At 68.6% G+C, this 112170-nt stretch carries 115 protein-coding genes and 1 pseudogene (2 of these 116 cut by a window edge); 43 read left to right on the forward strand and 73 right to left on the reverse strand.

Annotated features, from left to right (window positions below):
* The 3 genes from H7K45_RS22240 to H7K45_RS22250 all read right to left on the reverse strand — a co-directional run.
* A protein-coding gene (locus tag H7K45_RS22240; RefSeq protein WP_263998140.1) for an MFS transporter crosses the window boundary here: on the reverse strand, positions 1-1212 show its 5' portion. 231 nt of this gene lie to the left of the window's left edge; 1212 of the gene's 1443 nt are visible here — the first part of the coding sequence; the start codon lies at positions 1210-1212; its stop codon lies off the left edge, out of view.
* A gap of 35 nt (positions 1213-1247) precedes the next feature.
* The gene (locus H7K45_RS22245; RefSeq protein ID WP_263998405.1) at positions 1248-1931 is read right to left on the reverse strand and encodes a DUF3159 domain-containing protein; all 684 of its coding nucleotides are present in this window, start codon (positions 1929-1931) and stop codon (positions 1248-1250) included.
* 92 nt (positions 1932-2023) lie between these two features.
* On the reverse strand, positions 2024-2395 hold the full coding sequence (locus H7K45_RS22250; RefSeq protein ID WP_056548580.1) for an OB-fold nucleic acid binding domain-containing protein: 372 nt from the start codon (positions 2393-2395) through the stop codon (positions 2024-2026).
* A gap of 174 nt (positions 2396-2569) precedes the next feature.
* Between H7K45_RS22250 and H7K45_RS22255 the strand changes: the two genes are divergently transcribed.
* Positions 2570-3268, forward strand: a complete 699-nt coding sequence (locus H7K45_RS22255) for an alpha/beta fold hydrolase (RefSeq protein WP_263998141.1) — start codon at positions 2570-2572, stop codon at positions 3266-3268.
* On the opposite strand, the gene H7K45_RS22260 is transcribed toward H7K45_RS22255, so the two are convergent.
* Both H7K45_RS22260 and dut read right to left on the reverse strand, forming a co-directional pair.
* Complete coding sequence (locus H7K45_RS22260) at positions 3269-4054, reverse strand: DUF3710 domain-containing protein (RefSeq protein WP_263998142.1); 786 nt, start codon at positions 4052-4054, stop codon at positions 3269-3271.
* Complete coding sequence (dut, locus tag H7K45_RS22265) at positions 4054-4518, reverse strand: dUTP diphosphatase (RefSeq protein WP_263998143.1); 465 nt, start codon at positions 4516-4518, stop codon at positions 4054-4056. The genes H7K45_RS22260 and dut overlap by 1 nt, the downstream gene beginning before the upstream one ends.
* A gap of 25 nt (positions 4519-4543) precedes the next feature.
* Between dut and H7K45_RS22270 the strand changes: the two genes are divergently transcribed.
* A complete protein-coding gene (locus tag H7K45_RS22270; protein WP_263998144.1) occupies positions 4544-5032 on the forward strand; it encodes a DUF3093 domain-containing protein in 489 nt (162 codons plus the stop codon).
* Between the two features lie 4 nt (positions 5033-5036).
* On the opposite strand, the gene H7K45_RS22275 is transcribed toward H7K45_RS22270, so the two are convergent.
* Positions 5037-5339, reverse strand: a complete 303-nt coding sequence (locus tag H7K45_RS22275; protein WP_263998145.1) for a DUF4193 domain-containing protein — start codon at positions 5337-5339, stop codon at positions 5037-5039.
* 170 nt (positions 5340-5509) lie between these two features.
* Here H7K45_RS22275 and cei point away from each other — a divergent pair, with 170 nt between their 5' ends.
* Positions 5510-6160 carry an envelope integrity protein Cei gene (gene cei, locus H7K45_RS22280; RefSeq protein ID WP_263998147.1) on the forward strand — a complete coding sequence of 217 codons (651 nt, stop codon included), beginning with the start codon at positions 5510-5512 and terminating at the stop codon, positions 6158-6160.
* Between the two features lie 3 nt (positions 6161-6163).
* Here the strand turns inward: cei and H7K45_RS22285 are convergent, their stop codons facing one another.
* Positions 6164-7027: an inositol monophosphatase family protein gene (locus tag H7K45_RS22285; protein WP_263998148.1), complete on the reverse strand. Its 864-nt coding sequence runs from the start codon at positions 7025-7027 to the stop codon at positions 6164-6166.
* Positions 7028-7094: 67 nt separating this feature from the next.
* Between H7K45_RS22285 and ppgK the strand changes: the two genes are divergently transcribed.
* On the forward strand, positions 7095-7883 hold the full coding sequence (gene ppgK / locus H7K45_RS22290; RefSeq protein WP_263998149.1) for a polyphosphate--glucose phosphotransferase: 789 nt from the start codon (positions 7095-7097) through the stop codon (positions 7881-7883).
* Here ppgK and H7K45_RS22295 read toward each other — a convergent pair.
* Entirely contained in the window at positions 7880-10654 is a 2775-nt protein-coding gene (locus H7K45_RS22295; protein WP_263998150.1) for a helix-turn-helix transcriptional regulator, read from the reverse strand. The two genes, ppgK and H7K45_RS22295, sit on opposite strands and share 4 nt — an antisense overlap.
* 343 nt (positions 10655-10997) lie before the next feature.
* On the opposite strand from H7K45_RS22295, the gene H7K45_RS22300 reads away from it, so the two are divergent.
* On the forward strand, positions 10998-12428 hold the full coding sequence (locus tag H7K45_RS22300) for an RNA polymerase sigma factor (protein ID WP_263998151.1): 1431 nt from the start codon (positions 10998-11000) through the stop codon (positions 12426-12428).
* Between the two features lie 23 nt (positions 12429-12451).
* The gene (locus tag H7K45_RS22305) at positions 12452-12823 is read left to right on the forward strand and encodes a RidA family protein (protein WP_263998152.1); all 372 of its coding nucleotides are present in this window, start codon (positions 12452-12454) and stop codon (positions 12821-12823) included.
* Here H7K45_RS22305 and H7K45_RS22310 read toward each other — a convergent pair.
* Positions 12808-13176, reverse strand: coding sequence for a DUF952 domain-containing protein (locus H7K45_RS22310; RefSeq protein ID WP_263998153.1), 369 nt, complete (start codon positions 13174-13176; stop codon positions 12808-12810). The two genes, H7K45_RS22305 and H7K45_RS22310, sit on opposite strands and share 16 nt — an antisense overlap.
* 132 nt (positions 13177-13308) lie before the next feature.
* Here H7K45_RS22310 and H7K45_RS22315 point away from each other — a divergent pair, with 132 nt between their 5' ends.
* Both H7K45_RS22315 and H7K45_RS22320 read left to right on the forward strand, forming a co-directional pair.
* Entirely contained in the window at positions 13309-13500 is a 192-nt protein-coding gene (locus H7K45_RS22315) for a DUF7455 domain-containing protein (protein ID WP_056548606.1), read from the forward strand.
* Between the two features lie 60 nt (positions 13501-13560).
* Positions 13561-14511, forward strand: a complete 951-nt coding sequence (locus H7K45_RS22320) for a YihY/virulence factor BrkB family protein (RefSeq protein WP_263998154.1) — start codon at positions 13561-13563, stop codon at positions 14509-14511.
* Here the strand turns inward: H7K45_RS22320 and H7K45_RS22325 are convergent.
* Complete coding sequence (locus H7K45_RS22325; protein WP_263998155.1) at positions 14501-14737, reverse strand: DUF3039 domain-containing protein; 237 nt, start codon at positions 14735-14737, stop codon at positions 14501-14503. The two genes, H7K45_RS22320 and H7K45_RS22325, sit on opposite strands and share 11 nt — an antisense overlap.
* 77 nt (positions 14738-14814) lie before the next feature.
* On the opposite strand from H7K45_RS22325, the gene H7K45_RS22330 reads away from it, so the two are divergent.
* The 3 genes from H7K45_RS22330 (at position 14815) to H7K45_RS22340 (ending at position 17150) form a co-directional block, all read left to right on the forward strand.
* A complete protein-coding gene (locus H7K45_RS22330; RefSeq protein ID WP_263998156.1) occupies positions 14815-15213 on the forward strand; it encodes a DUF3099 domain-containing protein in 399 nt (132 codons plus the stop codon).
* A 150-nt stretch (positions 15214-15363) separates the two neighbouring features.
* Positions 15364-16323 carry a sigma-70 family RNA polymerase sigma factor gene (locus H7K45_RS22335; protein ID WP_263998157.1) on the forward strand — a complete coding sequence of 320 codons (960 nt, stop codon included), beginning with the start codon at positions 15364-15366 and terminating at the stop codon, positions 16321-16323.
* A 137-nt stretch (positions 16324-16460) separates the two neighbouring features.
* Positions 16461-17150, forward strand: a complete 690-nt coding sequence (locus tag H7K45_RS22340) for an iron-dependent transcriptional repressor DtxR (RefSeq protein WP_263998158.1) — start codon at positions 16461-16463, stop codon at positions 17148-17150.
* Here H7K45_RS22340 and H7K45_RS22345 read toward each other — a convergent pair.
* Positions 17147-18193 (reverse strand): DUF4192 domain-containing protein, encoded by a 1047-nt coding sequence (locus H7K45_RS22345; RefSeq protein ID WP_263998159.1) that lies wholly within the window; start codon positions 18191-18193, stop codon positions 17147-17149. The two genes, H7K45_RS22340 and H7K45_RS22345, sit on opposite strands and share 4 nt — an antisense overlap.
* Before the next feature lie 192 nt (positions 18194-18385).
* On the opposite strand from H7K45_RS22345, the gene sthA reads away from it, so the two are divergent.
* Positions 18386-19792 (forward strand): Si-specific NAD(P)(+) transhydrogenase, encoded by a 1407-nt coding sequence (gene sthA, locus H7K45_RS22350; protein WP_263998406.1) that lies wholly within the window; start codon positions 18386-18388, stop codon positions 19790-19792.
* Here the strand turns inward: sthA and H7K45_RS22355 are convergent, their stop codons facing one another.
* Entirely contained in the window at positions 19793-20674 is an 882-nt protein-coding gene (locus H7K45_RS22355) for a trypsin-like serine peptidase (RefSeq protein ID WP_263998160.1), read from the reverse strand.
* A gap of 67 nt (positions 20675-20741) precedes the next feature.
* Between H7K45_RS22355 and H7K45_RS22360 the strand changes: the two genes are divergently transcribed.
* Positions 20742-21725, forward strand: a complete 984-nt coding sequence (locus H7K45_RS22360; protein ID WP_263998161.1) for a proteasome assembly chaperone family protein — start codon at positions 20742-20744, stop codon at positions 21723-21725.
* A 54-nt stretch (positions 21726-21779) separates the two neighbouring features.
* Entirely contained in the window at positions 21780-22802 is a 1023-nt protein-coding gene (locus H7K45_RS22365) for an alpha/beta fold hydrolase (RefSeq protein ID WP_263998162.1), read from the forward strand.
* A gap of 43 nt (positions 22803-22845) precedes the next feature.
* On the opposite strand, the gene nrdR is transcribed toward H7K45_RS22365, so the two are convergent.
* The gene (nrdR, locus tag H7K45_RS22370) at positions 22846-23307 is read right to left on the reverse strand and encodes a transcriptional regulator NrdR (RefSeq protein ID WP_149478881.1); all 462 of its coding nucleotides are present in this window, start codon (positions 23305-23307) and stop codon (positions 22846-22848) included.
* Between the two features lie 85 nt (positions 23308-23392).
* Complete coding sequence (locus H7K45_RS22375; protein ID WP_372512611.1) at positions 23393-23848, reverse strand: LysM peptidoglycan-binding domain-containing protein; 456 nt, start codon at positions 23846-23848, stop codon at positions 23393-23395.
* Positions 23849-24048: 200 nt separating this feature from the next.
* Between H7K45_RS22375 and lexA the strand changes: the two genes are divergently transcribed.
* A complete protein-coding gene (gene lexA, locus H7K45_RS22380; RefSeq protein ID WP_263998163.1) occupies positions 24049-24711 on the forward strand; it encodes a transcriptional repressor LexA in 663 nt (220 codons plus the stop codon).
* Positions 24712-24718: 7 nt separating this feature from the next.
* Here lexA and H7K45_RS22385 read toward each other — a convergent pair whose 3' ends face one another.
* Both H7K45_RS22385 and H7K45_RS22390 read right to left on the reverse strand, forming a co-directional pair.
* Entirely contained in the window at positions 24719-26791 is a 2073-nt protein-coding gene (locus H7K45_RS22385) for an LGFP repeat-containing protein (RefSeq protein ID WP_263998164.1), read from the reverse strand.
* Positions 26792-26940: 149 nt separating this feature from the next.
* Positions 26941-28101 carry an acyl-CoA dehydrogenase family protein gene (locus tag H7K45_RS22390; RefSeq protein ID WP_263998165.1) on the reverse strand — a complete coding sequence of 387 codons (1161 nt, stop codon included), beginning with the start codon at positions 28099-28101 and terminating at the stop codon, positions 26941-26943.
* A gap of 140 nt (positions 28102-28241) precedes the next feature.
* Between H7K45_RS22390 and H7K45_RS22395 the strand changes: the two genes are divergently transcribed.
* Positions 28242-30557 carry a molybdopterin guanine dinucleotide-containing S/N-oxide reductase gene (locus H7K45_RS22395; protein ID WP_263998166.1) on the forward strand — a complete coding sequence of 772 codons (2316 nt, stop codon included), beginning with the start codon at positions 28242-28244 and terminating at the stop codon, positions 30555-30557.
* Here H7K45_RS22395 and H7K45_RS22400 read toward each other — a convergent pair.
* From H7K45_RS22400 to H7K45_RS22420, 5 genes are all read right to left on the reverse strand, one after another.
* The gene (locus H7K45_RS22400; RefSeq protein ID WP_263998167.1) at positions 30554-31918 is read right to left on the reverse strand and encodes a DEAD/DEAH box helicase; all 1365 of its coding nucleotides are present in this window, start codon (positions 31916-31918) and stop codon (positions 30554-30556) included. The genes H7K45_RS22395 and H7K45_RS22400 overlap by 4 nt on opposite strands.
* 275 nt (positions 31919-32193) lie before the next feature.
* Complete coding sequence (gene hflX, locus H7K45_RS22405) at positions 32194-33591, reverse strand: GTPase HflX (RefSeq protein WP_263998168.1); 1398 nt, start codon at positions 33589-33591, stop codon at positions 32194-32196.
* Between the two features lie 48 nt (positions 33592-33639).
* Positions 33640-34509, reverse strand: coding sequence for a diaminopimelate epimerase (gene dapF, locus H7K45_RS22410; RefSeq protein WP_263998169.1), 870 nt, complete (start codon positions 34507-34509; stop codon positions 33640-33642).
* Positions 34510-34513: 4 nt separating this feature from the next.
* Complete coding sequence (gene miaA / locus H7K45_RS22415; RefSeq protein WP_263998170.1) at positions 34514-35458, reverse strand: tRNA (adenosine(37)-N6)-dimethylallyltransferase MiaA; 945 nt, start codon at positions 35456-35458, stop codon at positions 34514-34516.
* On the reverse strand, positions 35455-36144 hold the full coding sequence (locus H7K45_RS22420) for a class III extradiol ring-cleavage dioxygenase family protein (RefSeq protein WP_263998171.1): 690 nt from the start codon (positions 36142-36144) through the stop codon (positions 35455-35457). Before H7K45_RS22420 ends, miaA begins: the two co-directional genes overlap by 4 nt.
* A 181-nt stretch (positions 36145-36325) precedes the next feature.
* Here H7K45_RS22420 and H7K45_RS22425 point away from each other — a divergent pair, with 181 nt between their 5' ends.
* Positions 36326-37660, forward strand: coding sequence for a DUF349 domain-containing protein (locus H7K45_RS22425; protein WP_263998172.1), 1335 nt, complete (start codon positions 36326-36328; stop codon positions 37658-37660).
* Between the two features lie 20 nt (positions 37661-37680).
* Here H7K45_RS22425 and H7K45_RS22430 read toward each other — a convergent pair whose 3' ends face one another.
* The 3 genes from H7K45_RS22430 to miaB form a co-directional block, all read right to left on the reverse strand.
* Positions 37681-38790: a spore photoproduct lyase family protein gene (locus H7K45_RS22430; protein WP_263998173.1), complete on the reverse strand. Its 1110-nt coding sequence runs from the start codon at positions 38788-38790 to the stop codon at positions 37681-37683.
* Between the two features lie 69 nt (positions 38791-38859).
* Positions 38860-39480 carry an Rv2732c family membrane protein gene (locus tag H7K45_RS22435; protein WP_263998174.1) on the reverse strand — a complete coding sequence of 207 codons (621 nt, stop codon included), beginning with the start codon at positions 39478-39480 and terminating at the stop codon, positions 38860-38862.
* Positions 39477-40991, reverse strand: a complete 1515-nt coding sequence (gene miaB / locus H7K45_RS22440) for a tRNA (N6-isopentenyl adenosine(37)-C2)-methylthiotransferase MiaB (RefSeq protein WP_263998175.1) — start codon at positions 40989-40991, stop codon at positions 39477-39479. Before miaB ends, H7K45_RS22435 begins: the two co-directional genes overlap by 4 nt.
* A gap of 160 nt (positions 40992-41151) precedes the next feature.
* Between miaB and H7K45_RS22445 the strand changes: the two genes are divergently transcribed.
* The 4 genes from H7K45_RS22445 to H7K45_RS22460 all read left to right on the forward strand — a co-directional run bounded on the left by H7K45_RS22445 (position 41152) and on the right by H7K45_RS22460 (position 44386).
* Positions 41152-41880, forward strand: coding sequence for an amino acid ABC transporter ATP-binding protein (locus H7K45_RS22445; RefSeq protein ID WP_263998408.1), 729 nt, complete (start codon positions 41152-41154; stop codon positions 41878-41880).
* A gap of 25 nt (positions 41881-41905) precedes the next feature.
* Complete coding sequence (locus tag H7K45_RS22450) at positions 41906-42736, forward strand: glutamate ABC transporter substrate-binding protein (RefSeq protein WP_263998176.1); 831 nt, start codon at positions 41906-41908, stop codon at positions 42734-42736.
* 20 nt (positions 42737-42756) lie between these two features.
* The gene (locus H7K45_RS22455) at positions 42757-43437 is read left to right on the forward strand and encodes an amino acid ABC transporter permease (protein WP_263998177.1); all 681 of its coding nucleotides are present in this window, start codon (positions 42757-42759) and stop codon (positions 43435-43437) included.
* A 109-nt stretch (positions 43438-43546) separates the two neighbouring features.
* A complete protein-coding gene (locus H7K45_RS22460; RefSeq protein ID WP_276070451.1) occupies positions 43547-44386 on the forward strand; it encodes an amino acid ABC transporter permease in 840 nt (279 codons plus the stop codon).
* A gap of 10 nt (positions 44387-44396) precedes the next feature.
* On the opposite strand, the gene H7K45_RS22465 is transcribed toward H7K45_RS22460, so the two are convergent.
* A complete protein-coding gene (locus H7K45_RS22465; protein WP_263998179.1) occupies positions 44397-45218 on the reverse strand; it encodes a helix-turn-helix transcriptional regulator in 822 nt (273 codons plus the stop codon).
* A gap of 145 nt (positions 45219-45363) precedes the next feature.
* Between H7K45_RS22465 and H7K45_RS22470 the strand changes: the two genes are divergently transcribed.
* Positions 45364-46197: an oxidoreductase gene (locus tag H7K45_RS22470; RefSeq protein WP_263998180.1), complete on the forward strand. Its 834-nt coding sequence runs from the start codon at positions 45364-45366 to the stop codon at positions 46195-46197.
* Here H7K45_RS22470 and recX read toward each other — a convergent pair.
* From recX to H7K45_RS22490, 4 genes are all read right to left on the reverse strand, one after another.
* The gene (gene recX, locus H7K45_RS22475; RefSeq protein ID WP_263998181.1) at positions 46194-46748 is read right to left on the reverse strand and encodes a recombination regulator RecX; all 555 of its coding nucleotides are present in this window, start codon (positions 46746-46748) and stop codon (positions 46194-46196) included. The genes H7K45_RS22470 and recX overlap by 4 nt on opposite strands.
* Positions 46714-47766: a recombinase RecA gene (gene recA, locus H7K45_RS22480; protein WP_263998182.1), complete on the reverse strand. Its 1053-nt coding sequence runs from the start codon at positions 47764-47766 to the stop codon at positions 46714-46716. The genes recX and recA overlap by 35 nt, the downstream gene beginning before the upstream one ends.
* A 167-nt stretch (positions 47767-47933) precedes the next feature.
* Complete coding sequence (locus tag H7K45_RS22485) at positions 47934-48128, reverse strand: DUF3046 domain-containing protein (protein WP_263998183.1); 195 nt, start codon at positions 48126-48128, stop codon at positions 47934-47936.
* 10 nt (positions 48129-48138) lie between these two features.
* A complete protein-coding gene (locus H7K45_RS22490; protein WP_263998184.1) occupies positions 48139-49371 on the reverse strand; it encodes a glycosyltransferase in 1233 nt (410 codons plus the stop codon).
* A 41-nt stretch (positions 49372-49412) separates the two neighbouring features.
* Between H7K45_RS22490 and H7K45_RS22495 the strand changes: the two genes are divergently transcribed.
* Both H7K45_RS22495 and H7K45_RS22500 read left to right on the forward strand, forming a co-directional pair.
* Positions 49413-49853, forward strand: a complete 441-nt coding sequence (locus H7K45_RS22495; protein ID WP_263998185.1) for a limonene-1,2-epoxide hydrolase family protein — start codon at positions 49413-49415, stop codon at positions 49851-49853.
* A complete protein-coding gene (locus H7K45_RS22500; protein ID WP_263998186.1) occupies positions 49850-50266 on the forward strand; it encodes a DUF5313 domain-containing protein in 417 nt (138 codons plus the stop codon). The genes H7K45_RS22495 and H7K45_RS22500 overlap by 4 nt, the downstream gene beginning before the upstream one ends.
* 3 nt (positions 50267-50269) lie before the next feature.
* On the opposite strand, the gene pspM is transcribed toward H7K45_RS22500, so the two are convergent.
* The 4 genes from pspM to pgsA all read right to left on the reverse strand — a co-directional run bounded on the left by pspM (position 50270) and on the right by pgsA (position 53079).
* Positions 50270-51079: a phage shock envelope stress response protein PspM gene (gene pspM / locus H7K45_RS22505; protein ID WP_263998187.1), complete on the reverse strand. Its 810-nt coding sequence runs from the start codon at positions 51077-51079 to the stop codon at positions 50270-50272.
* Positions 51080-51099: 20 nt separating this feature from the next.
* On the reverse strand, positions 51100-51912 hold the full coding sequence (gene pspA / locus H7K45_RS22510) for a phage shock protein PspA (protein WP_263998188.1): 813 nt from the start codon (positions 51910-51912) through the stop codon (positions 51100-51102).
* Positions 51913-52059: 147 nt separating this feature from the next.
* On the reverse strand, positions 52060-52395 hold the full coding sequence (clgR, locus tag H7K45_RS22515) for a transcriptional regulator ClgR (RefSeq protein ID WP_263998189.1): 336 nt from the start codon (positions 52393-52395) through the stop codon (positions 52060-52062).
* A 102-nt stretch (positions 52396-52497) separates the two neighbouring features.
* Positions 52498-53079 (reverse strand): CDP-diacylglycerol--glycerol-3-phosphate 3-phosphatidyltransferase, encoded by a 582-nt coding sequence (gene pgsA, locus H7K45_RS22520; RefSeq protein ID WP_263998190.1) that lies wholly within the window; start codon positions 53077-53079, stop codon positions 52498-52500.
* Positions 53080-53121: 42 nt separating this feature from the next.
* Between pgsA and H7K45_RS22525 the strand changes: the two genes are divergently transcribed.
* Positions 53122-53637 carry an amino-acid N-acetyltransferase gene (locus H7K45_RS22525; protein ID WP_263998191.1) on the forward strand — a complete coding sequence of 172 codons (516 nt, stop codon included), beginning with the start codon at positions 53122-53124 and terminating at the stop codon, positions 53635-53637.
* Positions 53638-53688: 51 nt separating this feature from the next.
* On the opposite strand, the gene H7K45_RS22530 is transcribed toward H7K45_RS22525, so the two are convergent.
* A complete protein-coding gene (locus H7K45_RS22530; RefSeq protein WP_263998192.1) occupies positions 53689-54528 on the reverse strand; it encodes a type IV toxin-antitoxin system AbiEi family antitoxin in 840 nt (279 codons plus the stop codon).
* A 102-nt stretch (positions 54529-54630) separates the two neighbouring features.
* Positions 54631-57239: pseudogene (locus H7K45_RS22535) on the reverse strand (FtsK/SpoIIIE family DNA translocase).
* A gap of 131 nt (positions 57240-57370) precedes the next feature.
* Between H7K45_RS22535 and H7K45_RS22540 the strand changes: the two are divergent.
* Together H7K45_RS22540 and H7K45_RS22545 are read left to right on the forward strand one after the other, a co-directional pair.
* Positions 57371-57685, forward strand: a complete 315-nt coding sequence (locus H7K45_RS22540; protein WP_263998193.1) for a putative quinol monooxygenase — start codon at positions 57371-57373, stop codon at positions 57683-57685.
* Between the two features lie 12 nt (positions 57686-57697).
* Positions 57698-58516, forward strand: coding sequence for a mycofactocin-coupled SDR family oxidoreductase (locus H7K45_RS22545; protein WP_263998194.1), 819 nt, complete (start codon positions 57698-57700; stop codon positions 58514-58516).
* Between the two features lie 12 nt (positions 58517-58528).
* Here H7K45_RS22545 and H7K45_RS22550 read toward each other — a convergent pair whose 3' ends face one another.
* From H7K45_RS22550 to H7K45_RS22580, 7 genes are all read right to left on the reverse strand, one after another.
* Positions 58529-59017 (reverse strand): hypothetical protein, encoded by a 489-nt coding sequence (locus H7K45_RS22550; protein ID WP_263998195.1) that lies wholly within the window; start codon positions 59015-59017, stop codon positions 58529-58531.
* A complete protein-coding gene (locus H7K45_RS22555) occupies positions 59014-59817 on the reverse strand; it encodes a CAP domain-containing protein (protein ID WP_263998197.1) in 804 nt (267 codons plus the stop codon). The genes H7K45_RS22550 and H7K45_RS22555 overlap by 4 nt, the downstream gene beginning before the upstream one ends.
* Positions 59814-60572 carry a CAP domain-containing protein gene (locus H7K45_RS22560; protein ID WP_263998198.1) on the reverse strand — a complete coding sequence of 253 codons (759 nt, stop codon included), beginning with the start codon at positions 60570-60572 and terminating at the stop codon, positions 59814-59816. The genes H7K45_RS22555 and H7K45_RS22560 overlap by 4 nt, the downstream gene beginning before the upstream one ends.
* An 84-nt stretch (positions 60573-60656) precedes the next feature.
* Positions 60657-63413 carry a helix-turn-helix transcriptional regulator gene (locus H7K45_RS31565; RefSeq protein ID WP_263998199.1) on the reverse strand — a complete coding sequence of 919 codons (2757 nt, stop codon included), beginning with the start codon at positions 63411-63413 and terminating at the stop codon, positions 60657-60659.
* Positions 63414-63452: 39 nt separating this feature from the next.
* A complete protein-coding gene (locus H7K45_RS22570) occupies positions 63453-65129 on the reverse strand; it encodes a ribonuclease J (RefSeq protein WP_263998200.1) in 1677 nt (558 codons plus the stop codon).
* Positions 65126-66028: a 4-hydroxy-tetrahydrodipicolinate synthase gene (gene dapA / locus H7K45_RS22575; RefSeq protein WP_263998201.1), complete on the reverse strand. Its 903-nt coding sequence runs from the start codon at positions 66026-66028 to the stop codon at positions 65126-65128. Before dapA ends, H7K45_RS22570 begins: the two co-directional genes overlap by 4 nt.
* Before the next feature lie 46 nt (positions 66029-66074).
* Complete coding sequence (locus H7K45_RS22580; protein WP_263998202.1) at positions 66075-66842, reverse strand: FadR/GntR family transcriptional regulator; 768 nt, start codon at positions 66840-66842, stop codon at positions 66075-66077.
* 87 nt (positions 66843-66929) lie between these two features.
* On the opposite strand from H7K45_RS22580, the gene H7K45_RS22585 reads away from it, so the two are divergent.
* The 3 genes from H7K45_RS22585 to H7K45_RS22595 are packed head-to-tail and all read left to right on the forward strand — an operon-like array spanning position 66930 to position 69837.
* Positions 66930-67829 carry a proline iminopeptidase-family hydrolase gene (locus H7K45_RS22585; RefSeq protein WP_263998203.1) on the forward strand — a complete coding sequence of 300 codons (900 nt, stop codon included), beginning with the start codon at positions 66930-66932 and terminating at the stop codon, positions 67827-67829.
* Positions 67830-67837: 8 nt separating this feature from the next.
* Entirely contained in the window at positions 67838-69235 is a 1398-nt protein-coding gene (locus tag H7K45_RS22590; RefSeq protein ID WP_263998204.1) for an APC family permease, read from the forward strand.
* Positions 69236-69255: 20 nt separating this feature from the next.
* Entirely contained in the window at positions 69256-69837 is a 582-nt protein-coding gene (locus H7K45_RS22595) for a tRNA-specific adenosine deaminase (RefSeq protein ID WP_263998205.1), read from the forward strand.
* Positions 69838-69898: 61 nt separating this feature from the next.
* On the opposite strand, the gene H7K45_RS22600 is transcribed toward H7K45_RS22595, so the two are convergent.
* Genes H7K45_RS22600 through H7K45_RS22610 form a run of 3 tightly spaced genes read right to left on the reverse strand, consistent with a single transcriptional unit; the run spans position 69899 to position 72389 of the window.
* Positions 69899-71107, reverse strand: coding sequence for a winged helix-turn-helix domain-containing protein (locus H7K45_RS22600; RefSeq protein WP_263998206.1), 1209 nt, complete (start codon positions 71105-71107; stop codon positions 69899-69901).
* Positions 71104-71592, reverse strand: coding sequence for a dihydrofolate reductase (locus H7K45_RS22605; RefSeq protein ID WP_263998207.1), 489 nt, complete (start codon positions 71590-71592; stop codon positions 71104-71106). Before H7K45_RS22605 ends, H7K45_RS22600 begins: the two co-directional genes overlap by 4 nt.
* The gene (locus tag H7K45_RS22610) at positions 71589-72389 is read right to left on the reverse strand and encodes a thymidylate synthase (protein WP_263998208.1); all 801 of its coding nucleotides are present in this window, start codon (positions 72387-72389) and stop codon (positions 71589-71591) included. The genes H7K45_RS22605 and H7K45_RS22610 overlap by 4 nt, the downstream gene beginning before the upstream one ends.
* Before the next feature lie 108 nt (positions 72390-72497).
* Here H7K45_RS22610 and H7K45_RS22615 point away from each other — a divergent pair, with 108 nt between their 5' ends.
* The gene (locus tag H7K45_RS22615) at positions 72498-73238 is read left to right on the forward strand and encodes a dienelactone hydrolase family protein (RefSeq protein WP_263998209.1); all 741 of its coding nucleotides are present in this window, start codon (positions 72498-72500) and stop codon (positions 73236-73238) included.
* Positions 73239-73293: 55 nt separating this feature from the next.
* Positions 73294-74208 (forward strand): HpcH/HpaI aldolase/citrate lyase family protein, encoded by a 915-nt coding sequence (locus H7K45_RS22620; protein WP_263998210.1) that lies wholly within the window; start codon positions 73294-73296, stop codon positions 74206-74208.
* Here the strand turns inward: H7K45_RS22620 and H7K45_RS22625 are convergent.
* Genes H7K45_RS22625 through H7K45_RS22645 form a run of 5 tightly spaced genes read right to left on the reverse strand, consistent with a single transcriptional unit; the run spans position 74205 to position 77880 of the window.
* Entirely contained in the window at positions 74205-74660 is a 456-nt protein-coding gene (locus H7K45_RS22625) for a hypothetical protein (RefSeq protein WP_263998211.1), read from the reverse strand. The two genes, H7K45_RS22620 and H7K45_RS22625, sit on opposite strands and share 4 nt — an antisense overlap.
* Before the next feature lie 59 nt (positions 74661-74719).
* The gene (locus tag H7K45_RS22630; protein WP_263998410.1) at positions 74720-75121 is read right to left on the reverse strand and encodes a flavodoxin family protein; all 402 of its coding nucleotides are present in this window, start codon (positions 75119-75121) and stop codon (positions 74720-74722) included.
* 50 nt (positions 75122-75171) lie between these two features.
* The gene (locus H7K45_RS22635) at positions 75172-75591 is read right to left on the reverse strand and encodes a hypothetical protein (RefSeq protein WP_263998412.1); all 420 of its coding nucleotides are present in this window, start codon (positions 75589-75591) and stop codon (positions 75172-75174) included.
* Positions 75592-75641: 50 nt separating this feature from the next.
* Positions 75642-76376 carry a 4-hydroxy-tetrahydrodipicolinate reductase gene (gene dapB / locus H7K45_RS22640; protein WP_263998212.1) on the reverse strand — a complete coding sequence of 245 codons (735 nt, stop codon included), beginning with the start codon at positions 76374-76376 and terminating at the stop codon, positions 75642-75644.
* Positions 76377-76404: 28 nt separating this feature from the next.
* On the reverse strand, positions 76405-77880 hold the full coding sequence (locus H7K45_RS22645) for a PucR family transcriptional regulator (RefSeq protein ID WP_263998213.1): 1476 nt from the start codon (positions 77878-77880) through the stop codon (positions 76405-76407).
* Positions 77881-78014: 134 nt separating this feature from the next.
* Between H7K45_RS22645 and H7K45_RS22650 the strand changes: the two genes are divergently transcribed.
* Together H7K45_RS22650 and speB are read left to right on the forward strand one after the other, a co-directional pair.
* The gene (locus H7K45_RS22650; protein WP_263998214.1) at positions 78015-79436 is read left to right on the forward strand and encodes a purine-cytosine permease family protein; all 1422 of its coding nucleotides are present in this window, start codon (positions 78015-78017) and stop codon (positions 79434-79436) included.
* Positions 79433-80380, forward strand: coding sequence for an agmatinase (speB, locus tag H7K45_RS22655; protein WP_263998215.1), 948 nt, complete (start codon positions 79433-79435; stop codon positions 80378-80380). Before H7K45_RS22650 ends, speB begins: the two co-directional genes overlap by 4 nt.
* Here speB and H7K45_RS22660 read toward each other — a convergent pair.
* Both H7K45_RS22660 and aldR read right to left on the reverse strand, forming a co-directional pair.
* Positions 80344-81198, reverse strand: a complete 855-nt coding sequence (locus tag H7K45_RS22660; protein WP_263998216.1) for a hypothetical protein — start codon at positions 81196-81198, stop codon at positions 80344-80346. The two genes, speB and H7K45_RS22660, sit on opposite strands and share 37 nt — an antisense overlap.
* Complete coding sequence (gene aldR / locus H7K45_RS22665) at positions 81195-81710, reverse strand: HTH-type transcriptional regulator AldR (protein WP_263998217.1); 516 nt, start codon at positions 81708-81710, stop codon at positions 81195-81197. The genes H7K45_RS22660 and aldR overlap by 4 nt, the downstream gene beginning before the upstream one ends.
* Positions 81711-81803: 93 nt before the next feature.
* Between aldR and ald the strand changes: the two genes are divergently transcribed.
* The gene (gene ald / locus H7K45_RS22670; RefSeq protein ID WP_263998219.1) at positions 81804-82922 is read left to right on the forward strand and encodes an alanine dehydrogenase; all 1119 of its coding nucleotides are present in this window, start codon (positions 81804-81806) and stop codon (positions 82920-82922) included.
* Positions 82923-82988: 66 nt separating this feature from the next.
* On the opposite strand, the gene H7K45_RS22675 is transcribed toward ald, so the two are convergent.
* Genes H7K45_RS22675 through H7K45_RS22685 form a run of 3 tightly spaced genes read right to left on the reverse strand, consistent with a single transcriptional unit; the run spans position 82989 to position 87143 of the window.
* Positions 82989-84998 (reverse strand): S8 family serine peptidase, encoded by a 2010-nt coding sequence (locus H7K45_RS22675; protein ID WP_263998220.1) that lies wholly within the window; start codon positions 84996-84998, stop codon positions 82989-82991.
* Positions 84995-86833 (reverse strand): DUF6895 family protein, encoded by a 1839-nt coding sequence (locus tag H7K45_RS22680; protein WP_263998221.1) that lies wholly within the window; start codon positions 86831-86833, stop codon positions 84995-84997. The genes H7K45_RS22675 and H7K45_RS22680 overlap by 4 nt, the downstream gene beginning before the upstream one ends.
* 28 nt (positions 86834-86861) lie before the next feature.
* Positions 86862-87143 carry a hypothetical protein gene (locus H7K45_RS22685; protein WP_263998222.1) on the reverse strand — a complete coding sequence of 94 codons (282 nt, stop codon included), beginning with the start codon at positions 87141-87143 and terminating at the stop codon, positions 86862-86864.
* A 96-nt stretch (positions 87144-87239) separates the two neighbouring features.
* On the opposite strand from H7K45_RS22685, the gene H7K45_RS22690 reads away from it, so the two are divergent.
* Positions 87240-87806 carry a DUF4334 domain-containing protein gene (locus H7K45_RS22690; RefSeq protein WP_263998223.1) on the forward strand — a complete coding sequence of 189 codons (567 nt, stop codon included), beginning with the start codon at positions 87240-87242 and terminating at the stop codon, positions 87804-87806.
* Here H7K45_RS22690 and bla read toward each other — a convergent pair.
* The 5 genes from bla to H7K45_RS22715 all read right to left on the reverse strand — a co-directional run bounded on the left by bla (position 87803) and on the right by H7K45_RS22715 (position 94040).
* Entirely contained in the window at positions 87803-88690 is an 888-nt protein-coding gene (gene bla / locus H7K45_RS22695) for a class A beta-lactamase (RefSeq protein ID WP_263998224.1), read from the reverse strand. The genes H7K45_RS22690 and bla overlap by 4 nt on opposite strands.
* Positions 88690-90018, reverse strand: a complete 1329-nt coding sequence (locus H7K45_RS22700) for a M16 family metallopeptidase (protein WP_263998225.1) — start codon at positions 90016-90018, stop codon at positions 88690-88692. The genes bla and H7K45_RS22700 overlap by 1 nt, the downstream gene beginning before the upstream one ends.
* Positions 90002-92278, reverse strand: a complete 2277-nt coding sequence (locus tag H7K45_RS22705; protein ID WP_263998226.1) for a polyribonucleotide nucleotidyltransferase — start codon at positions 92276-92278, stop codon at positions 90002-90004. The genes H7K45_RS22700 and H7K45_RS22705 overlap by 17 nt, the downstream gene beginning before the upstream one ends.
* Positions 92279-92668: 390 nt before the next feature.
* Complete coding sequence (gene rpsO, locus H7K45_RS22710; protein ID WP_263998227.1) at positions 92669-92938, reverse strand: 30S ribosomal protein S15; 270 nt, start codon at positions 92936-92938, stop codon at positions 92669-92671.
* Between the two features lie 118 nt (positions 92939-93056).
* The gene (locus tag H7K45_RS22715; protein ID WP_263998228.1) at positions 93057-94040 is read right to left on the reverse strand and encodes a bifunctional riboflavin kinase/FAD synthetase; all 984 of its coding nucleotides are present in this window, start codon (positions 94038-94040) and stop codon (positions 93057-93059) included.
* Positions 94041-94121: 81 nt separating this feature from the next.
* Here H7K45_RS22715 and mntR point away from each other — a divergent pair, with 81 nt between their 5' ends.
* Positions 94122-94820 carry a manganese-binding transcriptional regulator MntR gene (gene mntR, locus H7K45_RS22720; RefSeq protein ID WP_263998230.1) on the forward strand — a complete coding sequence of 233 codons (699 nt, stop codon included), beginning with the start codon at positions 94122-94124 and terminating at the stop codon, positions 94818-94820.
* A gap of 3 nt (positions 94821-94823) precedes the next feature.
* Here the strand turns inward: mntR and truB are convergent, their stop codons facing one another.
* Genes truB through pptH form a run of 3 tightly spaced genes read right to left on the reverse strand, consistent with a single transcriptional unit; the run spans position 94824 to position 97332 of the window.
* Positions 94824-95714 (reverse strand): tRNA pseudouridine(55) synthase TruB, encoded by an 891-nt coding sequence (gene truB / locus H7K45_RS22725; protein WP_263998231.1) that lies wholly within the window; start codon positions 95712-95714, stop codon positions 94824-94826.
* Positions 95711-96322: a 4'-phosphopantetheinyl transferase PptT gene (gene pptT / locus H7K45_RS22730; protein ID WP_263998413.1), complete on the reverse strand. Its 612-nt coding sequence runs from the start codon at positions 96320-96322 to the stop codon at positions 95711-95713. The genes truB and pptT overlap by 4 nt, the downstream gene beginning before the upstream one ends.
* Positions 96323-96372: 50 nt before the next feature.
* On the reverse strand, positions 96373-97332 hold the full coding sequence (gene pptH, locus H7K45_RS22735) for an ACP phosphodiesterase PptH (RefSeq protein WP_263998232.1): 960 nt from the start codon (positions 97330-97332) through the stop codon (positions 96373-96375).
* Positions 97333-97464: 132 nt separating this feature from the next.
* Between pptH and H7K45_RS22740 the strand changes: the two genes are divergently transcribed.
* A complete protein-coding gene (locus tag H7K45_RS22740; protein ID WP_263998414.1) occupies positions 97465-98049 on the forward strand; it encodes a DUF3558 domain-containing protein in 585 nt (194 codons plus the stop codon).
* 29 nt (positions 98050-98078) lie between these two features.
* Positions 98079-99746: a CocE/NonD family hydrolase gene (locus H7K45_RS22745; protein ID WP_263998235.1), complete on the forward strand. Its 1668-nt coding sequence runs from the start codon at positions 98079-98081 to the stop codon at positions 99744-99746.
* Here the strand turns inward: H7K45_RS22745 and H7K45_RS22750 are convergent.
* Together H7K45_RS22750 and H7K45_RS22755 are read right to left on the reverse strand one after the other, a co-directional pair.
* Complete coding sequence (locus H7K45_RS22750) at positions 99735-100283, reverse strand: DUF1802 family protein (RefSeq protein WP_263998236.1); 549 nt, start codon at positions 100281-100283, stop codon at positions 99735-99737. The two genes, H7K45_RS22745 and H7K45_RS22750, sit on opposite strands and share 12 nt — an antisense overlap.
* Positions 100280-100546 carry a DUF2277 family protein gene (locus tag H7K45_RS22755; RefSeq protein ID WP_263998237.1) on the reverse strand — a complete coding sequence of 89 codons (267 nt, stop codon included), beginning with the start codon at positions 100544-100546 and terminating at the stop codon, positions 100280-100282. The genes H7K45_RS22750 and H7K45_RS22755 overlap by 4 nt, the downstream gene beginning before the upstream one ends.
* A gap of 39 nt (positions 100547-100585) precedes the next feature.
* On the opposite strand from H7K45_RS22755, the gene H7K45_RS22760 reads away from it, so the two are divergent.
* Complete coding sequence (locus H7K45_RS22760) at positions 100586-101347, forward strand: enoyl-CoA hydratase (RefSeq protein ID WP_263998239.1); 762 nt, start codon at positions 100586-100588, stop codon at positions 101345-101347.
* A 3-nt stretch (positions 101348-101350) separates the two neighbouring features.
* Positions 101351-103024 carry a sulfatase-like hydrolase/transferase gene (locus H7K45_RS22765; protein ID WP_263998240.1) on the forward strand — a complete coding sequence of 558 codons (1674 nt, stop codon included), beginning with the start codon at positions 101351-101353 and terminating at the stop codon, positions 103022-103024.
* A gap of 2 nt (positions 103025-103026) precedes the next feature.
* Here the strand turns inward: H7K45_RS22765 and H7K45_RS22770 are convergent, their stop codons facing one another.
* From H7K45_RS22770 to rimP, 7 genes are all read right to left on the reverse strand, one after another.
* On the reverse strand, positions 103027-104337 hold the full coding sequence (locus tag H7K45_RS22770) for an MATE family efflux transporter (RefSeq protein WP_263998241.1): 1311 nt from the start codon (positions 104335-104337) through the stop codon (positions 103027-103029).
* Between the two features lie 17 nt (positions 104338-104354).
* Complete coding sequence (locus tag H7K45_RS22775; RefSeq protein WP_263998242.1) at positions 104355-105356, reverse strand: DHH family phosphoesterase; 1002 nt, start codon at positions 105354-105356, stop codon at positions 104355-104357.
* Positions 105331-105846: a 30S ribosome-binding factor RbfA gene (gene rbfA / locus H7K45_RS22780; protein WP_263998243.1), complete on the reverse strand. Its 516-nt coding sequence runs from the start codon at positions 105844-105846 to the stop codon at positions 105331-105333. The genes H7K45_RS22775 and rbfA overlap by 26 nt, the downstream gene beginning before the upstream one ends.
* A gap of 32 nt (positions 105847-105878) precedes the next feature.
* Entirely contained in the window at positions 105879-108680 is a 2802-nt protein-coding gene (gene infB / locus H7K45_RS22785) for a translation initiation factor IF-2 (protein ID WP_263998244.1), read from the reverse strand.
* A gap of 74 nt (positions 108681-108754) precedes the next feature.
* Complete coding sequence (locus tag H7K45_RS22790; protein ID WP_308206428.1) at positions 108755-109045, reverse strand: YlxR family protein; 291 nt, start codon at positions 109043-109045, stop codon at positions 108755-108757.
* Positions 109046-109163: 118 nt separating this feature from the next.
* A complete protein-coding gene (gene nusA, locus H7K45_RS22795) occupies positions 109164-110195 on the reverse strand; it encodes a transcription termination factor NusA (RefSeq protein WP_263998246.1) in 1032 nt (343 codons plus the stop codon).
* Positions 110192-110746 (reverse strand): ribosome maturation factor RimP, encoded by a 555-nt coding sequence (rimP, locus tag H7K45_RS22800; protein WP_263998247.1) that lies wholly within the window; start codon positions 110744-110746, stop codon positions 110192-110194. The genes nusA and rimP overlap by 4 nt, the downstream gene beginning before the upstream one ends.
* Before the next feature lie 166 nt (positions 110747-110912).
* On the opposite strand from rimP, the gene H7K45_RS22805 reads away from it, so the two are divergent.
* Positions 110913-111434 carry a hypothetical protein gene (locus H7K45_RS22805; RefSeq protein ID WP_263998248.1) on the forward strand — a complete coding sequence of 174 codons (522 nt, stop codon included), beginning with the start codon at positions 110913-110915 and terminating at the stop codon, positions 111432-111434.
* Positions 111431-111910: a ferritin-like domain-containing protein gene (locus H7K45_RS22810; RefSeq protein ID WP_263998249.1), complete on the forward strand. Its 480-nt coding sequence runs from the start codon at positions 111431-111433 to the stop codon at positions 111908-111910. Before H7K45_RS22805 ends, H7K45_RS22810 begins: the two co-directional genes overlap by 4 nt.
* Before the next feature lie 4 nt (positions 111911-111914).
* On the opposite strand, the gene H7K45_RS22815 is transcribed toward H7K45_RS22810, so the two are convergent.
* On the reverse strand, positions 111915-112170 hold the 3' portion of the coding sequence (locus tag H7K45_RS22815) for a proline--tRNA ligase (RefSeq protein WP_263998250.1). The gene runs 1511 nt beyond the window's last position; the window shows 256 of its 1767 coding nt (coding positions 1512-1767); the start codon falls outside the window, past its right edge; it ends in the stop codon at positions 111915-111917.

Below are 112170 nucleotides of genomic sequence, written 5' to 3' on the forward strand. Positions count from 1 at the left end.
CCCGGTGAACGCGACCGCGATGAGGCCGGCCACCCGCGAGACCGCGTTGTTGACCGCTGACCCGATCCCGCTCTGTGCCGGGTCCACCGCGGCCAGCACCGCCGCGGTGAGCGGTGACACCGTGACCGAGAGCCCGACCCCGAACACGATCAGACCCGGCAGCATTTGGGTCCAGAAGTCGAACGGCGGCCGCACCGTGGCCATCAGGAGGAAGCCGACTGCGGCGATCAGCGGACCGACGGCCATGAAGATTCGGGGCCCGTGCGCGCCCGCCAGAGCGCCAAAGCGCCGCGCCAGCAGAAACGACAGCACCGGCAGCGGCAGTGTCGCCAGACCGGCCAGCGCCGCCGACATGCCGACCGTCTCCTGCAAGAACAGGGCGACGAGCAAGGTGCCGAGGGACACCGCCGCGTACAGGAATACCGTCGCCAAATTTCCGACGGCGAAGTTGCGAGAGGTGAAGAGTCTCAACGGCATGATCGGGTTGACCGCCCGGCGCTCCCAGAACGGGAAGGCGACCAGGCACCCGACGCCGACGACGAACGCCGCGACGACCGCGGGGTGCGACGGCCCCAGCCGCTGCTCCTCGATCAGCGCGTACACCGTGCCGGTCAGTCCCACGGCGCACAGCAGCGCGCCCGTGACGTCGACGCGACCGGGTCGCCGCGCGTTGAGTGCCTCGTCGTGGCGCAGCTTGGCCGCCATGTACAGCGTCGCGGCCACCGGCACCACGTTGATCCCGAAGACCCACCGCCAGTCCAGGGTGTCGACCAGCACGCCGCCCAGCGGCGCTCCCACGACGAACGCGGTGCCGGTCCACGCGGTCCACGTGCCGATCGCGGCCGCCTGCGCGGGCCCGGTGAACCGCGAGTTCACCATCGCCAGCGAGCTCGGCACCAGGAACGCCGCGCCGAGTCCCTGCAGGCAGCGGGCGATGATCAGGATCCAGCCGGTGGGTGCCAGCGCGCACAGCAGCGACGCGGCGGCGAACACGAGCAGTCCCACGCGCAGCACCGCCAGCCGACCGAACTGGTCGGACACCGCACCGGCGACGAGGATCAGCGCGCCCAGGGCCAGCAGATAGCCGTCGACGACCCATTGCTGCAGGGCGAGCCCGCCGCCGAAGTCGGCCGCGATGGCGGGCAGCGCAAGGTTGACCACCGACCCGTCGAGGAAGGCCACGAACGACGCCAGCACCGCGACGGCGATCACCGTGCGATCGGTCGAGTCGCGGCTGGAGGTGATGCTCAGTCGGCCCGCGCCTCGTCGGCGTGCGGTCGAACGGCTTCCTCGCCATGGGAAGGCTCGGCCCTCTCGCCATGGGGAGGCTCCGCCTCCGCGCCATGGAGAGGCTCCGCCTCCGCGGCATGCAGGGCACGTTGCGCGGCCCGGATCGCGAGATAGGTGGCCAGCGCGGCCACGGCCGTCAGAGGCCAGCCCATCGCGATGCGCGCGACGCCGAGCAGACCAGTTTGGTCGTCGTCGTAGAGGCGGTTCTGCACGAGGAACCGAGCAGCGAACACCAACGCCCATACGACGGTGGCGATGTCGAACGCGGTCAACGCGCGGCGGTTGCCACGCCAGTTGCGGTCACGCCCGTTCACCCAGCCCCACGCGTAGCCGACGGCCGGGCGCCGAATCAGGACCGACAGGGCGAACACGGCGGCGTAGATCAACGACGACCAGATGCCGAGGAGGAAGTAGCCCTTGGACTCGCCGACCAGATAGGCGATGAGCGCGCTGACGCCGACGGCGAAGAAGCCGGAGATCGCGGGCTGCAGCGTCTCGCGGCGGATCAGCCGCCACACCAGGATCAGCGCGGCCACGCCGAGCGCGGCGACGATGGCCCACGTCAGACCGAACAGCGACGAGACGGGCACGAAGACCAGGACGGGCAGCGAAGAATAGATCAGGCCGCTGACGCCGCCCATCTGGGCCAGGATCGCTTGCGCGCTGAGCTTGTTGTCTGACTCGTCGGGCGCCGTGGCCTCGATGTCGTCCGCCGACCCCGGGTCGGGGTGGGTCACTTCTGAATCTCGTAGTGCGGGTTGTAGATCGCCTTCGTACCGTTCTCGAGCTTGCCGAGCCGCCCGTGCACCCGCAGCGTGCGACCGGATTCGATGCCGGCGATGCGCCGCTGGCCCAGCCAGACCAGCATCACCGCGTCCGTGCCGTCGAACAGTTCGGCTCGGACCCCGCCCGCGCAACCCTTGGCGTTGGTCTCGACACACCGCAGTGTGCCGACCATCGTCACCTCCTGGCCGCGCCGACAGTCGATCGCCTTTTGCGCGCCGGTGTTGGCCGCCTCGTCACTGAGTTCCTCCACGTCCTGCTGTTCGGGGTCCTCGGTGAGGCGCCTCGTCAGACGACGCAGATAACCTTCGGCCGTAGCCATGGTCTCTCCTACTCAAGTGGTGAATCAACCGTTGACCCACCTCTCAACCAACGCCACGGTAGACCTCTTGGTTCCGATTTGCCACGTAGCGCACAGGGTGTTGGTCTACCCTTCCGCGCGACGTTGTAGTCCCCTCGCGTAGACGTGATCTGGGGCACACGGCACGATCGACGGATGGCCGTCTCGCTCAGCGGTGTCTCGGTGGTGCTGCTACCCGGCACCGGATCCGACGACGACTACGTCTACCGCGCGTTCTGCGGCGCCCTGCACGCCCTCGGAGCGGTCGTGGTGACGCCGACGCCGGAACCGACTCGCCTCGTCGACGGTTACCGCCAAGCCCTCGACGACGCCGCCCGGCAGGCGCCGATCGCGGTCGGCGGCGTGTCCCTCGGCGCGGCGGTGGCGACGTCGTGGGCGCTGACGCATCCCACCGACGCGGTGGCCGTGCTGGCCGGACTGCCCGCGTGGACGGGCGCACCGGACGACGCGACGGCCGCCCTCGCCGCGCGGTACTCGGCGAACGTGTTGCGTCGCGACGGACTGGGGTCGGCGATCAGCCAGATGAGGGAGTCCAGCCCCGCGTGGCTGGCCACCGAGCTGACTCGGTCGTGGGTCGGTCAGTGGCCCGCCTTGCCCGACGCCATGGATGCCGCTGCGAGCTACGTGGCACCCACGGCGCAGGAGCTGACCGGGTTGACGGTGCCCATGGGCGTCGCCGCCGCCACCGACGATCCGATCCATCCGCTGGAGGTGGCGCTCGAGTGGGCGTCCGCTGCGCCGATGGCCGCACTACGCACCTTCACCCTGGAACAGCTCGGCGCCGACCCGGGGGTGCTCGGGGCGTCGTGCGTCGCGGCGCTCGTGGACCTGTGATCAGCCGCCGGTGATGGTGCGAAGCTGCTGCATGGCGGTGCCCTGCTCGCTCCGACGCGCCGCAGGCTCGGCAGGCGGTGGCGGCGCCAGCTGCTGACCGGCCAGCCGGGCCTGCTCGGCCATCATCTGCTCGGCCCGGGCCCGCAACCGGGTGACGAGGGTCTCCGACAGTTGCAGGGGAAGCATGTTGCGCACCGGCTGCGGGGTGTCGCCGCGGCGAACTACCGTGTCCGACAGCGCATTTCGCAGCTCACGCGCGATCGCGTCGGCGGTCTCGGGCGAACCGACCGCCGCACCGCGCACCATCCAGCGATATCCGTCGACGCCGATGAACCTCATCACCACGGGCTCGGGACCGTTCGTCATGTGCCCGACGACCTCGCGTCCCCACGGTCCGTCCTGGATGGCGACCTCGGCACCCTCCTTGCGCAGCGAATCCGCGACCTCGGTGACCACCTCGCGCCACAGGCCTCCGGCCTTGGGCGCCGCGTAGGCCGTCACGTTGTACCGCCCGCTGGAGGTGACCATCCACGCCATGGTCGGGACGCCCTGCTGGTTGACCTCCACGGCGAGTTCGGCGGCCTCGTTCTCGGGGATCAGCACCGCGCCAAGGTCGTGGCGGCCCACCAACGCAGTCTCCGCGTCGTCGAAGTCCTCGACGTCGAACGGACCGTCGAGGTCGTCGTCGGCACCGGATTCAGCCGCCGCCTCGGGGACGGCCGCCGGCTCGGGGACGGCCGTCGTTTCCTCGCCCTGGTTGCCGCTCTTGCGCTTGCCGAATGCCATCACAAACTCTCGTGTCCGCCGGAGGAACCGTGGCCGCCTGCGCCACGGGTGGTGTCAGCCAGCCCGGCCTCGTCGAACGACGCGACCTCGACCAACTCGGGTAGCTCGACCCGCTGAACCAGAAGTTGCGCGATGCGGTCGCCGCGTCGCACGATGATCGGCTCCTCGGGGTCGAGATTGATCAGAGTCACCTTGATCTCCCCTCGGTAACCCGCGTCGACGGTACCGGGGGTGTTGACGATCGACAGCCCGACGCGCGTGGCGAGTCCCGACCGCGGATGAATCAGACCCACCATCCCGAAGGGAATGGCCACCGCGAGCCCGGTGGGCACCAGGGCACGTCGGCCAGGGGCAAGCACGATGTCGACCGCGCTGTAGAGATCGACGCCGGCGTCACCGGCGTGCGCCCGCGTCGGCAGTGGCAAGTCACGGTCCAGCCGCACGACCGCAAGAGAGGTGGACACGACCACGGAGATTACTCTTGGCCGGGTGTCGGACACGCGCGCAGCCACCGAAACGGTGCGTTATCACGAGCGATTGAGGGTGCCACTGTGGTGGTGCCTGCCCGCGTTCCTGCTGGCCGCCATCATCGCCTACGAGGTCAACCTGGGCGTGCGGTCGCTGCCGAACTGGCTGCCCTACGCATTGCTGCTGCCCGTGGCCGCAGCGGTCCTGGTCTGGCTGGGACGGGTGGAGGTCCGCGTGGTCAGCACCTCCGACGGTGACGGGGCGGCCACCGAATTGTGGGTCGGGGCGGCACATCTACCCGTGTCGGCCATCTCGAGATCGGCGGAAGTGCCCAGCTCGGCGAAGTCCGCGGCGCTCGGTCGCCAGCTCGACCCGGCCGCCTACGTCGTGCATCGGGCGTGGATCAAGCCGATGGTGCTCGTCGTCCTGGACGATCCCGACGATCCGACGCCCTACTGGCTGGTGAGTTGCCGCCACCCGGACCGCGTCCTGGCGGCGTTGCGGAGCTGACGGATCAGGCGGCGCAGTCGGTGCAGATCATCGTGCCGCCCTTTTCGGTGGCCAGGCGGCTGCGGTGGTGGACGAGGAAACAGCTCGAGCACGTGAACTCGTCGGCCTGCTTCGGGACGACGCGCACCGACAGTTCCTCACCCGACAGGTCCGCCCCGGGCAGTTCGAATGATTCGGCGGTCTCGGACTCGTCCACGTCCACGACCGCCGATTGCGCCTCGTTGCGCCGGGCCTTGAGTTCTTCGAGCGAGTCCTCGGAGACCTCGTCGGTCTCGGTGCGCCGGGGAGCGTCGTAGTCGGTAGCCATCTCATCCCCTCCTTGTCGTTCCGTCGTGGTGCGACAGAGCTTTGTATCAGCGCTGAACGCATCCGCCAAACGATTCGTGCCCAAGGAGGCGCCAGATTGATTGTGATTTATATCACGAGACAAAAGACCTGGTGGCGACCGCCGCGCACCCCTGCCCTTACAGTGCAGGGGTGGTAGCGCAGATCACCTCGGGTACGGCCTTCGACAAGCACGGTCGGCCGTTTCGCCGACGCAACGTCATACCCGGCATCGTGGTGCTGGTGGCGCTTGCCGTCGTCACCCTGATCGTCTGGGTCGTCGCCTTCAACCAGACACCCGACGTACGGCAACAGGCCGCCTGCAATCCCCCGCCACCGATGGCCGACGCCACCCAGACGGCTCTCGGCGCGCCGGTGACCCCCGCGACGATGATGGACGTCATGCCGGCCAAGCTCGCCGACACCAAGATCCGCGTGCTGAACGCCAGCGGCCAGGGCGGGCAGGCCGGTGAGGTCGCCGGAGCCCTGCGCGACCTCGGGTTCGCCCCGCCCACGGCGGGCAACGACACCGTCTACGAGAACACCCGGCTGCAGTGCCAGGGACAAATCCGGTTCGGACCGGCCGGGCAAGCCGCCGCCGCGGCGCTGTGGCTCGTCGCCCCGTGTACCGAACTCTTTCAGGATCAGCGCCCCGACGACACCGTCGACCTGGCGGTGGGCACCGAGTTCTCCGACGTCAGCCACAACGACGACATCGACGCGGTGCTCGCCAGCCTGCGGCCCGACGCGACCCAGCCGGCCGACGCGGCGCTGATCAAGAAGATCCACACCGCAGCCTGCTGACCGTCACATCGCGCCGGCGCCGCGGAGAGCGTCCTCGAACTGCTGCGCGACACCCGGGGCGGCGGCGACGATGAGCCCACCCTCCCCCGCATCCTCGACCGGCGGCAAGATCATCGTCGCGCCCGCCTCCGCGGCGATCAGCGCACCCGCGGCCCAGTCCCACACGTTGACTCCTAGCTCGTAGTACGCGTCGAGACGGCCGGCGGCCACCATGCACAGGTCCAGTGCGCACGAGCCGACGCGGCGAACGTCGCGGACGCCGGGGATCAACCGGGCCATCACCTCGGCCTGCTGCAGACGCCGCTGCGGGGAGTAGGCAAACCCGGTGCCCACCAAGGCCATCGACAGGTCGTCGACCGGGTTACAGCGCAGCCGCGTCGACGCACCGTCGCGACGGAGGTGCGACCCGGCACCCAGGGCGGCGGAGAACGTCTCGCCGGTGGGGACGTTCGCGACGGCGCCCGCCACCGACCGGCCGTCGATCTGCACGCCGACCGACACCGCATAGGCCTCGAGGCCGTAGAGGAAGTTGACCGTGCCGTCGATGGGGTCGAGCACCCAGGTCGGCGTGCCCGCGTGCCCGACGGCCGAGCCGCCTTCCTCCTCGCCCACGATCGGGTCGCCAGGCCGCAACTCGGCGAGCCGTTCGCGCAACAGCCGCTCGGTCTCCGTGTCGACGATGGTGACCGGGTCGGTCGGGGTGCTCTTGGTTCGCGTCGCCGCGGCGGCGTCGGGCGGCGAATCGGCGCCGAACACCTCGGCGCGGCGCCTCCTGACGAAGGCGGCGGCCTCCTCGGCAAGTCGCTCGGCGACGGCGCGCAGGTGCTCTGGATCATGGTCGACGGTCACCCCTTCATCGCAACACATCGCTCGTGGTGAGGCACTAGGGTGTGGTTGGCGTCGCACCTGACGGCCGCGTGTAGAGGAGCGCTCAATGACCGAGAGTTCAACCCCCGCATCGACTGACGGCAGTTCCGCGCGTCGCGGCTTCGGAGTCGACGTGGGTGGCAGCGGGGTGAAGGGCGGCGTCGTCGACCTGGACACCGGTCAGCTGATCGGTGAACGCTACAAGCTCGCGACACCACAGCCGTCGACCCCCGACGCCGTCGCCAAGACGATCGCCGCGGTCGTCGAGCAGTTCGGCTGGGACGGTCCTCTCGGCGTCACCTACCCCGGCGTGGTCACCGGGGGCATCGTGCAGACCGCCGCGAACGTCGACAAGGGCTGGATCGGCGTCGACGCCCAGGAGGTGATTGGCGCGGAGCTGGGTGGCCGGCGGGTCACGGTGCTCAACGACGCCGACGCCGCCGGTCTGGCCGAGGAGAAGTTCGGCGCCGGCAAGGACAACACCGGCGTGATCGTCCTGCTCACCTTCGGCACCGGCATCGGGTCTGCAGTCATACACAACGGAGTGCTGTTGCCCAACACCGAGTTTGGGCATCTCGAGGTCGGCGGCAAGGAGGCCGAGCACCGCGCCGCGTCGTCGATCAAGGAAGCCAAGGACTGGAGTTACGAGCGCTGGACCAAGGAGGTCACCAAGGTGCTCGTGGCGATCGAGAACGCCATCTGGCCAGACCTCTTCATCGCCGGCGGCGGTATCAGCCGCAAGGCCGACAAGTGGATTCCGTTGCTGGGGAACAGGACTCCGGTCGTCGGTGCCGCCCTGCAAAACGAAGCGGGCATCGTGGGCGCCGCGATGGCAGCCGACGCCGCAGGCGCCTAGTCGAAGACGAGTTCGCTTGCCCGACTGGCCAATTCGGAACGGGTGCGGACGGCCAGCTTGCGGTAGACACTGCTGAGGTTGTGCTCGACGGTCTTCGGACTGATGAACAGCGCCGTGGCGATGTCCTTGTTGGACTTGCCCGTCGCCGCCAGTCTGGCCACCCGCAATTCCGACGGGGTCAGGTCGGACCGACCGGTGCGTGGCGCGTCGGTCCGTTCGAGCTCCGCCCCCACGCGCGTGGCCCACACCCGGGCCCCGAGTTCTCCGAACGTGTCGAAGGCGTCGCGCAGCACCGTCGCCGCCAAGTTCTTCTTGCGCTGACGGCGCAACACCTGTCCGAGGAACAGCTGGGTACGGGCCAGCTCGAACGGCATCGCCAGGCGGTCGTGCTGCACGAGAGCCCCCCGGAGCGTCTCCTCGGCAGCCGCGAGATCGCCCGTGGCCGCCTGCAGCATGCTTCGACCGCGGGCGCCCGCGGTCAGCAACCACGGTCGATCCAGGGCGGCACCGTGCAGTTCGAGCGCCTCGACGAGCGGCACTGCCTCGTCCAACCGGCCGAGGGCAACCAGCGCTTCGACCGCGTCCGGCATGAACGTCGCCGGAAAGATGTCTCGGACGCTGCCGTCGCGGCGAGCAATCAGCAACGGCTGCAACACTTTCAGGGCCTTCTCGTGATTGCCGAGGGACACCTCGAGGAAGCCGAGTGCGATGAGGGGCCGAATCGTCAAGAACGGGGCCCCGCACTGTTTGGCTCCGGCGATTGCCACCCGTGCGTCTTCGCGGGCGACCCGCTCGCGGCCCAGGTACGCCGACGCCACGGCGCGGTGGGTCCGGCCCACGACCACCGGGTAGCCACCGCCGAGCTGCTCCCCTCGGCGCATGACGTCCTCGGCCACGTCCGACGCCACCGAGTACCGGCCCAGCCACGTGTAGACCATGGCGAGATGGCCGGAGACGAAGACGAAATCGGCGTCCGAACCCATCTCGACACTGCGTCGACGCGCGGCGATGAGGCCGGCGAGACCCTCCTCGAGATCGCCCATCCAGGACGTCGTCACCGCGTCGACGACACTGGCCCGGCAGGGCGCCGCGACGTCGGGATCGGGCGCTTCGAGGTCCAGTGCGCGCACGAGTGCCGGGCCGTCGCGCCGGAGGCCGCGGGCACAGTCGAGCAGAACGCTCAGCGAGAGCGCCTGACTCACCAGCTTCCCGTCGCCGAGCCCTTCGGCGTGGGCGACGGCGGCCTTCGCCTGGCGTAGTGCCTCCTCGTGCTGTCCGCTCATGGACAGTGCCCGCGAGAAGTGCAAGGTTGCCTCGACCAGCAGGGCCGGCTCGTCGGCGGCCTGGGTGACGGCCTCGCCGAGCAGCGGCAGCGCACCCGGATAGTCGTGGTCGGCCATCCTGGCGGCGCCGAGGAGGTTGAGCGCCGCGGCGCGCTGGGCTCCGGAGTCGAACCCGTCGAGCGTCGGTTCGATCGTCCTGCGGGCCCGGTTGGTGTCGCCGGCCCGAAGGTGTTGCTCGGCTGCTCGGAGCCGGCGGGTCGGCGTGTCACCGCCGAGCCCGATTGCCAGTTCGTACAGATCGGCGGCGGCCGCGGCGGCACCGCGACCCACGGCGGCGCAGGCCGCGTCGTCGAGGGCCTGCAGGGTGGCCGGCTCGGCACTGGCCGCGCCCAACGCCATGTGTCGGGCCTTGAGTTCGGGTCGCTTCTCCACCGCTGCCAACGCGCGGTGCATCCGGCGGCGGCGCGCCGGGCCCGCGTGGGTGTAGATGCCGCGGGCCAGCAGCGGATGGGCGAACACAACCCTGTTGCCGTCGAGACGGAGGATCCCCTCGCGCTCGGGGCCGTCCAGCAGCTCGACGACGCGTGCCACCGGCAGCTCGGCGACTTCGGCGATGAGGTCGACCGTCGGCTCGCCGACCGAGCACGCGGCCAGCAGCATGTCACCCACCTGGCCGTCGAAACGCTCGGTGCGCAGTCGCACCAGCTCGGTGAGGGTGCTCGGCAGGACCGCGTCCCCCACCGGGGACCGGCCGTCGACGCCCCGGGCCAGCTCGAGCGCGTAGAAGGGATTGCCACCGGACACCTCGGCGATGCGGACCATGGTCGGGCGCGGCAGCGCCCTGCCGAAGCGCTCCAGGATCATGGTGTGCAGGGCGTGCAGGCTCAGCGGACCGACGCGGACCCGCTCGATCGTGTCCGGAGCCGGTAGGTGAAGCCAGTCGGCCGGGTCGGGCTCGGTGGCGTGTGCGCGACCGGTGAGCAGCAGCGCGACACGGCCGCCGAGGCGCCGCGCGGCGACGGCCAGCACCGCCTGACTGGACACGTCCAGCCATTGGACGTCGTCGATCGCCAGCAGAATCGGCTGCCGGACGGCCATCGCGACGAGGACTGCTGCCAGGGCAGACCCGGTGGTGCGGTGGTCGGTGGGCGGGCCGTCGGCGCCGGTTCTCAGCAGCACTCTGTCGACGGCGACGCGTTGCAGGTCGGTCAAATCACGAAGCACCTCGGACTCGACGTCGTGCAGCAGGTCGGCGACCGCGGCGTAGGCCAGCACCGACTCCGCCTCGTCGGCGCGCGTGGACAGCACGCGGAATCCCTGTTCGCGCGCGCGTTCCACGCCGTAGAGCCACAGGGTGGTCTTGCCGATTCCGGGTTCGCCGGCGATCACCAGGGCGGCGGGAACCGTGCCGACGCCGCCAAGGAGGTCGTCGACCGCTTGGCGCTCCCCCGAGCGACTCACCGATGCCACGGGCACGTCAATCATCATTGCAGTTAGCAAATACATCCGCTTGACTTGGCCGGAATCGACCGTGGGGTAATCACGAGGTCTTCGTTCTCGTCACGGGCCCCGGGGGCCCTGCCATCTGCGGAAATGCGTCGCAACGTGCGGAGTTCTGGCAATCGTCTGTCCCCCGGGGCCATCCGGCCGCCACTGACGCCACCCCGTAGGTCGACACGCGCCGTCGCCACGCGCGTGGGCTGCCAATTCTTCACTCGTAGCGGCAGTTCCTCACTCTGTCGTTACAATGGTGATCGGCGGCCTCATCACGGATGGCGGCAGGTATCCAAGCAGATAACAAACGCCATCAACAGACAGTCGACGTTTTACGGTGGCGCACGCCCACGCCACCGATCGCAAGACCGAAGGGGTGCACGTGGCAGCGACGAAGGTAAGCCCGGCGATCGAGGATCCGGCGAAGCGCACCGCCACCAAGGCTCCCGCCAAGAAGGCTGCGGCAGCCAAGGCCGCGCCCGCCAAGCGGGCCGCGAAGGCGCCCGCCAAGAAGGCGGCCGGGCCGCGGGCCAAGAAGGCGGGCGAGGTCGGCGAGGTGCCCACCGGCGAGGTTCTCGACACCGCCGAGGAACTCGACGCCGAACCAGACGGAGACCTCGAGGCCGACGTCGAGCTCGAGGACCTCGAAGTCGTCGAGGTCGACGACGACGTCGTCGTCGAGGGCGCAGCGGCGGATGCGAAGCCCGCCAAGGACGGAGCCGACGACGCCGCCGGTGACGACGACATCGCCGAGCCGTCCGAGAAGGACAAGGCCTCTGGCGACTTCGTGTGGGACGAAGAGGAGTCCGAGGCGCTGCGACAGGCCCGCAAGGACGCCGAGCTCACCGCCTCCGCGGACTCGGTGCGTGCGTACCTCAAGCAGATCGGCAAGGTCGCGCTGCTCAACGCCGAGGAAGAGGTCGAGCTGGCCAAGCGCATCGAGGCTGGCCTCTACTGCACGCAGAAGATGATCGAGTTCGCCGAAGCGGGCGAGAAGTTGACCACCGCTCAGCGGCGGGACTACCTCTGGATCTGCCGTGACGGCGACAAGGCGAAGAATCACCTGCTGGAGGCGAACCTGCGCCTCGTGGTGTCGCTGGCCAAGCGGTACACCGGCCGCGGCATGGCGTTCCTGGATCTCATCCAGGAAGGCAACCTCGGTTTGATCCGCGCGGTCGAGAAGTTCGACTACACCAAGGGTTACAAGTTCTCGACCTACGCCACCTGGTGGATCCGTCAGGCCATCACCCGTGCCATGGCAGACCAGGCCCGCACCATCCGCATTCCCGTGCACATGGTCGAAGTCATCAACAAGCTCGGCCGCATCCAGCGTGAGCTGCTCCAGGACCTGGGCCGAGAGCCCACGCCGGAAGAGCTCGCCAAGGAAATGGACATCACGCCCGAGAAGGTGCTGGAGATTCAGCAGTACGCGCGTGAGCCGATCTCGCTGGACCAGACCATCGGCGACGAGGGTGACAGCCAGCTCGGCGACTTCATCGAGGACTCCGAGGCCGTGGTGGCCGTGGACGCCGTGTCGTTCACCCTGCTGCAGGATCAGCTGCAGTCGGTGCTGGAGACGCTCTCGGAGCGCGAGGCGGGCGTCGTGCGCCTGCGGTTCGGCCTGACCGACGGTCAGCCCCGCACCCTGGACGAGATCGGTCAGGTCTACGGCGTGACGCGCGAGCGCATCCGTCAGATCGAGAGCAAGACCATGTCGAAGTTGCGCCACCCCAGCCGCTCGCAGGTCCTGCGCGACTACCTGGACTAAGTGCCGGCCGCGATGACGACGTGATGACGCCGTTTCGGGTCAACGTGTCCTCCGGCTCGCCCTTCGAGGCTCGGGTGGGATACTCGCGCGCCGTGCGGGTCGGCCTGCTCGTCGTCGTGGCGGGGACGACGGCCCCCGGCCCCGACGTCACCACCCAGACGCGAGAGATCCTTCGGCGCATCGAGATTGCGCTGGGTGAGGTGGGCGCGTCGCTCGGCGACGTGATTCGTACGCGAATGTTCGTCACCGACATTGCGTCTTGGAGCGAGGTCGGAGCCGTCCACGCGGAGATCTTCGGCAGCGTCAGACCGGTGGCGACCATGGTCGAGGTCTCGGCACTCATCGCCGACGATCTCTTGATCGAAATCGAGGTCGACGCCTACCTGTCGGTGTGAGCCCATTCGGCGAAACGCCCGTCGTCATCAGGTTCGTACGGGGTGACACTCGTCACAGCCCCCAGCGGGATTGGACCGTACAAATGCGGGAAGTTCATCGCCTCTGGATCGCCGGGCACGCCGGGTTCCCACCGCACCGGATCGGCCAGGGATTCGGGATCCAGGTGAAGAACGATCATGTCTTTGCGGCCGGCGAAGAGCCGGTTGGCGGGCAGATGAACCTGCTCGGGAGCCGAAAGATGTACGAAGCCTTGGTCGTTCAGCGACGGGGGCCGTCGTTCCCCTGTGGCCTGGGCGGCGGCCCACTCCTCGGTGGTGCACAGGTGTAGTAGTACGCGTGGAGTGGGGGCCATGGGGCAAGTGTGCCCCCGGAAACGTTTCGCGGGTGAGACACGACACACCGGTGAACGACCGGGGAACAAGGCCGGAAGTGAAAACGTCTGACAGAGTGGAAGAAAGCACGTAGCAGATATGGAGGAGGCGCCATGAACGCAACTCTGACCAGCCCTGAGCTGACTCGGGCTGATCGCTGCGACCGATGCGGCGCCGCCGCCCGTGTCGTGGCGAAATTGCCGTCTGGCGCCGTGCTGCTGTTCTGCCAGCACCACGCCAATGAGCACGAGGCCAAGTTGGTCGAGCTCGCGGCAGTGCTGGAGACCAGCAAGGTCGATTCGTAAGCATTGACTAGCCCACCACTGCGCACGCAATCGTGCGCAGTGGTGAATGCTGGTGGTGTCATGACAGATGAGCACACACCGGCCAAGCCGTCCCGACGCCACGCGTGGCCCGTTCTGAAGCGCACCCTTGGCAAGAGTTGGGACGACTCGATCTTCTCGGAGTCGGCGGCGGCGGCCTTCTGGAGTGCGCTGTCGCTACCTCCGCTCCTCCTGGGGATGCTGGGCAGCTTGGCCTACATCGCGCCGCTCTTTGGACCGAACACCCTGCAGACGATTCAAGACCGTCTGGTGAGCACCGCGGGAAACTTGTTCTCGCGCAACGTGGTCAACGAGATCATCGCTCCGACGGTCTCCGACATCGTGGCGGGTGCCCGCGGTGAGGTGGTCTCCCTGGGGTTCGTCATATCTCTGTGGGCCGGGTCCTCGGCGGTGTCGGCGTTCGTGGACGCCGTCGTCGAGGCGCACGATCAGACCGAACTTCGCCATCCGGTGCGCCAGCGCTTCTATGCCCTCGGGCTGTACGTGATCGGGCTGGTGTTCATCATCGCCACGGCGCCACTTCTGGCGATCGGACCCATGAAGGTCGCCGAGCACATCCCGGAGAATTGGCAGTACGTCCTGAGCTACGGGTACTACCCGGTGCTGTTCGTCGCCCTGGTCATCGCGATCACCATCCTCTACCGGGTGGCGCTGCCCCGGCCGCTGCCCACGCACCGATTGGTCTACGGCGCGATGCTGGCTGCCATCGTGTTCCTGGTGGCCACCTTGGGTCTGCGGATCTACCTCACGTGGATCACCGCCACCGGCTACACCTACGGCGCGTTGGCGACGCCAATCGCGTTCCTGCTGTTCGCGTTCTTCCTGGGCTTCTCCATCATGATGGGCGCCGAACTCAACGCTGCCATCCAAGAGGAGTGGCCAGCCCCCGAGACACACGCCAAGCGGCTGAAGGTCTGGCTGGAAGACCGCGCCGACGAGCGCAACGGTGAGCGGACCGGTTCTACTTCTTGAGTTGCTCGTAGATCCGTTTGCAGTCCGCGCAGACCGGCGAACCAGGCTTGGCGGACTTGGTCACCGGGAAGACTTCGCCGCACAGCGCGACGACGTGGGTGCCCTCCACGGCGCTCTGAACGATCTTGTCCTTCTTGACGTAGTGAAAGACCTTGGGAGAGTCGTCATCCGTCCCGTCGTCGACGCGTTCGTCGGTGTCGGGGCGCTCGATGGTCTGGGTGTCCATGACTTCATTGTGCCCGGGAAGCGATCTGTAAGAAACCGGACCGATTGATGACCCCAGATGTGTGGAACAGTGGAGGCATGAAACACGGCCAAGAGCTGAGTTTCGACGACGACGGTCGACCAGTTCTCATCACGCGCGCGGCGCTGTCCTACGAGGAACAGCACCGGTTGAGAGTTCGCAAGTACCTCAAGATCATGGCGTGGCGAATTCCGGTATTCCTTGCCGCCGCACTCGCGTACGGAATCTGGCACAACGGGTGGATCTCGCTCGCCATCTTGGTGGGGTCGATTCCCCTGCCCTGGATCGCGGTGCTCATCGCCAACGACCGACCGCCGCGCAAGGCCGAAGAACCGCGGCGCTACGAGGACAAGGGCCGCATCCCCCTGTTCCCCACCGCGGAGCGCCCCGCACTGCAGGCTCGCACCAGGCCGGCGCCGCAACCCGATTCGGCGCAGTGGCAGCACGACGTTCCCTGATGTGGAAGTTCTTCGTGCTTTCTCAGGAGAATCTCAGGTCGTCGCTCGATAACTGCAGGTCAGAAGGTGTGAAACCGTAGCCCCGTGGGAACTCTTGGAGCCAGACGAGCGTTGTAGCTCATGACAGTTCCGCCCACGCAGGAGGCCGTAATGGCAAACGCCACCGCAAGCCGCATCGAATCCGATTTGGACTCCCAGAGCCCAGCCGCGGATCTCGTGCGGGTGTATTTGAACGGCATCGGCAAAACTGCCTTGCTGAACGCGGCCGATGAGGTCGAGCTCGCCAAGCGCATCGAGGCTGGGCTGTATGCACGCCATCTGCTCGAGACCAAGAAGCGGCTCGGAGACACTCGCAAACGCGAACTGGCCGCCGTGGTTCGCGACGGCGAGGCCGCTCGTCGCCACCTCTTGGAGGCCAACCTGCGACTGGTCGTCTCCCTGGCGAAGCGCTACACCGGGCGCGGCATGCCCCTGCTCGACCTCATCCAAGAGGGCAACCTCGGCCTGATCCGTGCGATGGAGAAGTTCGACTACGCCAAGGGATTCAAGTTCTCCACCTACGCCACGTGGTGGATCCGGCAGGCCATCACCCGAGGGATGGCCGACCAAAGCCGCACCATCCGGCTGCCCGTCCACCTCGTCGAGCAGGTCAACAAGCTGGCCAGGATCAAGCGCGAGATGCACCAGAACCTTGGGCGTGACGCCAGCGACGAGGAACTCGCCGAGGAGTCCGGCATTCCGGCTGAGAAGATCGCCGACCTGCTCTCCCACAGCCGCGACCCGGTAAGCCTCGACATGCCGGTCGGCAGCGACGAGGAAGCTCCGCTGGGCGACTTCATCGAGGACGCGGAAGCGATGTCGGCGGAGAACGCCGTCATCTCCGAGTTGCTGCACACCGACATCCGGCACGTGCTCGCCACCCTGGACGAGAGGGAGCAGCAGGTCATCCGGCTGCGCTTCGGCCTCGACGACGGTCAGCCGCGCACCCTCGACCAGATCGGCAAGCTCTTCGGTCTGTCCCGCGAACGCGTGCGCCAGATCGAGCGCGAGGTCATGGCCAAGCTGCGCCACGGCGAGCGCGCCGAGCGACTGCGGTCCTACGCCAGCTAGCCCCCACGCAACCAACCACGACGCCATGCCCGCCGCACTCGCGGCGGGCATGGCGTCGTTCATCGGGCGCACGGCCATGCTGCATCCCAGTTCAGGCGCCGTCACCGGTAGACTCGTCATGCAACGGAGGGCTGCGAATGAACGACTTGATCGATACCACCGAGATGTACCTGCGCACCATCTACGACCTTGAAGAAGAGGGCGTGGTGCCGCTGCGGGCCCGGATCGCCGAACGCCTCGAGCAGAGTGGGCCCACCGTCAGTCAGACGGTGTCGCGAATGGAGCGTGACGGCCTGCTGCACGTGGCGGGTGACCGCCACCTCGAACTGACCGACAAGGGCCGTGCGCTGGCGGTGTCGGTGATGCGCAAGCACCGGCTCGCCGAGCGCCTGCTGGTCGACGTCATCGGGCTGCCCTGGGAAGAAGTGCACGCCGAGGCGTGCCGGTGGGAACACGTCATGAGCGAGGACGTCGAACGGCGCCTGGTTCAGGTGTTGGACAACCCGACCACCTCTCCGTTCGGCAACCCCATCCCCGGACTCTCCGAACTCGGGGTCCCGATGTCCGACGCCGAGGACGTCAGTTTGGTGCGGCTCACCGAGCTGCCGACGGGCTTCCCCGTCGCAGTCCGGGTCCGCCAGCTCACCGAGCACGTCCAGGGCGACGTCGAGCTCATCGCCCGGCTGAAGGACGCCGGCGTCGTGCCCGACGCGAGGGTCACCGTGCAGGTCTCCGACCACGGCAGCGTGCTGATCGTCATCCCCGGACACGAGCAGGTCGAGCTGCCCCACCACATGGCCCACGCGGTTCGGGTCGAGAAGGTCTAGCCCGCGCGCTTGTCCACGTCCTGGCGTGGCGGCAACCGGACCCCGAGCCGCTTGGCCAATCGGTAGCCGGTCTGCGCGAGGTCACGGATCTGTTCGGGTCGCATGCCCGACTGCAGCGCTTGATCGAGCATGACCGCCATTCGATGGTTGGCGTCGCAGTTCAGTGCCGCCTCCAGCGACACCCCCGCCAGTGGCCCGTCGCCGCGGGCGTAGGCCGAGAACGCCAGCAGAACAAGCGCTTCGACCCGCCACGGGTTGGGCAACGACCGCGCCATCATCGCCCACAGCGCCTCGGCGCGGTCGGCCTCCCGCCCCACGGCCAAGGCGTAGAGCGTGTCGCGGACACGGGTGTCGGTGATGGCGCAGCCCACGGCTGCGAGGTCCTCGTCGGCAGGCAGCATGCCCTCGGACAGCCCACGCGCCACGGCCAAGGCCTGTTCGACGTCGCGGCGAGCGTCGGCGTCGGGGCGTAGTTCGCCGTCGTGCTCGGCGTCCAGCAGCGACATCCGCAGGCTCTCGGCGCGGACCGGGTCGACCTCGACGACGGCCTGCACCTCGGTGCGGCGCGCATACAGGCGGCGCCCGTCGAGCACCGCGGCGGCCGCCATCGGCGAGGACATCGGGTCGTCGACCATGCCGGAATCCCCTGCACCGTCGGCGCGATGCCACTGCCCGCCGGCCTCCAGCCGATCCACCACGTAGGTGGCGAGCAGGTCGACGCCGCGGGCGGTCAACATCTCGTCGAGCACCAGAGCCCACCACCGATGGTCGTCGACGCACATGCGGCATGCCGCGCCGTCTTCGTCGACGATCACGGCGACGGCCGCCGCCGATCCCCCCACCGCCGCCACCTCGACCATCTGGTCGAGCGGGTCGCTGAGGTCGTCGCTGAGGTCCACGCGCATGACGCAGCCCACGTGGCCGTCGTCGAAGGTGGCCAGGACCAGGGACCGCTCCGGTACGAAACCGAGGACGGCGGGAAGGGTGGCCAGCAGCGCGGCGGGTCGGCTCGGATGGAAGTCGAAGGTGCGATCAGTCGTCATGGCACGAACCTCGCAGTCCCCACCGTCGGTCGCCGCGCTCCAGACGCGGTGGCGTGGGCAGGCTGTGGACGAAGCCGCGTCTGAGGATGAGACGCCGAGCGCGTCCGCACCACGCCAGTTGTTCACCTGACGTTGACGTACCCGGCATGCAAGATGACACCGGGCGGCGTACACCTGTTCGTCATGGGTTCCATGCAGGAATACGATCTCGTCGTCATCGGCTCCGGCCCCGGGGGGCAGAAGGCGGCCATCGCCGCGGCGAAGCTCGGCAAGTCCGTCGCCGTGGTCGAACGCGGTCTGATGCTCGGTGGCGTCTGCGTCAACACCGGCACCATCCCGTCCAAGACGCTGCGCGAGGCCGTCGTCTACCTCACCGGCATGAGCCAGCGCGAACTCTACGGCGCCAGCTACCGGGTCAAGGAGAAGATCACCCCGGCCGATCTGCTGGCCCGCACCCAGCACGTCATCGGACGCGAGATCGACGTCGTGCGTTCGCAGTTGATGCGCAACCGCGTCGAGCTCTACGTCGGGCACGCGCGCTTCGTCGACGCCCACACCGTGCAGGTGGAGGATCCCAGCCGAGCGGAGAGCGTCTCGGTGTCCGGGCGCAACATCGTGATCGCCACCGGCACCAAGCCTCTGCGCCCCTCGGGCGTGGAGTTCGACGACTCCCGGGTACTGGACTCCGACGGGATCCTTGACCTGAAGACCATCCCGACGTCGATGGTCGTCGTCGGGGCCGGGGTGATCGGCATCGAATACGCGTCGATGTTCGCCGCACTGGGCACCAAGGTCACCGTGGTCGAGAAGCGGCCCACCATGCTCGACTTCTGCGACCCCGAGATCGTCGAGGCCCTGCGCTTTCACCTGCGCGATCTCGCGGTCACCTTCCGCTTCGGCGAGGAGGTGACCGGGGTGGACGTCGGCTCCACGGGCACCGTCACCACGCTGGCCAGCGGCAAGCAGATCCCGGCGGAGACCGTGATGTACTCCGCCGGCAGGCAAGGTCAGACCGAGCACCTCGACCTGGCTGCCGCCGGGCTCGAGGCCGACGCGCGGGGCCGGATCTTCGTCGACGACGACTACCAAACCAAGGTCGACCACATCTACGCCGTCGGCGACGTGATCGGTTTCCCCGCGCTGGCCGCCACGTCGATGGACCAGGGCAGGCTGGCGGCCTATCACGCGTTCGGCGAGCCGGCACACGCGATGACCGAGTTGCAGCCGATCGGCATCTACTCCATTCCGGAGGTGTCCTACGTCGGGGCCAGCGAGGTCGACCTGACCAAGGATTCGATTCCCTACGAGGTCGGCGTGTCCCGCTACCGGGAGCTGGCCCGCGGTCAAATCGCCGGCGACTCCTACGGCATGCTCAAACTGCTGGTCTCCACCGAGGACCTCAAGTTGCTCGGCGTCCACATCTTCGGCACCAACGCCACCGAGATGGTGCACATCGGCCAAGCGGTGATGGGCTGCGGCGGCACGGTCGAATACCTCGTCGACGCCGTGTTCAACTATCCGACGTTCTCCGAGGCCTACAAGGTCGCCGCGTTGGACGTGATGAACAAGCTGCGCGCACTGAGCCAGTTCAAGGCCTGATCAGCAGCCGTCCACGAAGGCCGAGGGGGCGTCGTCGGCCGGTCCCGCCGCCTCGGCCCGGCGTAGCAGGTCGACTACCGCGTCGCCGAAAGGCGGTGTGTAGGAGACGGTTTCGTCGCACCCACCGCCGTCCAGGCCGCCGGTGACGCCGACGACGGTGCTACCCGCCAACCACGGCGACCCACTGGTGCCGTCGACCAGGCCGGCGCACCGGATCTCCGGATACCCCCGGTCCATCGCGACGCGGGCGGTGCACCCGACCGGCGATCCCCCGACGCCAAGCCCGTAGCCCGTCACGGCGACGTCGGTGCCCGCGTCCGGGCTCGACCCCAGGGCCAGACCGCCACCGACCGAGCTCTCGACCGACGCGTCGTCCGTCCGGCTGACGCGGGCGACGGCGAAGTCGGCTCGCGGATCCTGCGTCGCCATCCAACGCGGGTCGAGGTACACCGCGTCGACGTGCCAGAACTCCTGCGGGGCCGCACTGTCGACGAAGGCCGGCACGAACCATCCCTCCATTCCCCCGGCCAGGCAATGCGCGGCGGTCAAGATGAGGTCCGCCGTGGTGGAGTGCACCACCGACGCCGAACACGTGTGCAGCGACTGACCGCCGAGGAAGATCGCCCCCACCCGGGGGTTGGGTGATTGCGGCACGGCCGTGACGGTCGCCGCCACCGTCGGCGTCCGTGCGGTGGCCGCCGCCGCCGAGGTTGCCGTGGTTCGCGGCGCCGGCCCCGGCTGACCACACGCGGCCGCCAGAACCACCGCGGCGGCGAACGGAACGAACCTGGCGTGACGCATGATCGTCTGATCTTGCCCGATGAAACCGATTGGGGCCTGGGCTGGCGGAATGGCTCCGCCGGCGCCGGGTGTTCGACTCATCAGAGGGGCCGCACTGGCAAGATCCGCAACGTGCGGGACACTAGAGGTCACGAGGAGGCGAGGCGGCATGGCTGATCACCCAGGCGATCCGGGGCAGCACTACCAACCAGAGCAGACGGGCATCTACGAGCTGGAGTTCCCCGCTCCGCAGCTGTCGTCGGAGGACGGCCGCGGACCGGTGATGATCCACGCACTGGAAGGGTTCTCCGACGCCGGTCACGTGATCAAGATCGCCGCGGCGCACCTGAAGGACTCCCTGGACACCGAACTGGTCGCCTCGTTCGCGATCGACGAGTTGCTGGATTACCGCTCCCGGCGTCCTTTGATGACGTTCAAGACCGACCACTTCACCCACTACGACGATCCCGAGTTGAATCTCTACGCGCTGCACGACAGCGTGGGCACGCCGTTCCTGCTGCTCGCCGGCATGGAGCCGGACTTGCGGTGGGAACGCTTCATCACGGCGGTGCGGTTGCTGGCCGAGCGTCTCGGGGTGCGCCAGGTCATCGGCCTCGGCACGATACCGATGGCCGTTCCGCACACGAGGCCGATCAGCATGACGGCGCACGGCACCGACGAGGACCTGATCGCCGAGCACCAACCGTGGGTGGGCGAGGTTCAGGTGCCAGCCAGTGTGTCCAACCTGCTCGAATACCGGATGACCCAGCACGGTCACGACGCCATGGGTTACACCGTGCACGTGCCGCACTACCTGGCCCAGACGGATTACCCACCGGCGGCCGAGGCCCTGCTGGCACAGGTTGCCAAGACTGCGTCGCTGCGTCTGCCGTTGGGGCCGCTCACCGAAGCGGGCCGGGAGGTGCACGCCAAGATCGACGAGCAGGTCTCGACGAGCGAAGAGGTCGCTCAAGTGGTGACCGCGCTGGAGCGACAGTACGATGCGTTCGTTGCTGCCCAAGAGAACCGATCCCTGCTGGCGCGCGACGAGGACCTGCCCAGTGGCGAGGAACTCGGCGCCGAATTCGAACGGTTCCTCGCCGAGCAGACCGGAGACGACTCCCCGGGCGGTGACGGAGAGAGCAGGTCCTGATCGGCCGCCCGACCGTCACCGGTCGGGCCGGCCCCGACGACGAAGTTGGTGATCGTGACGGAGCGAAAGCCCAATCTACGACCCGTGCGCGAGCTCACTCCGACGCTGCACTACAAGACCATTCACGGCTACCGGCGCGCCTACCGGATTGCCGGTTCCGGACCGGTGATCCTGCTCATCCACGGCATCGGCGACAACTCCACGACGTGGAGCACGGTGCAGTCCAAGCTCGCGCAACGCTTCACCGTCATCGCGCCCGACCTTCTCGGTCACGGCAAGTCCGACAAGCCGCGCGCCGACTACTCGGTGGCGGCGTATGCCAACGGGATGCGCGACCTCCTGAGCGTTCTGGGCGTCGAGCGAGTCACGGTGGTCGGCCACTCCCTCGGTGGTGGCGTGGCGATGCAGTTCGCCTACCAGTTCCCGCAACTGGTGGACCGGCTGATCCTGGTGGGCGCCGGCGGGGTGACCAAGGACGTCAACGTGGCGTTGCGCATCGCGTCGCTCCCCCTCGGCACCGAGGCGCTGGCCTTGCTGCGACTCCCGCTCGTGCTGCCCGCCCTTCAGTTGGTCGGACGCCTCGGTGGTCCGCTGCTCGGGTCGACGGGCGTCGGCCGCGACGTTCCGGACATGCTGCGGATCCTGGCCGACCTACCCGAGCCCACGGCCTCGTCGGCGTTCGCCAGGACATTGCGCGCGGTGGTGGACTGGCGGGGGCAGGTGGTCACCATGCTCGACCGATGTTATTTGACCGAATCCGTTCCCGTGCAACTGATTTGGGGTTCACAGGACTCGGTGATCCCGGTCAGCCACGCCCGCATGGCACACACCGCGATGCCGGGGGCGCAGCTCGAGGTCTTCGAAGGGTCCGGCCACTTCCCCTTCCACGACGACCCCGATCGCTTCGTCGAGGTGGTGGAGAAGTTCATCGGGTCGACCGACCCGGCCGTGTACGACCAAGAGGCGCTGCGCGATCTGTTGCGCGCCGGGGTCAGCGAAGATGGTCTGACCGGATCGATCGACACGCGCGTGGCCGTACTCGACGCGCTGGGCGCCGACGAGCGCAGCGCTACCTGACCTGCGCGCGGACGTGGTCCGGGTCCTCGCCGGCGTCGCCGCCTCAGGTCGACGCCACGCCCCGGTGGGCGCGCAGCGCTTCGATCTCGCGCTCGAAGTCGGCCGCCGACGAGAACGACCGGTAGACAGAGGCGAACCGTAGATAGGCCACCTCGTCGAGGTCGCGCAGCGGGCCGAGAATGGCCAAACCCACCTCGTTGCTGGGGATCTCCGGCGAGCCGGCCGCCCGCACGGCGTCCTCGACCTGCTGAGCCAGCAGGTTCAGCGCGTCGTCGTCGACGTCGCGGCCCTGACAGGCGCGCCGCACACCCTTGATCACCTTCTCGCGGCTGAACGGTTCGGTGACGCCGCTGCGCTTGACGACGGCCAAGACCGCGGTTTCGACGGTGGTGAATCGGCGGCCACACTCGGGGCACGAGCGGCGGCGACGAATCGCCTGGCCTTCATCGGCCTCACGGGAGTCCACCACCCGCGAGTCGGGGTGACGGCAGAACGGACAGTGCACTTCCGCTCCTTCGCCGCACGTACTTACTCCGGTCGCATACGAGCGTACCGTTGCACGGCAGTGATATTGACGGCGCATGCCGGGATCACCCCACCGGCGCGATGAGGGTCTGCCCCGCATCCACTGCCGCGGTCTTCAATTCGTTGAGGTCGCGAATCTCGTCGACGACCGCCCCCACGGAGGCGTCGGGGGCGATGCGCTGAGCGAGCTGCTCCAGCGATTCGCCGGCCTGCACCTGCACCACGGCCAGGCGCGGCGGCGTGCCTGCGGGCGACGCCGGAGTCGCCATCTCGGCGACCAGCCCGAGCCACACCGTGATCGCGGCCGCGACGAGGGCCAGCAGGACGGTGGCGAGCGGGGTCACCTTCTTGCGGCGGTGCGAGGCCCGCGACATCAGGACGCCGGTGCCGCGATGACCGATTGGCGTACCTGCGGGCCGCTGCGGTCGAGGACCCCGGCGCGCACCGGGCGAGGTGCGCCGCACCGGCCGCATGGGCCGCACGACGAGGTCGGTGGGGTCTTCTCGGGTGATGATCGTCATCTCGCGGGCCTTTCCAGTGGTCTCGATTCGCTTGCGTGTTCGAATGCTAATCGCTCACGTGTTCGATTACTAGAACACGTGATCGAACTGTTGCACACCGTAGCGGGACCCACCGACACGTCCGGTCCACCAAGAAACGAACGCGACACGCCTCGAACACATGTTTGATTCCGAGCGTCGGGGAGACTACATTCGGCGCCATGAGTGAGAGCAACGACACGGTTCTGACCGAACGTCAGCGCACCATCCTGGAAGTCATCCGCACGTCGGTGACGACCCGTGGATATCCGCCAAGCATCCGCGAGATCGGTGACGCCGTCGGGTTGACCTCGACGTCATCGGTCGCCCACCAACTCCGCACGCTGGAGCGCAAGGGCTACCTACGGCGCGACGCGAACCGGCCCCGTGCCGTCGACGTCCGTGCGGTCGACGATCCGTCGCGTCAGCCCGCCGTCACCACCGACGTCGCCGGCTCCGACGCCTTGCCCGTGCCCACGTTCGTGCCCGTCCTCGGCCGCATCGCCGCCGGCGGACCGATTCTGGCCGAGGAGGCCGTCGAGGACGTGTTCCCGCTGCCACGCGAACTCGTCGGCGAGGGCTCGCTGTTCCTGCTCAAGGTGGTCGGCGAGTCGATGGTCGACGCCGCGATCTGCGACGGCGACTGGGTCGTGATCCGGCAGCAGAACGTGGCCGACAACGGTGACATCGTCGCGGCGATGATCGACGGCGAGGCCACGGTGAAGACGTTCAAGCGCACTGCGGGTCAGGTGTGGCTGATGCCGCACAACCCCGCGTTCGATCCCATTCCCGGCAACGACGCGGCCATCCTCGGCAAGGTCGTCACCGTGATTCGCAAGGTCTAGCCCGCCGCTACCCCTTGGCGAAGCCGTTCGTCAGCGCGAACTCCTCACTGGCGAACCAGATTTCGGGCTGGACGTCGTCGTAGCCACCGCTATCCGGCGTCCAGTAGAGCCCGGACTTGGTGTCGGCCTTGATCGGGTATCCGGACGGGGCGACGCGGTCGCCGCGCGCAATTCGCAACGACGGCTCCGCCACCAGCGGCTCCTCCACGTGAATTGCGGCGTGCCGGCCGCTGGGCGGCCCACTGTCGAATTCTGGTTCGGGCTCGGCGACGGGATCCTCGACCACTGGGTCGTCGGTGGCGGTGGCCCCCAACGCGCCGACGGGCGCGGGCACCGCGAGGGGCTCGGGCTCTGCGGCGGGCTCCGAGACCACGACGGGCTCGGCAGTGGTGACGGATTCCGGCTCGTCCAGGTCCGAGAACCACGGCGCCTCGGGCCCGTCGTCGACGGTGCGGACGATCGGCGTGGGGGCGGTCTCGATCGCGTCCTGATCGGCGGACAGATCGGCGACGAACCCGTCATGGGTGTCGCCGTCGGGCGTCGGTGTGCGGCGGTCGGCGTGCTCGTCGGAAGGCGTCGCCCACGTGCTGTGTGGTTCGTCGGAGTCGACGCCACGCGCGCCCACCGCGATGGGCCCGGAGTGGTCGTCCGGGTAGTCGCCCTCGTACTCGTCGTCGCGGTACTCGTCGTCATAGTCGTCGTCGTACTCGTCGCGCGGCGAACGATCGCGGCGGCGACGGTTCAACAGCACGGCCGCTCCCACCACGCCGATGAGAATCAGGACCGGCACGATTCCCAACAGCCACCAGACGTTGGGGCGAAACCACGACGAGTCGCCGTCGGAGCTCGCCGCCGGGGCCGACGCCTCCGCGGATGCGGCACCGGGCACCTCGAGCCCCTTCAGCGCAGACTGCAGACTTGCCGGCTCGGTGGTGAACTCGTTGTTCTTCCGGTTCCACGAGATGGCACCGCCACTGAACTTCTGGGTCACGACGTCCCCGTCGACGGCCTGGTCGGCCGTCGGTGCACCCAGCTGCCCGGTTGCGCCACCGAGCTTGGTCCATGCCGCGTTCATCGCCCCGCGCACGATCACGGCGCCGAAGTCGGGGGTCCAGAAGATGACCGGCTCGTCGTCGGCCGCGAAACGGGCGACCTTGCTCATCGGCGCCAGCCCACCGTCGGTTTCGTCACCGGTGGGCAGGCCGAGGTCGCCCTGGGGCCCGCCGACGCTCTGGTACTTCGCGAGTACCTGCCCGGTCAGGACGTTGGCGCCCGTGGCCGGGCTGTAGAAGATCGCGCCGCCGGCGTAGTTCTGGCCGGCGCCGTCGGATCCGATGGCGTACTGCCCGCCGTCCGGCGCGCCCAGCGGGCCCAACGCCCCACCCGCGGCGCGCCGCGCCGCGGCGATGGCGGTCGTCGCGTCACCGGGGACCTCGAGGCCGGCGAGCTGGTCTGCCAGTTCCGGCGGCGTCGTCGTGAACGCCTTCGTCGTGCGGTTCCAGGTGATCTGGCCACCGGTGAAGGTCTGGCTGACGACGTCGCCGTCGAACTTCTCGTCGTCGGTGGGCACGCCCAGCACGCCCGCCGAGCCGCCCAGCTTGTCCCAGGCGGCGTTGACGGCGCCCCGCACCACGTGGGCGCCGGTGTCGGGCGTCCAGAAGATCACCGGCCGGTCGGCCGCACTGAAGGTCGTGTTGCGGCTGCCGGGAGCCTTGCCGTCACCCTCGTCGATGGTCGGAAAGCCGAGGTCACCGTCGGCGGGACCACCAAGGGCCTGGTATTCGTCGAGGATCGCGCCCGCCATCGCATGCGCGCCGGTCTCGGGTGTGAAGAAGATCTTGCCGCCGGCGAAGTTCTGGCCGAACCCGGCCCCCGCAGGGTAGACGCCACCGTCCTTGATGCCGAGGGGTCCGCCTGCGCCGCCGCCGGCGTCCCAGGCCTGGGTGATGGCGGCGTCGGCGTCCTCCTGGGGCGTGGCCGCCGCGAGGGGTGCGACGAGCAGCACGGCACCCATGACCGCGACGACGGCGACGCTCAAGCGCCCCATCGTCTTGCCGAGCCGGGTTCCAAGCCCCGTCATGCGTGTCCTCCCCAACGAGTTCCGCCGGACTCCCACGAGTCTTGCGTGCGTCAACTTTGCGTCAGTCGACGTCCATCTTGAGGGATATCCAACCCGTCGGGGCATGTGTCGCGCCAACGGGAGGGCCCAACACGGTGCGCGTGAGCGTGCTAGACGCCCAAGCTGCGGCCGATGATCTCCTTCATGATCTCGGTGGTGCCGCCGTAGATCGTCTGGATGCGAGCGTCGAGGAAAGCCCGGGCGACGGGGTATTCGCGCATGTAGCCGTAACCCCCGTGCAGCTGCAGGCAGCGGTCGTTGAGCTTGACCTGGGCCTCGGTGGCGTACCACTTGGCCATGGCGGCCTGCTCGACGGTCAACTTCTCCTCGAGGTGCAGTTCGACGAACTCGTCGACCATCATGCGGACGACGGTGGCCTCGGTGGCCAGCTCCGCGAGCAGGAACCTGCTGTTCTGAAAGCTCCCGATCGGCTTGCCGAACGCCTTGCGGTCCTTGGCGTATTGCAGCGTCTGCTCGAGAACGGCCTCCATGCCCGCGGCGGCCATGACGGCGATGCTGATGCGTTCCTGAGGGAGGTTCTGCATCAGGTAGACGAAGCCCGAGCCCTCCTCGCCCAGCAGGTTCTCGGCGGGCACGTGGACGTCGGTGAACGACAGCTCCGCGGTGTCCTGCGCCTCGAGGCCGATCTTGTCGAGGTGGCGTCCGCGTTCGAACCCTGCCATCCCCCGCTCGACGACGAGCAGCGAGAAGCCCAGCGCACCCTTGTCGGGGTCGGTGCAGGCCACGACGACGACCAGATCGGCGTTGATGCCGTTGGTGATGAACGTCTTGGAGCCGTTGAGCACCCAGCTGCCGTCCTCCTGCTTGACCGCCCGGGTCTTGATGCCCTGCAGGTCGCTGCCGGTGCCCGGCTCGGTCATGGCGATCGCGGTGATGTAGTCACCCGAACAGAAGCCGGGCAGCCAGCGCTGCTTCTGCTCCTCGGTGGTCAAGCGCAGGAAGTAGGGCGCCATGACGTCGTTCTGTAGGGGAAAGCCCAGTCCGCTGAAGCGGCTGGCCGAGGTCTCCTCGGTGACGATGACGTTGTAGCGGAAGTCGTCGTTGCCGCCGCCGCCGTACTCCTCGGGGACGGCCATGCCGAGGAAGCCCTGCTTGCCCGCCTCCAGCCACACCTGCCGGTCGACGATCTTGTTCTTCTCCCACTCGTCGTGGAACGGCGCGACGTGCCGCTCCAGGAACGCGCGGTAGGACTCGCGGAACATGTCGTGCTCCGGCTCGAACATCGTGCGGTCGTACTTGACGGCGCCCATGGCCGACCTCCGTAAGGGGTGAGGGGTGCGTGAGTGAGTGGCACCGACGATATACCACCCAACCGGATGGTTGGCGGACCGCGACCGTGGCGAATCGGTGACCGTCCACCGACGGGGCGCCGCACCCTAGGATCGGCCTGATGGCGAACCCTTCGACGTCACTGACCCATTGGGGTGCGTTCACCGCCGACGTCCGCGACGGCGACATCGCCTCGGTCCAACCGTTCGCCGCCGACGCCGACCCCTCTCCCCTGCTCGGCAATCTCGCGGGCTCGATACGGCATTCGTCGCGGGTGCAATCACCCTCGATCCGACGCGGATGGCTCGAAGACGGCCCCGGGCCGACCACCCGGCGCGGGTCCGACGAGTTCGTCGCCGTGTCCTGGGACGAACTCACCGAACTGCTCGCCGACGAGCTCCGTCGCATCGTCGACTCCCACGGCAACGAGGCGATCTACGGCGGGTCCTACGGTTGGGCCAGCGCCGGACGCTTCCACCACGCCCAGAGTCAGGTGCACCGGTTCCTGAAGATGCTTGGCGGATACACCTTTTCGCGCCACTCCTACAGCCTGGGCGCGACCGGCGTGATCATGCCGCGCGTCGTCGGGACCCACGACGACCTCTTCCAGCGCTCCACGTCCTGGGACGTCGTCGCCGAGCACACCGAGCTGATCGTGGCCTTCGGCGGAATCGGGGTCAAGAACGCGGCCGTCAACTCCGGCGGCACCACCGAACACCCGACACGCCATGGGCTGCAACGGGTTCGAGAGCGTGGCGGCCAGATCGTGTCGGTGAGCCCGCTGCGCGACGACACCACCGGCGACTCCGAATGGCTGGCACCCGTACCCGGCACGGACGTGGCGATCATGCTGGGCCTGGCCTATGTACTGGCCACCGAGGGTCTCGCCGACCGCGACTTCCTCGACCGCTACAGCACGGGCTACCCGCGCTTCGAGCGGTATCTACTGGGCCTCGACGACGGGGTGGCCAAGTCACCGGGGTGGGCGGCCCAGATCAGCGACCTGCCCGCCGAGACGCTGGTGGCCCTGGCCCGTCGGATGGCCGCCGCGCGCACGCTGGTGACGGTCAGCTGGTCGCTGCAGCGGGTGCGCCACGGCGAGCAGGCCCCGTGGATGGGGCTGACGCTGGCTGCGATGTTGGGCCAAATAGGCGTTCCCGGTGGCGGATTCGGCCACGGGTACGGGTCGCAGAACGAGGTCGGGATGGCGCCGCTGCGCTGCCGATTGCCCACGCTGCCACAGGGACTCAATCCCGTGTCGACGTTCATCCCGGTGGCCGCGGTCAGTGACATGCTGCTGCATCCCGGAGAGGACTTCGACTACAACGGTCGCCGTCTCACCTACCCCGACGTCAAGTGCGTCTACTGGGCTGGCGGCAACCCGTTCCATCACCACCAGAATTTGCCGCGGCTGCGGCGCGCGCTCGGGCGGGTCGACACCGTCGTCGTGCACGATCCGTACTGGACCGCGATGGCCAAGCATGCCGACGTCGTCGTGCCCTCGACGACGCCGTTCGAACGCGACGACTACTCCGGGTCGCGCAACGACCCGCGCCTGATGGCGATGCCGGCGCTGGCCGAGCCGTACGCCCAGTCCCGCGACGACTACGCGACGTTTTCGGCGATGGCCGACCGACTCGGCTTCGGCGACGAGTTCACCGAGGGTCGCACGGCCCGAGAGTGGCTGGTGCACCTGTACGAGACGTGGTCGGCCCAGCTCGACTTCGAGGTACCCGGCTTCGAGGAGTTCTGGGCCGCGGGGCACGTCGTACTGCCGACCGAGGACGGCCTGTCACTGCTGGCCGACTTCCGGGCCGACCCGGTCGCCCACCGCCTCGGCACGCCCAGCGGGCGCATCGAGATCTTCTCCGCCGCGATCGACGGTTTCGGGTACGACGACTGCGCGGGTCATCCCACGTGGTTCGAACCCGAGGAATGGCTGGGCGGCCCCCGCGCGCAGGCCTATCCACTGCACCTGCTGGCCAATCAGCCGGCGACGCGGTTGCACGGTCAGCTCGACGGCGGGAAGACGAGCGTGGACTCGAAGATCCATGGGCGCGAACCAATTCGCCTGCATCCCGAGGATGCCGGTACACGGGGCGTGGCGGCTGGTGAGGTGGTGCGGGTGTTCAACGACCGCGGCTCGTGTCTTGCCGGGGTCGTCGTCGACGACGACCTGCGTCCCGGGGTGGTGCAACTGTCGACCGGTGCGTGGTACGACCCGCAGGACCCGGCCGACCCCGACGCGATGTGCGTGCACGGCAACCCCAACGTCCTCACCGCGGATGTCGGCACGTCGTCGTTGGCCAAGGGCTGCACCGGCGCTCACGTCTTGGTGGAGGTGGAGCGGTTCGACGGCCCGTTGCCACCGGTGCGGGCGCATCAGCCGCCGACGATCCTCGGGCGACCAGAAGGCCGCCCGAGCGTCGCCGACTAGGAGCTGGTCTGCGCGCGTCCGGAGCCGGACCGCGGACGACGGGGACCGCCGCCGCGACGCCCGTCGCCACCCGGTCGGCCACCGGAGGCGTTGCCCCGGAACGGAGCCCCGTTGCCGCGCCCCGATCCACCGGTGCGACGGTTGCCGCCACGCGACGTCGGCGGCGTGGCCGGGCGGACCGGCGGCTCGCGGTGCGGCGCGATCTCGCCGACGAGTTCGAGGACGCTCGCCGAGTCAGCCCGCACCTGCTGCGGCGCCGCGGTGATACCGGCCTTGCGCAGCAACTGCTGAGTGTCCCTGCGCTGTTCGGGCAGGACGACGGTCACGACGTCACCCGCGCTGCCGGCACGAGCAGTGCGCCCCGAGCGATGCAGGTAGGCCTTGTGCTCGACCGGCGGGTCGACGTGGACGACCAGTTCGACGTCGTCGACGTGCACACCGCGCGCGGCGATGTCGGTGGCGACGAGCACGCGCGCGTCACCGGAGCTGAACGCCGCGAGGTTGCGGTCGCGGGCCGGCTGGGACAGGTTGCCGTGCAGGTCCACCGAGGGAACCCCCGCGTCGGTGAGCTGCTTGGCGAGCTTGCGCGCCTGATGCTTGGTGCGCATGAACAGGATTCGGCGACCGGTGCCCGAGGCGAGAAGGTGCACCAGCTGCGTCTTCTCGGCGGCGCCGGAGACGTGGTAGACGTGATGCGTCATGGCCACCGGCGGTGCGTCGATCTCGTCGACCGAGTGGGTGACGGGGTTGCGCAGGAAGCGGTTGACGAGCTTGTCGACGCCGTTGTCCAAGGTGGCCGAGAACAGCAGCCGCTGCCCGCCGGCGGGGGTGGCGGCCAGGATGCGGGTCACGCCGGGCAGGAAGCCGAGGTCGGCCATGTGGTCGGCCTCGTCAAGCACGGTGATCTGCACCGAGTCCAGCGAGATGAGGCGCTGCTTCATCAGATCTTCGAGGCGCCCGGGGCAGGCGACCACGATGTCGACGCCGGCCCGCAGCGCGGACACCTGGCGGCCCTGCGAGACGCCACCGAAGATGGTGGTGACGTTCATGCCCAGCGCGGCGGCGAGCGGCGCGATGACGGCGGTGATCTGGGTGGCGAGCTCGCGGGTGGGGGCCAGCACCAGACCGGTCGGCTGCGAGGGACGGCGATGGCTGTCGGCCAGCCGGGACACCAGCGGGATGCTGAAGGCCAGCGTCTTTCCGCTGCCTGTCTTTCCGCGGCCCAGTACGTCGCGACCGGCGAGCGTGTCGGGCAGCGTGCCCGTCTGAATCGGGAACGGGCTGGCGATGCCCTGGTCGGCGAGCACGCGACTGACGCGCTGCGGGACGCCGAGGGATTCGAAGGTGGGTTGTGAGGTCATGTGTCCTTCAGTGCCTTTCGGGCATGGGTGCGGCCGCGTCTGTGCCCCGATGTCGGGTGAATACGTGGCTCGATGGGCGAGATTGCCGGTGGGCAAAATCGATCGCCGCGAGAAGAGCTAGTGCAATGCACTGATCGCCGACGTGCGATGAGCCACGTCACTGTGGCCGAAGGCACCGGGAAGATCGAGCGTTCCACGACGTGTTGACGGCGCGAGGCGACACCAACATTGAATCCAACTCTACCGCACGCGACGGCAGAAGCCGCCGTGGCGGCCTACGACGTGACGAAGTCGACGAGCGCGGCGGCCAACGCCGCGGGTACGCGCGCCTTGATGCGCGTACCGATGTCGGTGTGCTCGGTCGCGTCGACCCGGCCCTCGGCGTGCATGCGGGCGATCAGTTCGCCACGCTCGTAGGGAATGGTGACGTCGACGGTGACGTCGGTGGGCTCGACCATCTCGCTCATCCGGCTGCGAAGGCGGTCCAGTCCGTCACCGGTGCGGGCCGAGACGAACACGGCGTCGGGCAGCGCACGGCGCAACTGCGCCAGTCCCAGGCCCGTGGCGGCGTCGGTCTTGTTGACCACCAACAACTCTGGCGGCGGCGCGATGTCGTACTCCCGTACCACCTCGTTGACGACCTGACGAACCGCGTTGACCTGAGCCAGCGGGTTGACGTCGGAACCGTCGATCACGTGGATCAGCAGATCGGCGTCTACGACCTCCTCCAGCGTGGAGCGGAACGCCTCGACCAGTTGAGTGGGCAGGTGTCGGACGAAACCGACCGTGTCGGTCAGCACGAAGGGCCTGCCGTCGGTGAAATGTCCACGGCGCGTGGTGGGTTCGAGGGTGGCGAACAGTGCGTTCTCCACCAGCACCCCGGCACCGGTGAGCGCGTTGAGCAGACTCGACTTGCCGGCGTTGGTGTAGCCGACGATGGCGACCGAGGCCGCCTCGCTGCGCAACCGTCGTCCGCGCTGGGTGTCGCGGATCTTCTTCATGTCCTTGATCTCGCGCCGCAGCTTGGACATTCGTTCGCGGATCCGGCGACGATCGGTTTCGATCTTCGTCTCACCGGGTCCCCGGGTACCGACTCCCCCGCCGCTGCCGCCCGCGCCGCCGCCCTGCCGTGACATCGACTCACCCCAGCCGCGCAGCCGCGGCAGCATGTACTCCATCTGCGCGAAGGCGACCTGCGCCTTGCCCTCGGCGGAGGTGGCGTGCTGGGCGAAGATGTCGAGGATCAGCGCGGTGCGGTCGATCACCTTGACCTTGACGGCCTTCTCCAACGCGTTGAGCTGACCGGGGGTCAGCTCGCCGTCGCAGATGACGGTGTCGGCACCGGTCGCCACGACGACGTCGCGCAATTCCTTGGCCTTGCCGGAGCCGATGTAGGTGCCCGCGTCGGGCTTGTCGCGGCGCTGCACCATGGCCTCGAGGACCTCGGAGCCGGCCGTCTCGGCGAGGGCGGCGAGTTCGGCCATGCTGGCGTCGGCGTCGGCGGCGGTGCCGTCGGTCCAGACGCCGATGAGCACGACGCGTTCGAGCCGCAGTTGCCGGTATTCGACTTCGGTGACGTCGGTCAGCTCGGTGGACAGGCCGACCACCCGGCGCAGCGCCGAGCGGTCGTCGAGGTCGAGTTCGCCCGTGCTGGGCAGTCTGGGAGTCGTCATGTGGTTGGAGATATTGCCCCTCTTAGGTGGTCTCGCGCATCCGAATATTCACAGTTGGGCTCGCCACCAGTCGTCGGAGAGCTCGCCCTGGGCGACCATCACCGACGGTCCGCGCAGGTGGCTGGTGGTGTCGGTGACGGTCACGGTGACTTCGCCGCCGGGGATGCGGACGGCGAGCGTGCCCGTCTCGTCGCCGCGGTGACGGAGGGCGGCGACCGCCGCCGCCACGGTTCCCGTTCCGCACGAACGGGTTTCGCCCACCCCGCGCTCGTGCACCCGCATCGTCACGACGTCGTCGACCGGCGCGGTGAGCACTTCGACGTTGACACCGGCGGGAAACAGGGCGGCGTCGAACGAGACCGGTGCGGCGACGTCGAGGTCGGCGAGCTCGGCCGCGGTCAGCGAGCCGTCGACGCACGCCAGGTGCGGGTTGCCGACGTCGACGGCCACCCCGCGGAATTCCCGTCCGCCGACGGTGGCGGTGCCGGTGCCGAACGTGTTGGCCTTGCCCATGTCGACGGTGACGTCGGCGGACAGGTCGGTGACCTCCCGCAGCACCACCTGACGGGGCCCGGCCAGGGAGCCGACGACGAACTCGTCGCGCCGCTCGAGCCCGCTGACCCGCAGGTAGTGGGCGAACACCCGCACCCCGTTGCCGCACATCTGCGCGATCGACCCGTCGGCGTTGCGGTAGTCCATGTACCAGTCGTCGGGGGCGACGCCGTCGGGAATCCGGTCGAAGACCCCGGCAGCCAGCGCGGCGTCGGCAGTGGTCACCCGTAGGACGCCGTCGGCGCCGAGACCGCGGCGGCGGTCGCACAGCGCCGAGACGGCCCTCGGGGTCAACGCCAGGCGGGCACCGACGTCGGGCAGCACGACGAAGTCGTTCTCCGTCCCGTGCCCCTTGGCGAACATCACCTGTTCAGGATACGTGTCGCCACAGCGCGAGGACGGCGTCGCAGTTGTCGGGGTCGGCCCCGTCGAGCCAGTGGATGCGGTGATCACGGCGGAACCACGACCGCTGCCGTCGCACGTACCGTCGGGTGCCCGTGAACGTCCGTTCCCTGGCGTCGGCGAACGCGGCGCCGGCGTCACCGCCAAGGGCGGTCTGCTCGAGCGCGTCGAGCACCTGCGCGTACCCGAGCGCCCGCGACGCCGTCGTCCCCTCGCGCAGCCCGCGTCGTCGTAGCGCCGTGACCTCGTCGACCAGACCGTCGTCGAACATCGCGTCGGTGCGCTGCCGAAGCCGGTCGTCGAGTCGTGCCGTCTCCCAGTCCACTCCGACGATCATCGCGTCCCAGCGCGGGTGGCCGATCTGTGGTGCGCTGGCCGCGAATGGCCGACCCGTCAGCTCGACGACCTCCAGTGCACGCACGATGCGCCTGCCGTCGGTCGGCAGGATCGACGCCGCGGCCTCGGCGTCGACGGCTGCGAGCTCGCCGTGCAGGGCGGCCACGCCGACGTCGGCGAGCCTGGCCTCCCATCGAGCCCGCACCTCGGGATCGGTCGCGGGGAACTCCCACTCGTCGAGCAACGACTGGACGTAGAGCATCGACCCGCCGACGACGATCGGCACCGCCCCGCGGGCCAGGATGGCCTCCACGTCGGCGGTGGCCGCGCTCTGGTAGCGGCCGACGGTCGCGGTCTCGGTGACGTCCAGCACGTCGAGCTGGTGGTGGGCGATCCCCCGGCGTTCGGCAGGTGGGAGCTTGGCTGTGCCGATGTCCATACCGCGGTAGAGCTGCATGGCGTCGGCGTTGACGATCTCCCCGCCGAGCCGCTCGGCCAGGTCCAGCGCCAGCGCGCTCTTGCCGGTGCCGGTCGGTCCGACCACGGCGATCGGTCGGGTCGCTGCGGCTGGGGTCATCGTGGTCGCCAGGCCCCGACGGCGTATCCGACGCCGTAGGGAGCGCCGCGGTACAGCTCGCGCGCCTGCCACGGCGAGGCTCCGAGCAGGCCGGCCAGCACCTGGTAGGCCACCCGGCCCACGACGGCGTCGGGCACGCGGGTCAGGGCCTCGGCGTCGCCCGCGGCGAGCGCGTCGTCCAGAGCGGCCTGCACGGCCGCCGAGGTGGGGTCGTAACCCCCTGGCGCGGCCGCGGTGAGCGTGTTGGCGCCGTCGGCGACGACGAGGACTCCGACGGGTTCGGAGATCGCGTCGACCTCGGCACGCAGGGCACGGCCACGGGCGAGTGCGGCCTCTTTCGTGTGGTCGTGGGCGTACACCCAGGCCTCGGCGGCGGCCGACGGCGCGAACTGCGTGCGCACCCAGGCCGCGACGAGGACGCACAGCGGCAGCGGCTTCGGGTCGCCGACGGCGGCCGCGGACAGGGCGACCCGCACGTCGGAGCCGTACCCACCGAACGTTCCGACCGTGCCGGGACCGATCACGGTGTCGGCGGGGCCGACACCGACGGCGAACCAGCGCGCGGGCAGCTCGGCGGCCGCCTGCCTTACCGCGGCGACCAGATCCTGCAGTTCAGGGGCCGCGCCGGTGGCCAGTTCGGGCACCAGGACGGGCGCCGACGGAACGTGGGCGATGGCGGTGAGCACGCCTTCACGCTAGCCAGTCCGGGGGCCGGTGAATCCGTCGAGGGCAACTGCTCGTGCAAAGGCGTGGGCGCACCCCGGCCCGACCTGTTTCAATGTCACGAGCAAGTCATCGCAAGCACAGGCGCCGCGTTGCGCGGCAGGAGCGTGGATCGCCCACGCGGAGGGCACGAGGTTTCAGGACATGACGACGAGCGAATCCAGCGACGCACCCAAGCCCACCCCCCGGCCCGTGCCCAGGCCAGGACCGCCGCGGCCAGCGCCGCGACCAGGTGCCGCCCCGGCGGCGGTGGTGGCGCCACCGACCGGCGACCCGCACCGATTCGGCCGCGTGGACGACGACGGCACGGTCTGGCTGGTGACCGGAGCGGGCGAACGCGTCGTGGGTTCGTGGCAGGCCGGTGAGCGCGAGGCCGCCTACGCGCACTTCGGGCGGCGCTACGACGACCTGGCCACCGAAGTGGCACTGATGGAGCGCCGGCTGGCCTCGGGTACCGGTGACGCCCGCAAGATCAAGTCGGCCGCCGCCGCGCTCGCCGAGACCCTTCCGACGGCGTCGGTGCTCGGCGACGTCGACGCCTTGGCCTCCCGGTTGAACGCGATCGTCGAGCAGGCCGATTCTCACGCCGCCGAGGAACGCCAGAAGCGCGACGAGCACCGGGCCGCTCAAACCGCTCGCAAGGAGGCCCTGGCCGTCGAGGCCGAGGACATCGCCGTCAACGCCACGCAGTGGAAGGCCGCCGGCGACCGGCTTCGCGAGATCCTCGAGGAGTGGCGCACGGTCACCGGCTTGGACCGCAAGACCGACGACGCTCTGTGGAAGCGCTATTCGGCGGCCCGGGAGACGTTCAACCGCCGCCGCGGGTCCCACTTCGCCGAGCTGGACCGGGAGCGGGTGGGCACGCGCCAGGCCAAGGAGGCGCTGTGCGAACGCGCCGAGAAGCTGGCCGACTCGACCGACTGGGGTGCCACCGCGGCGACGTTCCGCGACATGCTGACGGAGTGGAAGGCGGCGGGCCGCGCGGCCAAGGACGTCGACGACGCGCTGTGGAAGCGGTTCAAGGCCGCCCAGGACAAGTTCTTCAAGGCGCGCAACGCCGTCAACGCCGAGCGTGACGCGGAGTTCGAGGCGAACGCCACGCTCAAGGAGGCGCTGCTCGCCGAGGCCGAGGCCATCGACCTGTCCAACCCCGACGCCGCCCGCGCCGCGCTGCGTAGAGTTGGCGACAAGTGGGACGCCGTCGGCAAGGTCCCCCGCGAGCGTGCTCCGGAGTTCGAGCGGCGCATGAAGGCCGTAGAGAAGAAGATCCGCGACACGGCATCCACCGGTGGGGGCACCGATCCGGAGGCGCAAGCCAGGGCCGACCAGTTCCGGCAGCGCGCCGAGCAGTTCGAACAGCAGGCCGCCAAGGCCGAGGCCGCCGGACGCACCAAGGACGCCGAGCAGGCCCGGGCGAGCGCGCAGCAGTGGCGGGAGTGGGCCGAGGCCGCCGTCGCGGCCCTGGGCAAGAAGCGCTAGCCGGCACCCGTCGTCGGCGGTCAGAACGCGTAGCGCACCCGGCAGGTCGGAAGCTTCTCGGCGAGGAGCTCGACGAGTTGGTCGACCCAGCGCGCCTTCCACGGCGTCTTGTAGCGGACGTTCAGCTGCCCGCTCTCGCTCGTCTTCTGCTGCTGCAGATCCGGGCGCCACAGCAGGTCCTCGCCCTTGGGATGCCAGCCGAGGTTGACCTCGTGCAACCCCTCGTTGTGGGTGAGGAAGATGATCTCGGCGGCCAGCTGGGCCTTGGTGCGCTCGCTGGTTCCTTCGGCGATCTGCTCGAAGAGCTCCGACCAGTCGGCCAGCCACGTCTCGTGCACGATGACGGGGCTGAAGTTGAGGTGAACTTCGTAGCCGGCGTCGACGAAGTCGTCGATCGCGGCGATGCGCTCGGCCACCCTCGAGGTCCGCACGTCGACCACCTTCGACGTCTCGGCCGGCATCAGACTGAAGCGCACGCGCGTGCCGCCGCGGGGGTCGTAGTCGAGCAGTCCCCGGTTGACGAGCTTGGTGGCGAAGGTGGCCTTCGCGTTGGGGAGTCGGGCGAAGAGTGCGACGAGGTCGGCCACGTTGTCCGACACCGTTGCGTCGACCGAGCAATCGCCGTTCTCGCCGATGTCGTACACCCAGTCGACCGGGTCGCATTGGTTGGGTGTCTTCGGGCCCTGCCTGCCGGCATGGCGCTCCAGGTAGCCGAGGATCTTCTCGATGTTGGCGAACACCGTGATGGGGTTGGCGTAACCCTTGCGGCGGGGCACGTAGCAGTACGAGCACGCCATGGCGCACCCGTTGGAGGTCGACGGCGCGATCCAGTCACTGGAGCGTTCGTTGCGTCGTGCGGACAGGCTCTTCTTCTCGCCGAGCACGAGAACCTCGCTCTTGGTGCGCACCCAGTCCTCGACGTTGCCGGCGTTGCCGTACAACCCCGGAATGGCCTGGTGTGACGGCACTTCGATGCGTTCGGCCGACGGAGAGCGCTCGAGGATCTGACGGGCCCTCGCGAACCGCTGGACGTCGGGTTCGTGATAGATGCGCTTGACGTCGAGGATTCGCTCGACGAGCGGCTCCGGGGTTCGCCTCTGCGCGGCGGAGTCGACGTCCTTGGTGCTCACCGTGGCCGGATTGGCCACATCTCGCGGTTTGAAACCGGCTGCCGCCGTGGGATCCGCCGCGCCTCCGGTCTACCGACCGGGCCCCGGAGCCGGTCTCGACGGCCCGATGCCCTGGTCAGGCAGGCCGTCGCGATCCAGCAGCCCCGTGCGCTGACGTTCGGTGGCGAGCCGGCGTCGCTCCTCTTCGGCGGCCAGGTGGACGGCCGTACGCGACCACACCACCCGCGCCCAGTGGAACGACAGCAGGATGACCGCGATCCACGCCACGATCAGGCCGATGCCCGGGCCGGGGTGAGGCTCGGCGACCGTTTGCCGCGACCACACCGCCAGCATGCCAATCGGACAGGCGACGGCCGAGCCAGCGAGCGCGATCCACGCCAGACCCCAGCGACGGGTCAGCAGCGCCAGGATCGAGAACCCCACGCTGAAGACCAGGATCAACCACGTGAACACGCGGGACGGCAGTGCGATCGCCTCGTCCACCGCGGCCTGAGAGCCAACCAGGACGTCGAGTCCGCGCGCGCCGCCGGTGTGGGGCAGCACGAAGGAGAGCAGGATGACGAAGACCAGGATGGCGACCACCAAAGCCCGTGCGCCCGGGTTGATTTCACGGGCCACCCGGCGTTCGGCGTCCTCGAGGTCGCCCTTGAACTCCTCGAAGTTCGGTTCGTCGCGCTTGTCGCGGCTCATCGGCTGCACCCGGCCGTGACGGGCTGCGCGGGCGGCATGCCGATGCGCGGCAGCCCCAGACCGACGGACGTCGCTCCAGTGACGACCCGACGACCCGCCTCGTGCGCGTCACCGGATCTGGTGCGCCGGTGCTCGAGGAGGACGGCGTCGGCGACGAGGTGGTGCGGCGCGGCACCGGTGACGGTGGTGGTGACCACGTCACCGGGACGGATGTCACGCTCACCGGGCGCGAAGTGCACGAGCCGGCCGTCGCGAGCGCGCCCGGACATCCTCGCCGTGCTGACGTCCTTGCGTCCCTCCCCGGTGGCGACGAGGAGTTCGACGGTCGTGCCGATCTGCGCGGCGTTCTCCTCCAGGGAGATGCGCTCCTGCAGCTCGATCAGACGCATGTATCTCTCCTGCACGACGTGCTTGGGTATCTGGTCGGGAAGCTCGGCGGCGGGGGTTCCCGGGCGCTTGGAGTACTGGAAGGTGAACGCGCTGGCGAACCGGGCCCGCTCCACGACCTCGAGGGTGGCGGCGAAGTCGTCCTCGGTCTCGCCGGGGAACCCGACGATCAGGTCGGTGGTGATGGCCGCGTGCGGAATGGCCGCACGCACCCGGTCGATGATGCCGAGGTACCGCTCGGATCGATAGGACCGTCGCATCGCCTTCAGGATGCGATCGGAGCCCGACTGCAACGGCATGTGCAGCGTGGGGCACACGTTGGGGGTGGTCGCCATCGCCTCGATCACGTCGTCGGTGAACTCGGCCGGGTGCGGCGAGGTGAACCGCACCCGCTCCAGGCCCTCGATGCCGCCGCAGGCGCGGAGCAATTTGGCGAAGGCGCCGCGGTCGGTGGGCTCGTCGTGGTCGGCAAAGGAGACGCCATAGGCGTTCACGTTTTGCCCCAGCAGCGTGACCTCCAGGACACCCTGGTCGACCAGCGACTGCACCTCGGCCAGGATGTCGCCGGGCCGACGGTCGGTCTCCTTGCCGCGCAGCGAGGGCACGATGCAGAACGTGCAGGTGTTGTTGCAGCCAACCGAAATGGAAACCCAAGCGGCATAAGAAGATTCGCGAGACGCCGGCAGGGTGGAGGGGAACTCCTTGAGCGACTCGACGATCTCGACCTGCGCGACGCGGTTGTGGCGGGCGCGTTCCAGCAACGTCGGAAGCGAGCCGATGTTGTGGGTGCCGAACACGACGTCGACCCAGGGCGCCCGCGTCAGCACCGCATCGCGATCCTTCTGCGCCAGGCAGCCGCCGACGGCGATCTGCATGTCGGGGTTGGCTTCCTTGCGGGGTACCAGGTGACTGATGTTGCCGTACAGCTTGTTGTCGGCGTTCTCGCGCACCGCGCAGGTGTTGAACACCACCACGTCGGCGTCGGTGCCTTCGGCGGCGCGCTGGTAACCGGCCTCTTCGAGCAGGCCGGCGAGCCGTTCGGAGTCGTGCACGTTCATTTGGCAGCCGTAGGTGCGCACCTGAAAGGTGCGTGCGGACGCACCACTGGCCACCGTCGAAGTCACCCTGCAATGGTACGGCGGCACCAGCAGCATCCAAATTCGCCGGACATCCCGGGATTGCCCAGAGCCCTGCCAGCTGATCATTCCCTGGGTAAGGTCTGTGCGCATGCAGACCGACCAGTCGGAGGCCGACGCACGAGAGCCGACTCCTACGACGGTGCCGATGATTTCGATCAAGGGTGTCAACAAGCACTTCGGCAGCCTCCACGTCCTCAAGGACATCGACCTCGACGTGGACCGCGGCCAGGTGGTCGTGGTGCTGGGCCCGTCGGGTTCTGGCAAGTCGACGTTGTGCCGCACCATCAATCGGCTCGAGCCGGTCGACTCGGGCACCATCGCCGTCGACGGCGAGAAACTGCCCGAGGAGGGGCGCAAGCTCGCACAGCTTCGCTCGGACGTCGGCATGGTGTTCCAGTCGTTCAACCTGTTCGCGCACAAGACGATTCTGGAGAACGTCACCCTCGCGCCGATGAAGGTGCGCAAGACCTCCAAGGAGCAGGCGCGTACGGCGGCGATGTCGCTGCTCGAGCGCGTCGGAATCGCCAACCAGGCCGACAAGTACCCGGCTCAGCTCTCCGGCGGTCAGCAGCAGCGGGTGGCGATCGCGCGCTCGCTGGCCATGAACCCGAAGGTGATGCTGTTCGACGAACCCACCAGCGCCCTGGATCCGGAGATGATCAACGAGGTCCTGGCGGTGATGACGTCGCTGGCCGAAGACGGCATGACGATGGTGGTGGTGACCCACGAAATGGGCTTCGCACGCCGCGCCTCGGACCGCATCGTGTTCATGGCCGACGGCGCGATCGTCGAGGACGCCGACCCCCAGGAATTCTTCTCCAGCCCGAAGTCCGAACGCGCCAAGGACTTCCTCGGCAAGATCCTCAACCACTGACACGCCCCGCGAAAGGAATACCGCCGTGCCCTCCAGCAAGCCGTCTCTTCGATTCAGGGTGGCCGCCGCTCTGGCGCTCGCCGTTGCGCTCCCCCTGTCGGTCACCGCGTGCGGTGGCGGCGGCTCCGGTGGTGACGACGGCAAGATCGTCATCGGCACCAAGTTCGACCAGCCCGGCCTCGGGTTGAAGAACCCCGACGGCACGATGAGCGGATTCGACGTCGACGTCGCCACCTACGTCGCCGGACAGCTCGGCTTCACCCCCGACAAGATCGAATGGAAGGAATCGCCGTCCGCCCAGCGCGAGACGTTGATTCAGAACGACCAGGTCAAGTTCATCGCTGCGACCTACTCGATCACCGACGCGCGCAAGGAGAAGGTGTCCTTCGCCGGCCCATACCTGGTCACCGGCCAAAGCCTGCTCGTCAAGGCCGACAACTCCGACATCACCGGCCCGGATTCGCTGCAGAACAACAAGAAGCTCTGCTCGGTGTCGGGGTCCACCCCGGCCCAGCGCATCAAGGACAAGTACCCCGGCGTGCAGTTGCAGCAGTACGACACCTACTCCGCCTGCATCGAGGCCTTGAAGAACGGTGCGATCGACGCCGTCACCACCGACGAGGTGATCCTGGCCGGCTACGCCGCCCAGAGCCCCGGCACGTTCAAGATCGTCGGCCAGCCGTTCTCGGAGGAGAACTACGGCATCGGACTGAAGAAGGACGACAAGGACCTGCAGACCAAGATCAGCGACGCCATCACCAAGATGGAGAAGGACGGCGACTGGGCCAAGGCGTTCGAGAAGAACCTCGGACCGGCAGGCATCGCGACGCCTGCGCCGCCTGCGCTCGACAAGTGATCTGACTCAGCGGAGACCACGTGGAGATCTTCTCCGAGTATCAAGACCAGATCTTCGAGGCGTTCTGGACCACCATCCAGTTGACGGTGTACTCCGCCGTCGGGGCGCTGATCCTCGGCACGGTGCTGGCCGCGATGCGGCTGGCGCCGGTGCCGATGCTCAACTGGGTCGGCACGACCTACGTCAACGTCGTCCGCAACACCCCGTTGACGTTGATCATCCTGTTCTGCTCGTTCGGCCTGGCCCAGACGTTGGGCATCACCCTGGTCGACTCGCAGTCCCGGACCTCGATCGAGGACAGCAACTTCCGCTTGGCCGTCCTGGGCCTGACCGTCTACACCGCGGCATTCGTGTGCGAGACGGTGCGCGCGGGCGTCAACACCGTGCCCCTCGGACAGGCCGAGGCGGCCCGGTCGCTGGGGTTCACCTTCGGCCAGAACCTGCGAATGGTCATGCTGCCGCAGGCCTTTCGCGCGGTCGTCATTCCGCTGGGCTCGGTGCTCATCGCGTTGACGAAGAACACCACGATCGCCTCGGCCATCGGGGTCGCCGAAGCGGCGTTGTTGATGAAGGAGATGATCGAGAACACTGCCGCCCTGGCGACCATCGGGGCGATCTTCGCCCTGGGCTTCGTGATCCTGACGTTGCCGCTGGGTCTGTTGTTCGGCTGGCTGGGTAGACGATTGGCGGTGGCCCGGTGACGAGCGGCGATGAGCGCTTGCGCGAAGAGCAGACGAGCACCGCCGCGAAGAACGGAACATCGTGAGCGGCGCCTCAGTCCTCTTCGACGCGCCCGGCCCCCGCGCCCGGATGCGCAACCGGATCATCAGCGCCGTCGCACTGGTGCTGCTGCTGGCCGCGGCGTGGGTGGTCTACACCCGGCTGCAGTCCAAGGGACAGTTGACCGCGGCCAAGTGGGAACCCTTCCTGACCGGAAACCTCTGGAAGACCTACGTGCTGCCGGGCGTGCAGGGCACGCTGACCGCGGCGGCAGTGTCGATCGTGCTGGCCCTCCTGCTTGGTTTCGCCCTTGGCATCGGACGACTGTCCCACCACGGTGGCATCCGCCGCCCTTGCGCGGTGATCGTCGAATTCTTCCGCGCCGTGCCGGTGCTGATCATGATGATCTTCGCGTACTTCCTCTACGCGACCTACGACGTCTTCCCGTCGAAATACCTGGCGCTGGCCGGTGTCATCACGGGGTTGACGCTGTACAACGGCGCCGTCATCGCGGAGATCGTCCGCGCCGGGGTCAACGCGCTGCCGCGGGGCCAGTCCGAGGCGGCCGAGGCGCTGGGCTTGAGGTGGGGCCAGGTCATGCGGTCCATCCTGCTGCCGCAGGCGGTCACCTCGATGCTGCCGGTGTTGGTGTCGCAGATGGTCGTGGTACTCAAGGACACCGCGATCGGCTACCAGATCACCTTCCTCGAGATGGTGCGCCAAGGCACGCAGGTGGGCTCGGCCTACGGCAATTACGTGCCGGCGTTGATCGTCATCGCCGTCATCATGATCAGCCTCAACTTCGGCCTCGGCGCGTTCGCGACATGGCTGGAAGGCCGGCTACGCCGCTCCAAGCGCGGACCCGAACCGCTGCACCCCGCACCCGTCACCCAAGGCACCTTCGGTGCGGGTGCCGGCGGGACGATCTGACGCGGCCAACTCACCGAGTGCCGACCAGCTCGCGGAGCTTCGCCTCCGACGGCGACCCGGCAGGCGCGGTGTACACGATCACCGACAGCCCCGGGTCGGCCGGGAGGTGCATCGTCTCGTAGTTCAGCGTGATGGTCCCGACGGCGTCGTGGTGGAAGCGCTTCGGTCCGTGGGTGTGCTGGAAGAGGTCGCGCGCCGACCACGCGGCCTCGAAATCCGTTGATCTCGAACGCAGTTCGTCGACCAGCCGGTTCAGCGTCACGTCAGCGGCATCGCGGCCCGCGGCCACCCGGAGGATCGCCACCATCTGGGCGGCCACGTCTGCCCAGTCGGGGTACACCCGCCGCGCCGCAGGGTCGAGGAACATCCACCGGACCATGTTGCGCTCGGCAGCGGGCATGGCGGCGAAGTCGTGGATCAGCCGTGCTGCGGCGCCGTTCACGGCCAGCACTTCCAAGCGCGGACCATGGAGGACCGCCGGCGTCGGATCGAGGGCGGCGACCATGGCGCGGAGTGCCGGCCGGACCCGCGGCATGACTGGTGTCGTCTCCGTGGGCCTCATCAGGGCCACGAGATGGTTGCGCTCCAAGGGGTCCAGGCGCAGCGCCGTCGACACGGCGTCGAGCACTTGTTCGGACACGTTGGTCGCCCGGCCCTGTTCGAGGCGGGCGTAGTAGTCAGGGCTCACGCCGGCCAGCTGCGCCAGTTCCTCGCGACGCAAGCCTGCTACCCGCCGGCCGTTGCGCGTTGCAGAGAGCCCGACCTCGGCAGGCGTCAACCGGGCCCGGCGGGACCGGAGAAACTCGCTGAGTTCGTCCTTGCGGCTGGTCATGTCGCCATTATCGCCGCATCGGCGTCCCGTGGACTTCGAAACTAGTTCTGACAGACCTAGGTTGAGCGGGGCTCGTCAGACGGCGTCGACCGCGCTCGCCCCCGCGTTGTGATCCGGTGACAGACCGCAACGAAAGGGATTCGACATGACTGTGTGGTTCATCACCGGGGCGTCACGTGGCTTCGGACTGGAGATCACCCGAGAGGCACTCGGGCGGGGCCACGGCGTCGTCGCGACGGCACGCAACCCGCAGGCTCTCCTGGACGCCTTTCCGGACGCCGGCGACCGGCTGCTCGCCGTGACCGTGGACGTCGGCGATCCCGCGCAGGTCGACGCCGCCGTCGATGCTGCCGTCGACCACTTTGGCCGAGTCGACGTTCTGGTCAACAACGCGGGCCGGGGACTGGTCGGCAGCGTCGAGGAGACCTCCGACGCCGAGATCCGGGCGATCTTCGACGTCAACGTGTTCGGCCTGCTGGCCGTCACCAGGGCGGTGCTGCCGCACATGCGCGCCCAAGGTTCGGGCCTAGTGGTCAACCTGTCGTCCGTCGGCGGGTTCGTGGCGTGGCCGGGGTGGGGCGTCTACGCCGCAACGAAATTCGCGGTCGAGGCGCTGTCGGAGGCGATGACCCACGAGCTGGCGCCGCTGGGCATCCGGTCGGTGGCCGTCGAGCCGGGCCCGTTCCGGACCAACTTCCTCGACGGAAGCAGCCTCGTGTTCACCGAGACCGTCATCGAGGACTACGCCTCGACGTCGGGGGCGGCGCGTTCGTGGGCGACCGACACCAATTACGGCCAGCAGGGCGACCCCGTGAAGGCCGCGAAGATCATCGTCGACCTGGCCGACCGCGAAGATCTTCCGGAGCGAATTCAGCTGGGGGCCAACGCATTCGACGACGTCGCGGTCAAGTTAAAGCGGACCGCCCACGACCAGGCGGCGTGGCGGACGGTGAGCCTGTCGGCCGACTTCGACGCCTAGACCCGTCGGCGTTCCCGCTCGCCGGCCAACGCCACCTTCACCACGTCGAAAGCCATCGACGAGGCGTACCCCTTGCGGGCCAGCATGCCGACCAACCGCCGGATGACCTTGACGTCGTCGCCGTCGTCGTCGAGCCGCTCGCGTCGCAACTTGTCGGCGACGAGACGTTCGGCGCGAACCCTCTCGGCGTCGGCGTCGACGTCGGCGAGTGCGTCGGCGATCACGTCGTCGTCCACGCCCTTGGTGCGCAATTCGGCAGCCAAGGCGCGCTTGCCCTTTCCGGCGTTGTGATGCCGCGAACGGACCCACTGTTCGGCGAAGTCCTGATCGTCGACCAGTCCCACCGTCGCCAATCGGTCGAGCACCCGCTCACTGACGTCGTCGGGGTAACCCCGCTTGGTCAGTCGCTCGGCGAGCTCGGCCCGGGTGCGGGCCCGCACGGTGAGCAGACGCAGGCACAGGTTGCGGGCCTGCTCCTCGCGTTCGCGGGGATCCTGCGTCTGCTCCTCGTCCGACTCAGAAGTCGACTGGGGCGGGAAGTGCGTCGACATTGCTGGCGTCGTCGGTCAGCACGGCACCGATGCCGAGCTTCTCCTTGATCTTCTTCTCGATCTCGGCGGCCACTTCGGGGTTCTGGAGCAGGAAGTTGCGCGCATTCTCCTTGCCCTGCCCCAGTTGCTCACCCTCGTAGGTGAACCAGGAGCCGGACTTGCGCACGAAGCCGTGCTCGACGCCCATGTCGATGAGCGAGCCCTCCTTGGAGATGCCCCTGCCGTAGAGGATGTCGAACTCGGCCTGCTTGAACGGCGGCGCCATCTTGTTCTTGACGATCTTGCAGCGCGTGCGGTTGCCGACCGCGTCGGTGCCGTCCTTGAGCGTCTCGATCCGGCGCACGTCCAGGCGGACCGAGGCATAGAACTTCAATGCCTTGCCACCCGTGGTGGTTTCGGGTGAGCCGAACATCACGCCGATCTTCTCGCGCAGCTGGTTGATGAAGATCGCGGTGGTGCCCGAGTTGTTCAGTGCGCCGGTGATCTTGCGGAGCGCCTGACTCATCAACCGGGCCTGTAGGCCGACGTGGCTGTCACCCATCTCGCCCTCGATCTCGGCGCGCGGCACCAGAGCGGCCACGGAGTCGATGACCAGGATGTCCAGCGCACCGGAGCGGATCAGCATGTCGGCGATCTCGAGGGCCTGCTCACCGGTGTCCGGCTGGCTGACCAACAGCGAATCGGTGTCGACGCCAAGCTTCTTGGCGTATTCGGGATCGAGCGCATGCTCGGCGTCGATGAAGGCGGCGATACCGCCTGCCGCCTGGGCGTTGGCCACCGCGTGCAACGCGACGGTGGTCTTACCCGAGGACTCCGGGCCGTAGATCTCGATGATCCGGCCGCGTGGCAGACCGCCGATACCCAGGGCGACGTCCAAGGCGATGGACCCGGTGGGGATGACCGAAATCGGCTGGCGAGTCTCCTCGCCCAGGCGCATGACCGAGCCCTTGCCGTGACTCTTCTCGATTTGCGCGAGGGCCAGTTCGAGGGCCTTCTCGCGATCTGGGGCTTGGGGCATGGTGCTCTCCGTCCTGATGAGTTCTCGATCGGTTCCGATCGGTTGGCCGTGACGTTAGAGGAGACCTCCGACAAGCCCCGACACGTTGGTCCGTCGAACAGAACCCACACTAGACGAACACGTGTTCGATACAAGTGGACACGCCGGGAACGTCGGCAGCTATCGGTTCACCATTGGTCGCGGGGCACGTCGAAGTCGGCGCACAACGCCCGCCAGACCTCGCGCGGGTCGACGCCCTCCTCGATGGCCTGCTCGGCGGTCCGGCCGCCGACGCCACTGAGGACGTGGTCGACGAGCAGCGAGGCGCCTCGCACGGGGCCGAACTGTCCGTCGACCAACTCGTGGAATTCCGTCAACCGCACGTCCACCAACCTACCGAGACCGCTGCAGCGCGTCATGGCACACCCGTACCGGATCGGCGACGGCCATGACGCTCGCTCCGGCCTGCCGCGCACGTTCGCGGTAGTTCGGCGCGGACAGCACCCCGTCGACGGCAGCTGTCAACGCACCGGCGGTCAGGGGCCGAACGAGCCGGCCACTACCTTGGCGCACAACGCGATTGGCGATTTCCCACTGGTCTCCCCCGCCCGGCACCAGCACCATCGGCACACCTGCCAGCATCGCCTTGGCCACCAGACCGTGCCCGCCACCGCAGATCACCACGTCGGCCCGGGACAGCAGATCGTCCTGACGGCCGAGGCCCACCACGGCCCACGGCGGCACCCTGGCCTCCATGCCCCCCACACATCCCCCGTCGCTTCGCTCGCCCCCCACACATCCCCCGTCGCTTCGCTCGCCCCCCAGGCGCGAGACGACCACCCGAGCACCGGCAGGCACCGTGCGCCCCGGCGTCAACGCCTCCAGGGCCAGCTCGGCGAGGCCGTGGGTACCCGTCACCGCCGTCGACGGGGCGACGACGATCACCGGCCCGGTGCCCTCGGGAATCTCCAGGACCGTCGTCGTCGGCTCGAAGTGCAGGGGTCCCACCACGACGGCCTCGGCGGGCCAGTCTGGACGCGGCACCTCCAGCGCCGGCAGCGTGGCGATGAGGCGACGCACCGGTCCGGGGTCCGCGGCAGGCAGACCGATCTCGACCCGCGCAGCGGAGCGTTGCCGCAGCCCCATGCGCCACGACCGGGCCGTCAACGCGCGCATCACCGCGTCCCGCAGACCGCCTCGCAGGCCAACCCCCGGCGCCAACCCGGAGCCCAGCGGCGGGAGGCCCCGCGACGGCCGGTACAGCGGGTGTGGGTTGAGCTCCACCCACGGCAAACCCAGCATCTCGGCGGCCATTCCGCCGCAGGAGGTGATGACGTCGGACACCACGAGGTCGAGGTCCAGGTCGGCCAGGGCGCGTCGGTTGAGCACGGCCATCCGCGCCGCCCGGCGATGCAGCTTGGCACCGGAGTCCCCGTCGTCGTCACCGTCGACGGGATCCAGCCCGGCCAACAGCGTGGCCGCCACGCCCCGGTCTCGAGCCAGGTCCAACCACTGGGCACCGGTCAGCAGGGTCGGCTCGTCCCCTGCGGCCAGCAACTTCAGGCACAGTGCGATGGCGGGAAAGGCGTGTCCAGGGTCCGGTCCGGCCACCACCGCCACTCGCATCGCCCTACCCTGCCACAGCACGAGCCGACTACCCTGAGCCCATGACAGACCAGAATTCAGTCGTCGCGAGCACCGCCAACGCCAGTACCGTCGAGGCGTTCCTGTTCGCACTCAGGGACGAGGACTTCGACGCCGCCGACACGCTGCTGGCCGACGACCTGGTCTACGAGAACGTCGGCCTGCCGACCATTCGGGGTCGCGCCCGGGCGATGAAGCTGTTTCGTTCCATGGAGGGCCGCGCACGTTTCGACGTCGCGTTCCATCGCAACGTCGGCGACGGTTCGACGGTCCTGAACGAGCGCACCGACGCACTCATCTTCGGCCCGATACGCCTGCAGTTCTGGGTGTGCGGCGTCTTCGAGGTGCACGACGGCCGAATCACGCTGTGGCGCGACTACTTCGACACCCTCGACATGATCAAGGCGACGGTGCGTGGCATCGCCGGAGCCGCGGTGCCCGCCCTGCGGCCCCGGTTCCGGTGACCTCGCCGGCCGGGCGCAGCACGCCCAACCTCCTGCAGTACGTCGGCTACTGCTACGGCAGGCGCCTGCCGTCGTCGATGCGTCAGTGGGTCGCCGATGATCTCGCCGGTCCAGGCGCGACGCGGCGCATGATGGTCCGGATGTTCATCCCGGCGGTGCTGATCCTGACGCCGTTCTGGATCGTGCCGATGTCGTTGTACCTGCACCTGTCGACGACGTTGCCGATCCTGATCCCGTTCGTCTTCTTCTCCCACGCGTTGAACAAGGTGTGGCGCCGCCACATGCTCCGCAAGCACGGTCTCGACACCAGCCTGGTGGATTACCGGAACCGTCAGCGCGACGCCCACATCCACGACGCGTATGCCGAGAAGTACGGGCCCCGGTCGGGACCGCCGAGCAGCAGCGCGGTCTGACCTTCAGGCGCCGCGTAGGTGACCGAGCTCGTCGAAGGCCTGCGCCCAGCCGGCGAGCCGGTCCGTCGCGTGGCCGAGCTCGTGGCGTTGACGCTGCGCCGACATTGCCGAGGTCGACATCGAACCGGAATTGGCCGCCGAGACCAATCGCGCTGCCGCCTCGACCATTTCGTCGTACTGCCGCGCGCCGCCCTCGAGCTGGGCGGCGAATGCGCGAATCGTCGGGGTCAGGTGCACGCGGGACTGGGGTGCGGCGTTGGCGGCCTTCTCCATCGACACCACCTCGTTGGCCGTCGCCGTCATCGTCGCCGCGGTCTGGTTGGCGACGGCGGCGACCTCGCGCAGTTCGTCGGCCGGCAGCATCCGGCCGCGTTCCATCACACCTAGCAGCGAGAACAGCCCTCGCTCAGCCGAATTGAGCGCGGCCAGGGGTTGGCGTGCCGCCGAGCCCCACGGCGGCAACCGGCGCACCCGACGTTCGGGGGGCAGCGGCGACCGCTTGAGCCACCGGTACCGCAGACCCGCCAGGGTGGCCAGGAACGCGGCGCCGACGGCGATGGAGGCGGGGATCGGGAGCACCCAGGCCGGGATGACGTCCCAGGACGCGAGCACCCCGGTCACGGCGATCCACAGGACCGTGGAGAAGGTGAGGAAGACCGCAGTCCACAGCGCCCACTTGCGCTTGCGCAACAGCTTGGCCCGTGGGTCGGCGACTAGGCCCAATCGCTGCGCCACGACGTCGGACAACTCCGCTGCGGTGTCGGCGCCACGCTGAGCCAGCGTGCGCCACCCGTCGACCCGTCCGGCTGCCATGGCCCACCTACCTTCGAGAACTATTGCGAGAGAGGATTTTCCGGCGTGGCCGCCGGCGGGTTGGTCGCAGGTGCCGCGGGCGTCGAGGTGCCGTCACCGGCGGGCAGCGCGTCACCGCGCATCGACGCACGGATCTGCTCGAGCCGGGAGTGTCCGGCCATCTGCACACTGGCCTGCTGGATCTCCATCATGCGTCCCTGCACGGAATTCTGCGCCAGCTCGGCCGAGCCCATGGCATTGGCGTAGCGACGTTCGATCTTGTCGCGGACCTCGTCGAGGCTGGGCGTGCTGCCCGGCGCGGCGATCTCGCTCATCGACTGCAGCGACGCACTGACCTGTTCCTGCATCTTGGCCTGCTCGAGCTGGCTCAGCAGCTTGCTGCGCTCGGCGATCTTCTGCTGGAGCACCATGGCGTTCTGCTCGACGGCCTTCTTGGCCTGCCCGGCCGCCTGCAGCGCCTGGTCGTGCAGCGTCTTGAGATCTTCGACACTCTGCTCGGCGGTGACGAGCTGGGCGGCGAACGCCTCGGCGGCGTTGTTGTACTCGGTGGCCTTGGCGGCGTCACCCGACGTCGCGGCCTGATCGGCCAGGGTCAGGGCCTGACGCACGTTGACCTGCAGCTTCTCGATGTCGGCGAGCTGGCGGTTGAGGCGCATCTCGAGCTGACGCTGGTTGCCGATCACCGAGGCGGCCTGCTGAGTCAGGCCTTGGTGCTGGCGCTGCGCCTCCTCGATGGCCTGCTGGATCTGCACCTTGGGGTCGGCGTATTCGTCGACCTTGGAGCTGAACAGCGCCATGAGGTACTTCCACGCCTTGCTGAACGGGTTGGCCATCTGTGCGTTCCGCCTTCGTGTTGGAGTGAGTCCAGTGTGCCCGTCGCGCGGCTCACCGACATTCGTACGAGTTCGCTGTATGCCAACTTATCGGTTGAGCTCGGATCGCCACACCCCTGCGCGCGTTTCCGGCGGACGGGTGGGCCCTCAGGCCACCGCCATCGACACGGCCTGGGGAATGACGACCCGCGTCGAGTAGTCGATGGTGGCGCCGCTGGCCGTGGCGACCGGACGGGCGGCGGTCTTCTCCTGCCGCTGCATGGTCTCGCCCGCGTCGGTCAACACGCGTGACAACGGCACCTCCAGGGCACCGCAGATGGCGCTGAGCAGCTCGCTGGAGGCTTCCTTGCGGCCGCGCTCCACCTCGGACAGGTAGCCGAGGCTGACTCGGGCGTCGTCGGACACTTCTCGGAGCGTCCGCCCTTGCGAGAGCCGGGCTTGACGCAGCACGTCGCCGATCACTTCGCGAAGCAATGTCGTCATCGCGGTCTCCTCACAACGAAGGACGTGGTTACAGATCTTTGAGCTTTCACTATCAGGTTGAACGCCGATGACTGCCGGTTTGGTTCCCGAACGCCGTGCCCATCACGTTCGGACGCCCCGCAGCGCCGAGACCAGGTAGTCCACGCCGGTCAGAACCGTGAGCACGATCGCGGCCCACATGAACACCCAGGCGCCGGTGAGCCATGCCCCGCCAAGGGGCAGTACGAACAGTCCGATCGCCACCGACTGCACCAGAGTCTTGACCTTTCCGCCGCGACTCGCCGGGATGACACCGCCGCGGATGACCACGAGTCGCAGGATCGTCACGCCGATCTCGCGGGCCAGGATCAAGATGGTGACCCACCACGGGAGGTCGCCGAGCATGCTGAGACCGACGAGCGCCGCCCCGATCAGCGCCTTGTCGGCGATGGGGTCGGCAAGTTTGCCGAACTCGGTCACCATGCCGTAACTGCGGGCGATCGCGCCGTCGACGCGGTCGGTGACGACCGCCACCGTGAAGACGACGAAAGCCGCTACGCGCCAATACGTTTCGTGGCCGTCCCCGACGAAGAGCGCCGCCAGGAACACCGGGACGAGCACGATGCGCACGCCGGTGAGCGCGTTGGCGACGTTGACCACACTGACGCGCGGGGTCAACGGATCGACGTCTGACTGACCCGGCACGTGACCAGAATATCGGTAGCCCGAGCCGATACCCTCACTGCTGTGACAGGAGCTCCCCCCGACGACGATCTGGTGGTTCGTCGCGCCCGGACGTCGGACGTCCCTCAGATCAAGCAACTGGTCGACCTGTACGCCGGAAAGATCCTGCTGGAGAAGAATCTCGTCACGCTGTACGAGTCGGTCCAGGAGTTCTGGGTGGCCGAGGTCGACGACGAGGTGGTCGGGTGTGGCGCGCTGCACGTGCTGTGGGCCGACCTCGGCGAAGTGCGCACCGTCGCGGCGCATCCGCGGATGCAGGGTCGCGGAATCGGGCACGCCGTCGTGACGCGCCTGCTCGAGGTGGCCAGGGAGCTGCGGCTGCAACGGATCTTCGTGCTGACCTTCGAGACCGACTTCTTCGGCCGCCACGGGTTCCAGGAGATCGAAGGCACCCCGGTCACCTCGGAGGTGTACGACGAGATGCGCCGCTCCTACGACATCGGCGTGGCCGAGTTCCTGGACCTGTCCTACGTCAAGCCCAACATCCTGGGCAACACCCGGATGCTTCTCACGCTGTAGGCGCCGAGCGTGACGCCACTGCGAGAATTGGGTCGAGAATTCGCAGTGGGCTCACGCTCGGCGTCGTAATGCCCGTCCGACCCGCCCGATGATGGCGCCGTCGCTGTCCTCCGCGGTGATCCGCACGTCGTCCCAGCCCAGTTCGTTCAGATCCGCTTGGCGCCTGATGTCCCGGTCGAACTGCCGGCGAGACATCCGGTGGTGGCTGCCCTCGTAGTCGACGGCCACCTTGAGCTCTCGCCACCCCATGTCGACGACGGCCACGAGCCGCCCCCATTGGTCGTACACCGGGATCTGGGTCTCCGGCCGTGGGAAGCCGGCCGCGACGAGCACCAGGCGCACCCTGGTCTCCTGCGGCGACTCGGCACCCGCGTCGACGAGGTTCAGGACGTTGCGGGCGGCGCGAATGCCCCGGCGGCCGCCATGCCGTGCGGCCAGTGACTCAACGTCGGCCACGGGAACCCTGGTGGCGCGAAGTAGGGCGTCGACCGCCGCGACGGCCCGGCGACGTGGGTAGCGGCAGGCGATGTCGAGCGCGGTCCGCGCCGGTGTGGTGACGAGGATTCCGTCGCGCCGTGACGTCTCGTCGTCGGCCACTCGATCCGACCACGTCGTGATGCCGCCGGGGGGACGCCGATTGCCGTACAGGAGTTCTGCCGGTGCGCGGTCGTCGACCCACTTGGCACCGTGCACCGCCGCGGCGGACTGTCCGGCGACGATCCCCGCGCGCCCCGACCACAACCACGCCGCCCGTGCGCGCGTCACTGCGGTCGGCTCCGCGCCGCGCGGGATGTAGACGTCGCGATGAATCGGTGTGCACGTGCTCCGCAGCTGATACGCCGTCAGGCGGCCCGCGGCCACCGCCTCACTGCCGACGAATGGCGCCCCCATGGCGGCAGTGTGCCGGCACCGACCGACACCTCGCCGAACGTGACGCCACTGCGAGAATTGGCTCGAGATTTCGCCGTGGGCTCACGTTCGGCGCAGGGCGAACTAGAACTCGTCGGCTGCGTCGGCTCCGTTGGCGTCGGCGCCGCCGCGAATCAGCATCAGGGTGCCCGCCAGCTCGTCGGGCTTCACCAGCACCTCGCGGGCCTTGGACCCCTCGCTCGGGCCGACGATGCTGCGCGTCTCCATCAGGTCCATCAGCCGGCCGGCCTTGGCGAACCCGACGCGTAGCTTGCGCTGCAGCATCGACGTCGACCCGAACTGCGAGGACACCACCAGCTCGACGGCCTGCAGGAAGACGTCCATGTCGTCGCCGATGTCGGGGTCGACGTCGGTGCGCTCGCCACCGGGCTTGGCGGCGGTGACGCCCTCGGTGTAGTCGGGCTCGGCCTGGTCCTTGCAGGCCGCGACGACGGAGTAGATCTCCTCGTCGCTGATGTAGGCGCCCTGGAACCGGACGGGCTTGTTGGCGCCCATCGGAAGGAACAGCCCGTCACCCATGCCGATCAGCTTCTCCGCGCCCGGCTGATCGAGGATCACTCGGCTGTCGGTCAGCGAGGACGTGGCGAACGCCAGCCGCGAGGGCACGTTGGTCTTGATCAGACCGGTGACGACGTCGACCGAGGGACGCTGCGTGGCGAGGATCAGGTGGATGCCTGCGGCGCGGGCCTTCTGGGTGATGCGGACGATGGCGTCCTCGACGTCACGCGGCGCGGTCATCATGAGGTCGGCGAGCTCGTCGACGATGGCGATGATGTACGGGTAGGTCTTGTAGACCCGCTCGCTGCCCAGCGGGGCGGTGATGACCCCGGACTTCACGTTCTTGTTGAAGTCGTCGATGTGACGGACCTTGTTGGCCTGCATGTCCTGGTAGCGCTGCTCCATCTCCTCGACCAGCCAGGCGAGCGCGGCCGCCGCCTTCTTGGGCTGCGTGACGATGGGCGTGATGAGGTGCGGGATGCCTTCGTACGGCGTGAGTTCCACCATCTTGGGGTCGATCAGGATCATCCTGACCTCCTCGGGGGTGGCCCGCGACAACAGCGAGACCAGCATCGAGTTGACGAAGCTGGACTTGCCGGAGCCGGTGGACCCGGCCACCAGCAGGTGCGGCATCTTGGCCAGGTTCGCCGAGATGAAGTTGCCCTCGATGTCCTTGCCGAGGCCGATCACCAGCGGGTGGTGGTCGCGGCGCGTGGTCGGCGCGGTCAGGACGTCGGACAGCCGCACCATCTCGCGGTCGGTGTTGGGCACCTCGATGCCGACGGCGGACTTGCCCGGGATGGGGGCGAGCATGCGGACGCTCTCCGTGGCCACCGCGTAGGCGATGTTCTTCTGCAGCGCGGTGATCTTCTCGACCTTGACGCCCGGCCCGAGCTCGACCTCGTAGCGGGTGACGGTCGGCCCGCGGGTCAGTCCGGTGACGGCGGCGTCGACCTTGAACTGGTCGAGCACCGACTGGATGACTTCCATCATCTTGTCGTTGGCCGCGCTGCGGAGCTTGGGCGGATCGCCGGCGACCAGCAGGTCCAGCGACGGCAGGGTGTAGGGGCCCTCGACGACGCGGTCCAGTGAGAGCGTCTCCTCGGGGGCCGGTGGTGCGACGGCAGGCGCTTCGGGCTTCTTGCGCTTGGCGCGCACCTTGGGCTCTGGCGCCGTGGGCGTCTCGTCGGCTTGGGGTTCGTCGAGCGGGTAGTTGTCCATCGGCGTGCCGAGTCGACTCACCGGGACGGTCGCCGATCCAGCCCGCGGCGCGCCGGGCCACTGCACCTCGTCGGCGCGAGCCGAGGTGGGGTCGTCGTAGTAGCCGTCGGAGAGATCTTCGGCGCGAGCGTCGGGATAGTCGTCGTACTCGGCGTCGTCATAGTCGTCGTCGTACTCGTCACGGGTGTCGCCGCGGTAGGCGCCCATGAACATGTCCTGCAGCGCGGCGGGTACCTCACGGATGGTCGTCCCCGTCACCAGCAGCAGGCCGAACAGGATGCCGATGATCAACAGTGGCGTCGCGATCCACGCGGTCAGTCCGTCCGAGAGCGGTCCGCCGATGGCGAAGCCGACGAAACCCGCCACCCGCTGCCGGTCGGCGGGGTCCGTGGGGGCACCGGACCACAAGTGCCACAGACCGAGGACGGGCAGGGCGATCATCGAGGTGCCCAGGACCAGCCGTGGGCGCGCCTCCGGGTTCGGTTCGGTGCGCATCAGCAGAATTGCCACCGCGATGAGGGCGATGGGCAGCAGCACGACTGCCGATCCGATGACGGTCCGCACGCCCGCGTCGATCCAGCCGCCGACCGGACGCGCGGCGTCGAACCACGAGCTGGCGGCCATGACCACGGCCAGCGCGAGGAGACCGAGGGCGATGCCGTCACGGCGGTGCCCTGGCTCGAGTTCGCGGGCCCGTCCGACGGAGCGGGCGGTGGAGCCTGCGCCCTTGGCCAGCATCAGCCAACTTGCGCGCGCTCCCTTGCCGATTGCGGAGCCTGCGGCCGCCACCGGGGACGGGTTGCGTCGTGGCGCGGGTTTGCGCCGCGGGGCGGCGGGGCGCGTGGTGCGCGCACGGGGCTTTGAGCTGCTGGAACGAGCTCCCGAGCGGGCGGCGGTCTTACTAGCCATGGGGAAAGACTAGTCGCACGAACCACAATTTCACCATCAGCCACACAGGTAACAGTTAGGTCAACGAAGGGTCCCGGACCGACGGCTGCGCGGGTACCGCTCTGATGCCCCCATCTGCTGGGTAATGTGAGCGGCGCCGCAAGCAGTTCGTGCCCGCTCGATGAGGAGTCTCCGCATGCCCGTTGTCGTCGTCGCCACCATGACCGCCAAGCCCGATTCCGTCGACGCCGTGCGCTCGGCGTGCACGGAGGCGATCGAGGCGGTCCACTCCGAGCCGGGCTGCGAGCTGTACTCCCTGCACGAGGCCGACGGCACCTTCGTCTTCGTCGAGCAGTGGGCCGACGAGGAGTCGCTCAAGACCCACGGCACCGCCCCCGCCATCGGCAAGCTGTTCGGCGCGATCGGCGAGCACCTCGACGGCGCTCCCGACATCAAGATGCTCGCGCCCGTCGTCGCCGGCGATCCGGCCAAGGGCCAGCTGCGGCCCTAACTGAACTCAGCCATGAGACCGCTCGAGGGCAAGGTCGCCTTCATCACCGGCGCGGCCCGCGGGCAGGGCCGCGCGCACGCCGTGCGCCTGGCCTCCGACGGGGCCGACGTCATCGCCGTCGACCTGTGCGATCAGATCGCCTCGGTGCCCTATCCGATGGCCACGCCCGACGACCTCGCCGCCACCGTCAAACTGGTCGAGGACACCGGTGCGCGCGTCGTGGCGCTGCAGGCCGACGTCCGCGACCGCGCGGCGTTGAAGACCGCGCTGCGTGCCGGTGTCGACGAATTGGGTGGTCGACTCGACGTCGTCGTCGCCAACGCCGGGATTGCGCCGATGGCCGATGAGAACGCCTGGCACGACGTCATCGACGTCAACCTCACCGGTGTGCACCACACGGTGGACGTCGCGATGCGACCAATGGTCAAGGCGGGCAACGGCGGCGCCATCGTGCTGATCAGCTCGGTGATGGGGTTGGTCGGGCTGGGGTCCCCGTTCGCCGGCTCCATCGGGTACGCGGCCGCCAAGCACGGTGTGGTGGGTCTGATGCGCTCTTATGCCAACCTGCTGTCACCGCAGGGCATTCGAGTCAACTCGATTCACCCCGCGGGCGTGCGGACCCCGATGATCGACAACGAGTTCACCCGAAAGTGGCTCTCGGACATGACCGACGGCAATGCCGACGGACTGGACATGGCCAGCGTCGCGAACATGGAGACCGTCGAGCCGGAGGTCATCGCCGACACCGTCGCCTGGCTGGTGTCCGACGCCGGCAAGCACATCACCGGAGTGGCCCTGCCCGTCGACGACGGCTACGTCAACAAGCGCTGATCCTGCCGCGCGTCAGCCAACCGGCTGAATCGACGACAGCCGGGAGATATGGGGATCGGTGCCGTCCGGTACGAAGCGGATGACCAACGTGTTCGCCGGCATCTGCGTCGCCAGCTGATTCAGTTGGCGGGGTAGGAACGCGTTGGCCTTTGCTCGGCCGTACCAATTCGGGTCGCCCGGATCCGCGGCACCGACCCGCTGAATCGTCGCATCCCACTGCTGGACCGCGCCCGGCGGCGATCCCCCGAACCCCGTCGACGGCAGATAGAGCTGGGGCTCGCCGAAGACGGTGATCGGGGCATTGCCTCCGGCTGGCGTACCGGTGAGCGTGCCGTTCACGTCGTCGGCGCTCAGCACGGAGAAGCGTGCGCTGCAACCGTCATCGACGACGACCGCTCCCGGCGGGCAGGTCGGCGGGTCCGCGAGCGCGGGCGCGACGCCCGTGATCAGCCCTCCCCAGCCGAGCAGTGCGACGACGACGGTGGTGTGGAAGATTTTCACGAAGACACATCCTGTTCTACGTGGCCAAATTCGACGGACCTTCCGTCGAAGGTGCCGCGACACGCCACCACCACGTGGTAGGTCGAGAACGGCGGCGGAGCCAACACCGTGAAACTCGCACTGCCCCTTGGCTGTATGGCGAACGTGCGATTGGTCCCGGGCAGCACGGGATTGGTCGCCGCGTAGGTACAGGTGCCCGCGATGTCGGCGGTACTCGTGACATTCACCGTCCACTGGAGCCCCTTGTCGAAGGACACCCGGACCGCGTCTGTCGGAGCCACCTTCGGCGGCGCGGGCGCGGGCGTGGGTGACGGCGTCGGCGCAGGAGTCGGCACCGGTGGTCCAGGGGTCTCGTTCGCGGGAGAACCGAACAGCATGGTCACGACGTCGACGGATCGGTCCTCGTGACGAATGAACCCCACGCCGAAGTCGGTCTCGGTGCAGTCGTTGACCATCGCTCTCGCGCCCCTAGCGTAGGCGCTCAAGATGGCGACGTCCTGCGGGTCGCCGGAGCCGAGGAACGCAGCGGTCTGCCCGGCGTAGTCGCGCGGGATGCCGTCCGACCGCACCTCCGATCGCGCGTACTTCTGCGCGGCCGCTTCCAGGGAGGTGTCGTAGTTCAGCTTGGGACATCCGGAGTTGGAGCGGTAGGCGATCACCGACGTGATGATTGGAGCCAGGGGATCGTCTGCGCGCGCCGTCGGCGTCGTCGAACCGCCGGCAACGATCGCTGCGCCGAGCAGCGCGACGACGACGGCGACGGGTGCGACCGAAGGTCGTCGTGGTCCGAGATCGCTCATGCACTCACGTCCTGTTCGACGTGACCAAACTCCACGGTCTTGCCGTCGAACGGTCCGCTGCAGGAGACCACCACGTGGTACGTCGAGAATGGCGGCGGAGCCAACACCGTGAAACTCGCACTGCCCCTCGGCTGTATGGCGAACGTGCGATTGGTCCCGGGCAGCACGGGATTGGTCGCCGCGTAGGTACACGTGCCCGCGATGTCGGCGGTACTCGTGACATTCACCGTCCACTGGAGCCCCTTGTCGAAGGACACCCGAACCGCGTCTGTCGGAGCCACCTTCGGCGGCGCGGGCGCGGGCGTGGATGACGGCGGCGGCGTGGGTGCGGGCGGCGGCGCCACGGCGGGTGTCCCGAAGACGATGCTCACCGAATCCCATTCGAGGCTTTCATTGCGGTTGAACCCGACCCCGAATTCGGTGAAGGAGCAGTTGCTGATCGCATCGCCCGCGCCCTTCTCGTAGGTGTCGTTGATCGCAGCCGCTTCGGGATCCCCCCAGCCAATCGTGATCTTCGCCGTGCCCTTGTATGCGCTGGTGTCTCCACCTCGGACGTCGCCCGGCCGGACCGCGGTCTGCGCGATGTCCTCGAGGATTCGATCGTAGGCAAGTGCCGGGCAACCCGTCCTGGAGCGGTCACCGTTGACCGCTCCTCGGATTTGCGGCAACGGATCGTCGGCACTCGCGACCGGCGTCGGCACGATTCCGGCAAGCAACGTGGCGCCGACGACGGCGGGCAACAAGCGCATGGACATGATCGGTGAGATTCCCCTGGTTCGGCCCCGAGTGCTGACGCCGACGCTATTGATCTCGAAGCCGTTGGGTAACTAGGGGATTCCCTAGTTTGGGTCACGCACGAGACGGCCGAGTTCCGCCCGTGAACGGATGCCGAGTTTGCGGTAGATGCGCGCGAGGTGGAACTCGACCGTCTTGGGGCTGATGAACAAGGCGGTCGCGACTTCGCCATTCGTCATGCCCGAGGCGGTCAATCTGGCCACCTTCTGCTCGGATGCGGTGAGCTCGGGTGTGGACGTGCCGTTGCCGGCGCGAGCGAGTTCGGCTCGCGCCCGGGCAGCCCACAATGGCGTGCCGAGTTGCTCGAAGAGCGTGACCGCCTCGGCCAGAGACGACGTCGCCGCGGATGCCTGACCCCGCCTGAGGTGAATCACGCCCAGGGTCAACTGGGTTCTCGCGCGCTCGAAGGGCATTGGCAGCCGGGCGTGCGCGATCAGCGCGCCGTCGACTGCGCGTTGGGCGCCCGCGAGATCGCCACGGGCGGCCAGCACCATGCCGCGAGTGCGCCCGCCCACGGCCAACATCCACGCCCGGTCGAGTCGGCGGCCGTTGCGCTCGACCACGTCGACGAGCCGCTGGGCCTCGTCGAGCCGCCCCAACCCGACGAGAGCCTCGACGGCATCCGGGAGGAACGATCCGCCGATGATCTCCGTAGCCTCCGGTGCGCCAACGACTTTGGCGATCAACGGGGCGAGTACGTCCACGGCCGCCTGGTGGTTGCCCGTCGACACCTCGAGCAGTCCCAGTACCGTCAAGGGCCATTCGCCCATGGCCGAGAAACCGCTGCGGGCGGTGGCAGCTGACGCCTCGACGAGGTCGGCCCGGGCGCCGGATTCGTCACCGATGTAGGTCCGGGTCGCCGCACGCGTGGTCAGCGCCACGAACAGCGACACGTTGCCGCCGAGCTGTCGGGCCCGTTCGACGGTGTCCGCGGCCACCCGCTGGGCTTCGGCGAGGTCGCCCAGCCAGATTGCAACGAAGCAGGCGTGGAAGGACACGAATACCAACTCGCCCTCCGCGCCTCGGTCGACGCAGCTACGCCGAATCGACATCAGGACGTCACGGGCCGCGCCGAGCTGCCCCGTCCACGCCGACAGAAGCGCGTTCTGCATCGTTGCGCGAAAGGCGATGGGAATCTTGGTGGCCTTGGCCTCCAGCTCGAGGGCGCGACGCATGTCGGACTGGTCGAACCCGGCGCCCTGGACGAATCGGATCATGGCACGCATGCCGAGGGCCTGACCGAGCAGCGCGGGGATGGTGCAACGGCGAGCAGTCTCGACCGCGGCCTCCACCTGGTCGAGGGCGTCGGCGGCCCGGCCGACGTTCAACAGGGCGAAGGCCAACGTGGTCAGCATCTGGGCGCTCAGCTCGTCGTTCTGGCCCACCTCGGCGAGGCCGCGTACGAGCACGCCGACGCCTTCGGCGAAGCTGTCGTCGAACAGCTCGATCACGGCCAGCAGCATGAAGGCATTCGCGCGTAGGTCTCCCGGGGGAAAGTGCGCAATGACCTGGCCGAGTAGGTTCCTGGCCCGACCGGGGTCTCCCGCCTGTACGTGAAGGCTGGCGCACCGTAGCCGGCGGCCGGGCGCGTCGTCTCCCAGTTCGCGTGCGAGGTCGAGCAATTCGGCAGCGGTCGCCGGCGCGCCACGCATGCTCGCCAGCTCGGCCGCGACGTCCAGCGAGTGCAGGATCGCCGGCGTCGCGCTGGTGGCGGACAACGCCAAGTGTCGAGCCCGCGCCTCTGGATCGTCGACCACCTCGGCCAGCTGGGCGTGAACCGCTCGACGACGTGCCGCGGTGGCCTCGGTGTACACACCCCTGGCCAACAGGGGATGAGCGAAGCGCAGTCTGCTGCCGTTGACCTCGACGATTCCCGCCTCTTCGACCTCCCTCAGCACGAGCAAGAGATCGTCTTCGGCGGCGCCGGCAGCCCGGGCGACCACGTCGACGGTGGGGGCCGCCAGACACGCGACCACCAACAGAGCAGCCCGGACGTCGGAGTCGAGGCCGCCGATCCGTGCTCGAACCAGTTCCTTGAGCGAGGCGGGCAGCGAGGTGGTCCTGCCGCCGTGACTCTGCAGGGACCGGGCCAGTTCCAGCGCGAAGAAGGGATTGCCGCCCGACACCTCGTGAACGTCGACCATGACCGGACGCGGGAACGACGTCCCGAGCCGATCGGCGATGATTGCCTGCAGTTGGCCAATACTCATCGCCGACAGCGTGATTCGCCGGAGGTCGGCGGGTGAGGGCAGCTGCAGCCACGACGTGGCACGCACACTGTGGGAGTCGTCCCGGGTGGTCGCGAGCACTGCGACCCGGCCCACCAGTCGACGCGTCAGAAACTCCACGGCGCGGGCGCTCGAGGTGTCGAACCACTGCAGGTCGTCCATGGCCAGCAGGACGGGTGCCTCGGCCGTCAGCCGGGTGACGACGGCCAGCAGCGCGGCCGCGACGGCCCGCGGGTCGGTCGGCGCCCCACCGGCAGCGGACCGGAGTTGGACGTGGTCGAGCGCGACCCGTTGCGCCTCTGGCAACTCGGACCGCACGGAAGCGTCGACGCCGTTGAGCAGGTCTGCCAACGCCGAATACGCCAGCGCCGATTCAGCTTCCGCCGGCCTGGCCGCCAGTACACGGTAACCACGTTCACGAGCCGTATCCACGCCGGCAAGCCACAGCGTCGTCTTGCCGAGTCCGGGTGCCCCCTCCACCAGCAACCCCGCTGGCGCCGTGCGGTCGGCTACCAGAAACTCCTCCACCGCATGGGTTTCGGACTGGCGCCCCACGGGACGTGAAGTCGTCACCGAGCGATCATCGCACCGGGACTCGGTTGACGCCGGGTACTAGACCTCGATGACCGTCGGCACGATCATCGGCTGACGCCGGTACTTCTCCCCCACCCATTTGCCGATGGCGCGGCGGGCGGCCTGGGCCAGGCGGGTCGGGTCGGTCACCTTCTCCGCGGCGAGTGACTGCAGGGCCTCCTCGACGAGGCGGGTGACGGGTTCGAGCGCCTTGGGGTCCTCGGAGAATCCGCGCGACTGCAGGTGTACCGGAGCGGCGACCTTCCCGGTGGCCCGGTCCACGGCGATGGTGACGGCGATGAACCCGGACGACAGCACGAGCCGCTCGCCAAGCGTGGCGTCACCCACGTCGCCGGTGACCAGACCGTCGACGAACATCTTGCCGACCGGCACCGCGCCGGAGACCTTGGCCCGGCCCTTGACCAGGTCGACGCTGACGCCGTTCTCGGCCAGCACGATGTTCTCCTCGGGCACACCGGATTTCGCGGCCAGAGCGGCATTGGCGCGCATGTGGCGCCAGGTGCCGTGCACCGGCATGACGTTGCGTGGCCGCACCCCGTTGTAGAGGAACAACAGCTCACCGGCGTACGCGTGACCCGAAACGTGAATGCGCACTTGGGCGTTGGTGACGACGCGGACGCCGATCTTGGCCAACGAATCCAGCACCCCGAAGATGGCCTCCTCGTTGCCTGGGATCTGCGACGAGGACATGATGATCAGATCGCCCTGGGTGAGGGTGATGCTGCGGTGCTCACCGCGCGACATCCGCGACAGCGCCGCCATCGTCTCGCCCTGCGTGCCGGTGGTGACCAGCGTGACCCGCTCGGCCGGCAACATCTCCGCCGCGGCGATGTCCACCACGTCGTCGTCGTCGACGGTGAGGAAGCCCAGATCCTTGGCGATGCCCATGTTGCGCACCATCGACCGGCCGACGAAGGACACCTTGCGCCCCAGCGCCACCGAGGCGTCGATGATCTGTTGCACGCGTGCGACGTTGGAGGCGAAGCACGCGACGATCACGCGACCCTCGGCACCGCGGATCAGCCGGTGCATGTTGGGCCCGATCTCGCTCTCCGACGGGCCGACACCGGGGATCTCCGCATTCGTCGAATCGCACAGGAAGAGGTCCACGCCCGCGTCGCCGAGGCGCGACATGCCGGGCAGGTCGGTGGGCCGACCGTCCAGCGGAAGCTGGTCGAGCTTGATGTCACCGGTGTGCAGCAGCGTGCCGGCCCCGGTGTAGACGGCGATGGCCAGCGCGTCGGGGATCGAATGGTTGACCGCGAAGTACTCGCACTCGAAGACGCCGTGGTTGCTGCTCTGCTTCTCGGCCACCTCGACGAAGACCGGCTTGATGCGGTGCTCGCGACACTTGGCGGCGATCAGCGCCAAGGTGAACTTCGACCCGACGACGGGGATGTCGGGCCGCAGCTTGAGCAGGTGCGGAATGGCTCCGATGTGGTCCTCGTGGGCATGGGTCACCACCAGGGCCTCGATGTCGTCGAGGCGACCCTCGATGTGGCGCAGGTCGGGCAGGATCAGGTCGACGCCGGGTTCGTCGTTGCCGGGGAACAGCACGCCGCAGTCGATGATCAGGAGCCGCCCGAGGTGCTCGAGCACGGTCATGTTGCGGCCGATTTCGCTGATTCCGCCGAGCGCGGTGACCCGCAATCCACCGGGTTCCAGCGGTCCTGGCGGTGTCAGTTCGGCGGTCATCGCAGCACTCCGGCCGTCCGCATGTCCGTCTCCAGCGCCTCGATCTGGGCGTCCGTCGCGGGAACCTGCGGAAGTCGCGGATCCCCGGTGTTGAAGCCCAACGAGCGAAGCCCGGTCTTGGCCATGGTGACGCCGCCGAGCCGATTTTGCGCGTCGTTGAGCGCGCCGAGGCTCACGTGGATCTTGCGCGCCGTCGCCAGGTCACCGGAGGTGAACGCCGACAGCATGTCTCGCAACTGGCTCGCCGCGAAGTGACCCCAGACGCTGATGAAGCCCGTCGCACCCATTGCCAGCCACGGCAGGTTGAGTGCGTCGTCGCCGGAGTAGTACGCCAATCCGGTCTCGGCCATGATCATCGCGCCGCCGTGCAAGTCGCCCTTGGCGTCCTTGATGGCGACGATGTTGGGGTGCGGCGCGATCTGGCGGACCGTGTCCCACTCGATGGGCACCGACGACCGCGGCGGGATGTCGTAGAGCACGTTGGGCAGGGCGGTGGCGTCGGCGACGGCGGTGAAGTGGGCGACGAGCCCGGCTTGCGGCGGCCGTGAGTAGTAGGGCGTGACGACGAGCAGACCGTGGGCGCCCTCGGCCTCGCAGGCCTTGGCCAGGTGCACGCTGTGGGCGGTGTCGTAGGTGCCCGCCCCGGCGACGACCCGGGCGCGGTCCCCCACCGCCTCGAGCACGGCGGCGAGCAACGCCACCTTTTCGGAGTCGGTGGTCGTCGGCGATTCGCCGGTGGTCCCGGAGACCACCAGACCGTCGCACCCGGAGTCCACCAGGTGCTTGGCGAGCTTCTTGGCAACGGCCAAATCGATCGAGCCGTCCGGGCCGAACGGCGTCACCATGGCCGTCAGCACGGTGCCCAAACGGGTGCTGACGTCGAATCCGCTGGTGGTCACGCGGTTGAGATTACCCGCTCGGCATGGACGATCACGATCACCGGGGCTAGTCGTCCAGCACGCCTGCCCGGCGCATCGCCGCGGAGATGAGTTCGAAGTCGATGCCGACGTGGGCGCGGGCCAGCGCGTCGGCGTCGTCGGCACGACCGTCGGCGATCGCGTCGACCAACTCTTCGTGCTCGTGCAGTGAGCGCAACTCCATCTCCCGCATGGTCAGGGGCTCGCCCCACAGGTGCGCCGGTGCGCCGATGCTGACCGAGGCCTCGAGGTCGACGAGGACCTGGGTGAGCACCCCGTTGTGGGCGGTGTCCATGATCGCCAGGTGCAGCGCGCTGTCGGCCTGTTGAGAGGCAAGGCCGGTGTCCGCGGTGCGGTAGGCCTGCAGCGCGTCCCTGAGGCGCTCGACGTCGGCCGCCGTCCTGGCGTCGGCCGCCGCGCGGCACACCGCGCCGTGCAAGCGTGCGATGGCGTCGCACCGGTCGCGCAATTCGCCGAGCCTCATCACCAGCGTGCGTCGCACCGCCGCGGTGGAGGATTCCGGCCATTGGTCGACGACGTAGGAACCCCCGCCACGACCGCGACGGGTCTCGAGCAGCCCGCGGTCGACCAGGCGGGCCAGCGCGGCCCGCACCGTCATGCGTCCCACGCCCAGCGCGGCAGCCAGGTCGCGTTCCACCGGCAGCCGGGCACCCGGCAGATATTCGCCGATCGCGATGGCCGTGACGAGCCGGTCGGTGATCTCGTCGACCCGGGTCGGCATCTCCAGCTGCTGGGCAAGCAAGCCCGACGGCGGCACGGCGGCATCCTCGGCCATCGGTGCGCTCCCCCCGTCGATACGCGAAATGTTAATTCCCCTCGATTGGTCTTGCAGCGAGACCATTGTGGGTCCATGCTGAGCGCCATGTCCGTCCAGACCCGCATGGTGCCCTTCCTCGACGGCGAGACCTGGGTTCAGGTCACCAGCCCCGAGCACCCGCGTCCCGACACCCTCCCCCTGTTCGTCTTGCACGGCGGGCCGGGGATGGCGCACGACTACGTGCGCAACATCGCCGAACTGGCCGACGAGACCGGCCGCGTCGTCGTCCACTACGACCAGATTGGTTGTGGCCGTAGCACGCATCTGCCCGACGCACCGCGTGACTTCTGGACACCCGCATTGTTCGTCGGCGAGTTCCACACCGTGCGAGAGGCCTTGGGCGTCGAGAGCTATCACGTTCTCGGCCAATCCTGGGGCGGCATGTTGGGCGCCGAGATCGCCGTACGCCGGCCAACGGGCCTGGCGTCGTTGTCGATCTGCAATTCACCGGCCTCGATGGAGTTGTGGATGGCCGCCGCCGCCCTGCTGCGCTCCGAACTGCCCGAGGACACCCAGCAGGCACTCGACCGCCACGAGGCGGACGGCACGGTCACCGACCCGGAGTACCTCGCCGCGACGCAGGAGTTCTACCGCCGGCACGTCTGCCGAGTCGAACCCACGCCCCAGGACTTCCTCGACAGCGAAGCCCAGATGGAGGCCGAGCCCACGGTGTACCACACCATGAACGGCCCCAACGAGTTCCACGTTCTCGGGACACTCAAGTCGTGGACGGTCGAAGACCGACTGCCCCAGATCACCGTCCCCACGCTGGTAGTGGCCGGCGAATTCGACGAGGCCACACCCGCGACGTGGAAACCGTTCGTCGAACGGATCCCCGACGCACGCCAACACGTCTTCCCCGGCGCCAGCCACTGCACGCACCTGGAACAGCCGGCCGAATTCCGGGCCGTCATCGCCGCCTTCCTCACCGAACACGACCGATAGGAACCCTCGTGGTCAACCCCGACACCCAGCCCGCACAGGGCCAGCGCACCCTCGAATCGTTCGGCTACACCCAGGAACTCAACCGCTCGGTCTCGACGGTGGACCTGCTGGTGTACGGACTGGTGTTCATGGTGCCCATCGCCCCGTGGGCGATCTTCGGCACCGTGTACAACAGCGCATCGGGCATGGTGCCGCTGGTCTACCTCATCGGTCTGATCGCGATGATCTTCACCGCTCTGGCCTACTCGCAGATGGCCAAGTCGTTCCCGCTGGCGGGCTCGGTGTTCTCCTACGTCGGCCGCGGCATCCATCCCAGCGTCGGCTTCTTCGCCGGATGGGCGATCCTGCTGGACTACCTGCTGGTGCCGACGCTGCTGTACGTCTTCGCCGCCGAGTCGATGGTGGGGCTGTTTCCCGGCAGCCCCCGCTGGGTGTGGGCCATCGTGTTCGTCATCGTCAACACGATCATCAACCTCGCCGGCATCAGTCTGCTGAAGTTCGCCAACCGGGTGTTCCTGGCGATCGAACTCGTCTTCGTCGTGGTGTTCGTCGTCATCGCCGTGCGGGCGATCAACGGGCAGACGCTGCCCAACGTCGGCTGGAGCACCCTGCCGATCTGGGACTCCAGCACCGTGACCGCCCCGCTGATCGCGACCGCGCTGTCGATCGCGGTGCTCAGCTTCCTTGGCTTCGACGGCATTTCGACGCTGGCCGAGGAGTCGACGGGGCGCAAGAACCCCGCCGGTCGGGCGATGATCATCGCGCTGTTCGTGGTCGCGTTCCTGTTCATCACCCAGACGTGGCTGGCCAGCCTGCTGGCCGGCGGCCGCGAGTCGTTCAGCGACGACGAGGCCGGCAACGCCTTCTTCACCTTGGTGCAGGCCGCGTCCAACACGGGCTGGATGAACGCATTCTTCGCCGTCAACGTGATGGCGGTGGGATTTGCGAACGCGATGGCCGCCCAGGCTGCGACGAGCCGGCTGCTGTTCTCGATGAGCCGTGACGGCCAGCTGCCCAGCTTCCTGTCGAAGATCAGCGCCCGCAAGGTCCCCATCGCGGCGATCCTGGTGGTGAGCGCGCTGAGCCTGGTGCTGGTGCTGTTCTTCGTCGGCCAGATCGGCCTCATCTCCTCGCTGGTCAACTTCGGCGCCCTGTTCGGGTTCTGCCTGCTGCACGTGTCGGTGGTCTGGTACTACGTGGTCAAGCAGAAGTCGAAGAACTACCTGCTGCATCTGGTCGTGCCGACGCTGGGCTTCCTCATCATCGGGTACGTGTTGTTCAACGCCGACTCGCTGGCCAAGATCGGCGGCCTGGTGTGGCTGGTGATCGGCGCAATCGTGTTCGGTGTCAACGTCTTCCGCGGCAAGGGGGTACCGGAGTTGGCCGAGGAGAGCGCGACCCACTGAGTTCTGGCCTAGGGTGAGCCATGCCAACCATCGCCGCACGCCTGCTCGCCGTCGTCGACGAGGACATCCTGCCCCTGACCGAGCGGGGTGTCGCGGCGGGCAACAAGGTGTTCGGAGCGGCAATACTGCGCAAGTCGGATCTGTCGCTGGTGCTGGCCGGCACCAACGACGAGACCGACAATCCCCTGCTACACGGTGAGATCAACACGCTCAACCAGTTCTACGCGCTCACCGAGCGGCCACCCACGTCCGAGCTGGTGTTCCTCACCACCCACGAGCCGTGCACGCTGTGCATGTCGGCGATCACCTGGGCGGGGTTCGACAACTACTACTACCTGTACAGCCACGAGGATTCCCGGGACAGCTTCGCGATTCCCCACGACCTGAGAATCCTCAAGGAGGTCTTCGGTCTGGAGCCCGGCGGCTACCGGCGGTCCAACGCGTTCTGGACGGCGTACGCGCTGGCCGACCTCGTCGAATCCGAAGACGAGCCGCTGCGGTCGGAGCTGCGGGCGCAGTCCGACCGGATCAAGGCCCGCTACGCCGCGTTGTCGGATCAGTACCAAGAAACCAAGGGCGACAACGACATTCCGCTCAACTGACCGACGCACGGGCGGCGCCGAGTGTGGGCCCTATGGCGGGAACCGGGTCGAATTGCCGCCGTCATCCACACGCTCGACGGAGCGGCTCGACCAGGTTTCCACGCTCGCCCACCACGACGTCGTCGAGCTCCAACCACGTTGCCATGGTGCGTAACTCGGTCGACATCGCCTCGGCCACCCGGCCCGGATCACGACCGGGCTCGGCGAACGCCCCCACCGCGTACAACGCCCCCCTGGCCCGGTCGGCCTTGAGGTCCACCCGGCCGACCAGCTCGCCGTCGAGCATGAACGGCCACACGTAGTACCCGAATTGGCGCTTGGGTTCCGGAACGTAGATCTCGATGCGGTAGTGGAAGTCGAACAGCCGCTCGACGCGCGGCCGAAAGAAGATCAGCGGGTCGAACGGGCACAGCAGCGCCGTCCCCCGGTTCACCCGCGGCACGGTCTGGCCCGCCCGCAGGTAGGCAGGCGCATTCCACCCCTGCACCTCGACCGCTTCCAGCTCGCCCTCGGCGACCAGGTCGGCGATCACCGGCTTGGCCTGTCCGGCACCCAGCCGGAAGTAGTCCCGGATGTCGGTCTCGGTGCCCACCCCGAGCGCGGACGCCGAGCGCAGCACCAGCGCCCGCACCGCGTCGTCGTCCGCAACCTCCCTGGCGAACACCTCCGGCGGCAGCACCCGCTCGCTGAGGTCGTAGTGCCTGGCGAACCCCACCCGGGTCGCCGTCGTCAGCGTGCCCGAGGCGAACAGCGCCTCGGCCACCCACTTGGTGTCGCTGCGATCCCACCACGGGCCCTTGCGCCCGCGGGGCTCCGCCGCCAGGTGGGCTTCGATCTGACCGGCCGTCGACGGGCCCAGCTCGGCGACCGCGGCGACGACGTCGGCGGCCAGCTGCCGGTTCTTGCGGACGATCTCCTTGCCCCACCTGCCGTCGGCGCATTCGCGCATGCGCCACCGCAACAGCGGCCAGTCGTCGACCGCCACCAGCGCCGCCTCGTGAGCCCAGTACTCGACCAGCAGGCGCGGCGAGCGAGCGGAGTGACTCCACGCCGCACGCTCCAGCAGGCCGCGGTCATATGGTCCGAGGCGGCTGAAGATCGGCGCGTAGTGTGCCCGGACGGCCACCGACACCGAATCCAGTTGCAACACCTGGATTCGGGACACCAGACGCTTGAGGTGGGCCCGGGTCACCGCGCCGGTGGGGGTGGGCTCGGCGAACCCCTGGGCGGCCACGGCGATCCGGCGCGCCTGCCCGCTGGTGAGCCTCATGCCCGGACGTAGCTGGAGAATCGGTATCGCAGCCCCGAGGTGCTGGTGAGCCATTCACCGTCGGTGCCCTTCCACGCCTCGTCGAGCACCGGCGCGACGGCGTCCTCGTCGTCGCGGGTGAGGTCCACGTCGACCTCGGTGACCTCGCAGCGGTCCGCCGACGCGAGCGCCACTGCGTAGATCTGCGCGCCGCCGATCACCCACACGTCGCCGTCACCGAGCGCCTCCTCGACGCCGGCGACGACCGTCGCGCCCTCGGCGGCGTATCCGGTGTCCCGGCTGACGACGACGTTGCGTCGTCCCGGCAGGGGACGCACCTTCGCAGGCAGGGACTCCCACGTCAGCCGGCCCATCACCACCGTGTGGTCCAGCGTGAGTTCCTTGAAGCGGGCCTGGTCCTCGGGCAGCCGCCACGGGATGCCGCCGTCGCGCCCGATGACGCCGGAGGTCGACTGCGCCCAGATGAGACCGACGCGTCGGCTCATACCGCCACCGGGGCCTTGATCCCCGGATGCGGATCGTAGTCCACGATCGCGACGTCCTCGTAGGTGTAGTCGAAGATCGAATTCCGCGGCGCCAGAACGAGTTCCGGGTACGGGCGTGGGTCGCGGCTGAGCTGCAGCCGGACCTGGTCGACGTGGTTGTCGTAGACGTGGCAGTCCCCGCCGGTCCACACGAACTCCCCCACCTCGAGACCGGCCTGAGCGGCCATCATGTGGGTCAGCAGCGCGTAGCTGGCGATGTTGAACGGCACGCCGAGGAAGAGGTCCGCGCTGCGCTGGTAGAGCTGGCAGGAGAGCCTTCCGTCGGCGACGTAGAACTGGAAGAACGCATGGCACGGTGGCAGCGCCATCTGCGGGATCTCACCGACGTTCCAGGCCGAGACGATGTTGCGCCGGCTGTCCGGGTCGCGCTTGAGCAGTTCCAGGGCGGCGCTGATCTGGTCGACGTGTTCACCCGACGGCGTCGGCCACGACCGCCACTGCACGCCGTAGACCGGACCGAGTTCACCTGTCGGACTGGCCCATTCATCCCAGATCGTCACACCGTGCTCCTGCAACCAGCGCACGTTGGAGTCGCCGCGCAGGAACCACAGCAGTTCGTAGACCACCGACTTGAGGTGCACCTTCTTGGTGGTGATCAACGGAAAGCCGGCAGCTAGGTCGTAGCGCAACTGGTGGCCGAACAGGCTGCGCGTACCCGTCCCCGTGCGGTCGGACTTGGGCGTCCCGGTCTCCAACACCAGTCGCAACAAATCCTCGTACGGGGTGGGGATTGGCACGGGGTCAGCTTACGACGAGGCCCCGACAAGGGGCGCCACTCGGGCGGCGAGTCACCCGCACGCCGTCTCGGCGGGCCACGGTCGGCGACGGGGAGTAGAACGGAACCCATGCCGACGATCACCGACACCATCACCACCCACGACGGAACGTGTCCGGTCACCCTGGCGACACCCGACGGCGACGGGCCGTGGCCGGGGGTCGTGATGTACCCCGACGCCGGCAGCCGCCGCCCGGTGTTCGACCAGATGGCCCAGAAACTGGCCGACTACGGCTACGCCGTGCTGGTCCCCGACGTGTACTACCGCCAGGGCGAGTACGCCCCCTTCGACCTGAACACCGCGTTCAGCGATCCCGACGAGCGCGCCAGGGTGATGTCGATGATGAGCAGCGTCACCCCCGACAAGATGGCCGACGACGCGGTGGCGTTCTTCGACTACCTCGAATCGCGACCCGAGGTCAGCGGTACGCGCTTCGGCACGACGGGGTACTGCATGGGCGGACGTACCTCTCTGGTCGTCGCCGGTCGGGTACCTCAGCGGGTGGCTGCGGCGATGTCGTTCCACGGGGGCGGTCTGGCCTCCGACGATCCGGGCAGCCCACACCTCCTGGCCGACCAGATCACCGCAGCGGTGTACGTCGCCGGCGCCGAGGACGACGGCTCGTTCACCCCCGAGCAGGCCGAGACCCTGGACAAGGCCCTGACGGCCGCGGGTGTCGAGCACACCATCGAGACCTATCCCGCCGCACACGGATTCGCCGTGTCCGACCACGAGGCGGTCTACGACCCCGACGCCGCCCAACGGCACTGGCAGGCAATGGAGCGCTTCTTCGGGGAGAAGCTGGGCTAGGGCCTCGCGAGGGGCCCGTTGTGCCCCGTCTGGTGCCGTAGGCCACCATTGACGCGTGTACGACCAAGCCCCCGCCGACACCGATCCCTCCGACCCGGGGTTCCGCATCGACCCCGTTCTCGCGAGGAGTTGGCTGCTGGTCAACGGTGCACAGCCCGACCGGTTCGCCCCGGCCGCCCACTCGCGCGCCGACATCGTGGTCCTCGACATCGAAGACGCCGTCGCGCCGAAGGACAAGGACGTCGCCCGCGACAACGTGCACACCTGGCTGACCTCGGGGAATGACGACTGGGTGCGCGTCAACGGGTTCGGGACCCGGTGGTGGGCCGACGACCTGGAGATGCTGGCCGGCACGTCCGTCGGTGGGGTCATGCTGGCGATGGTCGAGAGCGTCGACCATGTCATCGAGACCGCCAAGCGCCTCCCGAACGTCCCGATCGTCGCGCTCGTCGAAACCGCGAGGGGGTTGGAGCGCATCACCGAGATCGCCGCGACCAAGGGCACGTTCCGGCTCGCGTTCGGCATCGGCGACTTCCGCCGCGACACCGGCTTCGGCGACAATCCCGCCACGCTGGCCTACGCCCGGTCGCGTTTCACCATCGCGGCCAAGGCAGCTCACCTGCCCAGCGCAATCGACGGTCCGACCATCGGATCGAGCGCGCTCAAGCTCATCGAGGCCAGCGCCGTGTCGGTCGAGTTCGGCATGACCGGCAAGATTTGCCTGACTCCGGATCAGTGCCCCGCCGTGAACGAGGGACTGTCGCCGTCACAGGACGAAATCAGTTGGGCGACGGAATTCTTCGCCGAATTCCAGCGTGACGGCGGCGAGATCCGCAACGGCTCGGACCTACCCAGGATCGCGCGGGCCACCAAGATCCTCGACCTGGCCAAGGCCTACGGCATCCACACCTCCGAGTACGGCGACGAACCCGACCATGCCCCGGCGCCGTCGGACACCTACCACTTCTAGTCGGTCCGGTCGCGGTGTCGCACCAGCGCCAGCAGGGCGCGGACGACTCCACGTCCGGCGTACAGCGCGGCGATGATCGACACCACGATCATCACGACGAACATGAGCAGCCAGTTGGCGCGGCTGTGGCTCACGTTCCACCAGACGACGGTGAACAGCACCGCGCAGACGAACACCACGATGTCGCGCCAGTTTCCCCGGTAGGACTGGGCGACCTCCAACAGCGACCGGTTCTTGTCGACCGCGGCGATCAGGTCGTCGACCCGGAGGTCGATGACGCGTTGCAGTTCGGCGCGCCGCTCGACTTGATCGGGCGGCAGCCGTTCCAGCAGATCCATGTCCTGCTTGATCATTCCGCGGACGTCGGGCGCACGCAGGTTGCCCGCCACGATGCCGAGGAGTGCGCCACCGGCGATCGGCGCTCCGGCGAGGGCGAAATCGGCGATCCCCATGGGTCCTCTCCTCCGTCAGGCCATGAGCGTAACGGCCGGCGCGGCCCGGTCGGGTCGGATCAGGGCGTCAACTGGGCGGCCACCGTCGCGCCCAAATTCCAGCACGCCTCGAGGTCAGCCTTCGTCGGTCGGCCCGAAACCACCACGTAGTCAGTGGCTTTGACCCAGCCCAGGCCGGTGGTGATGGCCGTGACACCTCGTTCGGCGCCCTCGGTGCCCTCGTTGCCGTGCACGTAGAGGCCGAACGGGCGGCCGCGCGTGGTGTCCAGGCATGGGTAGTAGCAGACGTCGAACGCGTGCTTGAGCGCACCGCTCATGTAGCCCAGGTTGGCGGGGGTGCCCAACACGTACCCGTCCGCGGCGAGCACGTCGGCTGGCGACACCGTCAGCGCCGGCCGTCGCACCACCTCCACGCCCTCGATCTCGGGTGTGGTGGCTCCGGCCAGCACGGCTTCCAGCATCTCCTGGCAATGAGGCGACGGCGTGTGGTGCAGGATCAGCAGCGTCGCGCTCAACGCTGCTGCTCCTGCATGGCGACGGCCTTGCGCATCGTCTCCCTGGCGCGGGTGCGGTCACCGGCGTAGTCGTAGGCGCGGGCCAGGCGGTACCACCGCACCCAGTCCTCGGGGTGGTCCTCGATCTCGGTGCGCACGCTGTCGAACAGCCGGTCGGCGGCGGCGCGGTCGATGCGGCCCGACGGCCGCCGCGGCAGCGCGTCGACGTCGAGTTCCATGCCCCGCTCCTTGGCGAGGCGCGCGAGCCGCTGGTGCGCGAACCCGGCGCGCAGGGTCGCGACCATGGCCCACAGACCCACCACCGGCAGCAGGAAGATCGCGACGCCGAGACCGATCGCCGCGGGACGACCCGACGCGACCAGCAGCACTCCGGCGCGGCCCAACAGCACGAAGTACACCAGCATCGCCAGGCACATGAAGCCGATGAGCAGCTGGATGCGCAGCGCCCGTGAGCCCTCGTTCTTCGTCACAATCCCATGAGGGGTTCGATCCCCACCGTCAACCCCGGATGGTCGGCGACGTTGCGCACACCGAGCAGCACCCCCGGCACGAACGACGTGCGGTCCAGGCTGTCGTGGCGAATGGTCAGCGTCTCCCCCATGGTGCCGAACAGCACCTCTTGATGGGCGACGAGCCCGGCGAGCCGAACCGAGTGCACCCGCACCCCGTCGACGTCGGCGCCGCGGGCACCGTCGATGCCGGTGCTGGTGGCATCGGGGCTGGGCGGCAAGCCCTTTCGCGCCTCGGCGATCATCTGCGCGGTCCGGGTCGCGGTGCCCGAGGGCGCGTCGGCCTTGTGCGGGTGGTGCAGCTCGACGACCTCCGCGGACTCGAAGAAGCGGGCGGCCTGCCGCGCGAATTCCATCGACAGGACCGCACCGATCGCAAAGTTGGGTGCAATGAGCACCGAGACGCCCGGCGCGGCCTCGAGCCACGATCGCACCTGCGCAAGCCGGTCGTCGGTGAACCCGGTGGTGCCGACGACGGCGTGGATGCCCGCGCCAATGAGGAACTCGAGATTGCCCATCACGACGTCGGGGTGGGTGAAGTCGACGACGACCTCGGTTTGGTCGTCGGTGAACAGCGTCAGGGGTTCACCGGCGTCGACGCCGACGGTGAACGTCAGGTCGTCGGCTGCGTCGACCGCATCCACGATCGTCGCCCCGACCTTGCCCTTGGCACCCAGCACTCCCACACGCATGGGGGCAGCCTACTTTGCGGCAGTGCCCTCAGCGGGGCAGGGCGGCCCTGGCCTTGAGGGCCAACCACAGCTCCATCCGGTCCTCGCCGTCGTCGAGGCGGCGGCCGGTCAACGCCGCTATTCGGTCAATTCGATTGCGAACGGTGTTGCGGTGCAACGACAATCGCTGCGCAGCCGGATCCCACGCGCCGTTGACCCGCAGCCACTGGTCCAGGGTGCGCAACGACTCCAGCCGGTCGCGGGGGTCGAGGTGATCGAGCGGAGCCAGCACGGCGTCGGCGAACCCGCGCACGACCTCCGGCGGACCCAACGACAGCAGCAGCGACACCGTCTCGCCTTCGCTGGCGCTGACCACGCGACCGAGTTGCTCGCTGATCGGCAGCAGCGAACGCGCCTGCATCGCCGAGACCGCCAGCGTCTCCGGTGCGGTCACCGCGCCGATGCCCGCGGGCCGCCCGTCGGCGTGCGCCGCCACCGCCTTGGCCAGCGCCGCCGGATCGCAGTACGCCACCTCCACCGTGGCCCCATGCACCCGGACCAGCGCACCGTCCAGGCCCAGGTGCACGCGAAACGCCAGCGCATCCGGGTCGTCGGCCGAGATCACCGCGACCTGGAGGAACTCGCCGGTCAGCCCGATACTCGCCGAGAGATGTTGGGCTCGTTCACGTTTGATTCCTGGCCGCAGCAGCTGGGTCAGCACCTGGCCGCGTCTGCGCCACTCGGTCTGGTCGGACAGGTTGCGCCGCTCGACGTCCAGCGCGATCAGGGAGACCAGGACCGTCGAGGAGTTGCGCGACGTCGCATCCATGTCGGCACGGAGCACCACGTACGCCAAGGGGACGTCGGCACCAACGGCGTGCACTTCGACCTCGCCGACCATCGCCCAGCTACCGCGGCCCGCGCGTGGATCGAACGGGGCTCGGCAGGCGCGGTCGACGAAGGCGGGGTCCGCGGTCGACGTCGCCGCCAGCAGACGCCCGCGGCCGTCGCAGACGACGCAGGGCGTGTCGCTGGCCGCCGACCACGCCGACACCAGCGCGGCCAAGGGTGCGGCGTTGGTGGCGACCGCGGTCAGCGTGCGATTGATCTCCATCGCCGTCTGCAGATCGTGACGCTCCTGGGCGGCGATCGTCTCGAAGACCCACTTGGTGACGGCGATGAACGGCGTCTCGTCGGGCACCACGAGCAGCGGCACGCCGACCTCCTCGGCCGCCTGCCGCAGCTCGTCGGGGCAGTCCACATAGGGCAGGCCGTGCCCCACTCCCAGGGCCACACCCGCGACGCCGGCTGCGTCGCACTCCGAGAGGTAGTCCTGGCAGCGCGGCACGGTCATCGGCAACAGGAGGCCGACCGTCATGAGCAGTTCGCCGCCGCGCAACCAGTCGCGCGGGGCCACCAGCTCCGACACGTGGGCGGAGGTGACGCGACGGCCCAGCCCGGTCGATCCGGCCACGACGTGGAGGTTCAGGGTGGGATCGGCGACGACGTCGGCGACGGTGATCACGTCCCACCTCCCCGTTGTGCAATTCGCCCAATGGTAATGGACACATTGGCCAAATCGGCCATGGCGAACGTCCGTCCGGGGGCGCAGGGTGACGTGCAACACCGTCCACTCCACCAACGCTGCGGGAGCCACCCATGTCGTTCACCTCCCCCGGGGCCACCGAGAGCCGCACGGGATCGATGATCGAGACCAGGTCCATCGACTACGTGCCCGACGACGAACGCCACGGCAAGGTGTCCCACCAAGGCCCGTTCTGGTTCGTCGGCAACTTTCAGCCCTTCACCCTCGCACTTGGATTCGTCGGTCCCAGCCTCGGCCTGTCCCTGATGTGGACGATCGTCGCCGGGCTCGCCGGCATCGCCTTCGGCACGCTGTTCATGGCATTCCACGCCACCCAGGGGCCGGTGCTGGGGCTGCCCCAGATGATCCAGTCCCGCGCCCAGTTCGGGTACCGCGGCGTGCTGCTCCCCCTGATCGGCACCCTGTTCACGTTCGTCGGCTTCAACGTCGTCGACGTCGTGATCATCAAGTCGGGTCTGGAATCCATCTTCGGCTGGAATCCCGTCGTGGTGGCAGTGGTCATCACCGTCATCGCCGCGCTGGTCGCCATCTTCGGACACGACCTGCTGCACAAGAGCTTTCGCGTACTCTTCTGGATCTCACTCCCGCTGTGGATCGTGCTGACGTGCGGCGTGCTGTTCGGCGGCGTGACCGGAACCGCCACCACCACGGGCGGTTTCACGTTCGTCGCGTTCCTGGTCCAGTTCAGCGTGGCGGCCTCCTACAACATCACCTACGCCCCGTACGTGTCCGACTACAGCCGTTACCTGCCGCGCGACACCAAGCCGTCCGCGATCATCGGTTCGGTCTTCGTCGGCGCCGCCGCGTCACCGGCCTGGCTGATCCCCCTTGGCGCGTGGATGGCCACCTACCTCGGCGCCAGCGACGCGCTGGCGGGCATCAACCAGACCGGCAACGACGTCTTCCCCTACCTGGGCAGCGTGCTGGCCGTCGTCTCCACCTTGGTGCTGGTGGCCACGATGGGACTGAACGCCTACAGCGGAATGCTCACGGTCGTCACGGGTCTGGACTCACTGAAGTCGGTCACCCCGACGCGCAACCTGCGGGTGGTCACCATCCTGGTGCTCGCGGTCGCCTGGCTGGTGATGAGCTTGCTGCTGTCCGACGCGACCACCGCGCTCAACACCACGCTGCTGATCATGCTGTACCTGCTCGCCCCCTGGACCGCGGTGAACCTGACCGACTACTTCTTCGTTCGCCGCGGCCACTACGCGATCGCAGACCTGTTCACGCCCAACGGAATCTATGGAGCCTGGTCGTGGCGCGGGCTGGTGGCCTTCACCGCAGGCGTCCTGGCCGAGATCCCCTTCGTCGACCTGCCGTTCTTCGTGGGACCCGCCGCCACCGCACTCGGCGAGGTCGACGTCGCGTTCATCGTCGGCCTGCTGGTGTCCGGCGTGGTCTACATCGCCGTCACCCGATCGCTGGACGTCTCCGGCGAACTCGCATCCGTCGACTCCAAGGAGATCTCGTGACCGACCGCACCGTCATCGGGCCCCCCGACGCCAGCCGCGTCCCCCGCTACACCGAGCCGGCGACCTTCGCTCGACTGCCCCGCCTCGACCAGGTGACCGATGCCGACGTGTGCATCGTCGGGATCCCGTTCGACAGTGGCGTGTCCTACCGGCCCGGCGCTCGCTTCGGCCCCGGCCATGTGCGGGCGGCCTCGAAGTTGTTGCGGCCCTACAATCCCGCCCTGGACGTCTCGCCGTTCGCCAACCAACAGGTCGCCGACTGCGGTGACATCGCCGTCAACCCCTTCGACATCGAGGATGCGGTCGCCACGATCGACTCGTCGATGACCGACCTGCGCAAGCACGGGTCGACGGTGCTCACCATCGGCGGTGATCACACCATCGCGCTGCCCATCCTGCGCTCGCTCGCCCGCGACCATGGGCCGATCGCCGTGCTGCACTTCGACGCCCACCTCGACACCTGGGACACCTACTTCGGCGCGCCCTACACGCACGGCACACCGTTTCGGCGGGCCAGCGAGGAGGGCCTGATCGACATGGAGCGCTCCCAGCACATCGGCATCCGCGGACCGCTGTACGGCAAGCAGGACCTCGAGGACGACGCCGTGCTGGGATTTCAGGTGATCCGTTCCGACGACTTCCAATTCGACGGGGTGAAGAGCATCGTCGACCGCATGCGGGCCCGCCTCGACGGTGGCCCGGTGTACGTCTCGGTCGACATCGACGTCCTCGACCCCGCCCACGCGCCGGGAACCGGGACACCGGAGGCCGGCGGCATGACCTCGCGCGAGCTGTTGAACACGCTGCGTGGGCTCGTCGGGCTGAACGTGGTCGGCGCGGACATCGTGGAAGTGGCCCCGGCCTACGACCACGCCGAGATCACGGGCATCGCCGCCGCGCACGTCGGTTACGAGCTGTTGTCGGTGCTGGCCGCCAACCGCTGACAGTCGGCCTCGGCGCCGTCGAGTGCAGTGGCCGCGGCGGTGACCCGCTCGGCCACGTCGGCGGCGGTCCGCGTGGCCGACTCAAGCGCCTCGTCGGCGGCCTCGAGCGCCTGTTCGGCGGCATCCAGCGATTCCAGGAGCTTCTCGTAACGACGGCGGGCCGTGGCGAGCGTCGCGGTTCGCTGCGACACTTCCTCGACCGCCGCGTCGCGTGCCGACTCGGCGGCCTCGAGCTCCGCGGCCGCCCTGGACCGACGCTCCTTGGCCTCGGCGACCTCGGCGCCCCGGTCGGGGTTCTTCGGAGCCTTCTGCGTGCGTGCGGGTGTCGGCCCCACGGCGGTGACCGTGCCGAATTCCCCGAAGCCCGACCACCTCTCGGCCTTCTCGAGGCGACCCAGCCGCGCCGCGACATCCGCGTCGGCGACGGCGGCCTGCAGCGTGCCCACGACGTCGTCACGCAGCGCAGCCGTCGGGTGCGCGACGCCGGCCGCGGCGAAGCCCGTGCGCACCAGCTCCTCGAGCAGCCGACGTTGTGCCGCCGACGCCTCGCGAATCCCGTTGCCGTCCATGGCCGCGTGGGCGGCGCGCAGCCGGCTGGACAGTTCGCCGAGTCTGTCCCTGGCGGTGGGGTCGGCCCGGACCAACGCGTTGACCACCCAGGCGGCGGCCGTCGGGCGCCGAGCGGCGCCGATCACCTTGGCACCCTTGGTGTCTCCGCGCTTCTTGGCTGCGGCCACCAGCTGCGTGCGCAATTCGGTGAACTCGGCCGGGTCGACGCCGTAGAGCCGGTCGAGGTCTTCTGCCTGCCCGCCGGTCACAGCGGCGACGCCCCCCGCAAGTGCTCGAAGATCAGCGACGTCTGAGTGCCCGCCACGTCGGCGTCGGAGTTCAAATTCTCCACGACGAAGGACCGCAGGTCGTCGGTGTCGCGCGCGGCCACGTGCAGCAGGAAGTCGTCGGCCCCGGCCAGGAAGTAGACGTCCATCACCTGCGGTCGGGTACGGATGTTCTGGATGAATGCGCCGATCTTGCCGCGGGCGTTGGCTTGCAGGCTGACCGAGACCATCGCCTGCAGGGGCAGCCCGATCGAGCCCGGGTCGATGTCGGCGTGGAAACCGCGGATGACGCCGATCTCCTGCAGGCGCCGCACCCGTCCGTGACAGGTCGACGGGGCGATGCCGACGAGGTCGGCCAGCGCGGTGTTCGACATCCTCGCGTCACGGTGCAGCGCGGTCAACAGACGCCGGTCGGTGGCATCGAGCTCGACGGGGCGAACATTCTTCGACGGCTCCGGGGCCGAAGGGACCATCTTCGAAGATCGTTCTGCCATGAGCCGACTTTATCGAATCTCCCGCGAATGCGTTGCCATGTATTCGCACGTTCTTCACAATTCAACCAACAGGTGTCGACCCAAGGAGCTGTCATGCGCGTCGGAGTCCCGACTGAGATCAAGAACAACGAGTACCGGGTGGCGATCACCCCGGCCGGGGTGGCCGAACTGAGCCGTCGCGGTCACGACGTACTCGTCCAGGCCGGTGCCGGCGAGGGCTCGGCGATCTCGGACACCGACTTCAAGGCCGCCGGCGCGCAGATCGTCGACGGAGCCGACCAGGTCTGGGCCGAGGCCGACCTGCTGCTCAAGGTCAAGGAGCCCATCGAGGCCGAGTACGGCCGCATGCGCAAGGGCCAGACGCTGTTCACCTACCTGCACCTCGCCGCGTCGCGGCCGTGCACCGACGCGCTGATGGCGTCGGGCACCACGTCGATCGCCTACGAGACGGTGCAGACCGCCGACGGAGCGCTGCCGCTGCTGGCCCCCATGAGCGAGGTCGCGGGCCGGCTGTCGGCTCAGGTTGGCGCGTACCACCTGATGCGCACCCAGGGCGGCCGCGGCGTCCTGATGGGCGGCGTGCCCGGTGTCGCGCCGGCCGAGGTCGTCGTCGTCGGCGGCGGCGTCGCCGGGTACAACGCGGCCCGCGTCGCCAAGGGCATGGGCGCGCACGTCACCGTGTTCGACCTCAACGTCAACACGCTGCGCAAGATCGACAACGAGAACGGCGGTGGCATCGAGACGCGCTACTCGTCGTCACTGGAACTGGAGGAGGCCGTCAAGCAGGCCGACCTGGTCATCGGCGCAGTGCTGATCCCGGGCGCCAAGGCGCCCAAGCTGGTCACCAACTCGACCGTCGCGGGCATGAAGTCCGGTGCCGTACTGGTCGACATCGCAATCGACCAGGGTGGCTGCTTCGAGGACTCCAAGCCCACCACCCACGACGACCCCACCTTCGCCGTGCACGACACGGTGTTCTACTGCGTGGCCAACATGCCAGGCGCCGTTCCGCGCACGTCGACCTTCGCCCTGACCAACGCGACGATGCCGTACGTGGTCAAGCTGGCCGACAAGGGCTGGAGGGCCGCCTGTGCCGCCGACTCGGCCCTGGCCAAGGGGCTGTCGACTCACGAGGGCGCGCTGGTCTCCGAGCAGGTCGCGGCCGATCTGGGCCTGCCGTTCACCGATCCGGCCGGGCTGCTGCTGGTCTAGGGCGCTGGCACCCTCCGTGGCCCGACCGGCTTGGCGTCGGTCGGGCGACGTGCGTCTCCGACTGCGTCAAGCCTTCCTTAAGACCGGAATGGTCTTCCTGACGATGAGGGGCGGCGTCATCGTCGCCACGGCGGCGTCCGAGATTGCTCCGCACACGACCAACGCGAAGCCCTGCGTGGGGCCAACGTTGACATCGACCGCAGTTATCCGCGCCTTCCAACGGCCAGCCTTCGCCTGAAGCAGCACCACTTGCACGTTGTTCTCCGTGTCAACGGCCTGGCCTACTACCGAGACACCGTCGACGAACCTGTTGCCCGAGTACACGTCTCCTGTCGGAGTCGCAACCGCCAGATCGAGATGGTTGACGGCGCAGCGGTCCGAACCCACCGCGCCGGGCGGCTCAGTCCAGACCAGTGTCACGGTGAGCCAGCCTTCGCGTTCAGTATCGAAGTCGACGACGGCGGAACCTCCGGCTGCCAAGCCCTCTGAGTTGCGAGCCTGAACCAGAAGGCGTGGCGTCTTCTGGCCGACGGCTGCCGCGGCATCCATCAATCCCCAGCCTCGAGCGACACTGGGCGCCTGGACGTCCTGACCGCTGGCAACCGCGGCACTGATGGCGACGGCGCGCAAGAGGGCGCCGGTTGGCACGAATCCATCCGCCGTATTCGTCTTGCCGTCGCGGTAGCGGCCTTCCATCAACTGCTGGCGTACTAGGACGAGAATGCCCGCAACCCAGGGTGCCGCATAGCTGCTCGCACACTTCGCAGACGGACCAATTCCGTTGCCCGTGCCGATGAGAGCCGACACGACGCCGCAACCCACGCCCATGAGATCAGGCTTTCGGCGTCCATCTGCCGTAGGACCGTTGCAACCGTCTCCCACCTCGTCACCTGAGCCGACGGCAGCCGCACTGACACAGAGTGCGTTCTTCGCAGTACCAGGCTCACCTTGCTCCTCGCCGGTGTTACCGCTGGAGCCGACGATCACATGGTCTTCGTTGAGCCAGCAGAATGCATCGACGTCCGCTGATCCCTGCCCGTAGGTAGCTGGCTTGCAAAACCCCTGTGGTGCTGAATGCCAGCTGTTGCTGTGCACAAATGCGCCTGACTCGGCCGCAGCGGCGAATTCGCTGAGCATCGAAGACTGTTTGAGATCTCCGCGATTGCCGCTGACGACACGCGCACCCCAGGCGACGCCACGGTCCGGATTGGTCCCAGGCTGCGCCAAGTCGTCGCCAACCGCTATGCAGCTGGTAAAGGTCGCATGCTTGCCGGGGCTCGTCTGAGTGACGTTGCGGATCGCGACCACCTTTCGGTGCACATCACCCGGTGTCGGATTCGCCGGATCACGGAAGAAGCTGTGGCCTAGATCCAATGGACCATTGTCGATGATGCCGACGATCTGACCTGTTCCGCTCAAACCCAGTGCCGCGTCGATGTCCGCCCTTCTCCTCGCCGCCGCCTGACTCGATCCGACCACTCGGCAGCCGTCGGCCTCGTCGTCGACCATCTCAGGCACGGGTTGTACCCATCGCACACCATCCAGGCTTGCCGCCGTCGCCGCCAGTCGGGACCCACCGCGCACTCGCAGCACGAAGGCTCCGCCGCGAGACCGGTCGTCCAGTACGGCAATCAGATCGGCCGCGGCGACCATTTCATTCACCTGAGCCAGAACTGTGTCGACTGCTGAGTCGAAGACCACGATATCGAATGGAGCGGGATCGGCCGGCTCATTGTCCTCGAGTTCCGCCCGCACGGCGGCAGGCAGTTTCTGATCACTGCCCAGACGCATCACAGCCCGTATGCGTGGGTCGGCCTGCAGGCGCTCCGCGACGCCCGGCTGCAGGGCCTCCACATACCCCCTCGGCGGCACGTAGTCCGTCAACCGCAGCCCAAAGCGAGATCGGCAATCCGCAATGTCCAGCGCAGTCAGCGAATTCACGAATTGGACCAGCCATGCCGCCACGTTGGTGGCGGGCACAGTGCGGTTGCCCTCGCGCTGCCGGCCTTGCTCGACCAACGGGTCGATTACGTTGCCGGCAATCGACACGCGGTCGTCCGCACCGAACGCGGTCATCGACGAATGCCGCCGACGCCGGAGTTCGATGGAGACCCCATCAGCCGAAAATCACCGTTGATCTCTGCCAGCGTCCACCACACGGCAAGCGAGGTAGGCAACCGCAGATCGAGCTCGACGTCCAAGTCCGTTCCCATCGAACGGGTGACGGCGCGGTAGTCGACGAACCCGAAGCCACCGTCGGGGAGCCTTTGCGCATCCAGGAAGTCGGATATGGCCTTCCTACGGGAGTGACGTAGCGGTGAAAGCGCGTGTGCGGCACGGATCAGTCCGCAGCCGTTAATCAAATCCGATCGCCAAAGGGCTTCGACCGCAATCGCCTCCAACGTGCGAACCCCCATTTGGTCCGCCGACGAAAGCAGCGCAGGACGCCGTGTTCCGTAGCCACCGCATGCGAGTGCTAGCGGCACCAGCGACCCCATCGCTTCAGGAGCGGTGTCGTGGAGCACCGCCCACAATGCGTGAACCGAGGGTTGAGCCGGCATTGCCGACAGGCCGAGAGCGGCAGTCAACAAACGCTTGTCGAACCATAGAAGTTCGGTCTCTTCGTCTGGCGCGGGCTGCGTGACGATCGATGTGATGAGACCAACGAAGACTGACAATGCCGGAATCTCGCTGCCCTGACGAAGGCAAATGGAATGCGCGAGGAGTGTCAGGGCCGCTGGGACTGCTCTTAGTTGCGACACATCAACGATGCAATCGCGGAGCCCCGAGATGACGGTGTCTACGTTCGTCTTTCCAGGATGGCGCGCTTCGACGAGCGTGAGTCCCACAAGCACCTCGATGCCGACGGTGACCTTTCTGCTCTCATGGACGCGATCGACCAAGCCGATCAGCCACTGGGTGTCGAGGTCCGCGCCGTCCGGGGCCTTGACAGGCCCGGGGGCTAGAATCGGACACGATTCCGAGACGGGTTCGACGCGGCGAAGAGAGGCCGTGGCAGCCAATGCGACCACCAGTGTCGTGTGGTACCTCGAACCGAATCGCTTGTCCGGGGCTTCGGCCTCCGAGCCGTCGTCACGATCGACGCGTACGCCCGGAACCGACCCGTCGGAGTCCTGGGCAAGTCCCAGGAGACGCCAAGCACGTGCGTAGACGTCGTCGGGCACGAGCTCGAGGAAATCCCAGCACATCACGAACTCGCCGACGAGGTCCCAATGGCCGCTGCGACCATACCTGACAACCAGATCGCCTATGACACAGCCTAATTCGTTACGGTCGATTGCAGACATACCCTCGAGGCCTGCATTCCCGAGGGCGGTCCCAAACATCACGTCGTGGGTGAGTTCGTACGCCGATCTCGTGTGTTGATAGAGCGCGTCCGGACGACGACCTGCCATGGAGTTACCGACGAGCTCGGCGTAAGAAGGAAGGCCGTGACGAAAACCCCCAAGATCGAGCATCATTCGCTCGATCATGACGTGATGTGGGTGACGTTCCGACTGGTCGAGAAGCCCGGCGTCCAAGGCGCGCTGCACGGCGCATTCGTGTCCGATATCGCGATTACCCGTCGCCACCGCAACGACAGCACACATGCCCGCCCGAAGCACCAACTGGTTGTTCGTTCGAACTGGCTGGTCACGAACCGGTGCAGAGTTGGCCACATCGACGAGCCATGCCAAGATCGTCCGCGCCGGCCCTCCCAGTGACTCGAGACCCGTTCGCAGCAGGCACGCCATCAGAATTGTAAGCTCGGTAAGAGGCTTGATCTGCGACTCGTTGCCGAGACCATCGCGCACGTCGAACGACTCCAAATTGGCCGCAAGCCAATTCAGCGCACCCTTGCGGTAACGCGCAAGATTGGCTTGATCCCCCACATCCGGCGGGTTGGACACTCTCGCGATCCAAGGCCTGCCTTCTGCGCTATTCGGCCTCGGCCATATGAATTAAGGCAAACGTCGGGTAGGCCAGGATGTCGAGTGAATCAGGCTCGTTCTCGGCCTCGGCACGTTCTTGCGATTTCTTGGCAACCGCTTCCGCAAGGGCTGGCAAGTCGAAGATGCTCTGCTTCGCTAACGCCACCATGACGTCCTCGACGGTGACGCGACCGGTCAAGCGAATCGAACCATCATCCGCCATCACAACCCCCAAAGCCGAATCGACACAATTGTCAATAATGCTGATCCGCGTTGCCGTAAAAGTCAACGATTAAGTTTCCTCCTTGACCGCGGGTTGTCTTCGTCATTCCCAACACCCACCGTACGGTCGTGAACTTGACACCTGTCAAGTAAGCTCCCGCGCATGTTGTCGACCGACGTTCTGCCCGACGCACCCACGACCGCCGCCGGGGCCCTTGCGCTGTTCGACGCCGCGCCCGCCGCCGATGCGGAGTTCATGATCGGAACCTGGCGCGGTGCCGAACTGCCGACCCACCATCCCCTCGACGGTCTGCTGGCGGCCAGCGGGTGGTGGGGCAAACAGTTCGTGGACGCCGAGACCGTCCATCCCCTGCTGTTCCCGACCGCCGACGGTTCGGCGCTGTGGGCGCTCAACCCGGCACTGGCCTTCGGCGGCATGGGCCTGGCCACCCGGGTCCCCGGGCTCAAGGGGCTGAACTTCTCGCGTCCGATCACCGCGCTCAAACCGGTCCTGGGCACCACCGCCCCCAAGGCGCGGCTCCGCACGACTCGTTACCGCGGCGTCGACTCGGCCACCATGGTCTACGACCAACTGCCGATCAACGACGTGTTCCGGGTGCTCGACGACACGGCGGGATCCGAAACCGTGCTCGGCGCCATGGATCTTCGCGGCTCGTCGCGTCCGTACTTCTTCGTACTCCGGCGCGACGATTCGCTGCAGGTGCGCTAACCCGTCGTCAGGTACGGCAGCACCGCGGCAGTCAGCTCGCCGATCAACGGCCGCAGGCTTGGAGCGTCGGGATCGTCGGACCGCGACCGCGTCATCATCGACAGCACGGCACGGCGGCCGTTCGGACCGTAGACCACCCCGACGTCGTTGGTGCTGGCGAAGTCGCCGGCGCCGGTCTTGTCGGCACTGGTCCATCCCTCAGGCAACCCCGCGCGAAGACTCGACGTCTGATTGCCGCGCATCCAGCCCTCGAGCCGGTCGCGCTGCTCGCGGGCGAGGACGTCGCCGGTCAGCAGCCGCTGAAAACCAGCGCCGAGGGCGCGCGGGCTGCTGGTGTCGCGAGGGTCGCCATCGATGGCGGAGTTCAGTGCGGTCTCCCACCGGTCGAGCCGGGTCCGGTCGTCGCCGATGCTGCGCGCGAAGTCGGTGACCGCCGGCGGGCCGCCGATGATGCGCAACAGCCAGTTGCCTGCGGTGTTGTCACTGCGCTGCAGCGCCGCCTCGCACAGCTCGCCGATCGTCATCGTCGCCCCGACGTGCTGCTCGGTGATCGGCGAATTCGACACCAGGTCAGCCGGTTCGATGGTCACCGCATCCGACAGGTGCAGCGCTCCGGCTCGTTCGCGCTGCAACACCCGGCCCGCGGCGTAGACCTTGAACGTCGAGCACATGGCGAACGAGTCATCGGCACGGTTGACCATCTGCCGACCCGTGTCCAGGTCGACCGCCCAGATGCCGACCAGCGCGTCGTAGCGATCCTCGAAGGCGCCGAAGTCGACGCCCGAGAGGTCCGGTTCGGCGCGCGCGAGCGTCGTCGACGCCGCGGCGAGACCCGCCAACGCTCCTGCGCCGATGAGCAAGCCGCGCCGGGAGAGCGCCGCCATCAGCCGGCGATCGAGCGCAGCGCCCGCGGCAGGGACCTCTTGGACCGATGCGGTCCGAGTACCGCGGCACCGTAGGGACGATTCAACAACTGCTTGGCCACGGCGTTGACCTCCTCCAGGCTGACCGCGTCGATGAGTTCGAGCGTGTCGTCGATACTGCGGTGGGTGCCAAAGTTCAACTCGCTGCGGCCAATTCGGTGCATGCGAGATCCAGAGTCCTCGAGCCCCAGCACCAGGCCGCCACGCAACGAACCCTTGGCGATCCGGCACTCCGCTTCGGTGATTCCGTCGCGGGCCACCTCGGCCAACACGTCGGAGGCCACCTGGGTGACCTCGCCGAACCGCTCCGGCAGGCACGCGGCGTACACCGACAGCGCCCCCGAATCGGAGAACGTGTCGACGCTGGAGTAGACCGAGTAGGCCAGGCCGCGGCTCTCCCGAATCTGTTGGAACAAGCGCGAACTCAGGCCGCCACCCAGAGCACTGTTGAGCACCGAGAGCGCCCAGCGGTGGTTCCAGTGCCGGCCGGGAGTCCGCACGCCGAGGAACACGTGTGTCTGCTCCCCGTCGCGGTCGACGAGTTCCACGCCCGGCCGTCCCGGCACCCGACCGGTGCCCTTGCGGGGCGCGACGGGTTCACGACCCTTGCTCAGTCGCGGACCGAAGTGCTCCCGCACCAGCGCGACGACCTCGTCGTGGTCGACGTTTCCGGCGACGGCGACGACCATGCGCTCCGGCGTGTACCGCCTCAAGTGAAACGAATGCAGTTGCGTGCGAGTCATCGTCGAGATCGACTCGACGCTGCCGATCACGGGGCGGCCGACCGGGTGCTGACCAAACATCGCCGACAGGAAGACGTCGCCGAGGGTGTCCTCGGGATCGTCGTCGCGCATGGCGATCTCCTCGAGCACGACGTCGCGCTCCACCTCGACGTCCTCGGCGGCACACCGTCCCCGCAACACGACGTCGGCGACCAGGTCGACCGCCAACGCGAGGTCGCTGTCCAGCACGTGGGCGTAGTAACACGTGTGCTCACGCGAGGTGAACGCGTTGAGCTCACCGCCGACGGCGTCCACGGCCTGGGCGATTTGCACCGCCGATCGCGTCGGGGTCGACTTGAACAGCAGGTGCTCGAGGAAGTGGGCGGCACCGGCCACGCTCTGACCTTCGTCACGTGAGCCGACGCCCACCCACACTCCCACGGACGCCGAGCGCACCGACGGGACGAACTCCGTGACTACCCGGAGCCCGCCCGGCAGTGTGCTGCGGCGGACGTGGTCAGCTGATCCCGATGACGCGAGGCGCGAAGAATCAGACTGTCGCGGCATCGGCGGGTTCGGCACCCGTGTCCGTTGCGGCCGCCGGAGCGCTCTCGGGCGACGCTCCCGCTTCCCCATCGTCGGCGACCAAGACCAGCGAGATCTTCCCGCGGTTGTCGATGTCGGCGATCTCGACGCGCAGCTTGTCGCCGACCTTGACGACGTCCTCGACCTTGTTGATCCGCTTGCCGCGACCCAACTTCGAGATGTGCACCAGGCCGTCACGACCGGGCAGCAGCGACACGAAGGCGCCGAAGTCGGTGGTCTTCACCACCGTGCCGAGGAACCGCTCACCGATCTTGGGCAGCTGCGGGTTGGCGATGGCGTTGATCAGGTCGATCGCCGCCTGGGCCGCCTCGCCGTTGGACGCGCCCACGAACACGGTGCCGTCGTCCTCGATCGAGACCGACGCACCCGTCTGCTCGGTGATCGAGTTGATCATCTTGCCCTTGGGCCCGATGACCTCGCCGATCTTGTCGACCGGCACCTTGATCGTGGTGATCCGCGGCGCGTACAGGCTCATCTCGTCGGGCTCGTCGATGGCCTCGGCCATGACCTCGAGGATGGTGATACGCGCGTCCTTGGCCTGGGCCAGCGCACCGGCCAGCACCTTGGACGGGATGCCGTCGAGCTTGGTGTCGAGCTGCAGGGCGGTGACGAAGTCCTTCGTGCCTGCGCACTTGAAGTCCATGTCGCCGAACGCATCCTCGGCGCCGAGGATGTCGGTCAGGGTGACGAAGCGACGCTCGGTCTTCCCGTCAACCTCGACGTCGTCGGACACCAGGCCCATCGCGATGCCGGCCACCGGCGCCTTGAGCGGCACACCGGCGTTCAGCAGCGACAGCGTCGACGCACACACCGAGCCCATCGAGGTGGAACCGTTGGAGCCCAACGCCTCCGAGACCTGACGAATGGCGTAGGGGAACTCCTCGACGCTCGGCAGCACGGGCATCAGCGCACGCTCGGCGAGCGCACCGTGGCCGATCTCGCGACGCTTGGGCGAGCCCACGCGACCAGTCTCACCGGTGGAGAACGGCGGGAAGTTGTAGTGGTGCATGTAGCGCTTGGACGTCTCCGGCCCCAGCGAGTCGATCTGCTGCGCCATCTTCACCATGTCGAGGGTGGTGACGCCCATGATCTGAGTCTCGCCGCGCTCGAACAGGGCGCTACCGTGCGCCCGCGGGATGACGGCCACCTCGGCGGACAGCGCACGGATGTCGGTGATGCCGCGGCCGTCGATGCGGAAGTGGTCGGTGAGGATGCGCTGGCGCACCAGCTTCTTGGTCAGCGAGCGGAACGCCGCGCCGATCTCCTTCTCGCGACCCGCATAGGTCTCGCCAAGACGATCCAGCACCTCGGCCTTGATTTCGTTGGTGCGGTCGTCGCGCTCTTCCTTGCCCGCGATGGTGAGCGCCTTCGACAGTTCGTCGGTGGCCACCGAGGACACCGCGTAGAACACGTCGTCCTGGTAATCCGGGAACACCGGGTAGTCGGCGACGGGCTTCGCGGCCGCGTCGGCCAGTGCCTTCTGCGCGTCGCACAGGGCGGCGATGAACGGCTTGGCGGCTTCGAGGCCCTCGGCCACGACGGCTTCGGTCGGCGCACCCGCGCCGCCGGCGATCAGCTCGATCACCTTGTCGGTGGCCTCGGCCTCGACCATCATGATCGCTACGTCGTCCCCGGCCTTGCGGCCCGCGACCACCATGTCGAACACGGCACCCTCGAGCTGCTCGACGGTGGGGAACGCCACCCACTGGCCGTCGATCAGGGCGACGCGGACGCCGCCGACCGGGCCGGAGAACGGGATGCCCGAAATCTGGGTGGACGCGGACGCGGCGTTGATCGCCAGCACGTCGTACAGATCCTTGGGATCCAGGCTCAAGACGGTGACGACGACCTGGATCTCGTTGCGCAGCCCGGAGATGAAGGTTGGCCGCAGCGGCCGGTCGATCAGACGGCAGGTCAGGATCGCGTCGGTGGACGGGCGGCCCTCGCGGCGGAAGAACGAGCCGGGGATGCGACCCGCGGCGTACATGCGCTCTTCGACGTCGATCGTGAGCGGGAAGAAGTCGAAGTGGTCCTTGGGCTGCTTGCTGGCCGTGGTGGCGCTCAGCAGCATGGTCTCGTCGTCGAGGTAGGCGACGACGGAGCCGGCGGCCTGCTTGGCCAGCCGGCCGGTCTCGAAGCGGATGGTGCGGGTGCCGAAGCTCCCGTTGTCGATCACGGCGGTCGATTCGAAGACGCCGTCTTCGATTTCAGTTGCAGACATACGTGTGTCAGGCCTCTTTGGTTCTCGTGTGGTGCGCAATGGCACCCCTTTTTCGCGCGTCACGCGGGAGAACCCGGGAAATGCAGACGGCCGTCGATCGAAGCGGTCGGAGCCTCCCCAATGTCGGGGCTCCGGCAGCCACTACCGAAGACCGCCCATTCGATGACGGGTCCTGCAGGTGACGCACTGGAACGGTGCCCGCGGATATGCGCGAACCGCACCGATGTCAGAGCCAGAACATGGCTCAAAACACGTTCATGTTACACCGGAGCAATCTCTCGACCCACGAGCGGCTTCCAGCCGGGAAGCCGCGCCGGCGCTCACCGCGACACGAACGCAGCCAGCCCCGTCGCCGGGGCGACGGGGCTGGCCCGAGGTTCGCGTGTGGGACTAGCGACGCAGGCCCAAGCGCTCGATCAACGAGCGGTAGCGCGCGACGTCGACCTGCGCGATGTACTTGAGCAGACGGCGACGACGGCCGACGAGCAGCAGCAGTCCGCGGCGCGAGTGGTGGTCGTGCTTGTGCTTCTTGAGGTGCTCTGTGAGATCGGAGATGCGCTTGGTCAGCATCGCGATCTGGGCCTCCGGCGAACCGGTGTCCGTCTCGTGCAGGCCGTACTGGCCGAGAATTTCCTTCTTTTGCTCAGTGGTGAGCGACATCAGATGAACTCCATCCATGGGTTCGCGTGGGAACTAATTGAGGCACGGCCGCCGCGAACTGCAGCGCACGCCAGGACGCCCGGGAGTCTAACAGCGCACCGGCACGGACACCGAATCCTCAGGACTGCGCGAGGACCGCCCTGGCGCGCTGCGTGTCGCGGTCCATTGCCACGACGAGGTCGTCGACCGAGTCGAACTTCTCCTGGCCGCGGATCCGCGAGACGAAGTCGACTGCGACGTGCTGGCCGTACAGGTCGGCCTCGGTGTCCAACACGAAGGCCTCGACCGTTCGGGTCCGGCCGGAGAACGTCGGATTGGTGCCGACCGACACCGCCGCCTCGTATCGCTCACCCGGGGTGACGGTGCCCATCACCGGGCCGTGCCCCAGCACGGTGAACCACGCCGCGTAGACGCCGTCGGCCGGGATCGCCGAATACATCGGCGGCGCGACGTTGGCGGTCGGGTACCCCAGGCCACGGCCGCGACCGTCACCGCGCACCACGACTCCCTCCACGCGGTGCGGCCGGCCCAGGGCCTCCGCCGCGGCGACCACGTCGCCGGCGTCCACACAGGACCGGATGTAGGTCGAGGAGAAGGTGACGGTCTCGTCGCGGGCGGTACCCGAGGCTTCCGCGACCAGGGACATGGCCTCCACCGCGAACCCGGCCCGCTCGCCGGCCTTGCGCAGCATGGTCACGTTGCCACCGGCCTTCTTGCCGAAGGTGAAGTTCTCCCCCACGACCACTTCGACCACGTGCAGCCGCTCGACGAGCAGTTCGTGGATGTAGCGCTCCGGGGTGAGCTTCATGAAGTCCGAGGTGAACGGCATGACGAGGAAGACGTCGACGCCCATCTCCTCGACGAGTTCGGCCCGCCGCGTCAGCGTGGTGAGCTGAGCGGGATGGTTGCCGGGGAACACGACTTCCATGGGGTGCGGGTCGAAGGTCATCAGCACCGTCGGCACGTCGCGCGACCGGCCCGCCTTGACCGCGTGGTTGATCAGTTCGGCGTGGCCGCGGTGGACACCGTCGAACACACCGATCGTGAGGACGCACCTGCCCCAGTCCGTGGGGATCTCGTCTTGGCCCCGCCAGCGCTGCACGAAGGCAAGCCTACGACGCCGCCATCCGGCTGGCACCGTCAGCTCCCCGGACGGACATCGAGGTGCCTAAACTGCTCGACCATGAGCACCGACGACACCGCGCGCGACTTGTCAGCGGTGGCCGAGGACTACCTGAAGGTGATCTGGACGGCCCAGGAGTGGTCGCCGGACAAGGTCAGCACCAAGATGCTGGCCGAACGCATCGGAGTGTCGGCCAGCACGGCCTCGGAGTCCATTCGCAAGCTCGCCGACCAGGGTCTGGTCGACCACGAGAAGTACGGCGCCGTGACGCTTACCGACGCGGGCCGCCTCGCCGCACTCGCCATGGTGCGCCGCCACCGGTTGATGGAGACGTTCCTGGTGCGCGAGCTTGGCTACGGCTGGGACGAGGTGCACGACGAGGCCGAGGTGCTCGAGCACGCCGTGTCCGACCGGATGCTCGACCGCATCGACGCCAAGCTGGGCTTCCCCACCCGCGACCCGCACGGCGACCCGATCCCGGCCCGCGACGGGCAGGTGCCCGCCCCCGATGCGCGACAGCTGTCGATGTGCCACGACGGCGACACCGCCACCGTGGCCCGCATCTCCGACGCCGACCCGGAGATGCTGCGCTACTTCACCGACGTGGGCATCACCTTGGATTCGCGCCTGACGGTCCTGGCACGACGGGACTTCGCCGGCATGATCTCCGTCGGTGTGGAACAGCCAGGCAGCCCGGCTTCGGCCACCACCACCGTGGACCTGGGAAACCCTGCGGCAGAAGCGATCTGGGTGGTCTGACGACTACAGGGTCGACGGCCGGATGACCACCACGGACTTGGTCCGGGCTCCGTCGTCGGACAGCAGCGCGATCACCCGCCCGTCGGCGGCCGTCGCGGCGTACACCCCGTCGACGCCCGCAGGCGTCAACGCGCGGCCGTTCGACGCGGCGTCCACCTCGTCGTCGGAGAGATCCCGACGCGCGAACCCCAACAGACACGCCTCGTCCAGCGAGTAACTCAGCTGCGGCGCCTCGGCCAGCTGGTCCAGCGTGCGCGCCTCCTGCAGCCCGTAACGGCCCACCCGGGTGCGGCGCAGTGCGGTGAGGTGACCGCCGACGCCCAGCCGCTCGCCGACGTCGCGCGCCAACGCCCGCACGTACGTGCCCGACGAACAGTCGACCTCGACGTCCACGTCGACGACGTCCCCCACCCGGCGCACGGCGACCACGTCGAAGCGCGAGATCCGGACCCGTCGAGCGGCCAGCTCGACCGTCTTGCCCTCCCGTGCGAGCTTGTACGCCCGCTGACCGTCGACCTTGATGGCGCTGACCGCCGACGGGATCTGGTCGACCTCGCCTCGCTGGGTGGCCACCGCTGCCTCGATCTCGTCGTCGGTGACGTGTGTGGCCGAGACCGTCTGCAGCACCTCGCCTTCGGCGTCCTCGGTGGAGGTGGTCAGACCCAGCCTGATCGTGGCGGCGTAGGACTTGTCCGTCGCGGTCAGCAACCCGAGGATCTTGGTGGCTCGCTCGACGCCCACCACCAACACGCCGGTGGCCATCGGATCCAGCGTGCCGGCGTGCCCGACCTTGCGGGTACCGAACACCCGCCGGCAGCGGGCGACGACGTCGTGGCTGGTCATGCCGGCGGGCTTGTCGACGATCACCAAGCCGGGGGGTGCCGCGGCACTCACAGCACAATCGCCGTCAGCACCAGCCCGCCGTCGACCGACCAGCGTCCCGACAGCGACGTCAGCGGCGGTCCCGACTCGGCCCGGGGATCGACGAGGATTTCCGAGGTGAAGGTGCCCGTGCCGCCGGACCCGTCGACGGTGAAGGTGATCCGGGCGTCCTCGAACCCGAGCCACCGGTGTGTCAGCGGAAACCACGCCTTGTAGGTGGCCTCCTTGGCGCAGAACAGGATTCGATCCCAGTGCGCACCGCCGGGCAGCGTGCCGAGTTCGGCTCGCTCGGCGGGCAGGCTGATGGCGTCGAGCACGCCCTTGGGCAGCACCGCGTGCGGCTCGGCGTCGATGCCGACGGAGCGGACCTCGCTGGCCCGCCCCACCACCGCACCGCGGAATCCCTCACAGTGCGTGAGGCTGCCGACGACCCCGTCGGGCCAGCACGGCTCGCCCTTGTCTCCCTTGAGGATTGGCACCGGCGGCAACCCGAGGTCGCCGAGCGCTTGGCGAGCGCAGTGCCGCACCGTGACGAACTCGTTGCGCCGCTTGGCCACCGAGCGCGCGATCAGCGGCTCCTCCTCGGGCAACGGCACCAGATCGGCCGGGTCGGCGTACATCTCGGCCGAGGCGATCACCGGCGGGACCACGTGGGACAGCAACGCCCCCGTCACGACCGCCTGCTCCTGATCTTCTCCTGCATCTTCTCCGCGTTGGCCCGCATCTCCGGGGTGATCTCGAAGTGACCACCGAAGTCGTTGAGATAGCCGGGCGGATACTGCGGATCGGGCAGGATCTGGCGCATCCACCTATAGGGCTTGCGGCGCCGCCACTCTCGCGGATAACCCACCGACACCTCTTCGAAGCGCACCCCGTCATACCAGGTGGTGCGGGGAATGTGCAGGTGTCCGTACACCGAGCACAGCGCGTTGTACCGGGTGTGCCAGTCCTTGGTGGCGGTCGTCCCGCACCACAGCGCGAACTCGGGATAGAACATCGCGTCGCAGGGTTCGCGCACCAACGGGAAGTGGTTCACCAGAATCGACGGCGTCAGCCAGTCCAGATCCTCGAGCCGCTCCCTGGTCACCTTCACCCGCTCGCGGCACCACGCGTCGCGGGTGGCGTAGGGCTCGGCCGAGAGCAAGAACTCGTCGGTGCCGACCACGTTGCGCTCGCGGGCGATTGCCAGACCCTCGGCCTTGGTGGCGGTGCCCTCGGGCAGGAACGAGTAGTCGTAGAGCAGGAACATCGGCACGATGGTCGCCGGCCCACCCTCGTCGTTCCACACCGGATAGGGATGCTCCGGGGTCACGATGCCCATCTCGTCGCACATGGTGACCAGGTAGTCGTAACGCGCCTTGCCGAAGATCTGCATCGGATCCTTGGCGGTGGTCCACAGCTCGTGGTTCCCGGGCACCCAGATCACCTTCGCGAACCGCTTGCGCAGCAGATCCAGCGACCACCGAATCTCGTCGGTGCGCTCGCCGACGTCGCCGGCGACGATCAACCAGTCCTCGGGCGAGGACGGATGGAGAGACTCGGTGACGGGCTTGTTGCCGGTATGGCCGACGTGGAGGTCGCTGATCGCCCACAGCGTGGGATGGCGACGGTCGTGAGACTGCGGAGACACAACGGTCCAGCCTACGTGCGTCGGCGACGGCAATCCCACCCGGCAACTAGAACGTGTTCTGCTTTTTGGCCCGATCGCGGACCCGACGCTTGTACACTCCCGCCAATGGACGACGAGCGCACCAGGAGTGCCATGTGCGGCAGAATCCGCCTGGCGTCGGCGGTGTGCGCGCTGGTCGCGGCGGTCCTGGTGGTCTGGCAGGCCAACCCGCTGACCTCCCCCAGCGCCGGGTCCGTGCAGCTGCGGTCGACGTCGATCCCCATCAGCGGGGTGTCCAGCAGCATCAAGTGGCCGGTGGTCGAGACCGTGAACCCCCGCCCGTTCGACCCGTGCGACGACATCCCGGTCGACGTGATCGACAACCTCGGGCTGGGTTTCACCCCGCCCGAACACGAAGACGGTCTGCGCTGCCACTACGACGCGGGCAACTATCAGATGGCCGTCGAGGCGTTCGTGTGGCGCACCTACGAGCAGACGTTGCCCCCCGACGCCGTCGAGATGGACATCGGCGGACACCGGGCCGCGCAGTACTGGATCCTCAAACCGTCCGACCGCAACAACCGCTTCTGGTTCAGCTGCATGATCGCCTTCGACACCAGCTACGGCGTGCTGCAGCAGTCGCTGTTCTACGCCCCGGTCTACAGCGCCGACGACGTCGACTGCATGCAGACCAACCTGCAGCGCGCGCAGCAGTTGGTGCCCTACTACAAATTCTGAGCGTCGGGCACGTGCGTAACGTGCACGGCGTGGCTTCCCGACTGAGCGCCAAGCGCATTGCCTCGCACACCCTGAGCCGAGCCCTACGCCTCCCCCCGCCCATCACGGGCTTCACCGTTCGGCGCGCAGTACCGGTGCCCATGCGCGACGGCGTGGACCTCCTCGCCGATCACTACGCCCCGCGCACCGCCGACCCCAAGGGCACGTTGCTCGTCCGCTGCCCGTATGGCCGCGCGTTTCCGTTCTCCACCCTTTTCGGCACCGTCTACGCCGCCCGCGGGTACCACGTGGTCATCCAGAGCGTGCGCGGCACGTTCGGCTCCGGCGGCGACTTCACCCCCATGGTGCACGAGGTCGCCGACGGCGCCGACACCGTGGCCTGGCTGCGCCACCAGACCTGGTTCACCGGGTCGTTCGCCACGATCGGGCTGTCCTACCTCGGCTTCACCCAGTGGGCCATCCTGATGGACCCGCCGCCGGAGCTGGCCGCCGCGATCATCACCGTCGGCCCCCACGACTTCAGTGAATCCGCCTGGGGCACGGGCTCCTTCACCGTCAACGACTTCCTCGGCTGGAGCGACATGATGTCGCACCAGGAGGACGGCGGCCGGTTGCGCAACATCGTGGGGCAGATTCGTTCGCGACGCCGGGTGGCCCGCACCGCCAACCAGGCTCCGTTGGGACCCTCCGGGCGCACCATGCTCGGCGCCGGCGCGCCGTGGTGGGAGTCCTGGGTCGAGCACCCCGATCGCGACGACCCGTTCTGGGAACCGTTGCGGCTCACCGACGCCTTGGACCGCGTCGACGTGCCGGTGCTGCTGTTCAGCGGCTGGCAGGACCTGTTCCTCGACCAGACGCTCGGCCAGTTCGCGCACCTGCGCGACCGAGGGGTCACCACGGCGCTGACCGTCGGCTCGTGGACCCACACGCAGGTGATGACCCAGGGCGCGCCGACCGTCCTGCGGGAGTCTCTGGCGTGGCTCGACGAGCACCTCGGCGGTACGCCGGCCCCGTCGCGGAGCCCGGTGAATGCGCACGTGCACGGCGACGAGTGGCTCGAGCTGGACTCGTGGCCGCCGACGATGCCCGAGCGCGTCTTCCATCTCCAACCGGCACACCGGCTCTGCGAGGAGCCGGCGGACGCGCCATCGGAGTCTCGCTCGGAGTTCACCTTCGACCCCGCCGACCCGACTCCCACCATCGGCGGTCGCCTGCTGTCACCGGAGGGCGGGTACCGCGACGACGGCCGACTGCCGCTGCGCTCCGACGTGGCCGACTTCACCGGCGACCCCCTGGCCGCAGACCTCTACCTCGTCGGACGCCCGGTCGTCGAATTGTCGCACTCGTGCGACAACCCGCACCACGACCTCTTCGTCCGCCTGAGCCAGGTGGACCCCGACGGTCGGTCCACCAACGTCACCGAGGGATTCGTCAGGCGCACGGCCAGTTCCGGCGCCGACCCCGAGGTGGTTCGCCTCCAACTCGACGACGTGGCGCACCGATTCCCGGTCGGGTCCAGGTTGCGAGTCCTGGTCGCCGGAGGGTCACATCCGCGGTTCGTCCGCAACCTCGGCACCGACGAACCGGCGGTGTCCGGGACGACGATGGCGCGTCAGCGGCACACCGTGCACCACGGCGCGGGCGCGGTGTCGCGGCTGCTGCTGCCCGCCGGAACGCAGCCGCCGTCACGCCACTGACGCCCTGACCCGGTCGGCCACGTCGGCCAGCATCTCGTCGTCGTGGACGGGGTCGCCCCACCGCACCTCGACCGGCAGGTCCAGCCAGCTCTTGCAGCCGGCGAAGGAGGGATCGCGGGGTAGGCGCACCGGTTCGGCCAGCGGTCGGGCCTGGACCACCAGCACCGTCAGCCGGTGCCGGGGCCGGAAGTCCAGCCGATCGGACTTCACCGACTCCGCCGTCCAGACGTGGGTGTCGGCCACCGCCTCGAGCCCGTCGGGCCGGTCGACGGGGATCGCCGCGACGACGCGCGCACCGGCCCGCAACACCACGTCGTCCTCGGTGCTGTCCGGCGCGGCGGTCGCCAGCAGGTGTCGGTGCTCGGCTCGCACCCGTTCGGCGTGACCGTGCGCGACGGTGGGAAAGAACACGAACTCCCGAGCCGCGACGTCGAAGCGCTTTTCGTGGATGCCGCCCTTGCGGAGCAGCACCGTCTGACGACCGTCGAGCATCGCGTGCACGGCCGCGGCCCACTCCTTGAGCGCCGGGGTGCTCACCTCGCGGCGAGTCGAGCCCGCACCTCGGGACGCCTTAGCGGCGGAACCGTCTTCGGCGGCTGCCTGCGCGGCGGCAACACCGCCAGCAGACGAGTCGTCGTGGCGGTCACCTCGGCGACGGCGGCCTCGAACGCCTCGGCGTTGGCCGCCGTCGGACGGGTGACGCCGCTGACCTTGCGGACGTATTGACGGGCGGCGGCCTCGATCTCCTCGGCCGTCGCCGAGGGCTCCAGGCCACGCAGTTCGGTGATGTTGCGGCACATGCCGTCAACGATAGGTCGACCGGTCGATACGGTGAAGGCATGCCGAGCCCGGAATCCGTCTTGCTGGTTGACACCACCGACCGGGTTCGCACCCTGACCCTGAACCGGCCTCGCGTCCGCAACGCCCTCTCCGCGGAGCTGCGGACCCAGTTCTACGCCGCTCTGCACGACGCCGAGGCCGACGACGCGGTCGACGTGGTCATCCTCACCGGGGCCGACCCCGTGTTCTGCGCGGGCCTGGACCTGAAGGAACTCGGCGACACCACCCAGCTACCGGACATCTCGCCGAAGTGGCCCGCCATGGGCACCCCGGTGATCGGCGCGATCAACGGGGCGGCCGTCACGGGCGGCCTGGAACTGGCGCTGTACTGCGACATCCTGATCGCCTCGGAGCACGCGCGGTTCGCCGACACCCACGCCCGGGTCGGGCTGCTCCCGACGTGGGGCCTGAGCGTTCGCCTGCCGCAGAAGGTCGGCATCGGGATGGCCCGGCGGATGAGCCTGACGGGTGACTATCTCTCCGCCCACGACGCCCTCCGGGCGGGGCTGGTGACCGAGGTGGTCCCTCACGACGACCTGCTGCCCGCGGCCCGCGCGGTCGCGGCCTCCATCGTCGGCAACAACCAGAAGGCGGTCCGCGCGCTGCTGGAGTCCTACCACCGCATCGACGAGCAACAGACCGACGCCGGCCTGTGGATCGAAGCCACCTCGGCCACCCGGTGGATGGCGGTCACCTCGGGCGACGACGTCGCCTCCAGCCGGGCGTCCGTGCTGGAACGCGGCCGCGCCCAGGTCCGCTGAGCGATGCCCGACGTCTCGCGCAGGACGGTCCTGGCCGGCGGCGCCGTCGTGGCGGGCGGCGCGGCGGCGTTCGGTGGGTATCAGTTCCTCCGGCGGCCGGGCCGCACCGACTCGGCAGCAGGCGGGGGCGGCAAACCCAACATCCTGGTCATCCTCGTCGACCAGATGCGTGCCCCTCAGTGGTTCCCCGGCACCGACGCCCTCGACGCGTACCTGCCCAACCTGGCACGTCTACGGCAGAGCAGCGTCTCCTTTGGTGCGCATTACACCGCGTCCAACGCCTGCACCCCGTCTCGGGGCGTGCTGACCACCGGGCTGTACTCGCATCAAACCGGGTGCCTCTACACCGGCGAGGGCCCCAGCGAGTCGAGCCTCGCCCCGCAGTTCCCCACCTGGGGCACGATGCTGCGCGAGCAGGGCTACCGAACGTGGTGGTGGGGCAAGTGGCACCTCGGCGCGGCCGCCGACACCACCCCCGACGGCCTCGACGCACACGGGTTCGGCGGCGGCACCTACCCGTCCCCCAACGGCGCACCCAACCAGGGGCTGCGCCGAGATCCCGGCATCACCGACCAGTTCGTCGAGTGGTTCGACGCCCACGCCGCCGACGGACCGTGGTGCACGACCGTCTCGCTGGTCAACCCGCACGACATCATGTGGTGGCCCAAGACGCCGCTGCCGCAGGACGTTCCACGGGTGTTCACCGCGACCCCACCCAACTTCGAGACCCCGGACGACCTTCGGCGGCGCGGCAAACCCCAGCTGCAGGTCGACTACGTCGACTTCATCGCGCCGCTGCTCGCCGGTGCGCTCCCGTTCGACGGACCCGACGTCGACGCGCAGTGGGCCCGCGGGCTCGACGTCTACCTGTGGCTGCAACAACAGGTCGACCGCCAGATCGGCAGGGTCCTCGACACACTGGCGGCGCGCCCCGAGGTCGACCGCGACACCGTCGTCGTCTTCACCTCCGACCACGGCGAGTACGGCGGGTCCCACGGCATGCGTGGCAAGGGCGCGGCGGTCTACGACGAGGCGATCCGGGTGCCGCTCTACATCCGCGACCCCGCCGGCCGTCTCACACCGTCGGCCAGCGAGATACGCACGCAGTTGACCTCGAGCGTCGACCTCGCGCCGATGCTCCTGACGATCGGCACCGGGGGCAACGGGTGGCGCAGCGATCCCCGCTACGCGCACCTCGTGACCCGCGCCGACATCGCCTCCATCGCGGCACACCCCACCGAGCGGGGCCGGCCGTGGATCGCCCACGTCACCGACGACATCACCGTGGAGGAGATGGCAGGAATGCTGACCACGGCGGGGATGCCGGCCGCCCCAGCGACGAGGCCCGGCGAGGTGCCCACCTCGGCGCCCAGCCACATCGTCGCGGTCCGCACCCCGGCCGGGAAGCTGGGTGTCTACTCCCACTGGAAACCCGGGACCATGGTGACCGACCCGACCCGCGGGGTGGAGCACGAGCTGTACGACTACTCGACGCCGGACGGCCGTCGGGAGATGGACGACGCGTCCGGGCGAAGCGCGGTGCAAGCCACCCTGCAAGCCTTGCTGGACGGGGAGGTGACGGCCGAGATCAACGCCCCGTTGCCGGCCGCCCTTCAGGAGGCCCAGGAACTAGGGCTGGCCAACATGAAGGAGCTCTCCGCCGCCCGCGGCGGGTGAGGTCAGCCGGCGCCCGCCACCAGCCAGCGACCCGAGAACGCGCGCCACCCGACGAATACCAACCGCAGCAGCATGAACGTGGTCAGGCCCGACCAAATGCCGACCAGGCCCCAGCCGTGGATCAGCGACAGCCAGATCAGCGGCAGGAATCCAACCAGTGCGCTGGCCAACGTGGCGTTGCGCATGAACGTGGCGTCACCCGCCCCGAGCAGCACCCCGTCGAGGGCGAAGACGACGCCTGCGATCGGCAACTGGGCCACCAGGAACCACCACGGCACTCCGATGGCGTCGAGCACCGACTCGTCGGAGGTGAACAACCGCGGCAGGGCCGAGGACCCGAGTGCGAAGATCGCCGCCAGCACCGCCGCGGCGACGGTGGAGAAGATGCCGACCCGCCAGGCGACCGACTTGGCGTGCGAAAGAAGACCCGCGCCCAGCGCCGCACCGACCAGGGACTGCGCGGCGATGGCCAACGAATCGAGCACCAGCGCAAGGAAACTCCACAATTGCAACACCACCTGGTGTGCGGCCAGCGCGGCCGCCCCGAATCGCGCCGCCACCGCCGCCGCAGAGACGAAGCACGCCTGGAACGCCAAGGTCCGCACCACGAGGTCGCGACCCATCACTACCTGCGCGCGCAGCACCGTCAGATCCAGCCGCAGCGGCACCGCCTCGACCAGCAGCGCCCGGCAGAACAACAGACCCGCCAACCACTGGCCGACCAGGTTGGCCACCGCCGACCCGCTCAACCCCAGGCGCGGCGCACCCAGCCAGCCGTACACCAGCACCGGGCACAGCACCGCCGACACCGCGAAGCCGGCGACCACGTATCGCAAGGGCCGCGCGGTGTCCTGAACGCCGCGCATCCAGCCGTTGCCCGCCAACGAGATCAAGATCGCCGGTGCGCCGAAGATCGCGATCCGCACCCACGGGAGGGCCTCACGTGCGATCTCGCCGCCGTCGGCGATCGCCGCGAGGATCGGAACGGCCGTCGCCTGCACGACCACCACCACGACCGTCCCCAAGGCGACGCCGAGCCAGGTGGCCTGCACGCCCTCGCCGACGGCCGCGGCCCGGTCACCGGCGCCGAAGAAGCGCGCAGCCCGCGCGGTCGTGCCGTAGGACAGGAACGTCAGCTGGGACGACAGCAGGGACAGGATCAGGCCGCCGACGGCCAAGCCGGCCAGGGCGACGGCGCCGAGGCGGCCCACCACGGCGATGTCGAACAACAGGTACAGCGGTTCGGCGGCCAGCACCCCGAGTGCGGGCAACGCCAACGCGGCGATGCGACGGCCGGTGACCGGTTCAGCCAACGTGCGTGTGGGGGGTCTCAGCCGAGGACATCGGTCAACGCCTTCACCACGGCGTCGGCGGGCCCGGTCGCCGAGTAGCCCGCGGCGAGCCGATGGCCACCACCGCCGAATCCGCTGGCAACCGTCGCAAGGTCGACCTCGGACTTGGCGCGCATGGACACCGCCCACTGCTGCGGCTCGATCTCCTTGAACACCGCCGCCACTTCGGCCTGGGCCGTCGTGCGGACGATGTCGACGACGCTCTCGACCTCCTCGGGCCGGGCGTTACACCAATCTTGATGTCCGACAACGGCATACACCAGACCACGACCGGCTGCCGCCTCGGGCACCAGCTGAGCGGACCCCAGCACGCGCGACAGCATCGGCAGCCAGGAGAAGGGATGCGTGTCCAACAACGCGCGACTGATCGAGGCGTTGTCGACCCCCAGCCGCAGCAGCCGGGCGGCCAGCTGGTGGGCTCGCTCGCTGGCCCAGCGGAACGATCCCGTGTCGGTGGTCAGGCCGGCGTACAGGCAGTGCGCAACCCGCTCGTCGATCGGCTTGCCCCAGGCGTCCAGCAGCTCCGCGATCAGCATCGTCGTCGAATCGGCCGACGGGTCGACGTAATTGGCCGTGCCGAACAACTGATTGGACGCGTGATGGTCGATCACCAGCACCGCGCGCCCCGGCGCCGCCAACGCGGACAAGTCACCGAGCCTGTTGACGCTGGGGACGTCGACGGTGACCACCAGATCGGCGTCGTCGCGCATCGCGCCCGGTTCGACGAGCAGATGCCCACCGGGCAGCGACTGCAACGACTCCGGAAGGTGCGCCGGTGCCGCGAACCCGACCTCGACGCTCTTGCCGGCCGCCTCCAGGACCAGCGCCAAGGCAAGCCCGGCCCCGATGGTGTCCGCGTCGGGGAACACGTGACACACCACGCTGACCGAGTTCGCCGCGTCGAGGAGCTGAGCAGCTTCCCCACCGTCGACGTTCGACGATGACCGAGTCAGATCAGTCTTCGGGTCGATCGCGGTCATAGATGTCCTCAGGGTCGAGCACGTCGTTGGTGTCCTCGGGCCCCCCGGCCACGTCGTCGCCCCCCGACACACGGTACGGGTCGGCATCCCCGGCCGGGGTGGCACCCTGCCGAATCCGCGCCAAGTCGGCGTCCGCCTGACGCGCGCGGGCCAGCAGGTCCTCCATGTCGCGTGCCGTGTCCGGCAGCTTGTCGAGGACGAAGGTCAACGTCGGCGTGAACCGCACACCGGTTCCGGCGCCGACCTTGGACCGCAACACACCCTTGGCGCGTTCCAGCGCCGCGGCCGCTCCCTCGTAATCCGGTTCGTGGTCGAGGGTCTCGCCTCGAACCGTGTAGAACACCGTCGCATCGTGCAGGTCGCCCGTGACCTTCGTGTCCGTGACGGTCACGAAGGCCAGGGGCGGATCCTTGATCTCGAACTCGATGGCCGAGGCGACGATGGTGGCGATGCGTTTGGACAGCTTGCGTGCCCGCCCCTCGTCGACCATCAATACTCCTCGCGCGAGCGCTCGTCAGCCATCTAGACCCGCTCTTTTTCGACCAGCTCGTAGGCCTCGATGACGTCGCCTTCCTTGATGTCGTTGTACGTCACCGTCAGACCACACTCGTACCCGTCGCGCACCTCGGTGACGTCGTCCTTCTCCCGCTTGAGCGAGGAGATGGTGACCGTCTCGGCCACCACGACGTTGTCGCGGATGAGACGTGCCTTCGCGTTGCGGCGGATGATGCCCGAGGTGACGAGGCAGCCGGCGATGTTGCCGACCTTCGACGACCGGAAGATCGCGCGGATCTCGGCGCGGCCGAGTTCCTTCTCCTCGTAGACGGGCTTGAGCATGCCCTTGAGCGCGGACTGGATCTCGTCGATCGCCTGGTAGATCACCGAGTAGTACCGGATGTCGACGCCCTCGCGGTTGGCCAGCTCGGTGGCCTTGCCCTCCGCGCGGACGTTGAACCCGATGATGATCGCGTTGGACGCCGACGCCAGGTTGACGTTGGTCTCGGTGACGCCACCGACACCGCGGTCGATGACGCGCAGTTCGACCTCGTCGCCGATCTCGATGCCCAGCAGGGCCTCCTCCAGCGCCTCGACGGTGCCGGAGTTGTCGCCCTTGAGGATCAGGTTCAGCTGGCTGGTCTCCTTCAGCGCGGCGTCCAGATCGTCCAGGCTGATGCGCTTGCGGCTGCGTGCGGCCAGCGCGTTGCGCTTGCGTGCACTACGCCGGTCGGCGATCTGGCGGGCGATCCGGTCCTCGTCGACGACCAGGAGGTTGTCACCGGCACCGGGCACCGACGTGAAGCCGACGACCTGGACCGGACGCGACGGGGTCGCCTCCTCGACGTCCTCGCCGTGCTCGTCGACCATCCGTCGGACACGCCCGTAGGCGTCACCGGAGACGATCGAGTCGCCGACCCGCAGCGTGCCGCGCTGGATGAGCACGGTGGCGACGGGTCCGCGGCCACGGTCGAGGTGAGCCTCGATCGCTACACCCTGAGCCTCCATGTCGGGGTTGGCCCGCAGGTCCAGCGATGCGTCGGCGGTCAGCAGCACCGCTTCGAGCAGCGCGTCGATGTTGGTGCCCTGCTTGGCGGAGATGTCGACGAACATGGTGTCGCCGCCGTACTCCTCGGCCACCAGGTTGTACTCGGTGAGCTGCGCCCGGATCTTGGCCGGGTCGGCACCTTCCTTGTCGATCTTGTTGACCGCCACCACGATCGGCACGTCGGCCGCTTGCGCGTGGTTGAGCGCCTCCACCGTCTGCGGCATGACGCCGTCGTCGGCGGCGACCACCAGGATGGCGATGTCGGTGGCCTTCGCACCACGGGCACGCATGGCGGTGAACGCCTCGTGACCCGGGGTGTCGATGAAGGTGACCAGTCGCTCGTTGCCGTCCAGTTCGGTGAGGACCTGGTAGGCACCGATGTGCTGAGTGATGCCGCCGGCCTCGCCCTCGCGGACGGTGGCGTTGCGGATCGTGTCCAGCAGTCGGGTCTTGCCGTGGTCGACGTGGCCCATCACCGTGACGACCGGCGGACGGAACTCGAGGTCCTCCTCGCCGCCCTCGTCCTCGCCGTAGGTCAGGTCGAACGACGACAGCAGCTCGCGGTCCTCGTCCTCCGGGGACACGACCTGCACGACGTAGTTCATCTCGCTGCCGAGCAGCTCAAGCGTCGAGTCGTCCACCGACTGGGTGGCGGTGACCATCTCGCCGAGGTTGAACAGCGCCTGGACCAATGCGGCCGGGTTGGCGTTGATCTTGTCGGCGAAGTCCACCAGCGACGCGCCGCGGGCCAGCCGGATCGTCTCGCCGTTGCCGTGGGGCAGCCGCACGCCACCGACGACCGGTGCCTGCATGTTCTCGTATTCGGCGCGTTTTGCCCGCTTCGACTTGCGGCCGCGGCGCACTGCGCCACCGGGCCGACCGAACGCACCTGCGGCACCGCCACGCTGACCGGGACGGCCACCGCCGCCGCCACCACCTGGACGACCGCGGAAACCACCTGCGGGTGCGCCACCGGGGGCACCGGCGCCACCGGCGCCGCCACCACGGTAGTTACCGCCACCGGCACCGGGGGGACCACCGGGACGACCGCCGCCACCGGGTCCACGGGCACCGGGGCCGGGACGAGGCCCGCCGGGACGACCGGCCGCACCTGGCCGGGCGCCGGGCGGACGGGGAGGCATGTTGCCGGGGGTCGCACCCGGGCGGGGTCCGCCACCCGGACGCGGGGGGCCACCCGGACGCGGCGGACCGGCCGGCCCACCTTGCGGCGGGCGCGGTGCGGGCCGCTCGACGGGCACCTGGGTGGAGAACGGATTGTTGCCGACGCGAGGCGCACGGCCTGCGGGCTTGGGCGCCGGGCCCGGTCGCGGCCCTGGGGTGGGGCTGGGGCTGGCCGGTGCGGCGGGGGCAGCCGGGGTCGCCGGGGCGGCCGGTGCGGCTTCGGCCTGCGGAGCCGCGGCCGGGGCGGCGGCAGCCACCTGCGGCGCGGGGGCCGGGGGTGCCGGGGTGGGCTGTGGCGCGGGGGCCGGCTTCGGGGACGGTCGCGGACCGCCGGGCTTGGGGGCCGACGACCCGGTCGACGCCGACCCGCCGTTGGACGACGGGGTCGCCGGGGCGGCGGGGGCCGCGGGTGCGGCGTTCGACGACGCGGACTTGCCGCCGCCACCAAGCGCCTCACGGAGACGACGGGCGACGGGTGCTTCCACGGTCGACGATGCCGATTTGACGAATTCGCCTTGCTCGCTCAGCCGGGCGAGTACTTCCTTGCTGGTGACACCGAGTTCTTTGGCCAACTCGTGCACGCGGGCCTTGCCTGCCACTACTTCTCCTCATCTGGAGGCGACAGCAGTGGGCCGCGCCTCGGGTTTAGCTATGACGCATGGTCATCGGAACTTCACGGTGTGCTCATGTTCTTCGCTACCTGTTCTGTTGCCGGGCGGACCGAGCTTCTCGTGAAGAAGTCGACCACCGCGGAGGTGTTCGGCGAACCGGTGATGCGCAACGCTCGAGCGAAGGCTCGCCGCCGGATTGCCAGGTGTAGACACTGCTCGTCGGAGTGCAGCCACGCACCCCGCCCAGGCAGGTTACCCGCTGCGTCGACGGCGACGGCTGCTTCACCGTCTCCGTCGTGAACAGCGGCCACCCGAACCAAGTCGGCGGCCAGCTCACGCTTTCGGCATCCCACACACGTACGCACTGGTCCTTCGGGACTTTTGTGCTGCCGCGCGCGGGGAACCGAACTCTCGCGCTGGATCACGTCTCAGTCTACCGTCACGATCACCGCAGAAAGAAACGCGTGTCCGCTAGCCGTCGCGGGAGACACCGCTTGGCGCGTCCTGCGTGGTTTCGGGCTCGGCGTCGCTGCGAATGTCGATCCGCCAGCCGGTCAGCCGGGCGGCCAGTCGGGCGTTTTGCCCCTCCTTGCCGATCGCCAGCGACAGCTGGAAGTCGGGCACGACGACACGGGCGGCCTTGGCGACCTCGTCGATCACCGTCACCGAGACGACCTTGGCCGGGGACAGCGCGTTGGCCACGAAGCGCGCCGGATCCTCGTCGAAGTCGATGATGTCGATCTTCTCGCCGGACAGCTCGCTCATCACGTTGCGCACCCGCTGACCCATCGGTCCGATGCACGCGCCCTTGGCGTTGAGCCCCGCGACTCGGGACCGGACCGCGATCTTGGAGCGGTGCCCGGCCTCACGGGCGACCGCGGCGATCTCCACGGAGTTGTCCGCGATCTCCGGGACCTCCAGGGAGAACAGCTTGCGCACGAGGTTCGGGTGGGTGCGCGACAACTCGATCTTGGGCTCGCGCGCCCCGCGAGTCACTCCGATGACGTAGCAGCGCAGACGATCGCCGTGCGTGTAGGACTCCCCCGGCACCTGTTCGGCGGGCCGGATGACGCCCTCGGATCCCTTGGCCTCGGTTCCGAGACGCACGATCACGTTGCCGCGGGTGTTCTCCCTGGCGTCGCGCTGGACCACACCGGCGACGATGTCGCCCTCGTGCGCGGAGAACTCGCCGAACATCCGTTCGTTCTCGGCGTCTCGGAATCGCTGCAACATCACCTGACGGGCCGTGGTCGCGGCGACCCGGCCGAAACCCTCTGGGGTGTCGTCCCATTCGTTGACGAGGTTGCCGTCGTCGTCGGTCTCCCTGGCGAGCACCTTGACGATGCCGCTCTTGCGGTCGATGTCGATGCGCGCGAGGGCCTCGTGCCCCTCGGTGTGCCGGTAGGCGGTCAGCAGCGCGGATTTGATGGTCTCGAGCAGTTCGTCGACCGGAATCCCCCGGTCCACTTCGATGGCGTGCAGCGCACCCATGTCGATGTTCACTCTTCAACCTCCTGTACGGGCATGCCGGCCAGCTCGAGCTCGAGCGGGTTCGGCGATGAGAATTCCACCTGGACAACGGCTTTCGCGACGTCGTCGATGGAGAGTTCGCGAATCTTGGGTGGTCTGCCGCGATCGGCGACGACCAGTCGCACGACGCCGCCCGAGGTCTCGCCCAGCCGTCCCACCACCTGCGAACCGTCGGTCGTGGTCACCTCGACCTTGCGTCCCTGCGCACGGCGGAAGTGGCGCTCGGTGGTCAGCGGCCGGTCGACGCCTCGCGAGGTGACCTCCAGCAGGTACGCCGCCTCGTCGGGGCCGTCGTCGATCTGGTCGAGCAGATCCGAGGCCATCCGCGACAACGTGCCGAGGGAGTCGAGGTCCAACCCACCGTCGCCGTCGGCGACCACCACGATGCGGGGCGGGCGAGCACCGGCATCGACGATCACGTCGTCGACGTCGTATCCCGCGCGGGCGAACTCGCCCTCGAGCAGCTCGGTCACCTGCTGCGGGGACGGCAACCGCGCAGACCGTAGCGGGTTCTCCGATGCCACGGTGAGCTCCTCGTCTTGAGTTGTACGGACCAGATTCCGCCACGTGCGGCGCGGAACCGAATGTCAAGGATACGCCAGCCGCGGGGCCACTCTCGGCAAACGCATGGTGCGAGCACCGTGACCGAGTCCAGCCGGGGCCGCCGGTTGGGGATGGCAGGATGTCGATGTGCCGAGCGCTCTCCCCACCGTCAGCAGGCGGCGCGTGCTCGTCGGCGCCGCGGCGTTGGCCCTGCTGAGCGGGTCTGCGGTGACCGCCTGCGGGTCGACCCCGCCCGTCAAGGACGTCGACGCGCTGATCGGGGCCTTGGACCGGGCGCACGAGGACGCTCGCCTTGCCGGCAACGCCGCGGCGGCCGCTGCACCCAAGATCGCCGCGGCCCTGGCGGTGGTGGCCGACCAGCGCGCGGCGCACGCCACGGCGCTGACCGAGGAGATCACCCGGATCTCCGGCGAGACACCCACGACGTCGACGACGGCCTCGTCGTCTGCCCCGCCGACGACGTCGGGTCCGCCCCCGGCGCCCCCGACAGCGGCCGAGGTCGTGGCCGCCCTCAAGCAGTCCGCCGACGGCGCCGCTCTCCTGGCGGCCCAGCAGTCCGGTTACCGGGCGGGACTGCTCGGCTCCATCGCCGCGGCGTGTACGGCCTCCTTCACCGTCGCGTTGCCCGATGCGGGGGTGACGGCGTGACCTCACCCGCCGGTGGCTCGTCGGAGACACCGACGCGACCCTCCGAGGCGGCCGATGCCGCGCTGTGGGACGCGGTCGCGGTCGAACACGGCGTGATCTACGGCTACGGCATCGTCTCGGCACACTCGACCCCGGATGCCAACGAGCTGGTGTCGAATTCGCTTGCCGGACACCGGGAGTTGCGCGAAGAGGGCATTGCCCGGCTCGAGGACCGCAAGGTGACCCCGCCGATTCCGGCGATCGGATACCAGCTGCCGTTCGCGGTCGTCGACCCCGCCGCAGCAGCGAAGCTCGCGATTCGGATGGAGGAGGACTCCGCGGTCGCGTGGCGGGCGGTCCTCGAGCAGGCCACCGCCGTCGACGACCGCGAGCTGGCCGTTACCGCGTTGACCCGCGCCGCGGTCACTGCCGCCAGGTGGCGAGCGCAACAGGGCGTCTCCCCGACCACCGTCGCCTTCCCCGGCGGCAGCGAGTGATCGGCTAGCCCGCGAGCTTGGCGGCGATGGCCTCGGCCGCCCCCTCGGTGGGGATCTCCTCGGTCTCGCCGCTGAACCGGTTGCGGAGTTCCACCACGCCGTTGGCCCAGCCCCGGCCGACCACCACCAGCCACGGCACCCCGAGCAGCTCGGCGTCCTTGAACTTCACCCCGGGTGACATCTTGCGGTCGTCGAGCAAGGGCTCCACGCCCAGCAGGTCGAGCGCCTCGGCGAGTTCGGTTGCGCCCGTGCGCGCGTCG

The sequence above is a fragment of the Mycobacterium yunnanensis genome (assembly GCF_025823185.1).
Lineage (GTDB): Bacteria > Actinomycetota > Actinomycetes > Mycobacteriales > Mycobacteriaceae > Mycobacterium > Mycobacterium yunnanensis.

Excerpts from the sequence above, each read along its gene's own strand:
- H7K45_RS22245 (WP_263998405.1), bottom strand. The coding sequence starts at position 1,931 with ATGGGCGGCGTCAGCGGCCTGATCTATTCTTCGCTGCCCGTCCTGGTC.
- H7K45_RS22250 (WP_056548580.1), bottom strand. The coding sequence starts at position 2,395 with ATGGCTACGGCCGAAGGTTATCTGCGTCGTCTGACGAGGCGCCTCACC.
- H7K45_RS22255 (WP_263998141.1), top strand. The coding sequence starts at position 2,570 with ATGGCCGTCTCGCTCAGCGGTGTCTCGGTGGTGCTGCTACCCGGCACC.
- H7K45_RS22260 (WP_263998142.1), bottom strand. The coding sequence starts at position 4,054 with ATGGCATTCGGCAAGCGCAAGAGCGGCAACCAGGGCGAGGAAACGACG.
- H7K45_RS22275 (WP_263998145.1), bottom strand. The coding sequence starts at position 5,339 with ATGGCTACCGACTACGACGCTCCCCGGCGCACCGAGACCGACGAGGTC.
- H7K45_RS22285 (WP_263998148.1), bottom strand. The coding sequence starts at position 7,027 with ATGTGTTGCGATGAAGGGGTGACCGTCGACCATGATCCAGAGCACCTG.
- ppgK (WP_263998149.1), top strand. The coding sequence starts at position 7,095 with ATGACCGAGAGTTCAACCCCCGCATCGACTGACGGCAGTTCCGCGCGT.
- H7K45_RS22295 (WP_263998150.1), bottom strand. The coding sequence starts at position 10,654 with ATGATGATTGACGTGCCCGTGGCATCGGTGAGTCGCTCGGGGGAGCGC.
- H7K45_RS22305 (WP_263998152.1), top strand. The coding sequence starts at position 12,452 with ATGACGCCGTTTCGGGTCAACGTGTCCTCCGGCTCGCCCTTCGAGGCT.
- H7K45_RS22310 (WP_263998153.1), bottom strand. The coding sequence starts at position 13,176 with ATGGCCCCCACTCCACGCGTACTACTACACCTGTGCACCACCGAGGAG.
- H7K45_RS22315 (WP_056548606.1), top strand. The coding sequence starts at position 13,309 with ATGAACGCAACTCTGACCAGCCCTGAGCTGACTCGGGCTGATCGCTGC.
- H7K45_RS22320 (WP_263998154.1), top strand. The coding sequence starts at position 13,561 with ATGACAGATGAGCACACACCGGCCAAGCCGTCCCGACGCCACGCGTGG.
- H7K45_RS22325 (WP_263998155.1), bottom strand. The coding sequence starts at position 14,737 with ATGGACACCCAGACCATCGAGCGCCCCGACACCGACGAACGCGTCGAC.
- H7K45_RS22330 (WP_263998156.1), top strand. The coding sequence starts at position 14,815 with ATGAAACACGGCCAAGAGCTGAGTTTCGACGACGACGGTCGACCAGTT.
- H7K45_RS22335 (WP_263998157.1), top strand. The coding sequence starts at position 15,364 with ATGGCAAACGCCACCGCAAGCCGCATCGAATCCGATTTGGACTCCCAG.
- H7K45_RS22340 (WP_263998158.1), top strand. The coding sequence starts at position 16,461 with ATGAACGACTTGATCGATACCACCGAGATGTACCTGCGCACCATCTAC.
- H7K45_RS22345 (WP_263998159.1), bottom strand. The coding sequence starts at position 18,193 with ATGACGACTGATCGCACCTTCGACTTCCATCCGAGCCGACCCGCCGCG.
- sthA (WP_263998406.1), top strand. The coding sequence starts at position 18,386 with ATGCAGGAATACGATCTCGTCGTCATCGGCTCCGGCCCCGGGGGGCAG.
- H7K45_RS22355 (WP_263998160.1), bottom strand. The coding sequence starts at position 20,674 with ATGAGTCGAACACCCGGCGCCGGCGGAGCCATTCCGCCAGCCCAGGCC.
- H7K45_RS22360 (WP_263998161.1), top strand. The coding sequence starts at position 20,742 with ATGGCTGATCACCCAGGCGATCCGGGGCAGCACTACCAACCAGAGCAG.
- H7K45_RS22375 (WP_372512611.1), bottom strand. The coding sequence starts at position 23,848 with ATGACGATCATCACCCGAGAAGACCCCACCGACCTCGTCGTGCGGCCC.
- lexA (WP_263998163.1), top strand. The coding sequence starts at position 24,049 with ATGAGTGAGAGCAACGACACGGTTCTGACCGAACGTCAGCGCACCATC.
- H7K45_RS22385 (WP_263998164.1), bottom strand. The coding sequence starts at position 26,791 with ATGACGGGGCTTGGAACCCGGCTCGGCAAGACGATGGGGCGCTTGAGC.
- H7K45_RS22390 (WP_263998165.1), bottom strand. The coding sequence starts at position 28,101 with ATGGGCGCCGTCAAGTACGACCGCACGATGTTCGAGCCGGAGCACGAC.
- H7K45_RS22395 (WP_263998166.1), top strand. The coding sequence starts at position 28,242 with ATGGCGAACCCTTCGACGTCACTGACCCATTGGGGTGCGTTCACCGCC.
- H7K45_RS22400 (WP_263998167.1), bottom strand. The coding sequence starts at position 31,918 with ATGACCTCACAACCCACCTTCGAATCCCTCGGCGTCCCGCAGCGCGTC.
- hflX (WP_263998168.1), bottom strand. The coding sequence starts at position 33,591 with ATGACGACTCCCAGACTGCCCAGCACGGGCGAACTCGACCTCGACGAC.
- miaA (WP_263998170.1), bottom strand. The coding sequence starts at position 35,458 with ATGACCCCAGCCGCAGCGACCCGACCGATCGCCGTGGTCGGACCGACC.
- H7K45_RS22425 (WP_263998172.1), top strand. The coding sequence starts at position 36,326 with ATGACGACGAGCGAATCCAGCGACGCACCCAAGCCCACCCCCCGGCCC.
- H7K45_RS22435 (WP_263998174.1), bottom strand. The coding sequence starts at position 39,480 with ATGAGCCGCGACAAGCGCGACGAACCGAACTTCGAGGAGTTCAAGGGC.
- H7K45_RS22445 (WP_263998408.1), top strand. The coding sequence starts at position 41,152 with ATGATTTCGATCAAGGGTGTCAACAAGCACTTCGGCAGCCTCCACGTC.
- H7K45_RS22460 (WP_276070451.1), top strand. The coding sequence starts at position 43,547 with ATGCGCAACCGGATCATCAGCGCCGTCGCACTGGTGCTGCTGCTGGCC.
- H7K45_RS22465 (WP_263998179.1), bottom strand. The coding sequence starts at position 45,218 with ATGACCAGCCGCAAGGACGAACTCAGCGAGTTTCTCCGGTCCCGCCGG.
- H7K45_RS22470 (WP_263998180.1), top strand. The coding sequence starts at position 45,364 with ATGACTGTGTGGTTCATCACCGGGGCGTCACGTGGCTTCGGACTGGAG.
- recX (WP_263998181.1), bottom strand. The coding sequence starts at position 46,748 with ATGTCGACGCACTTCCCGCCCCAGTCGACTTCTGAGTCGGACGAGGAG.
- recA (WP_263998182.1), bottom strand. The coding sequence starts at position 47,766 with ATGCCCCAAGCCCCAGATCGCGAGAAGGCCCTCGAACTGGCCCTCGCG.
- H7K45_RS22490 (WP_263998184.1), bottom strand. The coding sequence starts at position 49,371 with ATGCGAGTGGCGGTGGTGGCCGGACCGGACCCTGGACACGCCTTTCCC.
- H7K45_RS22495 (WP_263998185.1), top strand. The coding sequence starts at position 49,413 with ATGACAGACCAGAATTCAGTCGTCGCGAGCACCGCCAACGCCAGTACC.
- pspM (WP_263998187.1), bottom strand. The coding sequence starts at position 51,079 with ATGGCAGCCGGACGGGTCGACGGGTGGCGCACGCTGGCTCAGCGTGGC.
- pspA (WP_263998188.1), bottom strand. The coding sequence starts at position 51,912 with ATGGCCAACCCGTTCAGCAAGGCGTGGAAGTACCTCATGGCGCTGTTC.
- clgR (WP_263998189.1), bottom strand. The coding sequence starts at position 52,395 with ATGACGACATTGCTTCGCGAAGTGATCGGCGACGTGCTGCGTCAAGCC.
- H7K45_RS22530 (WP_263998192.1), bottom strand. The coding sequence starts at position 54,528 with ATGGGGGCGCCATTCGTCGGCAGTGAGGCGGTGGCCGCGGGCCGCCTG.
- H7K45_RS22540 (WP_263998193.1), top strand. The coding sequence starts at position 57,371 with ATGCCCGTTGTCGTCGTCGCCACCATGACCGCCAAGCCCGATTCCGTC.
- H7K45_RS22545 (WP_263998194.1), top strand. The coding sequence starts at position 57,698 with ATGAGACCGCTCGAGGGCAAGGTCGCCTTCATCACCGGCGCGGCCCGC.
- H7K45_RS22555 (WP_263998197.1), bottom strand. The coding sequence starts at position 59,817 with ATGAGCGATCTCGGACCACGACGACCTTCGGTCGCACCCGTCGCCGTC.
- H7K45_RS22560 (WP_263998198.1), bottom strand. The coding sequence starts at position 60,572 with ATGTCCATGCGCTTGTTGCCCGCCGTCGTCGGCGCCACGTTGCTTGCC.
- H7K45_RS22570 (WP_263998200.1), bottom strand. The coding sequence starts at position 65,129 with ATGACCGCCGAACTGACACCGCCAGGACCGCTGGAACCCGGTGGATTG.
- H7K45_RS22580 (WP_263998202.1), bottom strand. The coding sequence starts at position 66,842 with ATGGCCGAGGATGCCGCCGTGCCGCCGTCGGGCTTGCTTGCCCAGCAG.
- H7K45_RS22585 (WP_263998203.1), top strand. The coding sequence starts at position 66,930 with ATGTCCGTCCAGACCCGCATGGTGCCCTTCCTCGACGGCGAGACCTGG.
- H7K45_RS22595 (WP_263998205.1), top strand. The coding sequence starts at position 69,256 with ATGCCAACCATCGCCGCACGCCTGCTCGCCGTCGTCGACGAGGACATC.
- H7K45_RS22600 (WP_263998206.1), bottom strand. The coding sequence starts at position 71,107 with ATGAGGCTCACCAGCGGGCAGGCGCGCCGGATCGCCGTGGCCGCCCAG.
- H7K45_RS22605 (WP_263998207.1), bottom strand. The coding sequence starts at position 71,592 with ATGAGCCGACGCGTCGGTCTCATCTGGGCGCAGTCGACCTCCGGCGTC.
- H7K45_RS22615 (WP_263998209.1), top strand. The coding sequence starts at position 72,498 with ATGCCGACGATCACCGACACCATCACCACCCACGACGGAACGTGTCCG.
- H7K45_RS22625 (WP_263998211.1), bottom strand. The coding sequence starts at position 74,660 with ATGGGGATCGCCGATTTCGCCCTCGCCGGAGCGCCGATCGCCGGTGGC.
- H7K45_RS22630 (WP_263998410.1), bottom strand. The coding sequence starts at position 75,121 with ATGCTGGAAGCCGTGCTGGCCGGAGCCACCACACCCGAGATCGAGGGC.
- H7K45_RS22635 (WP_263998412.1), bottom strand. The coding sequence starts at position 75,591 with ATGTGCCTGGCGATGCTGGTGTACTTCGTGCTGTTGGGCCGCGCCGGA.
- dapB (WP_263998212.1), bottom strand. The coding sequence starts at position 76,376 with ATGCGTGTGGGAGTGCTGGGTGCCAAGGGCAAGGTCGGGGCGACGATC.
- H7K45_RS22650 (WP_263998214.1), top strand. The coding sequence starts at position 78,015 with ATGTCGTTCACCTCCCCCGGGGCCACCGAGAGCCGCACGGGATCGATG.
- aldR (WP_263998217.1), bottom strand. The coding sequence starts at position 81,710 with ATGGCAGAACGATCTTCGAAGATGGTCCCTTCGGCCCCGGAGCCGTCG.
- ald (WP_263998219.1), top strand. The coding sequence starts at position 81,804 with ATGCGCGTCGGAGTCCCGACTGAGATCAAGAACAACGAGTACCGGGTG.
- H7K45_RS22675 (WP_263998220.1), bottom strand. The coding sequence starts at position 84,998 with ATGACCGCGTTCGGTGCGGACGACCGCGTGTCGATTGCCGGCAACGTA.
- H7K45_RS22690 (WP_263998223.1), top strand. The coding sequence starts at position 87,240 with ATGTTGTCGACCGACGTTCTGCCCGACGCACCCACGACCGCCGCCGGG.
- bla (WP_263998224.1), bottom strand. The coding sequence starts at position 88,690 with ATGGCGGCGCTCTCCCGGCGCGGCTTGCTCATCGGCGCAGGAGCGTTG.
- H7K45_RS22700 (WP_263998225.1), bottom strand. The coding sequence starts at position 90,018 with ATGCCGCGACAGTCTGATTCTTCGCGCCTCGCGTCATCGGGATCAGCT.
- H7K45_RS22705 (WP_263998226.1), bottom strand. The coding sequence starts at position 92,278 with ATGTCTGCAACTGAAATCGAAGACGGCGTCTTCGAATCGACCGCCGTG.
- rpsO (WP_263998227.1), bottom strand. The coding sequence starts at position 92,938 with ATGTCGCTCACCACTGAGCAAAAGAAGGAAATTCTCGGCCAGTACGGC.
- mntR (WP_263998230.1), top strand. The coding sequence starts at position 94,122 with ATGAGCACCGACGACACCGCGCGCGACTTGTCAGCGGTGGCCGAGGAC.
- pptT (WP_263998413.1), bottom strand. The coding sequence starts at position 96,322 with ATGTACGCCGACCCGGCCGATCTGGTGCCGTTGCCCGAGGAGGAGCCG.
- H7K45_RS22740 (WP_263998414.1), top strand. The coding sequence starts at position 97,465 with ATGTGCGGCAGAATCCGCCTGGCGTCGGCGGTGTGCGCGCTGGTCGCG.
- H7K45_RS22755 (WP_263998237.1), bottom strand. The coding sequence starts at position 100,546 with ATGTGCCGCAACATCACCGAACTGCGTGGCCTGGAGCCCTCGGCGACG.
- H7K45_RS22760 (WP_263998239.1), top strand. The coding sequence starts at position 100,586 with ATGCCGAGCCCGGAATCCGTCTTGCTGGTTGACACCACCGACCGGGTT.
- H7K45_RS22765 (WP_263998240.1), top strand. The coding sequence starts at position 101,351 with ATGCCCGACGTCTCGCGCAGGACGGTCCTGGCCGGCGGCGCCGTCGTG.
- H7K45_RS22775 (WP_263998242.1), bottom strand. The coding sequence starts at position 105,356 with ATGACCGCGATCGACCCGAAGACTGATCTGACTCGGTCATCGTCGAAC.
- rbfA (WP_263998243.1), bottom strand. The coding sequence starts at position 105,846 with ATGGTCGACGAGGGGCGGGCACGCAAGCTGTCCAAACGCATCGCCACC.